Annotated in this window: 105 protein-coding genes and 7 pseudogenes (1 of these 112 running past the window's edge); 17 read left to right on the top strand and 95 right to left on the bottom strand. The window is 47.1% G+C overall.

Features of this window, described 5'->3' with window-relative positions; translation table 11 throughout:
* From ACESZP_RS06840 to ACESZP_RS06870, 7 genes are all read right to left on the bottom strand, one after another.
* Positions 1 to 1,374, bottom strand: the 5' portion of a protein-coding gene (locus tag ACESZP_RS06840; RefSeq protein WP_499708496.1) for a transglutaminase-like domain-containing protein. Its footprint begins 228 nt before the window's first position; only the first 1,374 of its 1,602 coding nucleotides appear in the window; its start codon is at positions 1,372 to 1,374; the stop codon falls past the left edge of the window.
* 22 nt (positions 1,375 to 1,396) lie between these two features.
* A complete protein-coding gene (locus tag ACESZP_RS06845; protein ID WP_499708497.1) occupies positions 1,397 to 1,612 on the bottom strand; it encodes a hypothetical protein in 216 nt (71 codons plus the stop codon).
* The gene (locus ACESZP_RS06850; RefSeq protein WP_499708499.1) at positions 1,576 to 2,229 is read right to left on the bottom strand and encodes a DUF58 domain-containing protein; all 654 of its coding nucleotides are present in this window, start codon (positions 2,227 to 2,229) and stop codon (positions 1,576 to 1,578) included. Before ACESZP_RS06850 ends, ACESZP_RS06845 begins: the two co-directional genes overlap by 37 nt.
* A gap of 191 nt (positions 2,230 to 2,420) precedes the next feature.
* Positions 2,421 to 2,678, bottom strand: a complete 258-nt coding sequence (locus tag ACESZP_RS06855) for an HPr family phosphocarrier protein (RefSeq protein ID WP_178038103.1) — start codon at positions 2,676 to 2,678, stop codon at positions 2,421 to 2,423.
* An 84-nt stretch (positions 2,679 to 2,762) separates the two neighbouring features.
* Positions 2,763 to 4,382 (bottom strand): phosphoenolpyruvate--protein phosphotransferase, encoded by a 1,620-nt coding sequence (gene ptsP, locus ACESZP_RS06860; RefSeq protein ID WP_178038102.1) that lies wholly within the window; start codon positions 4,380 to 4,382, stop codon positions 2,763 to 2,765.
* A gap of 243 nt (positions 4,383 to 4,625) precedes the next feature.
* Positions 4,626 to 5,219: an ECF transporter S component gene (locus ACESZP_RS06865; protein ID WP_178038101.1), complete on the bottom strand. Its 594-nt coding sequence runs from the start codon at positions 5,217 to 5,219 to the stop codon at positions 4,626 to 4,628.
* A gap of 66 nt (positions 5,220 to 5,285) precedes the next feature.
* Complete coding sequence (locus ACESZP_RS06870) at positions 5,286 to 5,465, bottom strand: hypothetical protein (RefSeq protein WP_499708501.1); 180 nt, start codon at positions 5,463 to 5,465, stop codon at positions 5,286 to 5,288.
* Between the two features lie 231 nt (positions 5,466 to 5,696).
* Here ACESZP_RS06870 and ACESZP_RS06875 point away from each other — a divergent pair, with 231 nt between their 5' ends.
* Positions 5,697 to 6,575 carry a beta-1,6-N-acetylglucosaminyltransferase gene (locus ACESZP_RS06875; RefSeq protein ID WP_499708503.1) on the top strand — a complete coding sequence of 293 codons (879 nt, stop codon included), beginning with the start codon at positions 5,697 to 5,699 and terminating at the stop codon, positions 6,573 to 6,575.
* Between the two features lie 39 nt (positions 6,576 to 6,614).
* Here the strand turns inward: ACESZP_RS06875 and ACESZP_RS06880 are convergent, their stop codons facing one another.
* The gene (locus ACESZP_RS06880) at positions 6,615 to 7,793 is read right to left on the bottom strand and encodes a sensor histidine kinase (protein ID WP_349163588.1); all 1,179 of its coding nucleotides are present in this window, start codon (positions 7,791 to 7,793) and stop codon (positions 6,615 to 6,617) included.
* A complete protein-coding gene (locus ACESZP_RS06885; RefSeq protein ID WP_499708559.1) occupies positions 7,790 to 8,530 on the bottom strand; it encodes a response regulator transcription factor in 741 nt (246 codons plus the stop codon). Before ACESZP_RS06885 ends, ACESZP_RS06880 begins: the two co-directional genes overlap by 4 nt.
* A gap of 77 nt (positions 8,531 to 8,607) precedes the next feature.
* Here ACESZP_RS06885 and ACESZP_RS06890 point away from each other — a divergent pair, with 77 nt between their 5' ends.
* Genes ACESZP_RS06890 through ACESZP_RS06900 form a run of 3 tightly spaced genes read left to right on the top strand, consistent with a single transcriptional unit; the run spans position 8,608 to position 10,615 of the window.
* On the top strand, positions 8,608 to 8,748 hold the full coding sequence (locus ACESZP_RS06890; RefSeq protein ID WP_349163591.1) for a CD1871A family CXXC motif-containing protein: 141 nt from the start codon (positions 8,608 to 8,610) through the stop codon (positions 8,746 to 8,748).
* Entirely contained in the window at positions 8,741 to 9,628 is an 888-nt protein-coding gene (locus ACESZP_RS06895; protein ID WP_349163592.1) for a 4Fe-4S binding protein, read from the top strand. The genes ACESZP_RS06890 and ACESZP_RS06895 overlap by 8 nt, the downstream gene beginning before the upstream one ends.
* 42 nt (positions 9,629 to 9,670) lie before the next feature.
* On the top strand, positions 9,671 to 10,615 hold the full coding sequence (locus ACESZP_RS06900; RefSeq protein ID WP_499708505.1) for a TlpA disulfide reductase family protein: 945 nt from the start codon (positions 9,671 to 9,673) through the stop codon (positions 10,613 to 10,615).
* 2 nt (positions 10,616 to 10,617) lie between these two features.
* Here ACESZP_RS06900 and ACESZP_RS06905 read toward each other — a convergent pair whose 3' ends face one another.
* The 7 genes and pseudogenes from ACESZP_RS06905 to ACESZP_RS06935 all read right to left on the bottom strand — a co-directional run bounded on the left by ACESZP_RS06905 (position 10,618) and on the right by ACESZP_RS06935 (position 16,392).
* Positions 10,618 to 12,501, bottom strand: a complete 1,884-nt coding sequence (locus ACESZP_RS06905; RefSeq protein WP_499708507.1) for a sensor domain-containing diguanylate cyclase — start codon at positions 12,499 to 12,501, stop codon at positions 10,618 to 10,620.
* A gap of 238 nt (positions 12,502 to 12,739) precedes the next feature.
* Positions 12,740 to 12,925 (bottom strand): annotated as a pseudogene (locus ACESZP_RS06910) (hypothetical protein); the annotation flags it as partial.
* Positions 12,926 to 13,214: 289 nt separating this feature from the next.
* Positions 13,215 to 13,613 carry an ATP-binding cassette domain-containing protein gene (locus tag ACESZP_RS06915; RefSeq protein ID WP_499708560.1) on the bottom strand — a complete coding sequence of 133 codons (399 nt, stop codon included), beginning with the start codon at positions 13,611 to 13,613 and terminating at the stop codon, positions 13,215 to 13,217.
* A gap of 478 nt (positions 13,614 to 14,091) precedes the next feature.
* Complete coding sequence (locus ACESZP_RS06920; protein WP_055080834.1) at positions 14,092 to 14,478, bottom strand: hypothetical protein; 387 nt, start codon at positions 14,476 to 14,478, stop codon at positions 14,092 to 14,094.
* A gap of 240 nt (positions 14,479 to 14,718) precedes the next feature.
* Entirely contained in the window at positions 14,719 to 15,147 is a 429-nt protein-coding gene (locus ACESZP_RS06925) for a hypothetical protein (protein WP_223474528.1), read from the bottom strand.
* Positions 15,078 to 15,878, bottom strand: a complete 801-nt coding sequence (locus tag ACESZP_RS06930; RefSeq protein WP_499708508.1) for a helix-turn-helix domain-containing protein — start codon at positions 15,876 to 15,878, stop codon at positions 15,078 to 15,080. The genes ACESZP_RS06925 and ACESZP_RS06930 overlap by 70 nt, the downstream gene beginning before the upstream one ends.
* A gap of 34 nt (positions 15,879 to 15,912) precedes the next feature.
* Complete coding sequence (locus ACESZP_RS06935; RefSeq protein WP_020225661.1) at positions 15,913 to 16,392, bottom strand: imm68 putative immunity domain-containing protein; 480 nt, start codon at positions 16,390 to 16,392, stop codon at positions 15,913 to 15,915.
* Positions 16,393 to 16,767: 375 nt separating this feature from the next.
* Here ACESZP_RS06935 and ACESZP_RS06940 point away from each other — a divergent pair, with 375 nt between their 5' ends.
* From ACESZP_RS06940 to ACESZP_RS06960, 5 genes are all read left to right on the top strand, one after another.
* Positions 16,768 to 17,181, top strand: coding sequence for a cysteine-rich VLP domain-containing protein (locus tag ACESZP_RS06940; RefSeq protein WP_212819579.1), 414 nt, complete (start codon positions 16,768 to 16,770; stop codon positions 17,179 to 17,181).
* 111 nt (positions 17,182 to 17,292) lie between these two features.
* Positions 17,293 to 17,688, top strand: coding sequence for a replication initiator protein A (locus ACESZP_RS06945; protein WP_117532792.1), 396 nt, complete (start codon positions 17,293 to 17,295; stop codon positions 17,686 to 17,688).
* Between the two features lie 183 nt (positions 17,689 to 17,871).
* Positions 17,872 to 18,813: a MobV family relaxase gene (mobV, locus tag ACESZP_RS06950; protein WP_118299177.1), complete on the top strand. Its 942-nt coding sequence runs from the start codon at positions 17,872 to 17,874 to the stop codon at positions 18,811 to 18,813.
* Between the two features lie 69 nt (positions 18,814 to 18,882).
* Positions 18,883 to 19,074, top strand: coding sequence for a hypothetical protein (locus tag ACESZP_RS06955; protein WP_020225665.1), 192 nt, complete (start codon positions 18,883 to 18,885; stop codon positions 19,072 to 19,074).
* A gap of 94 nt (positions 19,075 to 19,168) precedes the next feature.
* Positions 19,169 to 20,680 carry a recombinase family protein gene (locus ACESZP_RS06960; RefSeq protein ID WP_118299176.1) on the top strand — a complete coding sequence of 504 codons (1,512 nt, stop codon included), beginning with the start codon at positions 19,169 to 19,171 and terminating at the stop codon, positions 20,678 to 20,680.
* A 123-nt stretch (positions 20,681 to 20,803) separates the two neighbouring features.
* Here the strand turns inward: ACESZP_RS06960 and ACESZP_RS06965 are convergent, their stop codons facing one another.
* From ACESZP_RS06965 to ACESZP_RS06975, 3 genes are all read right to left on the bottom strand, one after another.
* Complete coding sequence (locus tag ACESZP_RS06965) at positions 20,804 to 21,484, bottom strand: DUF5688 family protein (RefSeq protein ID WP_499708511.1); 681 nt, start codon at positions 21,482 to 21,484, stop codon at positions 20,804 to 20,806.
* The gene (locus ACESZP_RS06970; RefSeq protein WP_226968816.1) at positions 21,481 to 21,636 is read right to left on the bottom strand and encodes a DUF3789 domain-containing protein; all 156 of its coding nucleotides are present in this window, start codon (positions 21,634 to 21,636) and stop codon (positions 21,481 to 21,483) included. The genes ACESZP_RS06965 and ACESZP_RS06970 overlap by 4 nt, the downstream gene beginning before the upstream one ends.
* 65 nt (positions 21,637 to 21,701) lie before the next feature.
* A complete protein-coding gene (locus ACESZP_RS06975; protein WP_499708512.1) occupies positions 21,702 to 22,211 on the bottom strand; it encodes an SLOG family protein in 510 nt (169 codons plus the stop codon).
* Positions 22,212 to 22,360: 149 nt separating this feature from the next.
* Between ACESZP_RS06975 and ACESZP_RS06980 the strand changes: the two genes are divergently transcribed.
* Positions 22,361 to 22,675 (top strand): helix-turn-helix domain-containing protein, encoded by a 315-nt coding sequence (locus ACESZP_RS06980; RefSeq protein ID WP_005361112.1) that lies wholly within the window; start codon positions 22,361 to 22,363, stop codon positions 22,673 to 22,675.
* A 119-nt stretch (positions 22,676 to 22,794) separates the two neighbouring features.
* Here the strand turns inward: ACESZP_RS06980 and ACESZP_RS06985 are convergent, their stop codons facing one another.
* The 27 genes and pseudogenes from ACESZP_RS06985 to ACESZP_RS07115 all read right to left on the bottom strand — a co-directional run bounded on the left by ACESZP_RS06985 (position 22,795) and on the right by ACESZP_RS07115 (position 49,899).
* Complete coding sequence (locus ACESZP_RS06985; RefSeq protein WP_499708514.1) at positions 22,795 to 23,208, bottom strand: dUTP diphosphatase; 414 nt, start codon at positions 23,206 to 23,208, stop codon at positions 22,795 to 22,797.
* On the bottom strand, positions 23,205 to 23,972 hold the full coding sequence (locus ACESZP_RS06990) for an FAD-dependent thymidylate synthase (protein ID WP_400092436.1): 768 nt from the start codon (positions 23,970 to 23,972) through the stop codon (positions 23,205 to 23,207). The genes ACESZP_RS06985 and ACESZP_RS06990 overlap by 4 nt, the downstream gene beginning before the upstream one ends.
* Positions 23,968 to 24,285, bottom strand: coding sequence for a hypothetical protein (locus ACESZP_RS06995; protein ID WP_129900169.1), 318 nt, complete (start codon positions 24,283 to 24,285; stop codon positions 23,968 to 23,970). Before ACESZP_RS06995 ends, ACESZP_RS06990 begins: the two co-directional genes overlap by 5 nt.
* Positions 24,286 to 24,368: 83 nt before the next feature.
* The gene (locus ACESZP_RS07000; RefSeq protein ID WP_173758232.1) at positions 24,369 to 25,367 is read right to left on the bottom strand and encodes a nucleotidyl transferase AbiEii/AbiGii toxin family protein; all 999 of its coding nucleotides are present in this window, start codon (positions 25,365 to 25,367) and stop codon (positions 24,369 to 24,371) included.
* Positions 25,364 to 25,981: a DUF6088 family protein gene (locus ACESZP_RS07005; RefSeq protein ID WP_195488066.1), complete on the bottom strand. Its 618-nt coding sequence runs from the start codon at positions 25,979 to 25,981 to the stop codon at positions 25,364 to 25,366. The genes ACESZP_RS07000 and ACESZP_RS07005 overlap by 4 nt, the downstream gene beginning before the upstream one ends.
* A 181-nt stretch (positions 25,982 to 26,162) precedes the next feature.
* Positions 26,163 to 26,645: a hypothetical protein gene (locus ACESZP_RS07010; protein WP_499708515.1), complete on the bottom strand. Its 483-nt coding sequence runs from the start codon at positions 26,643 to 26,645 to the stop codon at positions 26,163 to 26,165.
* Between the two features lie 62 nt (positions 26,646 to 26,707).
* Positions 26,708 to 32,329, bottom strand: coding sequence for a class B sortase (srtB, locus tag ACESZP_RS07015; protein WP_499708517.1), 5,622 nt, complete (start codon positions 32,327 to 32,329; stop codon positions 26,708 to 26,710).
* Positions 32,330 to 33,056: 727 nt separating this feature from the next.
* Complete coding sequence (locus tag ACESZP_RS07020) at positions 33,057 to 33,266, bottom strand: helix-turn-helix domain-containing protein (RefSeq protein ID WP_005933735.1); 210 nt, start codon at positions 33,264 to 33,266, stop codon at positions 33,057 to 33,059.
* 260 nt (positions 33,267 to 33,526) lie between these two features.
* Positions 33,527 to 34,897: pseudogene (locus tag ACESZP_RS07025) on the bottom strand (recombinase family protein); the annotation flags it as partial.
* Positions 34,898 to 34,992: 95 nt separating this feature from the next.
* The gene (locus ACESZP_RS07030; protein ID WP_009259821.1) at positions 34,993 to 35,322 is read right to left on the bottom strand and encodes a hypothetical protein; all 330 of its coding nucleotides are present in this window, start codon (positions 35,320 to 35,322) and stop codon (positions 34,993 to 34,995) included.
* Positions 35,300 to 36,949: a recombinase family protein gene (locus ACESZP_RS07035; RefSeq protein ID WP_009259820.1), complete on the bottom strand. Its 1,650-nt coding sequence runs from the start codon at positions 36,947 to 36,949 to the stop codon at positions 35,300 to 35,302. Before ACESZP_RS07035 ends, ACESZP_RS07030 begins: the two co-directional genes overlap by 23 nt.
* The gene (locus tag ACESZP_RS07040; RefSeq protein ID WP_499708519.1) at positions 36,946 to 38,661 is read right to left on the bottom strand and encodes a recombinase family protein; all 1,716 of its coding nucleotides are present in this window, start codon (positions 38,659 to 38,661) and stop codon (positions 36,946 to 36,948) included. The genes ACESZP_RS07035 and ACESZP_RS07040 overlap by 4 nt, the downstream gene beginning before the upstream one ends.
* A gap of 15 nt (positions 38,662 to 38,676) precedes the next feature.
* Positions 38,677 to 40,311, bottom strand: coding sequence for a recombinase family protein (locus tag ACESZP_RS07045; protein WP_009259818.1), 1,635 nt, complete (start codon positions 40,309 to 40,311; stop codon positions 38,677 to 38,679).
* 168 nt (positions 40,312 to 40,479) lie between these two features.
* Complete coding sequence (locus ACESZP_RS07050) at positions 40,480 to 40,731, bottom strand: DUF6870 family protein (protein ID WP_009259817.1); 252 nt, start codon at positions 40,729 to 40,731, stop codon at positions 40,480 to 40,482.
* A 115-nt stretch (positions 40,732 to 40,846) separates the two neighbouring features.
* A complete protein-coding gene (locus tag ACESZP_RS07055) occupies positions 40,847 to 41,632 on the bottom strand; it encodes a DUF6551 family protein (protein ID WP_009259816.1) in 786 nt (261 codons plus the stop codon).
* Positions 41,629 to 42,633 (bottom strand): ParB N-terminal domain-containing protein, encoded by a 1,005-nt coding sequence (locus ACESZP_RS07060; RefSeq protein ID WP_009259815.1) that lies wholly within the window; start codon positions 42,631 to 42,633, stop codon positions 41,629 to 41,631. The genes ACESZP_RS07055 and ACESZP_RS07060 overlap by 4 nt, the downstream gene beginning before the upstream one ends.
* 4 nt (positions 42,634 to 42,637) lie before the next feature.
* Positions 42,638 to 42,838, bottom strand: coding sequence for a hypothetical protein (locus ACESZP_RS07065; RefSeq protein ID WP_008394675.1), 201 nt, complete (start codon positions 42,836 to 42,838; stop codon positions 42,638 to 42,640).
* Entirely contained in the window at positions 42,835 to 43,212 is a 378-nt protein-coding gene (locus ACESZP_RS07070) for a type II toxin-antitoxin system PemK/MazF family toxin (RefSeq protein WP_009259813.1), read from the bottom strand. Before ACESZP_RS07070 ends, ACESZP_RS07065 begins: the two co-directional genes overlap by 4 nt.
* A gap of 479 nt (positions 43,213 to 43,691) precedes the next feature.
* Positions 43,692 to 43,958, bottom strand: coding sequence for a helix-turn-helix domain-containing protein (locus ACESZP_RS07075; protein ID WP_499708522.1), 267 nt, complete (start codon positions 43,956 to 43,958; stop codon positions 43,692 to 43,694).
* Positions 43,959 to 44,364: 406 nt separating this feature from the next.
* A complete protein-coding gene (locus ACESZP_RS07080; RefSeq protein WP_083831477.1) occupies positions 44,365 to 44,583 on the bottom strand; it encodes a hypothetical protein in 219 nt (72 codons plus the stop codon).
* A gap of 26 nt (positions 44,584 to 44,609) precedes the next feature.
* A complete protein-coding gene (locus ACESZP_RS07085) occupies positions 44,610 to 44,804 on the bottom strand; it encodes a hypothetical protein (RefSeq protein WP_009259811.1) in 195 nt (64 codons plus the stop codon).
* Between the two features lie 42 nt (positions 44,805 to 44,846).
* Positions 44,847 to 45,461, bottom strand: a complete 615-nt coding sequence (locus ACESZP_RS07090; RefSeq protein ID WP_009259810.1) for a LexA family protein — start codon at positions 45,459 to 45,461, stop codon at positions 44,847 to 44,849.
* 141 nt (positions 45,462 to 45,602) lie between these two features.
* A complete protein-coding gene (locus ACESZP_RS07095) occupies positions 45,603 to 46,025 on the bottom strand; it encodes a hypothetical protein (protein ID WP_499708525.1) in 423 nt (140 codons plus the stop codon).
* 114 nt (positions 46,026 to 46,139) lie between these two features.
* Positions 46,140 to 47,114, bottom strand: coding sequence for a helix-turn-helix transcriptional regulator (locus tag ACESZP_RS07100; protein ID WP_009259808.1), 975 nt, complete (start codon positions 47,112 to 47,114; stop codon positions 46,140 to 46,142).
* A 22-nt stretch (positions 47,115 to 47,136) separates the two neighbouring features.
* Positions 47,137 to 47,748, bottom strand: coding sequence for a hypothetical protein (locus ACESZP_RS07105; protein WP_009259807.1), 612 nt, complete (start codon positions 47,746 to 47,748; stop codon positions 47,137 to 47,139).
* A 13-nt stretch (positions 47,749 to 47,761) separates the two neighbouring features.
* Positions 47,762 to 49,138, bottom strand: coding sequence for an NYN domain-containing protein (locus tag ACESZP_RS07110; protein WP_009259806.1), 1,377 nt, complete (start codon positions 49,136 to 49,138; stop codon positions 47,762 to 47,764).
* Between the two features lie 68 nt (positions 49,139 to 49,206).
* Positions 49,207 to 49,899 (bottom strand): hypothetical protein, encoded by a 693-nt coding sequence (locus ACESZP_RS07115; protein WP_009259805.1) that lies wholly within the window; start codon positions 49,897 to 49,899, stop codon positions 49,207 to 49,209.
* 142 nt (positions 49,900 to 50,041) lie between these two features.
* On the opposite strand from ACESZP_RS07115, the gene ACESZP_RS07120 reads away from it, so the two are divergent.
* Entirely contained in the window at positions 50,042 to 50,359 is a 318-nt protein-coding gene (locus ACESZP_RS07120) for a helix-turn-helix domain-containing protein (RefSeq protein ID WP_009259804.1), read from the top strand.
* Positions 50,360 to 50,401: 42 nt separating this feature from the next.
* Here the strand turns inward: ACESZP_RS07120 and ACESZP_RS07125 are convergent, their stop codons facing one another.
* Positions 50,402 to 51,349, bottom strand: coding sequence for a site-specific integrase (locus ACESZP_RS07125; RefSeq protein WP_044944828.1), 948 nt, complete (start codon positions 51,347 to 51,349; stop codon positions 50,402 to 50,404).
* A gap of 173 nt (positions 51,350 to 51,522) precedes the next feature.
* Here ACESZP_RS07125 and ACESZP_RS07130 point away from each other — a divergent pair, with 173 nt between their 5' ends.
* On the top strand, positions 51,523 to 52,584 hold the full coding sequence (locus ACESZP_RS07130; RefSeq protein ID WP_499708528.1) for a restriction endonuclease subunit S: 1,062 nt from the start codon (positions 51,523 to 51,525) through the stop codon (positions 52,582 to 52,584).
* Here ACESZP_RS07130 and ACESZP_RS07135 read toward each other — a convergent pair.
* Entirely contained in the window at positions 52,577 to 53,197 is a 621-nt protein-coding gene (locus ACESZP_RS07135; protein ID WP_237925689.1) for a restriction endonuclease subunit S, read from the bottom strand. The two genes, ACESZP_RS07130 and ACESZP_RS07135, sit on opposite strands and share 8 nt — an antisense overlap.
* A gap of 139 nt (positions 53,198 to 53,336) precedes the next feature.
* On the opposite strand from ACESZP_RS07135, the gene ACESZP_RS07140 reads away from it, so the two are divergent.
* Complete coding sequence (locus ACESZP_RS07140) at positions 53,337 to 54,500, top strand: restriction endonuclease subunit S (RefSeq protein ID WP_499708530.1); 1,164 nt, start codon at positions 53,337 to 53,339, stop codon at positions 54,498 to 54,500.
* On the opposite strand, the gene ACESZP_RS07145 is transcribed toward ACESZP_RS07140, so the two are convergent.
* From ACESZP_RS07145 to ACESZP_RS07180, 8 genes are all read right to left on the bottom strand, one after another.
* Positions 54,493 to 55,695: a restriction endonuclease subunit S gene (locus ACESZP_RS07145; RefSeq protein WP_499708532.1), complete on the bottom strand. Its 1,203-nt coding sequence runs from the start codon at positions 55,693 to 55,695 to the stop codon at positions 54,493 to 54,495. The two genes, ACESZP_RS07140 and ACESZP_RS07145, sit on opposite strands and share 8 nt — an antisense overlap.
* A gap of 2 nt (positions 55,696 to 55,697) precedes the next feature.
* Positions 55,698 to 57,266: a type I restriction-modification system subunit M gene (locus ACESZP_RS07150; RefSeq protein ID WP_009259798.1), complete on the bottom strand. Its 1,569-nt coding sequence runs from the start codon at positions 57,264 to 57,266 to the stop codon at positions 55,698 to 55,700.
* A 12-nt stretch (positions 57,267 to 57,278) separates the two neighbouring features.
* Positions 57,279 to 60,044, bottom strand: coding sequence for a type I restriction endonuclease subunit R (locus tag ACESZP_RS07155; protein ID WP_009259797.1), 2,766 nt, complete (start codon positions 60,042 to 60,044; stop codon positions 57,279 to 57,281).
* Between the two features lie 84 nt (positions 60,045 to 60,128).
* Positions 60,129 to 60,335 (bottom strand): helix-turn-helix domain-containing protein, encoded by a 207-nt coding sequence (locus ACESZP_RS07160; protein ID WP_009259796.1) that lies wholly within the window; start codon positions 60,333 to 60,335, stop codon positions 60,129 to 60,131.
* A gap of 332 nt (positions 60,336 to 60,667) precedes the next feature.
* Complete coding sequence (locus ACESZP_RS07165) at positions 60,668 to 61,141, bottom strand: YolD-like family protein (RefSeq protein ID WP_085954559.1); 474 nt, start codon at positions 61,139 to 61,141, stop codon at positions 60,668 to 60,670.
* 31 nt (positions 61,142 to 61,172) lie between these two features.
* On the bottom strand, positions 61,173 to 62,702 hold the full coding sequence (locus tag ACESZP_RS07170) for a Y-family DNA polymerase (protein ID WP_499708534.1): 1,530 nt from the start codon (positions 62,700 to 62,702) through the stop codon (positions 61,173 to 61,175).
* 71 nt (positions 62,703 to 62,773) lie between these two features.
* Positions 62,774 to 63,082 carry a hypothetical protein gene (locus tag ACESZP_RS07175; RefSeq protein WP_009259793.1) on the bottom strand — a complete coding sequence of 103 codons (309 nt, stop codon included), beginning with the start codon at positions 63,080 to 63,082 and terminating at the stop codon, positions 62,774 to 62,776.
* Between the two features lie 19 nt (positions 63,083 to 63,101).
* Entirely contained in the window at positions 63,102 to 63,890 is a 789-nt protein-coding gene (locus ACESZP_RS07180) for a hypothetical protein (protein ID WP_009259792.1), read from the bottom strand.
* 289 nt (positions 63,891 to 64,179) lie between these two features.
* Here ACESZP_RS07180 and ACESZP_RS07185 point away from each other — a divergent pair, with 289 nt between their 5' ends.
* The 3 genes from ACESZP_RS07185 (at position 64,180) to ACESZP_RS07195 (ending at position 65,585) form a co-directional block, all read left to right on the top strand.
* Positions 64,180 to 64,497: a helix-turn-helix domain-containing protein gene (locus tag ACESZP_RS07185; protein WP_009259791.1), complete on the top strand. Its 318-nt coding sequence runs from the start codon at positions 64,180 to 64,182 to the stop codon at positions 64,495 to 64,497.
* A gap of 141 nt (positions 64,498 to 64,638) precedes the next feature.
* Positions 64,639 to 64,887 carry a sporulation initiation factor Spo0A C-terminal domain-containing protein gene (locus tag ACESZP_RS07190; protein WP_009259790.1) on the top strand — a complete coding sequence of 83 codons (249 nt, stop codon included), beginning with the start codon at positions 64,639 to 64,641 and terminating at the stop codon, positions 64,885 to 64,887.
* On the top strand, positions 64,884 to 65,585 hold the full coding sequence (locus tag ACESZP_RS07195) for a sigma factor-like helix-turn-helix DNA-binding protein (protein ID WP_009259789.1): 702 nt from the start codon (positions 64,884 to 64,886) through the stop codon (positions 65,583 to 65,585). The genes ACESZP_RS07190 and ACESZP_RS07195 overlap by 4 nt, the downstream gene beginning before the upstream one ends.
* 63 nt (positions 65,586 to 65,648) lie before the next feature.
* Here the strand turns inward: ACESZP_RS07195 and ACESZP_RS07200 are convergent, their stop codons facing one another.
* The 35 genes and pseudogenes from ACESZP_RS07200 to ACESZP_RS07370 all read right to left on the bottom strand — a co-directional run bounded on the left by ACESZP_RS07200 (position 65,649) and on the right by ACESZP_RS07370 (position 99,222).
* Entirely contained in the window at positions 65,649 to 67,058 is a 1,410-nt protein-coding gene (locus tag ACESZP_RS07200; RefSeq protein WP_009259788.1) for a relaxase/mobilization nuclease domain-containing protein, read from the bottom strand.
* 82 nt (positions 67,059 to 67,140) lie between these two features.
* Positions 67,141 to 67,434, bottom strand: a complete 294-nt coding sequence (locus ACESZP_RS07205) for a hypothetical protein (protein ID WP_009259787.1) — start codon at positions 67,432 to 67,434, stop codon at positions 67,141 to 67,143.
* Between the two features lie 133 nt (positions 67,435 to 67,567).
* Positions 67,568 to 68,467, bottom strand: coding sequence for a DUF3658 domain-containing protein (locus tag ACESZP_RS07210; protein ID WP_117612902.1), 900 nt, complete (start codon positions 68,465 to 68,467; stop codon positions 67,568 to 67,570).
* A 149-nt stretch (positions 68,468 to 68,616) separates the two neighbouring features.
* A complete protein-coding gene (locus ACESZP_RS07215) occupies positions 68,617 to 68,949 on the bottom strand; it encodes a plasmid mobilization protein (RefSeq protein WP_009259785.1) in 333 nt (110 codons plus the stop codon).
* A pseudogene (locus ACESZP_RS07220) lies at positions 68,949 to 74,273 on the bottom strand (helicase-like domain-containing protein); the annotation flags it as partial. The gene ACESZP_RS07215 and the pseudogene ACESZP_RS07220, both read right to left, overlap by 1 nt.
* A 734-nt stretch (positions 74,274 to 75,007) precedes the next feature.
* The gene (locus ACESZP_RS07225; RefSeq protein ID WP_009259783.1) at positions 75,008 to 75,358 is read right to left on the bottom strand and encodes a TnpV protein; all 351 of its coding nucleotides are present in this window, start codon (positions 75,356 to 75,358) and stop codon (positions 75,008 to 75,010) included.
* A gap of 843 nt (positions 75,359 to 76,201) precedes the next feature.
* Complete coding sequence (locus ACESZP_RS07230; protein ID WP_009259782.1) at positions 76,202 to 76,417, bottom strand: transposon-transfer assisting family protein; 216 nt, start codon at positions 76,415 to 76,417, stop codon at positions 76,202 to 76,204.
* A 29-nt stretch (positions 76,418 to 76,446) separates the two neighbouring features.
* Positions 76,447 to 77,841 (bottom strand): YodL domain-containing protein, encoded by a 1,395-nt coding sequence (locus tag ACESZP_RS07235; RefSeq protein ID WP_009259781.1) that lies wholly within the window; start codon positions 77,839 to 77,841, stop codon positions 76,447 to 76,449.
* Positions 77,838 to 79,913 (bottom strand): DNA topoisomerase 3, encoded by a 2,076-nt coding sequence (locus ACESZP_RS07240; RefSeq protein ID WP_499708539.1) that lies wholly within the window; start codon positions 79,911 to 79,913, stop codon positions 77,838 to 77,840. Before ACESZP_RS07240 ends, ACESZP_RS07235 begins: the two co-directional genes overlap by 4 nt.
* Before the next feature lie 79 nt (positions 79,914 to 79,992).
* On the bottom strand, positions 79,993 to 80,718 hold the full coding sequence (locus ACESZP_RS07245) for a DUF4366 domain-containing protein (protein WP_499708541.1): 726 nt from the start codon (positions 80,716 to 80,718) through the stop codon (positions 79,993 to 79,995).
* Positions 80,708 to 80,962: a DUF4315 family protein gene (locus tag ACESZP_RS07250; RefSeq protein WP_009259778.1), complete on the bottom strand. Its 255-nt coding sequence runs from the start codon at positions 80,960 to 80,962 to the stop codon at positions 80,708 to 80,710. The genes ACESZP_RS07245 and ACESZP_RS07250 overlap by 11 nt, the downstream gene beginning before the upstream one ends.
* Positions 80,963 to 80,974: 12 nt before the next feature.
* Positions 80,975 to 82,873 carry a C40 family peptidase gene (locus tag ACESZP_RS07255; protein ID WP_009259777.1) on the bottom strand — a complete coding sequence of 633 codons (1,899 nt, stop codon included), beginning with the start codon at positions 82,871 to 82,873 and terminating at the stop codon, positions 80,975 to 80,977.
* Positions 82,863 to 83,612 (bottom strand): DNA-methyltransferase, encoded by a 750-nt coding sequence (locus ACESZP_RS07260; RefSeq protein WP_499708543.1) that lies wholly within the window; start codon positions 83,610 to 83,612, stop codon positions 82,863 to 82,865. Before ACESZP_RS07260 ends, ACESZP_RS07255 begins: the two co-directional genes overlap by 11 nt.
* Positions 83,613 to 83,691: 79 nt before the next feature.
* The gene (locus ACESZP_RS07265; RefSeq protein ID WP_499708544.1) at positions 83,692 to 86,082 is read right to left on the bottom strand and encodes a VirB4-like conjugal transfer ATPase, CD1110 family; all 2,391 of its coding nucleotides are present in this window, start codon (positions 86,080 to 86,082) and stop codon (positions 83,692 to 83,694) included.
* Positions 86,024 to 86,482, bottom strand: coding sequence for a PrgI family protein (locus ACESZP_RS07270; protein ID WP_009259774.1), 459 nt, complete (start codon positions 86,480 to 86,482; stop codon positions 86,024 to 86,026). The genes ACESZP_RS07265 and ACESZP_RS07270 overlap by 59 nt, the downstream gene beginning before the upstream one ends.
* 17 nt (positions 86,483 to 86,499) lie before the next feature.
* Complete coding sequence (locus ACESZP_RS07275; protein WP_009259773.1) at positions 86,500 to 87,366, bottom strand: VirB6/TrbL-like conjugal transfer protein, CD1112 family; 867 nt, start codon at positions 87,364 to 87,366, stop codon at positions 86,500 to 86,502.
* A 69-nt stretch (positions 87,367 to 87,435) separates the two neighbouring features.
* Entirely contained in the window at positions 87,436 to 87,516 is an 81-nt protein-coding gene (locus tag ACESZP_RS07280; protein WP_021659611.1) for a Maff2 family mobile element protein, read from the bottom strand.
* Positions 87,517 to 87,912: 396 nt separating this feature from the next.
* A pseudogene (locus ACESZP_RS07285) lies at positions 87,913 to 88,047 on the bottom strand (Maff2 family mobile element protein); the annotation flags it as partial.
* 300 nt (positions 88,048 to 88,347) lie between these two features.
* On the bottom strand, positions 88,348 to 90,120 hold the full coding sequence (locus ACESZP_RS07290; protein WP_009259771.1) for a VirD4-like conjugal transfer protein, CD1115 family: 1,773 nt from the start codon (positions 90,118 to 90,120) through the stop codon (positions 88,348 to 88,350).
* On the bottom strand, positions 90,117 to 90,605 hold the full coding sequence (locus ACESZP_RS07295) for a PcfB family protein (protein ID WP_009259770.1): 489 nt from the start codon (positions 90,603 to 90,605) through the stop codon (positions 90,117 to 90,119). The genes ACESZP_RS07290 and ACESZP_RS07295 overlap by 4 nt, the downstream gene beginning before the upstream one ends.
* A gap of 81 nt (positions 90,606 to 90,686) precedes the next feature.
* The gene (locus tag ACESZP_RS07300; RefSeq protein ID WP_009259769.1) at positions 90,687 to 90,998 is read right to left on the bottom strand and encodes a DUF5720 family protein; all 312 of its coding nucleotides are present in this window, start codon (positions 90,996 to 90,998) and stop codon (positions 90,687 to 90,689) included.
* Positions 90,991 to 91,551, bottom strand: coding sequence for an MT-A70 family methyltransferase (locus ACESZP_RS07305; protein ID WP_009259768.1), 561 nt, complete (start codon positions 91,549 to 91,551; stop codon positions 90,991 to 90,993). The genes ACESZP_RS07300 and ACESZP_RS07305 overlap by 8 nt, the downstream gene beginning before the upstream one ends.
* Positions 91,548 to 92,036: a hypothetical protein gene (locus tag ACESZP_RS07310; protein ID WP_009259767.1), complete on the bottom strand. Its 489-nt coding sequence runs from the start codon at positions 92,034 to 92,036 to the stop codon at positions 91,548 to 91,550. The genes ACESZP_RS07305 and ACESZP_RS07310 overlap by 4 nt, the downstream gene beginning before the upstream one ends.
* Positions 92,037 to 92,048: 12 nt before the next feature.
* Complete coding sequence (locus tag ACESZP_RS07315) at positions 92,049 to 92,921, bottom strand: ParB/RepB/Spo0J family partition protein (protein ID WP_009259766.1); 873 nt, start codon at positions 92,919 to 92,921, stop codon at positions 92,049 to 92,051.
* 41 nt (positions 92,922 to 92,962) lie between these two features.
* Positions 92,963 to 93,784 carry an ATP-binding protein gene (locus ACESZP_RS07320; protein ID WP_442872347.1) on the bottom strand — a complete coding sequence of 274 codons (822 nt, stop codon included), beginning with the start codon at positions 93,782 to 93,784 and terminating at the stop codon, positions 92,963 to 92,965.
* A 5-nt stretch (positions 93,785 to 93,789) separates the two neighbouring features.
* Positions 93,790 to 94,494, bottom strand: coding sequence for a helix-turn-helix domain-containing protein (locus tag ACESZP_RS07325; protein WP_009259764.1), 705 nt, complete (start codon positions 94,492 to 94,494; stop codon positions 93,790 to 93,792).
* Positions 94,495 to 94,545: 51 nt separating this feature from the next.
* Positions 94,546 to 94,794 (bottom strand): hypothetical protein, encoded by a 249-nt coding sequence (locus ACESZP_RS07330; RefSeq protein ID WP_499708563.1) that lies wholly within the window; start codon positions 94,792 to 94,794, stop codon positions 94,546 to 94,548.
* Between the two features lie 34 nt (positions 94,795 to 94,828).
* Positions 94,829 to 95,086: pseudogene (locus tag ACESZP_RS07335) on the bottom strand (recombinase family protein); the annotation flags it as partial.
* 127 nt (positions 95,087 to 95,213) lie between these two features.
* Positions 95,214 to 95,408, bottom strand: a complete 195-nt coding sequence (locus tag ACESZP_RS07340; RefSeq protein WP_002594231.1) for a transposon-encoded TnpW family protein — start codon at positions 95,406 to 95,408, stop codon at positions 95,214 to 95,216.
* Entirely contained in the window at positions 95,405 to 96,259 is an 855-nt protein-coding gene (locus tag ACESZP_RS07345; RefSeq protein WP_002594232.1) for an ATP-binding protein, read from the bottom strand. Before ACESZP_RS07345 ends, ACESZP_RS07340 begins: the two co-directional genes overlap by 4 nt.
* A pseudogene (locus tag ACESZP_RS07350) lies at positions 96,256 to 96,504 on the bottom strand (replication initiator protein A); the annotation flags it as partial. The gene ACESZP_RS07345 and the pseudogene ACESZP_RS07350, both read right to left, overlap by 4 nt.
* A gap of 269 nt (positions 96,505 to 96,773) precedes the next feature.
* A pseudogene (locus tag ACESZP_RS07355) lies at positions 96,774 to 96,980 on the bottom strand (cysteine-rich VLP domain-containing protein); the annotation flags it as partial.
* A complete protein-coding gene (locus ACESZP_RS07360) occupies positions 96,970 to 98,595 on the bottom strand; it encodes a relaxase/mobilization nuclease domain-containing protein (RefSeq protein WP_142410547.1) in 1,626 nt (541 codons plus the stop codon). The pseudogene ACESZP_RS07355 and the gene ACESZP_RS07360, both read right to left, overlap by 11 nt.
* Positions 98,567 to 98,962: a plasmid mobilization protein gene (locus ACESZP_RS07365; protein ID WP_002594236.1), complete on the bottom strand. Its 396-nt coding sequence runs from the start codon at positions 98,960 to 98,962 to the stop codon at positions 98,567 to 98,569. The genes ACESZP_RS07360 and ACESZP_RS07365 overlap by 29 nt, the downstream gene beginning before the upstream one ends.
* A gap of 38 nt (positions 98,963 to 99,000) precedes the next feature.
* Positions 99,001 to 99,222 carry a hypothetical protein gene (locus ACESZP_RS07370; protein ID WP_156327584.1) on the bottom strand — a complete coding sequence of 74 codons (222 nt, stop codon included), beginning with the start codon at positions 99,220 to 99,222 and terminating at the stop codon, positions 99,001 to 99,003.
* Between the two features lie 89 nt (positions 99,223 to 99,311).
* Here ACESZP_RS07370 and ACESZP_RS07375 point away from each other — a divergent pair, with 89 nt between their 5' ends.
* The gene (locus ACESZP_RS07375) at positions 99,312 to 99,437 is read left to right on the top strand and encodes a hypothetical protein (protein ID WP_007037420.1); all 126 of its coding nucleotides are present in this window, start codon (positions 99,312 to 99,314) and stop codon (positions 99,435 to 99,437) included.
* 152 nt (positions 99,438 to 99,589) lie between these two features.
* Here ACESZP_RS07375 and ACESZP_RS07380 read toward each other — a convergent pair whose 3' ends face one another.
* The 4 genes from ACESZP_RS07380 to ACESZP_RS07395 all read right to left on the bottom strand — a co-directional run.
* Positions 99,590 to 100,078: a hypothetical protein gene (locus ACESZP_RS07380; RefSeq protein WP_002569239.1), complete on the bottom strand. Its 489-nt coding sequence runs from the start codon at positions 100,076 to 100,078 to the stop codon at positions 99,590 to 99,592.
* 114 nt (positions 100,079 to 100,192) lie between these two features.
* On the bottom strand, positions 100,193 to 100,498 hold the full coding sequence (locus ACESZP_RS07385) for a hypothetical protein (protein ID WP_002569240.1): 306 nt from the start codon (positions 100,496 to 100,498) through the stop codon (positions 100,193 to 100,195).
* Between the two features lie 163 nt (positions 100,499 to 100,661).
* Complete coding sequence (locus ACESZP_RS07390) at positions 100,662 to 100,802, bottom strand: Maff2 family mobile element protein (protein WP_025577957.1); 141 nt, start codon at positions 100,800 to 100,802, stop codon at positions 100,662 to 100,664.
* Positions 100,803 to 100,966: 164 nt separating this feature from the next.
* On the bottom strand, positions 100,967 to 101,331 hold a 365-nt coding region (locus ACESZP_RS07395; protein ID WP_499708551.1), incomplete at its 5' end, for a tyrosine-type recombinase/integrase.

Here is a 101,331-nt window from a genome sequence, read left to right on the forward strand (position 1 = left end):
ACCGTCGCTCTCTGTCTCGTAATCCTCCCAGAACCAGGTCTGCATAAGCTCTTCCAGTCCATCATCCACTGTCGTATAATGGCGATACACGAAATCCCGATATACCGCCTCTGCGTCGCTATACTGCTTCTGTTCCCCGTTCTCGGGACTGCGGACCCAATCAGAGACAATCGTCAGTTCGGAGGGTCTGGAATCGGATAGTTCTTCTACTTTATAATTACGCTGGCCCACAAGCCCCCGGCTCAACAGCTTCTGATCCTTCTTCTCCTTGCTCTCACCCATAATTACCTGATTCAGAGATGCCGGAGCGTAAAAATAATAACGGCTGCCTTCCTCCACATAGATCTCTATGCCATTGTTCTCCGGCCGTTCTGCTTCATCTCCCAGAGCATAATTCTGTGCCGGTTGGGTCAGCGGATCAAAGCCCTGCGCTGCCAGCCATTTGAGGATACCGGAATCTTCTCCTCCGTACGCAGAATCCGGAAGCGCTTTCCAGCCATCCTTTTCCAGGACTCCTCCTACGAAAGCTCTGAGATACAGTTCCTTTTCCTGTCCGCTCCGTACGGTCATAATGGTTCCGTTTTCTTTTCGGAGCCTGTCCGCAGCCCGGATATCACCACCCGGAAGCCGATCCGCTCCGTATCGGAGCTCATGAAACTGTTTTTTGGTCGTTTCCCTGGCTGTCCGGATGCCATCTATTTCCTGTTGCGGCGTCAGAACTGCACAGACGCAGAGAATACCGGCCGCTGCCAGCATCCACGCGCGCATACGGTTCGACATCTCCATGTACGCTCCCGCCATGCAACTCCCCAGCATTCCGGTCAGTAAAAGAGCGCATGCCATCGGAGAAAATTCCTGCTCTGCCAAAAGGAGACAGATCCAGAACAGGCTATATACCCCCACTCCCAGCTTATGTCCTCCATACACAAGAAACCACACCAGCTCCGCCTGTAAAACAGTTATCCACAGCACTGCTTCCCAAAGTCCGGCCCCTGAATTTCCCACCGGTAACAGTTTAAATCCAGCCTGGTGAATCTGATTCCATCTGGAAATCAGAAGATTCATCCATACAAGCTGGCCGTTCACTCCCCTGATTCCAGTCAGCAAAAGCAGAATTCCCCATGGAAGCAGCACCAGAAGCCGGAAAAGCGCCTGCTTTCTTCCCAGTATCTTACCGGCCTCCATACAGCCCAGGCTCAAAAGACTCATTAGAAACGGCAGCAGAAGATCCGGAGCCTGATTCCCGCAGAAACTGATATATGCCGTCATACCGCCCGCAAACGTCATACACACCGGGAGCATTTCCCACATCACGGATCCGTATGAACTTTTTCGGCCATCCGACTGAATCCTCTGTATCGTCTGCCCTTTCATCGCTCTAGTCTCCTGTCTTTCTCTAGCATATCACCCGATATGCCTCCTTTGCTTCCTGAACCACCGGGATCTCTACCACGTCGCAGGTCTGGTTCAGCTTTATATGTGCAAATTCCGTACCCGCTACCGCGCTGATCACAGTAATGTTGATTCTGCCCTCCAGGCTGTTCAGCTCCTTCAGATATTTTCCGGACGAAATAATCAGTATCTTTGAAAAATACTGTTCCATATGCTCCATGATAAAATACCGGATTCCCGTCCGCTTCTTTCCGGCAGTCCGATACTCATCCACTGTGACAAGGCATCCTGAAACTCCCTGGAGCTTCGCACCTCAGAAAGCCTCAGACCGTACCGGGCCGGAATTGCCACATAAAAGGCCGCGCACTGTCTGATCAGCTGCTCGCCAACGGAGGCGAACAGCGCTATCGCCGTATTGAGCTGCTGAAGGGTCTTTTCGTTTTCCAGTTCCTCCAGACCCAGATCCGGCATCAGAACCACCTGATAATGGGAAGGATCACTTGCTTCCTTCACCACCAGCTTGTCCAGCTTACCTGACAGCTTCCAGTGAATGGAGCGCACATCGTCACCCGGAGCATATTCACGCAGGTCAAAGATTTCACTGGGATCATTTCCCTTCCTGTTCTGCAGCACCCCGTCGTTTTTGGGGGAACCGATGGCATCCCGGGACAGCTCCGCATTCAGATTGCTCAAAGCCAGCTTTGTCCGGATATTTTTCGTCCTTCTTGACAACAGTATTCCTGCATATACCGCCGCTATTGCCAGTTCTGCGCACCCTATTATCACCAGGCCGAAATGGTCTCCTAATACACACAACTCATTCATTACAAATTCCATCGGTCTCTCCCCAATTATATCACACTATTAACATCATATTACCATAGCACTTTTTTCCATTTTTCGCAACTATTTGGCCTAAAATATATAGTGTGAGAGCCTTTCGTCAGCGCTGTAAAGCAAAAGAAGCTGCAGGAAGATTTTTACACTTCCCGCAGCTTCTTTCTCTTTTTATAAATTATTTGATAATCTTACAGGTTGGTCTCGAAGAAGGTCTTGATAGCCTCGAATGCTGCATCCTCATCCTCACCGTCAACAGTAACGGTAACCTCTACGCCCTGCTTAACGCCCATGGACATAACTGCCATGATTCTCTTAGCGTCTGCTTTCTTAGCGCCGCTGTCCAGAGTGATGGCACTCTTGAACTTTGCTGCTTCCTTTACCAGAAGTCCTGCCGGTCTTGCGTGAAGTCCCAGCTCATCCTGTACTACATACTTAAACTCTTTCATGTTAGATTCTCCTTTTATTTGATAAAATTTATAGCTGCAAGCCAGACTGCCTCCGGCCGACTATCGTTATAAAGTACCCGAAGCTTATTCTGCCTCGCGAATCTTCTTACGCAGCTCCAGAGTAAATACCGGAGATACGGACAGCTCGTCGATACCCATCTGGATAAAACGGCGTGTCAGCTCCATGTCTGCTCCCAGCTCTCCGCAGATACCGCACCATGCGCCGTGTGCGTGCGCGCACTCGATGGTTCTCTGAATCATACGAAGTACTGCCTCGTGATGCGGATCATAGATATCGTCCAGAGACTGATTCTGACGGTCGATAGCCAGTGTATACTGGGTCAGGTCATTGGTTCCGATGCTGAAGAAGTCTACTTCCGGAGCCAGCATATCCGCAATCATAACGGCTGCCGGTGTCTCCACCATGATACCAAGCTCCACATCGCCGAAGGGGATGTCAGCCTGGCGCAGCTCGTCCTTTACTTCCTCTACGATCTCTTTGATCTTCTTAACCTCCGCCACAGAGATGATCATCGGGAACATGATGGAAGCGGTACCATATGCACTTGCACGGTAAATAGCGCGCAGCTGTGTCTTAAATACTTCCGGTCTGTGCAGGCAGATACGGATAGCACGGAAGCCCATAGCCGGGTTCTCTTCCTTCGGAATCTGGAAGTAGTCAGCCTGCTTGTCTGCTCCGATGTCCAGAGTACGGATGATGACCTTCTTGCCATTCATCTTGGAGATAACGTTCTTATATACCTGGAACTGCTCCTCCTCGGTCGGGTAGGTATCGCGGCCCAGATACAGGAACTCACTGCGGAACAGACCGATACCTTCGGAGTCATTTGCCAGCACAGCATCCACATCCTCTTCACTTCCGATATTGGAATACAGATGGATATGCTTGCCGCTCTTGGTTACAGTCGGCAGTCCCTTCAGGCTCTGAAGCAGAAGCTTTCTTTCTTCCTCGCGCTTCTTCTTCTCTGTCATCACAGCTGTGGTCACTTCATCCGGCTCAATGTAAATCTTGCCTGTGAAACCATCTACGATACCGTCTTTACCGGTCAGCTCCGGATCCAGATCGATATCAGCGGTAACGATACACGGAATATTCATCATACGCGCCAGAATAGCGGTATGAGAGTTGGCGGATCCCTTCTGGGTAACCAGCGCCAGGATCTTGTCCTTCTCAAACTGTACGGTCTCGCTGGGTGCCAGATCCTCTGCCATGATGATCACCGGCTCCGGCATTGCCTCTGCGCTTACCTGTGTACCGCTTAAGATGGCAATCAGACGGCTGGAAATGTCGTTGACGTCCGCAGCACGTCCGCGCATATAGTCGTCATCCATGCTCAGGAACAGTGCCGCGCACTGCTCGCCTGTTACAAATACAGCGTACTCTGCGTTGACCTTGTCATTCTCGATCATGCCTGTGATGCCTTCAACGAAGTCCAGATCCTCCAGAAGCATCTGATGAGCCTCGAAGATCTCAGCCTCTGCCTCTCCCACATCCTTCATTGTCTTTTCCTTCAGCATCTCAAGCTGCTCTTTTGCCTTTGCTTTTGCAGCCATGTAGCGGGCTACCTCTGCAGCCGGATCCTCAATGGTGCTCTTCTCCACTACCTGCTTTGCTTTCTTATAAATGAAAAGCTTTCCAATCGCAACACCGGAAAATACGCTCTTACCCTGACGAGTTTCCATGAAACAATTCCTCCCTGAATTCAATTTTTTCAAATGCAAATTTGCCATACAGTCGAAAAAGAAGCCAAGCTCCACGGAAATAACGGGTGTCCTCCTTCCCCTCATTTTCGCGAAACCCGGTCTTCTTTTAAATCACTTTCTGTATGCAATATGTACTTTTTCTACATTCCAATATAACAGCTTGTAAATAAAAAGTCAATGCCGTTTATGACCATTTCAGGTTCTAATTGTTCATCAGAATTTCTAATTTTTTCCTTTCAATACCCCGGCCCGGAGCAGTCTTCCCCGGACTGCGCTTCCCAGCAGTACCGCAATGACCATTTTCACCAGATCGCCCGGAATAAACGGGATAACGCCTGCCCACAGAGCCGCCTGAAAATCCATGCCTGCGGAGTATGCCAGCCAGGCTGTGCCAAGCGCATACAGTACGATGGTTCCGAGAATCATGCCCAATGCCGCAAACGCGATATTTTTCCATTTATTTTCTGCGAAACGGCCCACAAAAGCTCCCGCAATCAGCGCCAGGAACAGGTAGCCTATCAGGTAACCGCCGGTCGGTCCGAACAGCTTGGCCGCACCTGCGCTTCCGCCTGCAAATACCGGAAGACCCACAAGTCCAAGAAGCAGATAAATCAGACAGCTTAAAGTGCCCAGCTTCATGCCCAGCACTGTGACTGCCAGATATACAGCCATGCTGCCCAAGGAAATCGGTACCGGACTTACGGGGATGGCAATGGAAATGGGGCCCAGCACACAGATTACCGCAGCCATCACAGCTGTGAGCGTCAGTTGATAGGTTGTAAGCTTTTTCGTTCCGTTTTTTGATTCAGTATACATCATTTTTTCTCCTTTTTATGTTCATCTTTTGCAGTATACCGAATTCATTTTCAATTGTCAACCATTTCATTTTGTAAGTTGACATTTTAATTCAGAAAGAAATTCCGGATTTTCCGCTTCCTTTTTATCAGCCAGTTCTTCCAGAATTTTCATTTCCTGCTCCAGCTCCCTGATCCAGCACGCTCTGATTTTCTCATATTCCGGATCTCTGAGCAGTCCCTTCTTTTTTTTGATTCGTCTCCGCATATTACCACCTTTCGTCTTTGTTCCGTGACATTATTTTTTTCACTATTATAGCATGTCCGCTACGTCTTATCTATCTTTTTCATCTGTTTTTCTCACCATCTTTCTCTGCTATTTATAAGAACGTATAGTGCCTTTATTTCCATACAAAAATGAAAGATTTTTTTACATTTTCATTTTTCTCTTTCTGTGGTACACTTACAGCAGATATTTTTTTGTATTTCAGAGGTTTTTATGAACAGACACGCTTTTTTGATTATGGCGCATAATCACTTTGATTTTTTGAAAATATTGCTGAAACGGCTGGACGATCCCCGCAATGACATCTATCTGCATGTGGATCGAAAGGCAGATGATTTTTCCGCCCGGGAGTTTGATTCCCTTCTTTCGTATTCGCAGCTGTATCTTACAGAACGGATGGACGTCCACTGGGGCGGCTACAGCCAGACAGCCTGCGAACTGATGCTTCTTCGGACAGCTGCGCCGGAGCATTACACTTATTATCATCTGCTCTCCGGATCGGATCTGCCCCTGAAATCTCCGGAGCAGATTCATACGTTTTTTGAAACCTATGCCGGGAAAGAATTTATCGCCTTTGATCCGGACTTTCCGGCTCCGAAAAATGTAGTGGAACGAATCTCTCTGTGGCATTTTTTCCGGGAAAGCAGATTTCCGCTGGCAGAACCGGCTGATCATGTGCTCACTCTGATCCAGCGGCTGTTCCGGGTCAATCGATTAAAAAACTGTGATTTTCAAATCCGCAAAGGCCCCAATTGGTTTAGCATCTCTGACAATTTTGTCCGGTATGTGCTGGAGCATGAGGACTGGATTCGAACGCATTTTTCTCATTCTGTCTGCGCGGATGAGCTGTTCTTACAGACCCTGTCTTTTCACTCGCCCTTCCGGGCCCATCTCTACGACGAAAGCGGGCAGACCGGCTCGATGGCGAATCTGCGGTACGTGGACTGGGAGCGGGGGACGGAGAACAGCCCTTATACGTTCCAGGAGGCCGATCGGGAAATGCTGCTGGGGCTGCCGCATTTGTTTGCACGGAAGTTTGACAGGGATATCTTCAGAGATAGGCCCTTTTCAAACTCGCAGCCTGGCAATTAAAAAACAGAGTGTTCCGGCTGACTGCCGGAACGCCCTGTTTTATGCCCCTATACTCATTTTCACTTCAAATGTCGTCCCGCCGTGCTTACCTGTATAAACTTCAATCGTCCCGCCATGGACCCGCACAACCTCCCGCACCATTGCAAGTCCGAGCCCCACGCCTCCAAGCTCCCGGCTTCTTGACTTATCTACCCGGAAGAACGGTTCAAAGATCTGCTCCCTGAACGCCTCATCAATTCCATTTCCTGTATCCGAAACCGTCAGAACGGCTTCGTTCTTTTCCCTCCCTGCAGATACCGTAACGGTTCCGTCTGTCCGATTATATTTAATCGCATTTTCTACAAGATTATAAAGCATTCTGTAAATCAGGATATCACTTCCTGTCAGAATTAATTCGTCCTCTGCCTTTTCTCCCGCTCCCTCTGACGAACCCTGCGGCTTCTGTATCAGTTTCACCTTCTTTTCCTGCGCCAATGGTTCCAGATCTGTCAGCACTTCCTCAATCAGACTATGGAGCTCAATTCTGTCATTTCGCGCTACTGTCTGCAATTCACTCATATCCAGAAGTGTTCTAACCAGCTTGCTAAGACGTTCATTCTGCTCCGTTACCATCTGAATGGTCTCTTCCGCCTCTGTGGAGCTCTCCGGATGCTCTGCCGCATGGTATAGATCCAGCTGCGCCTGGATTAATGCCAGCGGAGTACGTAGTTCATGTGCTGCATTTCCGGTAAACCGACGCTGCGTCTCAAAGGATTCGGAAAGCCGCATAAGCATTTTATTATAAGAGGTACGAAGCCTGTCCAGCTCTGCAATTTTATTCTCTTCAATGGTATAATCTGCCAGATTCTGCGCCTGAACTTTTTCCACCGTCTCTGAAAATTCCCTGAGTGGCTTCAATGCCCGTCCACTGATAAAATACGTCGCCGCGCCGCCAATCAGCGCTACAATCGCAGTAATCAGAAGGCTTCTGCTCCTGTAATCTGATTTGGAGTCATAAATCTTCATGGAAAACTGTGCCACAAAGTCATCCCACTCATCCTCCGGAATATCAATGTACACCGCTTCCGGCGCTGTACCCTGATCCGTGACAGATTCCTGAAGCGTATCGAAATAATAGACTCCGTTTTTGTATAAGAAAAAGGTAAGACATCCGCATAATATGGTGATAAGCCCTGTGGTAAGAAGGGTTAATTTCCACTGGAGTGATATTTTTTTCATCCTTTGCTGTCTCCTCCTATCTTATAGCCCTCGCCGATTTTATTCACGATTGGATCATAACCGAGCCCTGCTTTCAGCTTCTTTCTCAGCGAAGACATATGTACCCGGATGGAACCGCTGAAGCTGTCCACAGAAGAATCCCAGACATGCTCCATCAGTTCTTCCTGGCTGACCGGTCTTCCCTGATTTAAAAGGAGATATTCTAAAATTCCATTTTCCTTTCTCGTCAGTGCAACCGGGTTATCTTCTGCATATGCAGTTCTTTCTCTCGTATCAAATCGAAGCTTTCCACATTCCAGACAGACATTTTTTTGTACGAATTTTCTTCTTGTCAGGCTTCTCACACGGGCCTCCAGTTCCTGTAGATGGAATGGTTTTTCCATATAATCATTTGCACCGGAATCCAGGCCCTCAACCTTATCTGCAATCTGGCTTCTGGCAGACAGGATTAATACCTTTGTCTCTTCATTTTCTTTGCGAAGCTCCCGGAGGATCTCCATCCCATCCAGCCCGGGCAGGTTCAGATCAAGCACAATCAGATCGTACTGTTCCGCATAGATCATATCCAGTGCCTGCTCGCCGTCATTGCACGTATCTACCTCATAACCTGCCTGGTGCAGACTTTTCGCAATCATATCACATAATTTCTTCTCATCTTCAACAATTAATAATCTCAATTCATTTTTCTCCATTTTCTTAACAGGGAATTTACATCCCCTATTATATAATGCAATCATGGAGCGGTCAATAAGCCGACTTTGGGCAATATCATCGAAAGGAGCAGTTACTATCCGCAGTAACAAGTGGTATTTGAATGAAATCAGAAAAAGCAGCGCAGATTTTTTTACTTGCAGCCGGTCTGGTATTTTTCCTTATTGGGATTTTCCGTGGAGAGGCTGCAGTCGTACTCAGTAAGGCAATTAAATTATGTATGGAGTGTGTGGGAATTGGATAAGAAATTAAAATCAAACAAAAACTTCCTGGTCCGCTTCCGCGGATGGATTCAGGCAGCTGCAGCGCTGCTGACCAATCTTCATATTCCGAATCTGTTTAAAGGGAAGCTTTATCAGGGAAGGGTAAAAACCATATGTGTTCCCGGGCTGAACTGTTACTCCTGCCCGGCTGCCACAGGCGCCTGTCCGATTGGAGCCTTCCAGGCTGTAGTCGGTTCCTCAAAATTCAAGTTCACCTACTATATCACCGGCTTCTTTATCCTGCTGGGGGTTCTGTTCGGACGATTTATCTGCGGCTTTCTCTGTCCGTTTGGATGGTTTCAGGATCTGCTGCATAAGCTTCCGGGCAAGAAGCTGTCTACTGCAAGGCTAAAGCCCCTGCGGTATCTGAAATACCTGATCCTGGTCGTCTTTGTGATATTGCTTCCGGCATTGGCAACGAATTCGCTGGGGATGGGCGACCCATTCTTCTGCAAATACCTATGCCCGCAAGGCGTACTTGAAGGCGCAATTCCGCTGTCCCTTGCTAATTCAGGAATCCGTGCGGCACTTGGGCACTTATTTACATTTAAGTTTGCAATCCTCGTACTTGTTATCCTCTTAAGCATTCTGTTTTATCGTCCATTCTGTAAATGGATCTGCCCCCTTGGCGCTATCTACTCGCTGTTTAACAGCGTATCCTTTCTTAAGCTTCGGGTGGATTCTGAAAAATGTGTCGGCTGTCAAAAATGTAGTCATGCCTGTAAAATGGACGTCAATGTAACAGACACGCCAAACCACCCGGAATGTATCCGATGCGGAGCATGTATGAAAGCCTGCCCAACAAATGCGATCTGCTATCATTACGGATTTTCAACCAGGAAACAGGCTGACAATAAATAAGCTAAAATGAATCAAATCATATTCAAAAGGAGAATAAAAATCATGAAAAACAAATCTGGTAGAGTAAACTCAATGAAATTAAAAAAGGCAATTGCGGCGTCTCTCGCCATTTCCCTGCTTTTTGCATTCACAGGCTGTGGAAATTCCTCTGATTCCGCCGCAACGGAAAACACGAAACAGGAGACTGCTTCCGCCACAAATGCAGGCGACACGTCTGCGCCCGACGAAAAGCTGGACGACCTGTACCAGCAGGAAAATCAGATTTTTGCAGATCACAAAAATGTATGGGACAAGGTCTTTGGCTTTATGAGCAAGAACCCTGACGATGCTGCCTCGAATGAAAACTATGCGGACTTTCTTGCAAATACAATAGAATCAAACAAGGCTTCTTTCTCTGAAGAGGAATTTGATACTCTGAACAAAGATATCGAAACCATCCGCGGCATTGAAGAAGAAATTGCAAGGCTTGAGAAAGAAATTGCAGCATCTGATTCCTCCGGCAGCACTTTCTCCGGCTCAGCTGACTCTACAGGTGTGTTCCACGATTTTAAAGGGAAAGATCTGGATGGGAACGATGTGGATGACAGCCTTTTCGCCCAAAATAAAGTTACGGTTGTAAACTTCTGGTTCAGCGGATGCAAGCCCTGTGTTGAAGAGCTTTCCAAGCTGAATGAATTAAATGATAAGCTGAAGGAAATGGGCGGCGAAGTGGTTGGTATCAATACGGATACATTGGACGACAATCAGGATGGAATCAAAGAAGCGAAGGAAATCCTGAAGGCCAAGGGAGCTTCCTACAAAAACCTGACCTTCGATTCCGATTCCACCGTTGGAAAATACGCAGGGGATATCATGGCATTTCCGACAACCGTTCTCGTAGATAAAGACGGAAATATCGTTGGCGATCCTTTCATGGGCGGAATTGATGATCCGTCAAACTACGAACAGCTGATGAAACAGATTCAGTCCGTGCTGGATCAGAAATAAAGCTATCTGCCGGAGTGCATAGGATCCTCTCTATGATGCTTCTCTTTTTCTTCATACATACGCTGGTCGGCAATAGCCCGGACTTCTTCCGCTTCACTGCTGTCTTCCGGAAATGCTGCGCATCCGCAGCTGACTCCAACCCGAAGCGTCTTTCCGGCCAGCTTTATCGGCTCCGTCAGTGCAATTTGAATGCGTTCCGCCATATGGCAGCAAAATGCTTTGTCATAGGCGGAGCAGATAATCAGGGCGAACTCGTCTCCGCCTATACGGAACGCATAATCGTTACTGCGGATACATTCCTGCAGACGTCTGGCAATTTCCTGAAGCACCTGATCTCCGGTGCTGTGGCCATAGGTATCATTGATCGGTTTGAATCGATCCAGATCGATATAAAAGAGAACAAACGGAAGTTTCTTTTTTTCCTTGTTCTGCAGAATATTGGTAAAATACCGTTCGTTGAACAGCCCAGTCAATCCATCTGTATTTGCCATATTCTCCAGTTCGATTTTTTTCCCAATATCCATAGATACCAGCATAACCTTAGTCAGTCTGTTATCCTTCGCCCATTCAATCGGAATCACATGCATGACTTTGTAAATATTTTCATTTCGGATGCAATACTCAAATTTTAAAATGTCGCTTTGCTTTCGAAGCACCTTTCTCAGATAATCCGGTGCAATCATGCGGCAAACTTTTGCGTTCTCTGTATTGGTCAATACAATATATCGTCGGGAAATGTAATCAACCAGACTCCAATATGCCCCTGTTTCAGGATAAAGAGGCTCATCCAGGATTAACTCATGATATTCATATCTGTCATTTTCCAGGTCAGCAACCGCATACCGGTCAACAATCCGGGAAATACCTTCAAGGAACTGCGTGGCTCGTTCTTTCTCTTTCTCCAAAAGGAGCCGCTCCTTCTCTTCATTCAGCAGCTTCGCACGATTTTCTGATACGAGTGCCAGCACCACGAGCAGCATAATAATAGCTGCCGAAGTTCCAAGAATCCCCAGCGTAACCTTCTGCAGGTTTCGGTCGCCATAGTCTATCGCATCAGAACACACAATTCCAAGCAGTGTCCAGTCTTCAATCCCAACTGGCTCAGAGACCATATAATAGGTTCTTCCTCTATAAGTATACAGGGTATTTCCTTCGCGCTGCTGTTCGATGCATCCCTGTATATACACCAGATTCCTGTCTTTCCAGACAATATCCGCATCCGTGTAAAAAGAAATCAGATTATTTACATCCTGCGGTATCTCTGTTTTAGCTGTCAAAGAAAGTAAAATTTCCCCATCTGGACGCACAACATAGCAGTCACTTTGACCTTCATACAGATTGCTTGCCATCAGGTTCTCCACAACAGACGCATCATAGCTGATTGCAAGTCCGGTGTAGCTTACGTCATCGGATATAAATACTTTCGGGAGCGGGGCGGCAAGTACGATTTTCTTTATCCCGGAAGATGCCGTATATGAAGAAATCACACGCCTGTTTTTCTGAAACATCTCATCAAAGGCTCCGGTAATACTGTCCGCTGTCCCTTTTCTGCCTGCGGCGGTAATGAACTGATTCTCTTCATTAAACATAAAGAAATCGCTATACTGCCAATCACTTTTCCCTTCCTTCAGATTTTCCCACATTTCTTTCATTTCCTGTTCTGTCTCGAGCCTGCCCAATTCTCTGCTCCAATCAGACAAAACATTCCAGTTGCGCTGGATAAAAAGAGTCAGGGCTTTTGACACCTGTACATAGCTTTCCTGCAAATGAGCGGCATTTTCCCTGTAGATTATACGGCTGGCACTATGCATGTAGAATCTGATTCCACACAAAAGAACTATCGCCATAGCAATTACTAACGCAGTGATTCGATAATGCTTTTTCATCCTTTGCCCCTCCCCTATTGCTTCCGTATAAGTACATTATACAGATAATACCTTCCAAAATAAAGAGGGATTATCAATTTTTACATTTTTATACAATCTTTATACACCGCAAATATCCCTTTCTTTTTGCTCTATAGGAATCATAGCTTTTACACTTTAATGTAACACGGTATTTTCTAAAGATCAAAAAGAGACTGTCGCCATATGGCGGCAGTCCCTTCACTCTGCTTCTGTAGCGTTACTTTGCTTCCGTGACAGAAAGCACCTCTCCCATAAAGGGATCTACTTCCGACACTGTTCCCGTATAAGTCACCGTGACCTTATCTCCGACCTTCACCTTGTCAAGCCCCTCCGGCTTCTCCTTATCAAAGGTAAATTCGTAGGAATTTCCGGCATCATCCGTCACTATAAACATAAAATCTTTCCCTTATATCATAAAAAGCCATTCAATTAGCAATATTAGCTAAATTAAATGGCTTTTTATCACGTTTTACAGCGTTATATTTGGTTATTTTGCCTAAAATTTCAGACTTACTTGTAATTTACAATCTATCTGCCATTCCGCTGGAAGCCTTGATTTTACTGGGTTTTTGGCTAGTATCACCCTAAAAGTGATACTAAAAGGTGATACTTGAGACACCTCACGACATTCCCAATCATTACTCAACATCATTCATTTCTCTATCTTCACTCTTCCTGCATTCTTTATTTCACTATATAGTATATTTTGCAGCTTGTTCTTCTATTATAATTTGTATTTCATCTATTACACCCTTAGCTTGCCGCCAAAACTTTTTAATATCCTCTATACCTCTCTGTATTCTTTGCACTTCCAAATTTTGTGAAGCAGTCATATCTTTATATAGTGCCGGCATTTCAATCGTACACCCGATTTTTGATCGTTCATATTGCAGATTATCATTATGCCCAAATAGAATAATTTCTCCTTCACTTTTAAAATTAAGACCTGTCAATAATCTGATTAGCGTTGTTTTTCCTGCTCCATTTTCGCCCACAAGACCATATATTTCGCCTTTTGGAATAGTTAAGTTTACATTTTTTAAAGCATAGAAATCTTTATATTTTTTGCTCAGGTTTTTTGTTTCGCATATAAATTAGGTCAGTTTACAAGGAACTACACGCAGACCACGAAACGGGGGCTGCTGACAACAAATAAAGGCTGAGTATCAAGCACCGAAAAAGTGCGAGATATTCAGCCTGTTTTGTTGTCCGGGGTTTCCAAAGGGGCTTGCCCCTTGGCACACGACTTTGCTTGCAAAGTGTAGTGTGTTATACGCTCTGTCGGCGTTGCTGCGAAAATGAGGTTGCCGCCGGGTCGGGCAAGGGCATTTGAAGCAGCAGGAAAACAGGGCTGTGATTGCGTGTCGTGGAGCCGCAAGCGCAGGGCTGGTTTCGTCAGCAGACAGGGCGTATATGAAAGCCCCCGTTCCTCGTCCCACGCCGGACTTCGGGACAAAATGTCCCGAACTTGTGGACACACTCACAAAAAGCAAACAGATTTTTCTCTCAAAATTGGAATGGGCGGGGAAGCCATTTTAGGGCTTTGCTATCTCCCTGATAAATGAGAAGTTAAGTTTCGTCCATATATATTTTTACCTCGATGTATTCATGATTTCTTGCATAAGCAAACGACGCTGATTTTCTGATATAGTCAAATATATTTTCGTCTAAATCTTCGTCCCATGTTGTTTCGCTGAAAATTTTATTTTCAGCGGTTGGCTTATACAAGATGACTACATGGATTTGATAAAACTCTTCATCATCATTTGAAAACTGTCGAACTAATGAAATTTGAAAAAATGGTTCTTTTGAAAAAGCAGTAAATGTTCCGGTTTCAAATAAAACCATATCTTCTTCAAGCGGTGTGCTGCACATCTGCTCAAAAACATCAACTATTTCTTCCACAGACATTTTATCCGTTATCTTATCTTCTAAAAACTTAATCAAGTTCTCCATTGATTTTCCTCCTGTAAATTCTTATTTATTGTTCTCTACTTCCGTCCCCGCTGTGGATTTGGATTTTTCAGCAAATCTGACTTATCAGTTCTTAGAAATGGGCGGGAAGCCATTTTAGGGCTTTCCCGCCTTGATTGCCCATTAGCAAAGACGGGCGGGGCTGTCAGCGGCGGCGCATGAAATGCGCCGTTCATCTTGACCGTTGACTGGCTCGACTGGCTTTGCTATCTCCCCAACAAGTTATTGTTTGTTGTTTTTCCAATTATCTAAACGGGCTTGCATAGTTTCTCGCCATTCTTCACTTGGACAAGCAGTAATCAATTTTCGATACTCTTCACTTGATGGCGCTTCTATCAAATAAGACTCTACCAATTTTAGCAAATCCCACTCTACTCCATACATTCCACCTTCGGGGAAAATGTCAATCAATACGCCTACTTCTTCTCTTGTCAATGGCGTTTTTACATTGGAGAGCAATTCGTCATACATGTTGATGGTTTCTACTGTAGGGTCATCTTTCACTGCGTCTGGCATTTGACCGAGAAGTTTCAATTTTATAATTGCCTCCTGCACCTTTACTCCCTCCAATTTCTCGTTCTCTATTTTCTCCCCCGCTGTGGGTTCGGATTTTTCAGCAAGTCCGACTTCTGTGCAATCTTTTTCAGCCACTTCTTTTCTTCCTCGGACAGCTTCTTCAAGTTCAATTTGAGCCGCTTACAGATAAACGCCAAAGCCGCTTGCTCCGGGTCGCTGCCCTCTTTGGCGGTTTCCTCGGCGGTCTGCAAAAAATCTTCCAGTGGGTTATCCTCCGGGACGCTGAAAAAATCGTCCTTATGTGTTTCCCGCAGGTCGAGGGCTATCTTGTTTATGTCCTGCTGTATCACATAGCGACAAAAGCTGTCATCGTCAATATGGGCGGCGATAAGCTGCCTTAACTGCGGGTCGGTCAGGCCGGGATTGTGCTGCTTCATAATCGTTGCGCTCATGGTATCTACTATGGCGTTTGCGGCCTGCACCTGCTTCACCGCCACGCCGTTCACATAGATTTCAAGGTCAGCCATGAGCCGGGGAAAATCCGGGTGTGTCGCCAGTTCACACAAGAGAGAATTGTCCATCAGCCCGCTTTTCAGCAGCTCAATCATATCATCACTCAAACGCAGGTCTGCAAGCTCGGCGTTTGGGTGATTTTTTGTTTTAGAGCGTCCCAGCAGGTAATCAACGGTCACTTCATAAACCTTTGCCAGATGGATAAGGGCATGGTGGCTGATGTCCTTGAGATCGTCCCCCTCGTAACTGCCTAAAGCAGATTTGGAAAGGTGGGTTTCCTCCGCAAGCTGTTCCAGCGTCAGCCCTCGTTCCACACGCAGGTCTTTCAATCGTTCTTGTATGGATAGTTCCATACTCTCCCTCCTTGTCTGCTTGATAATCTGAAAGTTATTCGCACAATTCCTTACGGATATTTTCGCAGTCTTTCGCCATTTCCAGCATATCTTCATCATCTACCATTTCATGAAGATCATATTCGAGCGGAGAAGCACAGAACTCTGCTAAAGCCCGATTCATTGCTTGATCCTCCTCTGGCGTAGTTATGATTTTTACAAACCTATCTCGTTTTTCCCCATCAAACAGATTTTTTATATTGAACCCACCACTTTTCTTACTCTCAAGAATAAGTGCTGCCAAATCAGTTGCCAAATCAATAGCATAATAAAATTCGTGACATTGTCCCTCCGAATCAATGTATTCTAAATTGGGTGAGATATGGAAATTCCAGTTTAGTTTGCTAAGGCCAGTATCATTGAATATCTCACTCAGAGGTATTTCAGTTTTGCCTTTGTCATAGAGGTAGTCCACCAAGGTCAGGCTATCGTCTGTGCCACCGATATAGTTATACCAATATTTTTTAATATACATTTTATCTCCTCCTTATCACTTCCGCTTTGTCGTTCTGTTTTTTTATTATATCACAATTCCGAGAGCGTGGAAATAGCTTGTTTTCCGGGCTGATTTCCTACCTTTCGGACATACGGCACAGGCAATCAAAAAAGTATACACTTGAGATAGTTCATCGATGGACAGCACCTTGAAAACCAAATGACCGTCCGAAAAGGAATACCCCGGCAGGGGAAGCACCGCAAGGAGCCGACTTCTGGACACTTTGTCCAGAGGTCACTTCGGGAGAACTTGTCCCGAAGCTGTGGGGAGCGTGCCAACGCCGGAACACGCCGCAGGAATGGGGCAGGAAGCCTTTTCGGGGAGAACGGCAAAAGCGAAAAATGGAGGGAACGCATGAGAGATAACCCCTATAAAGACTTGCCACCGCTGGAACGCAGGCCGGACGGTTCCCTTTACCGCATGACACCGGCGCAGAGGAAACAGGCGGCCAGCCTGATACGCCGGAAGTGCTGCTGCTGTGAGGACGGCAACTGCATCGTTCTTGACGATGGGGACACCTGCACCTGTCCGCAGACGGTTTCTTTCTCGGTCTGCTGTAAGTGGTTCCGCTGGGCGGTTTTGCCGCTGGACGGGACGCTGAAAGCGGAGATTTTCCGGGATAAGGACTTGAAACGCTGTGCGGTCTGCGGCAGAGTGTTCGTCCCAAAATCCAACCGGGCAAAATACTGCCCCGGCTGTGCCGCCAGCGTTCACAGGCGGCAGAAAACAGAAAGTGAACAGAAAAGGAGGTCTGCTGTGGACAGTTAGGAGTGAAAAAAGCCTTGATTTATCAGGCTTTGCAAGCCCCAAAACGGGGCAGGTGGTATAAAGTATCGTCCACCCCCGGAAATGCCGTTCTAACTGTCCACAAAGCACACTATGACAAACACGATTTATATTCATCAGCCGGAGAAATCGGTCAGCTTCACCCGGCTCCCGAATTTCCTCTTTGAAGCACCTACATTTACGCCCCTGTCCAATGAAGCGAAGATACTGTACGCCTTTATCCTGCGCCGGACAGAACTATCCCGGAAAAACGGCTGGGCGGACGAATACGGGCGCATTTTCCTGTATTATCCAATCTGCGAGGTGGTCGCCCTGCTCCACTGTGGGCGGCAGAAAGCCGTCAACACCCTGCGGGAATTGCAGTATGCGGAGTTGATTGAGATTAAGAAGCAGGGCTGTGGAAAACCCAACTGTATTTACCCAAAATCCTATGAAGCGGTTTCAAACACCGACTTCAAGAAATCCCGTTTTGGTACGCCGGAGGGCTGAAAAGCGTACCTGACAAGTACGAAAATCAATCCTCTTGAAGTACGAAAACCGGACGGTATATAGAAATACAAAGATAAAAAGATTGATTTATATTCTATCCATTCCAATCCTATCCGAGATATTTTCTGCGGGATTTTCCTGTGGAAAAGTCCCGGAAAGGAACGGAATGGGGAAAGGAGTTTCATGGCACAACACGCAATTTTGCGGTTTGAGAAACACAAGGGCAACCCGGCAAGGCCGCTGGAAGCCCATCACGAACGGCAGAAAGAGCAATACGCCAGCAACCCCGACATTGATACCAGCCGAAGCAAATACAATTTCCACATCATCAAGCCAGAGGGCAGGTACTATCATTTTATTCAAAACCGTATCGAACAGGCCGGTTGCCGTACAAGGAAAGACAGCACCCGGTTTGTCGATACGCTCATTACCGCCAGCCCAGAGTTTTTCAAGAAGAAGTCGCCAAAGGAGATACAGGAATTTTTCCAGAGGGCGGCTGATTTCTTAATCGGGCGGGTAGGCCGGGAAAATATCGTGTCGGCGGTGGTACACATGGACGAGAAAACGCCCCACCTGCATTTGACCTTTGTTCCGCTGACAAAGGACAACCGCCTGTGTGCAAAGGAGATTATCGGCAACCGGGCAAACCTGACAAAGTGGCAGGACGATTTTCACGCCTATATGGTGGAGAAATATCCTGACTTGGAGCGTGGGGAAAGCGCCAGCAAGACGGGCCGGAAGCATATCCCCACCCGGCTTTTCAAACAGGCGGTTTCCCTCTCCCGGCAGGCCAGAGCCATTGAAGCCACGCTGGACGGCATTAACCCGCTGAATGCCGGAAAGAAAAAAGAGGAAGCCCTCTCCATGCTGAAAAAGTGGTTCCCACAGATGGAGAATTTCTCCGGGCAGTTGAAAAAATACAAGGTCACAATCGATGACCTGTTAGCGGAAAATGAAAAGCTGGAAGCAAGGGCAAAAGCCAGTGAAAAAGGCAAGATGAAAGATACGATGGAACGGGCAAAGCTGAAAAGCGAACTGGACAATTTACAGCGGCTGGTTGACCGTATCCCGCCGGAAGTGCTGGCGGAGTTGAAGCGGCAACAGCGGCACACAAAGGAAAGGTGATTTTATAAGCAGATTTTTACGCCGTCCCTGTGCGGCATTGTACCTTGAAAATTGAATACAGGAGGTTCTATGGAGCATATCAGATACAAAAAAGAAACAGAGGTCGTGACTTTTCAGGGAAAAGAAATCACGCTGGAAAACCTCTCCCCGGTGTTCACGCCGGAACAGGAAGTGGCCAAACGCCGGGAACTGGAGCAGCAGCTTTATGAGGTGTTCCGCAAATATGCCGATAAGCGGCAGAAAGAGGAAGCCGGGGCGTAAGGTTTTCCGAAGCCATCGTTGATTTACGGGGCTGCTGGCGGTATAATAGAACTGTCAGCAGCTCCGTTTCTTTTTTAAGAAAAGGAGCGACAAAATGAATAACAGAATAGACGCAATCTATGCAAGGCAATCGGTAGACAAAAAGGACAGCATTTCCATTGAAAGCCAGATTGAGTTTTGCAAATACGAATTGAAAGGCGGGAACTGTAAGGAATACACAGACAAAGGGTACAGCGGCAAGAACACAGACCGTCCGAAGTTTCAAGAACTGGTGCGGGACATTAAGCGGGGCTTGATAGCAAAGGTCGTGGTTTACAAGCTCGACCGTATCAGCCGTTCCATTCTGGACTTTGCCAACATGATGGAGTTGTTCCAGCAATACAATGTGGAGTTTGTGTCCTCTACGGAAAAGTTTGATACCTCTACTCCGATGGGGCGGGCTATGCTGAATATCTGTATTGTGTTCGCCCAGCTTGAGAGGGAAACGATACAGAAGCGGGTGACGGACGCTTACTATTCCCGCAGCCAGCGAGGGTTTAAGATGGGTGGAAAAGCCCCTTACGGCTTCCATACAGAGCCAATCAAGATGGACGGTATCAACACAAAGAAGCTGGTGGTAAACCCAGACGAAGCGGCAAATATCCGGCTGATGTTCGAGATGTACGCCCAGCCCACAACCTCCTACGGGGACATTACCCGGTACTTTGCCGAACAGGGAATTTTATTCAACGGCAAGGAACTAATACGCCCCACGCTGGCGCAGATGTTACGCAATCCTGTCTATGTGCAGGCAGACCTTGATGTGTACGAATTTTTCAAAAGTCAAGGGACAATCATTGTCAATGACGCTGCCGACTTTACGGGGACAAACGGCTGTTATCTGTATCAGGGACGGGATGTGAAGCCCAGCAAGAAAAACGACTTGAAAGACCAAATGCTGGTGCTGGCTCCCCATGAGGGCATTGTCCCGGCGGATATATGGCTGGCCTGCCGCAAGAAGCTGATGAACAACATGAAAATCCAGTCCGCCCGGAAAGCCACCCATACATGGCTGGCGGGAAAAATCAAATGCGGGAATTGCGGGTATGCTCTTATGAGCATTAACAATCCTGTGGGAAAGCAATATCTCCGCTGCACAAAACGGCTGGACAATAAAAGCTGTGCCGGGTGCGGGAAAATCATCACTTCGGAGCTGGAAACGGTTGTTTATCAGCAGATGGTAAAGAAACTGGCAAGCTACAAGACGCTGACGGGCAGGAAGAAAGCGGCAAAGGCAAACCCGAAAATTGCCGCCCTGCAAGTGGAACTTCTCCATGTGGACAGCGAGATTGAAAAGCTGGTGGACAGTCTGACGGGTGCAAACAATGTTCTGCTCTCCTATGTGAATGTGAAGATAGCGGAACTGGACGGGCGCAAACAGGAACTTGTGAAGCAGATAGCCGAGTTGACGGTGGAAGCCATCAGCCCGGAACAGGTCAATCAGATTTCCGGCTACCTCGACACATGGGACAATGTATCCTTTGACGACAAGCGGCGGGTGGTAGATTTGATGATTACCACCGTTGCCGCTACAAGCGACAGCTTGAACATCACATGGAAAATCTGACGGGCGGAACCCCTCCCGTCAGATACCTACCCTGTGTAGTCCCTTGTAAACTGTACTTTTTGTCATCCTAAACAACTCCTTTCCATGCCACTATATATGATAACTCTAAAGAAAATCTAAAGATTATTTCATTTTATATCCAATCCCCCAAATAGTTTGTATATAATCTTCATTTGTAATTGATTTAATTTTCTTACGAATATGACTAATATGGGTATTGATTGTATCGTCATCATAAGCATAAGGTTCATTCCAAATAGATTCATATAAATTTTGTTTTGAAAATATTTTCTGAGGATATTGCAGTAGCAATTTTAAAATGCTCAATTCTGTTGATGTAAATGATACTAATACTCCGTTTATATAAGCAGTTCCTTCCTCATCTGCCGCAACCTGAATCCTGTAATAAGCCGCCAGCTCCCCGCAGGAAGTATAAGGCTTTCCTTTCAGATATTCCTGATTTGTTTCTGGATCGCACATCTGTACCGCCAGCATAGGACGGACCGCTTCATAGTTTTCCAGCATAGAGATGTTCAGCGGAACCCGGCTGTAATTTTCCAACTGGATCTGTGCGATCTGTTTCATGGCAGTATCTAAAGGCATCCCACGTTCCACCTGTTCGGCAAGCGCTTCCAAATAGATAGTTGGTGCAGCCTGTTCTCCGGGAAGAAGAATCGTCAGCCCGGTCAGCATCCGGTCATTGCTTTTTGTTACTTCATTGATGGAAATTACGGCGTTCTGGTATTCCGTAGGCAGGTATTCCTTGATATGGCTTTTTACATAGTCTATAAAATTCTGATTCAATCGTTGTCCTCCTTTTTGTCCGTTAAATTTGCGTTGTGTTTGGTTTCTGAATGTTCCATGTTCTCTTTTCCGACCTGCATAAGACACATCAGCATAACGCCGGAAGCCATTCCTCCGGCAAAGGTAAGGAAATGTAAGATCAGGTTCCACATAAGCATTCCTCCTAAAAATGGGCAAAGAAAAACGCCCACTTCAAAGTGAGCGCATCAACAGGCAGCTATTTTGTTTTTGGTTTCAAGTGATCCGGCAGGACGATCTCTCCAACCGGGATTTCCCGCAGTTCCTTTTTCATCCGGTGGGTGAAGCGGATTGTCTTTGCCGTACCGCCGGTTTCCCGTCCGTCATAGACAGCAATCACTCGGTCGGAGTGCTCTACCATATAGCGGTTTCTGTGGGAGTAGACGCTTGGGAGATATTTTTCCTGTATGACAACAACATCCGCACAAGCCTCCAGCAGTTCACGGGTTTTTGTTTTCTTATTCAGGCTGTCCAGACGTTTGCGGTAAGGGATCACTGCGATCAGCTCCAGCGCCGGATTGGTCTGCTTTCTTTCCAACACCAGCTCTGCAAAATACTGATCCACGCCATCTGCAAAGCCACTCATAAAACAGGTGAATCCATCCGTAACAGCTGCATCGATCTCATGTTTCAAAGCGGCTTTTATTTTCTTGATCTCATTTTGCGGTAAATCCCTGTGTCCGGTAACACAGCAAGTCTTTCCTTTCATCGGTCATCCCTCCATCTGATAGGTAAAATTCTTCACTTTTCACATAGTAATAGATTTTATTTAGCAAGTCAACGATAATACCCTTTTTCCATTTGCGAATAACAAAGGAGTGTAAGGTACAATCTATTACAGAATGGGAGGTGAAGGCGATGTATGAAGATTTTGTCCCAGAACGATTAGCGAAGCTGCGGACACAAAAAGGAGTTTCCGCACGCGATATGTCTTTATCGTTAGGTCAGGCAAACAACTACATCAATAATATTGAGAATAAAAAGTCACTTCCCGCTATGCAGTCTTTTTTCTACATCTGCGAATATCTGGGTGTGACACCACAGGAATTCTTTGATGAAGGAAATACTTACCCGGAAACATTAAAGGAATTCATTGCAGAGGCAAGACAGCTTGATCCTCAATCCATGCAGTATATCCTCGGTATTATGAAAGAACTCAATAGCAGAAAGTAAGCGGTCATGGTAACGACCGCTTTTTTCGTGACCTTCTTTATTATAGTTTATAATGTTCTCGAAATGTCCGCTCCCTATACCGATAAGTATTCAAAAACTGTTCCCCAAACAGCCTTTTTCTATTCGCCGGTACTGCCAAAACTGCCGGTTCCCCGTTCTGTTCCCAGATCTGTTACAAAATCCGCAATGACAATCGGCGTGATCACAAGCTGGCCGATACGGGCGCCCTTAAAAAGAGACTGCGCCTGATTGCTTACATTGCTGATGATTGCATGGATCTCTCCACGGTAACCGGAATCCACAGGCGGCAGTTCACAGACCAGACCTTTTACCGCCATGCTGGTACGGGGAAAGATATATCCCGCATATCCATCCGGTATTTCCAGTCCAAAACCAAGAGGAATTTTGGCGACTTCTCCGGGTTGTAAGGTACAGTCATAGGTTAGATAAACATCCGCTCCGGCATCATTGCCATGCGGACGGTAAGGACGCTGGTGCTCCGGTACGCCAAAGTCGATCAGTTTTATTTTCATCGGCAGCCTCCTTCCCAAAGAGCAGGATAGTCTTTTGCTAAAATATCCTCTGGCGTCATATCTGCCTGCAGTTTTCGTCCGCAGGTCATTTTACCTTCCAGACATCGATCCATCTGACAAAAAGGCCCGGTCAGTGACGGGGCAAACAAAGCAGGGCTTAGGTCATAAAGTTCTTTCCAGACCTTTAGCAGCACGATCCTTGTTTCATCTGTATTTCTCCGGCATACCCGCTGGCTGATGATATGTTTCCACTGATAAGGGGTGGCGCTGATGAGCAGTACATTCCGTAATCCCTGGGGCGTGGCATAGCCGGCCGCATCGTGCCCGCTTCCGGCAGTGCACAGGGCTTCATAACATTTCATGCTTTCATTACAGCTTTTTAAGTACAATTCCCGTACCACTGCCGGAGCCGTCATAATAGAATACGGGACAGCGAAATCCGCCTGTCCCGTATAGTTGCTGTACTGCAGCGATGCACTCATAAATTTTACTTCGTTCTGGTGGCGGGTAATCTGCGCCAGAAAACGCCTGCTGGCGCCGACAATGGCTACCGTGATCACCGCAAATTTCTGGATGGTAGGATGGGGAAGCGCCCCCATAGCTGCTACTGTCTGAACGCTGAATGATTTTTCGTAGAGCTCCATCAGGTCATCCATTGAGGCAATCTTATGTCCCTGCTGGGTAAGCCTTGCCGCAAAGACCATGTTTTTTTCTGCTTCCGCCACCGCCTGGCAGTTCAAAATTTTTACTTCGATTCGTTTAATTGGTATGTCCCTCCTTTACAATCGCTTTCAGTAAGAACAGATAGTTAAGACTGTCTGTGATCTTTTCATTCCATGTGTCCATCGGGTAAACCGCTTCCTCGTCAAAGCACATATCGTACAGAGAAACAATATGCTTTGCCAGCATACCGGCAAGGGCACGCTGGGGCGTTGTATGCTGTAAAGCTGCCGCTGCCTTAAATGCACCCAGCCGGTCCGGGTCATCCCCGGTGTATTCTTTGGTTTTCCGTTTCAAGGTATCAGCGCAAAGCCGTACCTGTTCGTCAAAAACGGCATTGACTTCATTTTGCGTAATATAGCATCCCTCCTTTGAAAACAAGAAACCGGCTATTCTAAAGCATCTTAGAATAGCCGGCAAATAAATGGATATGTAATTGTTTATAGTGTATTGATCTCTTTTTCCAGTTCCCGGACCGCTGCTATGACTGTCTCAAATGTCGGAACATCCCCATACAACATATCCTGCATAGAGTTATAGTCCGCTTCCAATGCTGCAAACCGATATTCCGGCGGGAGTAATTTTAATGTGCCCGGCACAGCCTCCGGGTACTTCGCCCATGCTCTGGGATAGAATTTCATTTTGAAATCTACAACTTTCTTCAGGAGATCCAGCCTGGAAAAAGCAGCTTCTTTGACCGGTGTTGCAGCCATGCGGTAGAGATCATAATAATGTCTGGAATACCGCTGCGGCATTTCCAAATGTTCCGGTCTGTTCGCTTCATGGTGCAGGATTGTGGCTTTTTCCCAGAAGGTCCGTTCCGGGGCAACGGTAAGGATTGCAGTTTCTTTTTGCTCAAAAATCTTCGGATAATATTTTGCCGCGTATGGTTCGATCTGCGCTGTTTTTGCAGGAGTCCACGCTGCCAGCGCACCAATCTCTAAACGGATCACCTGTAAGGTCGCCGTATTTGTAAAAAGGTGCGGATAGGCGAAAATGACCGTCTGTTTATCCTTTTCATCTATGTAGACATTTGCTTCACAACCGATTTCCTGAGATAAGCCGGATTTGACTGCCGGGCAGAATGTTTCGGACAGAAATACCTCCGCACGCGCATTGGCTTCTTTGTTAAAAGCATCCTGTTTTGTATTGGAACGTTTCTCCCATGGTTCATCTTTGCCATATCCCAATACACGCCAGTCCAGAATCAAATCAATATCTTCTGAAAACCGGCTGATCAGGTGAAAGGCTTTTGAAAGGCTGGTACCGCCCTTAAAGGTGATGGACTCTTTCCATGGTGAGCGGTGAAATAAATAATCCAGCGTAAAACATACCCAAAAGTCTTTTTCCACGATGGCATCATTCAGCCCCATTTTATCTGCTGTATTTCTGAACAGCTCCCTGCGGTCGTTATCTGAAAGCCTTGCTATATTTCTCATTGTACCTTTTCACCTCCACAAATCTGCCGTATCGTATCGTAAACCCAATCCGTAGACTCTGTTGCTTCCTTCAAACAAGCCTGTTTATCCTTGTCTGTCAGTTTTTCGGAAAGCATCTGTATGACTTCTGGCGTAACATTCGATTTGCCAAGCGTTTTTAATGCCTGTATAACCAAACTTGTCATATAGGACAATCCGGTAATCTCCTTATTGGTCCGGTGCTTAAATTCCAGCTTTGTAGAGTTCCACTCGTAGGTCTTATATGGACCATCGCTGATATAGGACCATACTGCTATTACCTGTGTTGAAAGACCTAACAGGTTCAATGCTGTATTCCCACATGGGGCAATCGTCCAGTGATAACTTCGTGCCAATGCGTTCGCCACTGCTTCCGGGTCTGCCGCCACATATTCATCCAGAAGTTTACTGTATTTAGGTTTTTCATAAACTCCTTTCAAAATACGGCGCAATGTTCCTGACTGCACTAAACGGCTTAAACTTTGACGAATAGTGGATGTATCTGCAATATCCGCAAAATCAGATGTCACAAAAACAGTTCCATCTTCAAGAGAAAGAACACGCTCCCGTATTCGTTTTGTATATCCGTTATCCACAATACCGCCTCCCTTCATGTCACGAATATTATATATTATTCGTGACATGATTGCAATAGGTTCTATGCCTCTTATTTTGAGTGTTCCCATTAAAAATCTGATTCATACATCAAAAATCAAAAATTTTGAAAGACAGTACAGTTTTTATATATGTCACATATTTTATATATTATCCGTGACATCAGGCACTCGGCAGGTAGATCCAGTCGTGCATCAGGCACACGCTGGGTTCGTCCTCCCTGGGAACCAGACGGTAGGTACATTCCCCATAGACCGTGCGTTTGTCCTCGATCTCCATGCCATAGGCTTTATAAAAGCGGTATTCCAGATTGGAGATAATACAGCGAAGGGTTTGCAGAGCCTCCCTCTGAGCTGATACGATCAGGTCACGGTCAATGCTGCGCTTCAAAAACAGCAGCGATTTGTAAAGCTGTACCTCTGTGCGGTAAGGGCGGCAGTCTTTCGTTTCCAACCATCCGCAAAAAGCGACCGGTCCGCTCTGGATCACACTGCGGTCCGGGTGATAATACTCGTAGCAGTCCAGGTTTGCCGTATTCAGAAGATAGAGCATTTCCCGGACTTCATTTTCCGGCATGTCGTAAAACCGCAAAAGCGAGCGGTAAAGATGGACATAGCCAAGAATGGAAATCATGGTATTTACCATAAAATAAAATCCTCCTTGTAAACAACAGGTGCGGGAGCTTTTGCCCCCGCACCGTCTAAAATCTATATTTCGTTATCTACTTTCACGAGTTTTCCCATGACAAGGAAGCGTCCTGTGCCGCCCGGCGTACAGGTAGAAAGGGTCACTACCTTATCGCTGCAGGTCACAGTCACATCACTTTCCACCGCAGAACGTTCCTTCATAGCCGTAAGCCAGGTAGTATAAGCACCGTCATCCTTCCAGGAAAGCTGCCAGGGAGAAGTTTCACTGCCGGATTCTTCCGGCTTTGCTGCAAACGCCGCAAAGATCTCCATGACATAACCACCCTTCGGAGTAACGAGATACATCTGCCTGTGGGTATCAAAGTAACTTTGTTCATCGTATCGGTTCAGCAGAGCAAACATGGAACCATCACGCATATTATGGCCGTAGACGATCGTATTGCGGTCTGAAAAATCTGCCCGGTTTTCATAATCGGCAAACAGGCAGCCAACCTTGTTGTAGGTCCCGTCATAAAGATGGTTCAGGTAATACTCGTTGTTGTCAGTCTGCGTCACCGGATAATTGATCACCGTATCAGGAAGGGAAAGCCATCCGATGATGTCCGGTCCATTTTCACGGAGCGCTTCAAAGTCTACCGAAGGCAGGACAATATCGGCATCGTCCTGTTTTGTTTCCGTCGGATCGGTTGCCTGTTCCGGGGAGGCTGTCTGCTCCGGTACTTCCACATATCCGGCAAGATCCCGATAGGCGTCTTTACTTTCGGCATACTGGTTTAAGTCACGGAACACCAAAAATCCGCTGCCAAGAGCCACCAAAGCGCAGAGTGAAAGGACAGAAGCCCCGACAGCCGTTCTTTTTGGGGAAGTCCTGCTGTATTTTCCCTTTTTGAAATAATACACAGCAAATACGCTGCCGCCGATCAGTGCGGCTGCCAACAGTCCGCCATATAGGAAAATATACGGATCATCCCCGGTCTGCGGTACCGGCTTTTGAGGGGTGGAAGGATTGGACGGAACAGAAGGTTTTTCCGGCTTCTCCGGCTTTTCCGGTTTTTCATTAAAAAACTGGACCGTAGATGTCTGGTCAGCTTTGATCTCCACTGTAGCGGCATCAGGAATGATGTAATCCTTGCTTGCCCGGTTTGCAACTTCTGTTACGGTATAAATACCGACACGAAGGCCCTTGACTTCAATTACGCCGGATTTTGGAGTGGTGAATGTCTCGCAGTAGGAGCCGTCCGCGCTCTTGACCTCGATGGCAAAACCATCTTTGCGCCCGTCGCTGGAATCCTTTGTGATCTTTAAGTTGCCGCGGTAAGCCTCATTGGTAAATCCGTGCCCGGCTTCTCCATTTTCCACAACTGCGACCTGTCCATCTTCTGTGATGGAAAAATAGTAAGCGTTTGGATCAGGCTGATAGCCCTCCGGCGCTTTGCTTTCTTTGATAAAGTAGCCACCAGCCAGAAGGTTTTCCGCCGTATGATAGCCTGCATCGGTTTCTTTCAGCGTACCGATCTTTTGATCGTCAGGATCATATTCCTGGTTGGCATTGGAATCCGCATACAGGTCGAACACCGCACCGGGCAGGAAGCGCAGGAAAGAATTCTTGTCTTTCTTATCCTCCTTTTCCACAGGGGACGGTTCTTCCACAGCTTCGGTTTTAGTTACCTGCACGCTGCCGCGGATCAGGGTGTTTTCCACACGGATCTCGATATGCTGTCCGTCTGCACCGATATATACATGGTGCTGCTGCGGGCTTACTGTATAAAGGTCAGGGGCAGAGATCTCCTTGACAATCCAGTGTCCGTAAGGAATGTTCTCAAAGGAAAAGCTGCCGTCTTTTCCGGTAACAGCAGTAAGCAGTGCATTTTCTTCGGTAAATTCTTCTGTATCAGGTCTAAACAGTCCCATGAGCGCACCGGCCAGCGTGACATCTTCGCCGCCTTCCGGGTTTTCCCCAACTTTTACACCGTCTACACGCCCGCGGAGAAGTTCATTGGAAACAGCCTCGCCTTCATTGACAAGGATCTGTACCAGGGAAGTTTCCTGTCCGGCATATTCAAAGACGACCGGATATTTCTGATCCGAAAGGATATAGGCGCCGTTGGTCGTGCGTTCCTTGACATAATAGCTGCCAAAAGGCAGGTCGGAGGCGAAGGAAGCGCTGTAACTGCCGGATTCATCAGACGAAACAGAAACCACTTCCAGAAGTCCGTCTACTGGGATCACGCTGCCATCTGCCGCCGTCAGGTCTGCGGAAGCATAAAGTCCAAAGGAAATATCCTTATATTCCTCGTTCATGCCAAGACCGAACAGGTCATCGGTCTCCATTGCCTTGAAAAGTGTGACATCCACTTTCTGTCGTTCGTCATAAAGACCTGTTGCTGCCTGTGTGACCTCCACGGTCTCACCCGCATAGGTCAGTTCCACATATTCCGGTTGAGGATTCAGCACACAACCGGAAGGAGCCTGACGTTCCTCCAGACGGTAACGGCCAAGATAGAGAAGCCCGCTTTTCGCTGTGCCGTCCTCGCCAGTCGTAAGGGTTTCCACAACCGTATCTTTTTCTGTCCGCAAGGTACCGTCACCGGTATAAATATCTTCATCTGCGATCACGTCATAGACCGCTCCGGGAAGTCCGGCAGCCTCATACACCGGCTGGTACAATCCGTCGTTTTCCTGGACAGAAGCAAATACTTCTCCGGTCTTTGTGATGGTAAGCTGGCCTTTCTGCGGCATATTGTACTGAGTGACCATCACAACCGCCTCGCTGCCGTCAATGGTAAACGGTACCGGCTGATCGGAAAGCACATAGCCATAAGGGGCAGCCACCTCATAAAGTTCATAATCCCCGGCGGCCAAAGGCTCCGGCAGCATCAGCCAGCCCTCGTCAGAAACGTAGAAGGTATCCAGTGTTTCCGGGTTCGGATAGTAGACTGTCTGGGTGATAAATTCCCCGGTGGAAAGATCCTTGATCTGAAAACCGGTTCCGGTCACAGGGATAATCTTTCCGGTCTCTGCGTCACATTTTTCAACTTTCAGACGGGCTGTGATGGTGCGGTTGTTCAGGATATAGCTGTAAGTCTTTCCATCAGAGGAAATGAATACCGTAAAGTCCGGGACAAAGGCTTTGCCTTCCTCGCCTGCAATCTGATGGACCGTATAATGCCCATAAGGAAGCGGTTTACTGGAAGCAAAACCATCCGCATCCGTGGTAAGAAGGTCACGTTCACTTTCCTTTGCCGCGTCATAGCTTCCGGCTGCCTTTAAGTAAACTTCAAAGACTGCGCCTGCTTCCGGGCGTTCGATAATACCGGCATTGGGATCGTTGGTATTTTCGCCCTCGGGCACATCCTGGTCCAGGTCATCGGTGTGCTTAACAAGCTGGATATTTCCGTAAATAACCGTTTCCGTCACCTGATTTTCTGTGGTATTGAGTTCCACTTCATACAGGGAAGGGGATGCACCCACTTCATAAATAGTTTCATTCAGAAGATACCCGGTGCTCGGTTCGATCTCCCGGATCGTCCAGCCATCCCCGCATACATAATAGCGGGTCATAAAGCTGCCATCCGGTCCGGTAGTATAAGTGTCAATCAGTTCGCCATCACGGAAGATCCCATAGGTCGCTCCTGCAAGAGTGGCATCCCCCTGGGCATTTCCGGTGTCAGCATCACTCTTTGCACCGCTGGTATTGTAGGTCCCCTGGAAGAAGATCAGGTCGCCCGGTTTTGCATCTGCGCTTGATACCGGCGTACATACACCTAAAAGACCGTCCGCAGTCAGCCTTCCAAAATTCCAGCCGACGCCGCAGTTGTTGATCACCCAGGACACATAGCCGGAACAGTCAAAGGAAGTGGAAGGGCTTGCGCCTCCCCATACATACGGATAGCCAAGATATTTTTCCGCCTCGGCCATCATTGCGGCAAACTGTTCATCCGCAAGGGCTTCCGGTGGAATGTCATAATCGAAGTAGTTTCCTGTGCCGCCTGAACCAACTTCCGGCAGGTGCCGTTCGCTGGTATCGCCGGTATCAGCAAAATACAGGGGATTCAAATACTGGCCGTCAACCAGAACTTCTAAGTGCAGGTGGGGACCGGTGGAATTTCCGGTATTCCCGACCTTTGCGATCACATCCCCGGCTTTGACCTCCTGCCCGGCAGAAACAAGGATCTGGGAACAGTGCCCGTATTTGGTCGTCAGGGTATGTCCTTCGTATGCCTCGCCTTCAATGGCGACACATAAGCCATAACCGCCGGCATTTCCCGCAAGGGTGACCGTTCCGTCATGCCCGGCAAGGATCTCTGTGCCCTCCGGCATCCCGATGTCCACACCGGTGTGATAGTTCTTTTCCCCACTGATGGGATGTACCCGGTAGCCGTAGTAGCTGGTCACATAAGGGAGCCAGTTGGTGCCAAAGACATTTTTGACATACTGGCGGTTTCCTTTTGTCTGCAGCAGGATCTCGCAGATCTCTTTCTGGTCTGCGTTCATCCGGGAAACGACCAGGTTTTCCAAAGGTGTGACCGTGAGCTTGACATTTAAGATGCGCCATTCATAAGGCACTTCCTCCTGGGTTTCTTCCCCGGTTTCCGGGTCAACGGAAGTTTCTGTGCGATAACGGATCTCGGTTTCTTCTGAAAAGGACAGGGTATATTGTTCCTGGAAAAGCTGCCGCAGCACGCTTTCCACTTCATCGTAAGTAAATCCCTGATAAGCAGAAGTCAGATACCCCATCAGCACATACGGGTCATGCTCGATCGCACCCAGGTTATACCGGTATTCGTCATAGCCGGGGCGGTCTGATTCCACCCTGTCTATTTCCATTTGCAAATCTGTTTCCCACTCGGTATAGGTAAGCTCCGCCTGATTGATGTCCTGATCGTCTGCGAGATAGGTAGAAGCAGCCAGACTTCCCAGACCACCGGTTCCAATATTGGAGAATGTGGAAAACAGGGACATGATCAGGAAAATTACCAAAAGGAGAAGCAGGAGGACAAGGCAGATCACAGGGTGCCGTTTGACCGCATGGACAATACCGACGCTGACCCTCTCTGTTGCGACTGCGGCATTTTTTGCCTGTTTCCCGGCTTCACGGGCAGCCTTGGCATACTGCCTTTTCAGTTTTTGTTTCTGCCATATCCGGGCAATCGCATGTTTCTTCAGCTCCGGGTGGTCGCTAAGAGCCTGCCGGTAAGCAAGTCTTGCGTTGGCCTTTGCTGATTTTTGCTGTAATTTCGCTGCCTTTCGGTAGGGGGCAGTTTTATGCCGGTGATATGCCGTGCGAAGCCCCGCCTCGCCCACAAGTTCAGAGCGGTGGGCTGCCTTGATCCCCACATTTTCATCCTCTGCCTCATAAATCTTTTTATGGGCGTAACCAATGGCAGTATTGGCGCCCGCCTTGACCGGACGCAGGGGTACAGGTCCTTTTACATGGGCCTTTTGGGATTTAACCTCCTTTTCAAATTTTAAGTGTTTTTTGGCTTTTCCGGTCTCCAGGTCGGAAACCGTCTCCATGCGCAGTTTTTTCCGGGCCGGCAGACGATTTTGCGCCTGCTCTGCTTTTTGTGCAGTCCGTTCCGCCTTCCGTCTTGCATGGGTGAGCTTTTTATCCTTTGTCTCCGGCGGCAGTTCATCCGCAGTAAATTCCAGCTTGGATGTTTTCGGCGGTTCGCTATCCACACCCTTTTCCTTCTGGTGAGACCGTTATTTCCTTTCTGCAACTGGTTCTTTAACATATCCCCGTATTCCCTGCGGATTCCGTCATACTCGTCGCCGCGGGGAGGAATGTCAATGCTTCTGGTAAAATCCTGCATATTGGCCCGCTGGTTGATAAAGGTAAGCTGCACATGGATCGAGGCGTCGAAGTAATTTAAGAAATCACAATACCCCTCGAAAATCTGTGCTTTATCATCTGCCTGTGCAAGCTGATAGTTAATATCAAAAAACTGCACTGTTTTGGTGTAAAGGGTATCGGTCAGCCGGCAGATCCCATCCCGGTACATTTCACGGTAGGGAATGCTCTGCTGGACCGTCTGCGGGGCATCTGCTTTCAGTCCGGCAAAAAAGCCGCCTTTTTTAGACGGCTTGGAACGGGCAGACTTAGTTTTTCCCTGCTTTGCATCGGCTCTGGTCTTTTTGGCCTGCTTCTGATTTGTCCATACAGAGTTTCAGGCAAAATCTATATATATCTGTACCGAACTCATCAATACATTTCTCGATTTCTCTTGCGTCCAATGTTTCACCTCCATTGCCCGTTCACCCTATATTCGCCATGACTTTGTATGCGGTTCACTTTTTTCAAAAAATTTTTTTTACAGGTAAAATGCCGGGGCGAAGTAGGTAGTTTCACTCCCGGCATTAAAAGAAAACTTTTCTTATGGTGTTTTGTGAAAGATAGCAATAGCTATTATTCATCGTCCTTCTCTAATTCGATTACATCTAAGATACCACAATTCAGGGCTTCGCAGATACGAACCAGCGTTTCCATGCTGATGTTTTTGCCTTTACCCATATTGGCTATCATATTTGTGGTAAGACCTGCGGCAATCCGCAAGTCCTCTTTCCTCATATTGCGCTCAACCAACGTATGCCAGAGGGGTTTATAGCTTATGTGCATTTATCCTCCTGCCTTCCTCCCGGTTCCGGGGTTCCTGTTCCCATTATAACAAAGTTCTTGCTATTCCACAAACATTTCTTGACACAATCGCCGGTTCCGTCTGGATTGTGCTTTTCCTTTCTTTTCTTGATTACATCTACTTGGCCATAAGCTGTTTGATCCCTTGTGATTTTGCTTATGTGTGATAAAGAAGTAATAGAAGTGTAAAAAATTTTGCCGTTCCTATCCGGCACATGAGGTATGTCGGATAGGTCGGGCGGTTAGGTGTCGGGCAGTTCTACCTTGCCGACAAAAGAATAATAGATTTCGATTTCCTGTCTGCGTAACTTGCCCCGGCGTTTCCCGTCAAGGGCAACGCTTTCATGGACAACGATTTTCTCCACAAACTCCCGCAGCAGAGTAGGGGTAAGTTCTTCAATGGTAGTGTGCCTGCGTACCACATTCATAAACTTTTCAGCGTTTGCGGTGGCTTCCTGCGCTTTGGAAAGTTCTTCCCGCAGTCTGGCGGCACGTTCTTTCAGTTCTTTCTGCTCGGCTTCATAGTCTGCCGACAGCTCTGTGAAACGCTCGTCCGATATGCGCCCGGTTACGCTGTCCTCATACAGCCGCTTGAAGATAGCAGATAACTCGGCTATGCGTTTCTCGGCGGCTTCCAGCTCCTTTTTCTTGGCGGCGTTCCTGCGTCTGTCCCCGTCCTCATTCTGCTCGATTAAAAGCTTCATAAACCGGGCTTCATGCTTTGCCGCATAGCTGGTAACTTTCCGCAGATTGGAGAGTACGCCAGCGGTCAAGAGGTCAGTGCGGATAAAGTGCGCTGTGCAGTCGGCGGTGCGTTTCTTGTAGCTTCCGCAGATATAACAGTCCTGCTTGCGCTTGTCCGTCTGGTATCGCTGCTGGTACATGACGCTGCCGCAGTCGGCACAAAAGAGTATGCCGGAGAACAAGCCCACTTCGTCATAACGGTTGGGGCGTTTGCGCTGCTTGCGTAACTCCTGCACCCGTTCCCACGTTTCCCGGTCAATGATAGGCTCATGGTGGTTCTCAAAAACCGCCTGCTTTTCCGGGGGATTTTCTATGCTGTGTTTCAGCTTGTAGGACGGCTTCTCGGTCTTAAAGTTTACCAGACAGCCCGTATATTCCCGGTTTTCCAGCAGATGAACCACGGTATTGGTCGCCCACTTGCACTCATAGCCGGGGTGGTAGCGGCGGGTGCTGCCCGTCCTGCGGTATTCCAGCGTCCCCGGCGTGGGGATTTGCTGCTCGGTCAGCATACGGGCTATCTTGGTCGGACCGTTCCCGGCAAGGCAAAGGCTGTAAATCTGCCGTACCACCGGGGCGGCTTCCTCGTCAATGATAAAGTTTTCGTCCTCGTCCATGAGGTAGCCATAGACGGGCTTGCTTGTGATGGGCTTTCCGCTCATGCCCTTAGAGCGTTTTACTGCCTTGATTTTCTTGCTCGTATCTCTCACCAGCCATTCGTTAAAAATGTTCCGCAGCGGGGCAAAATCATTTTCCCCCTGTGCGCTGTCCACTCCGTCATTGATAGCGATGAAGCGGACACCTTTCTGTGGGAAAATCATTTCTGTGTACATTCCCACCTGTAAGTAGTTTCGCCCTAACCTCGACATATCTCCTTGTGTCAACAAAGAACCAAAAAATTTTGAAAAGCCAGAGGACGTTTCCGGGCTGTCTGCCCGCCGCGTCCTCCGACTTTTCATCAGGAGGATTATGCCTCGAATTTGTCGTCTAAATCAAAGTATGCCTCATATTGACGAATTATGTGAAGGAAGCCATCATAACCGGTTTCGCTGATAGTTTCAAGAGTTTTGTCGCTTGCCATTTCGGTATGTCCGATTATCACGCCGAGAAGCCTCAAGGTATTAAGCACGGCACGTTGATAATGATATTTCTGCTCCTGGCGGCATACACGAGCCACTTCACTGGTTCCATCAATCTTTCTGTTTCTCACGTCAGCCATCATGCTCAGCGATAACAGAATACTACACGCACGATCCTGCAAATCTGCGGCAGTATTATCTTTGAATGTCAGTTCCATAATTGTCCTCCGTTTCTTCTGTTTGATTGTCTGTCAGGTCTGCAAAGCAGTCCCGGAATTTCCATACAATCTCAATCTGCGAATCCGGATAGATGTAAATATCCTGAATAAATCCCCGTACCATTTCTTTGGTAAGAGATGGGGTATCCCGGTACTGTCTGCTCAGTTCCAGCAGTGGATTTTCCGAGGTATGAGCTTCCTCCTCCAGAGCGGCCAAAGCCGATTCCTGTTTCTTTACATCTTCATCCAGTTCTTGAACTGTTTTATCAACCTCAGCCTTTTTCTTAAGATAGCGTTCCTTGCTACAGTCACCGGCAATATAACCTTCATACAGAGTCAGTTTTTCCTGCCGGTAGCGCTCCTGAAGCTGCTGCAGACGGGTCAATTCAGCCATGCAGGCGTTGATCCTGCCTGTCCGGGTAAACTGTAAGGCTGTTTTCTGGTTTTCTTTTTGCCGATACAAAGTAAGCATTTGCTGAATGGCATGAAGCACTACCTGTTCAATGTCAGTCTCCATGAAATGCTTTCCCCGTGGGCAGGATGCGCCCGGATCGGATGCCGACTTATCACATAGATAATATACAGCGCCTTTTCTGCCAGTCCGGCGAGTCATTATCCGATGGCACTCTGCACATCGGACAACACCTTTTAATGGGTACTCCTGTATTCCATGACTACCGCGTTTCCTGCCGAGCTTCAGTATTTCCTGCACCTTCTGAAATTCCTCATGAGTTACGATGGCTTCGTGCATATTCTCCACTACAATCCAGTCCTCTTTCTTATTCGGAAGCGCTTTTTTGACATTGACAGCAGCTTTGGAACGCTTATGCCCAACTGTTGCGCCAGTGTATTCGTACTGATGCAAGATGCCCAGCACCGTATGATAATTCCAGCCGTTGCTTTCTTTTCGTTTCTGAAAACGGTTCTGGCCTGGATGTTTCAGACGGAAGTAACTGCCCGGTGTCAGTATGCCGTCTATGTTCAAAATCTCCGCAATCTGTCTGGTCTTTTTTCCTGCCAGCGCCAGATCAAAAATCCTTCGCACCACCGAAGCAGATTCCGGATCAATCGCCAGCTTGTTGCGGATAGTCGGGTGAAACTGATAGCCGTAAGGAGCAATGCTGCCCACATACTTGCCCTGCTTCATCATTTGCAGCTTTGCCGTTGTGGTCTTCACGGACAGGTCTTTGCTGTAAGACGCATAGACAATATTTCGGATTACTACATCCATTCCGCTGGTAACACCTTTATAATCGTTGCTGTCATAACCATCATTGATAGAGATGTACCTCACACCCAAAAAAGGGAACACACATTCCAGATAGTTTCCCATTTCCGTGTAGTCCCGCATGGCTCTTGAAAAATCTTTCGTAACGAGGACGTTCAGTTCACCGGAGCGGAGCTTTTTCATCATATTCTGAAAAGCCGGACGATTAGTGTTTGTGCCGGTAAAGCCGTCGTCTACAAATTCCGTGCGCGGAGCATCTTTTAATTCCGGATGCCGGTTCAGAAATTCGTAGATCAGTAGTCTTTGATGCTGTACGCTGTCGCTTTCCTCTTTGGATCGGCGTGTATCCTCGTCAGCCAAGGACAAACGGATATAAATGGCAACTTTTGGTTCTTTCATGAGATCGCCTCCTGCTTCTTTTGCATTTCCAGAATACTCTGGCACATTTCCTGATACACATCATCATAATAAAAAACAACTTCGACAGCGCCATTTTCATAAATCAGAACCTTCTCTATCATGGTATTCACCAGCTTCTGCGTCAGTTCCGTAGTACCGGTGGCCGCCTTCATCATAGCCATCCATTTATTATCCGGAGAAATAGAATCCAGAAACTTTGTCCGGCGCTGAACCGCTTCATCCATCAGCTGACTCAGGCGTTCATGTTCTTTCTCATAGGTCTTCTTAGCAAAAGAATATTCTTCTTCATTCAGAATACCTTCCACGTAGCTTTCATATAACTTGCTTCGTTTTTGATTCAGGGCATTCAGCTTCAAGTTGATACTGGAGACAGCGGCGTTGTACTTTTCTTTGAGATTGCTTTCTTCCTTGCTTCCCTTTAAGATACTGAGCAGCCGCTCGTAGTTGAGGGCAACCCGTAGCTGATCTTGTATGACAGTGAGCACTTTTTCATTCAGAACATTCTGTCGTATATAATGCTTTGTACAGTGTTCGTGGTGGCGTGAAGTATAGGTGCTGCACTCATATGACCCCATCCATTCTTCCGGTCCCTTTTTGTCAATCCGATGTCGGCGGAAGTACATTCGCTTTTTACAGTCTGCACAGAATATTTTCTGGTCAAAGAAATCAATCATCTGTTCCCGGATAATGGCAGACTGTTTCATTTTCTCCTGCCGGATACGACTGGCCTCCGCCAGAATATGCTGAACTGTATCAAAATCTTCCTGGCAAATGATCGCCGGATGCGTATTTTCATACCAAATCCAGTTCTCTGGATCTTCCTTATGCTTCTTGACACCCTTATAAATAGCGGTACGCACTCTGCCGTGAATCGTGTGTCCCAGATAGACCGGGTTTTCAAGAATGGAATTTATCGTGGACTTTGCCCAGCCTTTTCCAACCTGATTGCCATGTCGGGAACCATTTTCACGCTTGCGAAGTTCCGGATGGACAGCGCCTGCTTCTTCTAAGCGGTGAATCATGGAATTGACGGAAACGCCCTCCATCTTCCAGCGAAATATATTCCGCACATAAGGAGCGGCAGCCTCGTCAATTACATAAGCGGATTTATCTTCATTCCACATATACCCGTAAGGCGGGTTACGGCTCTGAAAGGTTCCGTTTTGCTGCTGCGCCAGGAGCGCCGTGGAAACCTTACGGGAAATATCTCTGGAATACAGGGCGTTAATCAAATTTTGGAGCGACACAGAGAGAGACTCCATGGAACTGCCGCAGGTAAAGTTGTCAAATTTTTCTTTGACAGAGATGAAGCGTGTTCTCAATGCCGGAAAAATCTTTTCCAGATAGTTGCCCACTTCAATGTAATCTCTCCCGAATCGGCTCAGATCACGAACCACGATAGCCTCCACCTTACCGCTACGCACATCATCCATCAGCCGGTTCCAGGCAGGACGGTCAAAAACCGTGCCGGTTTTTCCGTTATCGGCGTAAACCTCCGCAAGTCTGAGATAGGGACAGCCTGCAACATACTCCTTACAAACATCAATCTGGTTCTGGAGAGAAGCGCCTTCGTCCTGTTTTCCGCTGTTCTCCACAGACAGCCGTGCATAGATTGCAGTGACATAGGACATCTGCCCGATCTGTGCTGCCGATTCCGGCTGACTGCTATTTTTTCTGCTTTTTCTTGCCATGGTATCCTCCTATGTTCAGCCAGCCGCAGCTGGCCTTTCTTCAAATTCCTGGACATAGCGGAGCGCCAGCTCGTATTCATCCCGGTATTTGAATTGAATCTCAATCGCTTTGTTCTCGTAAATAAAAATCCGGTCTACCAGTGCCACCAACACCCGGCGATCCAGCTCCGAAATATTTTGGAACTGAGCAAACGCCTTTACCCAGGCACGGTTCGTCATACCGGTAGTTGCCGCCTGCGCCTGTTCTTTCTTCATACGTTCCACGGTTTCAGATTTCTCTTCAATCCGAGCCGTATAGGCGTTGCGGAACTCTGTATACTCGCTCTTTGTAATCACGCCATCTGCCAGATCTTCATAGAGCCGGAGCTTCAGTTTCCTGTACCGTTCGATTTCTTCCTCTACTTTGACAATCTGTGCTTCATAGTTGAAAGATTTCCTTTTTTCCAGAGGAAGACGTTCGATAAACGCAAGCACCTGATCCAGGTGCATAACGGTTTCAATCTGGTCATGGATTGCATGGAATACAACTTCCCGCAGTCGGTTCTCACTGAAAGAATGGGGAGAGCAGTTCTTTTCTTTCCGATGTTTTCCGCAGACATAATAAATATACTTTTTCCCACTGCGCGTCACAGTCTTTCTCACCATACCCTGCTTACAATCCCCGCAGTAAAGGAATCCGGAAAACAAATAATGCTGTCCGCTGTCATCCGCAGCCCGCATATCCCGTTTGAGCAGTTCCGACACCACCATGAAATCATCCGGTGAGATCAGCGCTTCATGGGTAGCTTCTGCATGAATCCAGTCTGCTTCATCTTTCAGACGAATATCATGTACCTTGTGGTTGGGCGTTCCTCGCTTGCCCTGAGTCAGGTTGCCTAAGTAAACTTCGTTCTTCAATATTCTGGCGATGGTGTTGTATTCCCATTGGGGAACATCCCGCCGCCGAAACGCTGTCTGAAATCTTACCCCTTGCTGGCGTTTGTGTTCCATCGGAGTGGGCACACCGCTTTGATTCAGCCGCTGTGCAATGCGCAGGATGGGAAAACCGTCCTTAAACATTCCGAAAATCATGGTTACGATCTCAGCTGCATCGTCATCCACCACCAGACGGTTTTTATCCTCTGTGGATTTCTGGTAGCCATACGGAGCGAAAGAGCCAACATATTCACCTTTCCGGCGCTTCACTTCCAGGTTGGTTCGGATTTTTACCGATATATCCCGGCAGTAAATGTCGTTTACCAGATTCTTAAACGGCAGTGTGATAGCATCCGAAGCACTTCCCGGTGCCAGACTGTCATAACAGTCATTGACGGCAATATAGCGGATGCCCAAGGACGGGAAAATCTTCTCCAGATAATTTCCTGCCTCAATGTAGTTTCTGGAAAACCGGCTCAGATCCTTGCTGATTGCACAGTCAATTTTGCCGGAGCGCATATCCTGAAGCATCCGCTGAAATCCCGGACGCTCCATGTTGGTTCCGCTGTAACCGTCATCTTCATCGTAAATCTCCACCAGTTCCAGGTCTGGATGGCGGGAGATGTACTCCATGCAAATGGCCTTTTGACTGGATATGGAATTGCTTTCTCCGTGTTCGTTGTCCTCACGGGAAAGTCTCGCATAGATTCCCGTCCGATAAATCTTTTCTGGCACTATAAAAACCTCCAATCTTTCTAATGTATCATCACAGAAAGACGGAGGCTGATCCTACTATAAATGCAGGAGTACAAGCCCCAGCAAATCGTGGCTGCGGCTCGTGTTCCTGTTTTGTTTTTGACCCGGTTTTATCTTACCATCCCGGCAGAACATTTGAAAAGGATGTCAACTGCCGGAGAGATACACGCTGTTGACACGCTCCTCTATGGTTGGGCCTTTCGGCTGGAACGCCAGCTTCACAACAATGCCTCCGTCTAAGTAACAGTAAGGATTGCGGATTTGCCGGATATGGGATTTCAAGCGTTCCTCATATCCGGCGTCCGGGTCTAAACGGACGCTCTCGCGGTCAACCAGCTGGGAGCGGTCAACCGTCCGAGGGTCTACGTTTTTCATTTCCTCTACGGATTGATACGCCACATGATTTCCCCCTTCCATCTTATGATGCGGCTCAATAAAATAGTCACGGCGACCTCCCTTCCGGGGTTCGTTATTCTATACCTATTACGGGTCGGTCTTCTTTATCCGTCCGGCATCAAAATTTCAGGGGAAGCATATAGCGACGGCTGTTACCGTTATACATCCGGTAGACCTGGTACATATACTTTTTGTATCCAGCCATATTTACTCCGAGGGAACGACCTTCCCGGTAAATAGTAAGCGGATCATACCGGCGCAGCTGCTCTACCAGGCGCTTAGGACTATATTCATCGTGATATAGATCTACGAAGAACACCACGCCAAGCAGAATCTCAAAGCGAAGAGAATCCGGAGCGCCGTCCCAGGCATTTACAATGTGCTGCATCCCTTCCTTATAAATTTTTTCGCCCACCTTCTTGTAGATGGAGTAGGCAGTGCCAACGCAGCCAATCCGGTACTTGCCTCTGTCCTGGTTGTAGTCCAGCCGCAAGCCAACATCCTCCGTAGCTTTCAGGAAAGCCACCGCATCCGGGTCATTGCCGTAAATCAGCGCACGCAGTTTCGCACCGGCGGTGAGCTGGGCGGAAGTACCAGTCTGCTGAGCAAACAAAATAGCTTCATCCAGTTCGGAGAGGCCATAGAACACTTTGCAGCGGATGGGTAAGTCCTGACCGCCGTTGCGGAGCTTCCTGGCGGCAATGGTGTGCTGACCGTCAAAAACATAGTAGTGGCCGTCACGGAAGCTGACCTTCGGGTCATTGGCGATATGCTCGTCAAATTCTGCCGCAATCTTGCGGACACGGTTGGGATTCAGTTCCCGCTGATAAGCGTTACGAGGGACTTCCAGGTTCTTGCTGTAGATCATCATCTCGTCAAAGGGGCAGTTAATCAGGTTCTTCATGTTGGTTCCTCCTGTTCGATTTTGTTAATAAATTGAATGGCTTCTTTGAATATTTTCAGTACCTTGCGGCGGTACGATTTCTTATTTAAAAGACCCGGATAGCTTTCAAAGCAGCGAAGACATCGGCGAATCATGGTGGATACCGCGTCCTCCAGTTCGTAGAACATGGTACTTTCATCGGCCAGTTCTTCCGCCGTTTCCATACCGGAAGAAATCGCAAGGATTTTTTGGATTTCTGTCATGGGGCGGGTAGGAAGCTCAGATTCTTCCGGCTCTGGCTGAGCTTCATCATCAGTAATTGATGAAGGCTCAATCTCTGTCGATGCTTGCTGTTCAACTGAGACTGGTGCTTTATCTGACATTAGCTTTGACTGACGTAGCTGTTCAACTAAAGCTGGACGATCATCAGGATTGGCTTTGGCAATAGCTGCCACAGCAGTATCCGTGGGTTTAATGGAGCCTGAAAGCAGTTCCTCTTTGATGCCGGGTTCTATTTCCTCGGCAGCATCGACTCCCTTAGCATAACGCTCAGCACGACGGACATAGCTTTCGCTGGTATTAATTTCTCGTGCGATGCATTCACTGGTTCGTTCGGATTTTTGCTTCGGGTCATTTTGACCCGAAGCACTTTTGCCTACTAAAGCGTATTGATTTCCTCGGAAGCAATTAGCCAGCTTCTCCGCTTCATACCGCTGTCCAATCAAATATTTCTTCTGCTGTGGTGTCAAATTTCGACGACCAAGCTGGTTACAGCAAATCCAAGCAATGGCGGCATAGCGGTCAGGAAACTCCTTTTCAAAGACTGTGTATTTGATTTCCGGATGTGCTTGAATAATACGAAAGCGATTGTGACCATCTACGATGCAGCCGTTCCAGACAATCAACGGATTCAGCACAACGCCGTCCTGGAGAATATTTTCTTCCAGCAGCTGATATTCTTCCTCAGTCAGAGGTGGAATTTTAGACTCGAACTCTGGGTCAATCCGCAGTAGTTCATCCATCTCTTCACCCCCGTTCCGATACCGGCGTTACATAGTAGTCATAGCCCATGCGAATCTGGCAGTAGGTGCAGATTTCCTTTACTGTCTGCCTGTAATTTGCCCGCCGGATACGATAACTCCCTGTGATCTCGAAGTTTTCCCGGCAGGTGGGGCAAAGACAGATCAGGGAATTCCTGTCATTTCCTTGCCGGGTCAGGCGCGTCATACACTATCCTGGGAAAGCCCCAGGCTGGCACATACCGCTTTATCAATCAGTTCCATCTGAGCTTTGGTCAACCGCCCAGCGTAGCCGCGTATGCGGTGCTTATCGATCACCCGTAACTGTTCCAACATGAACAAGGAGTCTCCGTCATACTTCATTCCGGGAATCTTGCTCAGAACAACGTGTGTCGGCAGATATGGCTTTTTGTCGGCCTGCTTTGTAGCAGGTGTGACGATCAATGTCGGTGAATAGAAGTTGCCTACGTCATTCTGCAGGATCAGCACGGGGCGGATACCGCCGTGCTCACAGCCATAGGCAGGATTTAAGTTTGCGAAGTATATCTCTCCGCGATGATATTGTTTGAAATCTCGATCCATTGTGTGTACTCCTTTCTTGTGGGTATGTTAAAGGAGCCAAAACACGGGAATAGCCTTCCCGGTCATGGCTCTCGAAAATTTCTTAAGCGGTTATTTTCTCACATTTGTCCTCGACGCCCCTGAGAAGCGGGAAATCATCAGGCGGCAGCTTGCTGGGCTGCTCCATAGGCATCTAACCTCCCCGCCTTCCTTGTGGCCGGGCTGCGAATTACAGAAGTATCATTATCCCTGTATGCCGTCCTGGCCCTGCCGGTTGCAATCCGGTATTTTGTAGCAAGTATGGTTCGCTCGCCTCCGGGTGGAAGGTCATGGCGTACTGCCTGTCCGGCTCTGACATACGGTAATGTACCTGATGAATGAGTATTCGGTTTTCAAGGTTCCCAGCCGGTGTTCCCTGGCTGTGATTAAATTGTAGCCGAATCCAAATTGTTTCCAGAGTGACTTGTTGTCACGGTACTGGTCGAGTTTGTCACGGTAGATTAAAGAGAAGCCTTCAGCTGTCCAATCTGACCCATTATGTTTTCCAGTTCTCGCTGGATACGCTCCGTGTCTGAATATTTCACTCGTCCAAGGATCAGATAGTCCAGAGATATGTCAAATGTAATAGCAAGTTCAATCAGCAGGTCGAGTGAACCACCGCGTCTTCCGTTTTCCAGTGCCCTGTAATGATCCAGACTAATATTCAGCTTGTCGGCCATCTGTTGCTGTGTCTTGCCGCATTCCATACGCAGTTTTGAGATTCTCATTCCACATTCCATCGGATCGTAATACATAATTTTTCCTTTCCGCCTGTGCGAAAAGCGGCAAAGGATACAAACTTCGCAGCGTTTTCCCATCTCCCAGCCTGAAAATGAGCGCAAAAAGAGAAGGGTACCGATACCGCACCTTCCTAAAACAGGATCAGTGCAATATTTGTATCCTCAGCCCTTAATGCATATCAGGCTTTCGATATTTTTTGAAAGCCCTGCCGGAAACAAAAGAAGGCCGCCGACAGAGCCGGACTCCAAAATTGGAATCCAATTCTGCCAGCGGCCTCTCATGTAATGTCTGGTTAAACCTCTGGAACTGTTAAGGTATGTGACCTGGAGCAGGATTTACACAGCCTGTTTCATCTCAACCTGTCCGTCGTTATACCTGTGTATTCATTTTTTGTCAGAGACTGGCGAGCCGCCCAGTCTCATTGACTTCACCTTTGGGGGCGTAGATGTCAATTCGGTCATGCCGACGCCCCATTACTTTTCTGACCATTACTGCATGGCATTTTGAGCATTCCACCTTGATCGTGCCGCTGGAATTTTTATATCCAACGGAGATTTCACCGCAATTTGGACAATGCCATGAGAATGGTCGCCAAATTTCTTTTTCCTGCATAAGTCCATCCTCCCGCCATGGCCTTGTCACTTTGTTGACATCAAAAATTTCTCTGCCAGCTCCCTGCCGGTATAAACAGGGATTGGCTTCGTCTTAGCATATGCCAGTATCTGCACTGCCTGATGGCAATGCTCGCACTCCATCCAGCCATCCGTTTCATCCAGATAGAGATTATGGTTCAGCTCCCCGCAGATTGGGCAGCGCACATCGTAGGTTTCCATTGTCAGAACACATCCTTTCCTGATTTATCGTAAAGGCCAGTGTTACAGGGCCTTGATGACGTGTTTTGCCACGCCCTGTACAATGAGCTGCTTCACTCGAATTTCTTTGTCCGGATACTTTGTTTGATTCGCATATCGAAGAATCACATCTCCGTTTTCCTCATCAATTCCGCCAAAGGTTTTCAGAGTGTTCTCATTGTCCTCATCCAGCGCGACGACAATATCGCCGACCGTCGCTGTATCTTGTATTCTGATAACGATCAGATCTTCATCCTCGATGCCCGCATCTACCATGGAGTCGCCTTTAGCGCGGAGAATATAGAATTTACCCTCTCCAAAAATGGATTTGGGAAGGCTTACATATTCCTCTACGCTTTCCTCCTCACGCTCCGGGTCACCACAGCGGATACTGCCAACCACCGGTGCGGAAAAATACCCGGAGGTACATTTGCCGACCTGCTTTGTCACAATGGTTTTGCCATCATAGGAAAGCATACCGCGCTCATTCATGGCGACAAGGTAGCGATAGGAAGTCGCCTTTGACACGCCAACGCCTTGTGCAATCTCATTTACAGACGGAGAGGCGTGGTGTTCACGGTAATACTGGTCAACAAAGGTACAGATTGCATTCATCACTTCCGGGTTCTTGCTTCTCATGGTCATTCCTCACATTCTAAATGAAACGGCTCGTTTCAGATATTTATATTATAGCGAACGCCTGTTCTTCTTTCAAGGGATATTTTGCCAGAAAAAACGAGATGTCGCCGTTTAGCGACATCTCGTGCGAAATATCATTGTTTATTCGATTTCTTCCCATGGTTCTAATCCCATTTCCTCCCAGGTCACGCCATAGGGAGCGCCGCCGGAAGTATAACCGGCAATAAAGAAAAATGTATCATCCTGTTCGGGAAAAGGAATTTCTTTTGGCTTTTTCTGTCTGTGTCCTTTTGTTTTGCGCTGTTTCTCCTTTGATGTGCTCATTGGGTCAGCAGATGGTTCATTTTTCGTTTTGGGAAGCAAGTGCTGCGGCAAACCGGATTCTTGTAATCGCTGGAGAATATGTGGACATTTTTTCTGATATTCATTCAGCACTTCGCCATAAGAAATCCAGAATCCAAGCCCCTGAATGCGACAGTATACCCGCTCAGCAATTTGAACAACTTCATTATCATCCGGCGGCCGCTTCTTTTCCTGCAGAAACCGATCGGTTTCCCGATACATCAAATCGGAGATACGGGCTTTTTGCTTCTGCTTTAGTTCCTTATATTTCTTATTTGGATTGTTCATTCGTTGTCGGTTCATACAGTTACCGTCTCCATTAACTCTGAAACAGACTCATTCCAGCGCAGCCCTCGCCATCCGATGATATTCATCCAGTACGAACGCAGGGCTTTCTATCTTCATTCTGCCGCACCAACCAAAGACCCAGCGGTAAAAAGTTGGGCTGGTACAAACCAATACTCTTGCTCTGAAATGATTGTCATCTACAGTTTCCGTCTCTACATCCAGACCAAAGTGATCTATCAGATGTTTCATCAGGCTGTTTTCACAAAGCAGTGATACTTCGACCGGTTCTTCCGTATCATACATCCGGAATACCTCACGCGAATAATTTGCCAGATTCAGATTGTCTTGTGCCGGTGTCGCTGCCTCATCAAGAATTTCCGGCTGTCTGCTGATCCGGTCTACCCGGAAGGTATTGATTTGATTCCGGCGATGATTCATACCAAGGACGTAGTAGAAGTCACCATCCCAGATCAACGCATAAGGACTGATAACATACGGTAACCCATCGTTTTTCAGCACCCTCTCTTTTTGAGTATTGTAATCCGTATAGTAGAATGAAATCCGTTTACCTTCGTTAATCGCATCATTGATTGCTTCGACAATGTAGTAGCTTTTTTCGTTGTCCGATTTAACACGTCCGGTCACATATAGATTGCGCTTGAGCTTTGCCGCATTGGCTTCACTGGTAAGCGCCATCAGTTTAGAAATCAGTACCTGGCTTTTGCCTACGGAGATAAACTTTGAAGACTGCACCGCATCAATCAGCAATTTCACTTCCGGCAGTTCAAACAGACGGTCATTCAGATAATATTTCTTTTCACGGGAACGAATCTCCATCACTTCAAGGCCACCGGCGTTCAGCAGTTCTATGTATTTAGGGATGGTTGTCCGATGCAATTTGATTTGATGATAGGTTTCCATCATATCAATCAGCTCTTTGGTGGAGACTGGATGATCTACATCGGAGTGACGGAGCAATATCTGGTACAGATATAAGACTCTTAGCTGGTGATCAGTTTCCATAATTATTTACATCCTTTGATTTTTAATTAAGTTCTGCCATAAGCTTCTCTCGATATGAGCAGTCCAGAACACATCGGTGAAACTCTAAAAAACGTCGGGAATCAAACAGCGCTTCTCCAAGTTTGTATAAGCTGCTTTCCTTAAATTTCAACGGCGTATCACCTTCAACATTAAAAATTGCCCATTGCAGTGCGGAGGATGCTGCATCCGATTGTAATGCTGGCGGGACGAGAGCTTCCGCCATTTGAGCAGCAACATGATTCCCGAACTGAGACTGAATCTGTTCTGCTGCACAATCCTCATATTCCGTTTCAAATGACAGGCCTGTATCTATTTTATCATAACTGTCTGGTGACTGCTTCTCCAATGTTATATAAATGTCGCCTTTTCCTGTCGTAATATCAATATGCTCAGAAAGTTCTAATTCAAATTCTACTTGATTGAGTTCTGACTGAAAAACAAACATCTGAACGATGCAGGCACTTATCGTTCCATCATCTTCCTCCGATGATAAAAAAGACAATGGATTGTACTCAACACATTCCCATATAGCTGGGTTCTTTTGTGTGAGTGTCAATAAACTGTTTAATAGGTAATTCTGTTCTTCATCAATAAAATCTGGTTTATTTAACATTAGGTTGCGCCTCCTATCTTTTTAATTCAATACTTACGTTGCCTTCTGAATCTATAACGAGATGCATAGGGCGGATATATTTATCATAGAACTGACGTTTTTCAGCTTCGGTCATGGTAAGTCGGGTAATGCGCAGAGCTTCTGCAAACATATCGTTTACATTTAAGTGAATCGAATGATCCAAATACCGGTACATTTCTTTGAACAAAGCACTCATTTTTATACCATCTGCATTCCCTGAATAAAAATCATCAATATAGCAATAAAAAATACCTGATTCTGCAAGGGCTTGTTTCATTGCATGGCTGCATTTTTCTCTTTCTACCATAACGAGAAAGCGGGCTTCTGGAAGTGAAGAAATCAATCCCCAGTAATCGGAATCGCTGGATACAATAATAAAGGAATCTACATGATTTTGATAGTGTTCCTGACAGGCCCTTGCCGTCAATTTAATGTCAACCAGAGATTTGTTTTGCTTCACACGTTCTGTCAAAATATGCTCTACAGAAATCTTTGTAAAGTTATCCAAAATCCTCCAGGCCGATGCTGTATGTATATCGTCGAACAAAAGGATTCTCGATATTTTTGCCGTATTCCTATAATCTAAGCCTTTCAGGGTAGCACACAGTTTATATGGATCGGAGTTTTCACAATCAACAACGATAACTGCTTGTGTACTGTCACCAATAAACTCCTGAATACTTCCTTTTACATAAGTGCTTACATCTGAAACCCGGTTGTACTCGGTAAACGTGTCTCCATGCCATCGATACAAAAGAGTGACAAATTTCTTGTCATTATACAAGATATTTCCCTCATTTGACGGATTCCAGTTCATATACATCTGGTAAGGATAATCTTGTTTGTGCTGATAGTAGAGCGTTGCGGCGTTTTTCGTACCTGTTTCGCTAAAGCCATCTGGCATAATAAACAGATCCTGGATATATTTCCAGTTAAGCCATAGCGGGAAGAAGGGCTTGCAGTTATTGATTCTATTTGAAATAATGCGGTTAAGCTCGATAATGTGCTGAAACAGCTTCGTACTTGATTTTTTGACGAAGTAAATCCCCTCTGACTCCAAATAGCGCATACTTTCCGCCGGGACGTATTCCGGCATCGATAGAATGGATAGATATTCTGTCTTCATTTTCCGGTTGATTGTCCGATAGTTTCTCTGTATGCTCGTCCGGATAATGGATAGATGGCGAATAATTCTGGTACTCTTTTCGTTGTCCATCTGAGCAAACACTTCTTGTTCCGGTGGCTCATGTATATTCTCAAAGATTCGCTTCGGCACCCCTATCAGATAAGCAATTTTTGAAACAAGTTCATGGGTGCTGTCCTGGTAAATCTTTTTTTCATTTGAATCTGAAGAAATAGCAATGTCCATGTGAAAACTCCTCGTATTGCGGTTTTATCTATATCCATTATAGCAAAAAAAGTTTAACTGGCGTAGATTTATTGATACCTTTCCGGGCAGTAGAAAATAAGCAAATCCATTTGATGGGAATCTCCGTCTGAATCATCTGAAGTTCTTAAATCGCAGGATACATAAAAGTCATCAAACATAAACGCAGTTATGTTCCTCTCAAGCAATCGAATTTCTTCTGTCTCGAAGTTAATTACCCCCATACCGAAAGGGTCATCATTCCAGCACTCTTCAAGAGTCTGATTTAGACATTCTGTACAAAGAAAATCAGCCGCTTCGTCTATGTTCAATTCTTTATCATTTTCAAAATATATGGTAGCGTTAGCATAACCTCGGTCATGATTGGGTGTAATGTAGGCAGTAAAGCCATTTTCTCCCGTATTTTGCATACTGGTAGTCGAAAAGCCCGCTGGCTCTTCAATCAAATTTCCATAATCATCATAGCGGTTAATTTCAATCGGGACAAACTCAAATGTATTCAGACTGATAATACCAAGATTGGTTTGACCTTCGTAAAAAGGGAGCAGAGATTGTTCAGGAGTTCCGCACAGATAACATTTTTCAGGTGCGGTATTTGAAATATACAGTCCTTCCTCTGTTTCGGAAATCGCTTCCATTTGCATATCTTGATCTCCGCCAGAGTCATGGCATCCAACTGCGCATAGACAAATAAATGCCACAAGGATACCCATTCCGAACTTATTACGTTTTATCCTTGTCATTTGCTTCCTCCCTCGTATCTGAACATATCATATGATAATTTAATAATATCCAATACAATCAGACAGGTCAATCGAAATATATAGTCATACCAGATATAATTTACCGCCTTGTGGGATACAATCGTATAAAAAGGTGGTCGCTATGTTTGAAGATTTGTTTTATCAGCGTTTAATAAAATTACGAACAGAAAAAGGTGTCTCTGCCAGGGATATGAGTCTTTCCATTGGCCAGAGTCCCGGATATATCAATTCATTGGAAAATAGAAATGGTTTTCCATCAATGCAGGTGTTTTTCTATATCTGTGAGTATCTCGGCGTCACTCCAGCCGAATTTTTTGATGACGGCAGCGATCACCCTGTTGAGTATAAAGAAGTGTTGGACGAGATAAAATTGTTAAGCCATGAGAATCTAAAGAATGTGATGGCAATCGTCAAAGCTCTAAATCACAATCAAACATGAGCAGCGCCAGTCAGGGAAACCCCGGCTGGCGCTTTTCCATAGCTACAGTAACTCATTTAGTAGATTCATACACTTCACCTTTTGCTGAAGGTTGGCGCTTCCGTAGACATTCAAGGTAAAGGAAACATTTTTATGCCCCAGAATCTCAGAGAGCGATTTAATGTCAAATTCTGGTATTTCGATTGCCCGTACCGCAAATGTATGGCGGATCTCATGAAATTTTACTTTTTGCAGCCCGTTTCTTTTGAGAAATCGCGCAAAAAATTGCCGGTATGTACGTGGTTCAGTCGGTTTTGTCTTTCCGGTCAAAAAATAGTGATTCGGATTTTCTGTGTAAAACTTCTTGATAATGTTCATAAGGAGCGACGGAACAGGAATTGTCCTGGCCGATGTCTTTGTCTTAGGCGGCCCTATATGAAGATAGGATGACTGTTTCCGCTTATCATAAATGCGCTGCACAGTCTTATTGATGTTAATTGTCTTATCTGTGAGGGAAATGTCCTTCATTTGAAGTCCACAAAGCTCGCCGATCCGAACCCCAGTAAACAGTGCAATTAGAATACCCGCCGTTTTTCTGTTCAAATCCATGTAGATGCACTGAATAAGGGTTTGTTCCTGATCTTTGGACAGTGAATTGACTTTTTTGACTCCAAGTTCTTTGGGGTATTCGATGAGATCCCAATTCAACAATGGAATAGCCCGCTCCTTATAAGCATACTCCATTGCAAGTCTGAGTACAAGAATAACATCACGGATCGTCTTTACAGTCAATCCGCCTGTATTGTCCAACCGGCCGGAATTATGGAGATAAGTAATATAGCTCTGAATATCCGCCTCAGTGATACTGCCAATCTTACGTTTACCGAAATATGGAATAAGATGATTTTCGGCAATTAGAGTAAAGCTGGCATGGGTTGACGGTGTGATCATTGGTTTCTTTTGATTTAACCAAGTGTTCAGCAACGTCTTAAATTGTGTATTTTTAGTCATGTTGACCACCTCCACAAACATTATCATGTGGAGATGCAAACAAGGCATTACCATCCTCAAGTAACGGTCTCGAAAAGTATCCGAAGCTGCGGTTTCCGGGGTTTGATGAGCCGTACATGGAATGTCGAATAGGTGATATTTACTCAGAGCGTAGTCAACGAGGAGCTGACGATATGGAGCTTTTGTCTGTTACATTAAACGATGGAGTAATGCCTCGTTCTGAGATTGAGGGAAAAGATAATTCGAGCGAAGACAAAAGCAATTACAAGGTTGTTTGCAAAGGGGATATGGTATATAACTCTATGCGTATGTGGCAAGGAGCAAATGGTGTTTCCGACTATGATGGGATCGTCAGCCCTGCATACACCGTACTAATGCCCAACAAAGAGATTGATAATCGTTACTTTGCTTCGCTGTTCAAGACTCCTAATTTAATAAATGAGTTCAGAAAATACTCCCAGGGATTGACCTCTGATACATGGAACCTTAAATACCCACAAATCCGTTCTATCAGGCTCTATATTCCTTCTCTACAAGAGCAGCATAAAATCTCCGTTTTCATTAGTACGCTTGAAGAAAGGATAGGCATACAACGACAGCTCGTTGATTCCCTCAAGAAGTATAAAAGAGGACTACTTCATGAGATATTGTGTGAAAAGATTAAAGTTACGAAATCAGTATGGAATGTTCATAAAATTGGCGATTATCTAAACTCAAAAAACATAAAACAACTTCCAACTCCCGATGCACCACTTATGGCTTTCACAGCAACAGGAGGAGTATGTGATAAAGGAGAGCGTTATGATCGAGGCTTTCTTGTAAAAGATGCAAGCACAAAATTGTATAAGCGTACTGATCTTAATGATTTTATATATAGCTCAAACAATCTGGATGTAGGATCTATTGGACTTAATTTGTACGGATCTGCGGTTATTTCTGATGTATATGAGATTTTCTCGATTTCCGGTGCTGATCCGTGGTTTATAAGTGAAGCAATTCAACAGAAATCTGTGCTTCATCAAATACTAAAATATCGTCAAGGTTGTCTCTACGGACAGTATCGAATATATGCAGAAGATTTTCTGGAGGTTTCAATTCGAGTACCTCCCCTTGAAACCCAAAAACAAATTGGTACAATTTTCTCAAGAATAGAATACAAAATAAAAAGTGAGCAGGCACTACTGGACAATCTTGAACGCGCAAAAACATTTTTCTTGCAGCAACTCTTTATATGAAGAGTTGTTGCAGGAAAGCTTTCCTCTGATCGACAAGAAAAGAGAGCATTTTTTCATGATTAGAGATTTGTAAATCAATGTTCAAAAGAAATGACGCTATTTTCGATTGAATTTCTTTATCTGGGACAGTGCATTTGAGTTTTAGTAGCTTATTTACAGCAAGGCCGGGTTGTGCTCCTTGATCTGAATATTGACCGAGTTTCATGAAGTAAAGTAAAAACAATAAAAACTTAGTGTCGTTCTCATCATTTGCCTGAACGGCAATAGCGTGTTCAGACAAATAGTTCTTGCCCTGAATAAGCCGAACATTCCCGCATAATGCGCCCTGTCTTCCTACTACAACATATTCACCTTCATGACTATAATGGTCACAATACCCTCGTATACCATTTCCACCATACACAGCATACTCTCCAGTTTCGGTAATGAGTGATGCTGATATGTTTCGCCCGCTTCTGAACTCACAACACAAATCAGCAAGTGTCTTCTCTGTCCATGTGGCTTCAGCAGCAAACTTGTTACATTTGCCGGAAAAGATGTAGGTAATGACACCTCTTTTATACTTCTGTTCAAGTATGCAGAAATGCTTTATGAACGCCGAAATCCCTTGCAATAGCAGATTTTCCTCTGCTATTGTAAGGGATTTTGTTATGTTGATATATTGATTTTAACTATCAGAATAAACCTCAAGTAACGGTCTCGAAAAGTATCCGAAATTGCGGTTTCCGGGGTTTGATGAGCCATACAGAGTAGTGACATTAGGTGAAATATCTTCTATGATCAAAAGGTCTGATCCACAGTCCAATGCTCCGGTTATGATGCTTAGTGCCGGGAATGGATTTATTATGCAGTCTGACAAATACTCCAGAGACAATGCTGGTCAAAGCCTAAAGAAATATATTCTTTTGAAAAAAGGTGAGCTGGCATACAATCACGGTGCTTCAAAGGCTAAACAATTCGGTTGCTGCTATGAATTGCAAGAGGAAGAAGCTAGAATACCATACGTCTATCACTGCTTCAAAGTTTGTGACACCGAATATACGCCTTATGTTGCTTTGGAGTTAAACAATCCAAAGATGGATAAACAATTAAAACGACTTGTTTCATCTAGCGTTCGGATGGATGGACTTCTCAATATATCTTATGAGGAATATATGAGTGTCCAGGTGTACCTACCAGCTTACTCAGAACAAAAGCGAATTGCAGATTTTATTGAAAAATTGGATGAAAGAATCGCAAAGCAGGAGCAACTTATTGAAGCTCTCAAGAAGTATAAAAGAGGTGTATTTGAGGCGATTTTTTCTCGTAAGCTGCGCCTTGTCCCCAAAGAAAAGCAAAAAGATTGGAAGGTTTTCAAACTCAATGAATTTGCTTCACGAATAACAAGGAAAAACAACGGTGCAACTGATATTCCGCTTACAATTTCCGCCCAATATGGGCTGATAGATCAAAGAGATTTCTTCTCTAAGGTGGTTGCAAGTGCTGATATGAGCGGCTACTATTTGCTCCGGAAGGGTGAATACGCATACAACCGCAGCACTTCAAATGAATATCCTTTTGGCTCGATAAAAAGGCTTGAGCTTTACAATGAAGGTGCTGTGTCCACTCTCTATCTATGCTTTTCAATAAACGAAAAAATAATAGTAAGTGATTTCGCAAAATGGTACTTTGAGTCATCTCAGTGGTATAGCAGCGTAAATAAGATTTGTTCCGAAGGTGCAAGAAATCATGGGCTTTTGAATGTACCCACAGACGGATTTTTCAATACAACGCACATCCTTCCGAGTGATATTAAAGAGCAGATGGTTATTGCTACATTTCTTTCCTTTATTCAAGGGAAACTTGAAAGATCACAAGAAAATTTGGACCAGCTAAATCAGTTGCGGAGCGGACTAATGCAAAAGCTCTTTATATAAAGAGCTTTTGCATTAACCCCGTTTTTAATCCTTTCAAATAAATGAGCACCGAGTCCGTATAAGTAATCTTTTTGTCCACCCTTTCAAGAAGTGAGACTGCTTTATGCTGAACGGAAAAGTCCGGGATAAAGAACTCTGCTTTTTCAATATTAGACCATTCTGCTCGTGGCATTTTCGTTCCTGAACTAATGTTTGCAACCTGAAGAAACTGCTCGGTTTGAGTGAGATAGAACAAGAACTTTGGTAAAACCACATCTGACGGAATAAGCGTCCAGATCTCCGATGAGCATACCATCATTTGCTCAGCAAAAGCATATTTGCGAAGGTAAGGTCGCAATTTGCCAAAAAGTGTGTCACCGGGCCTCGCTATATTTTTAATACTACCTTGCTTTATTGATGGAACCGTAGCAAGAATTTTTCCTGATTCCTGTTCGATGTTTTCCAATTCTACACATGGATATTCGATGCCGGAAGAAGGATCATATTTCTCGCTTCTCCTTTGAGCGATCTCTGAAAAATAGTATCTTTTTGTTGTGCATCTCTGAGTTGACTTTTCACTGAACAAGTGCGAAAGTAGTCCTCTTTTATACTTCTTCAGGTTATCTACGAGAGACTGCTGTGCTTCGATACGACGATCCAGAGCGATGAGGAAATCTGCAATCTTTCTTTGCTCATCAACGTTTTCCGGCAGATAGTGTTTTGTGTCAAAGAAATCTTCGGTAGGAACATTCAAAAGCCCATGATTTCTTGCTCCTTCAGCAGAGATCATATAAATTTCACGGTACCATTTCAGAGAGTCAAAATAAGCTTTTATAAAGTCGCTGTCATGCCTTTTGAGTGCAAAACAGATGTAAAGCGTCGATAATGCCCCCATCGGGTAACGATCCAGACGCTTGATAGAGCCGAAGTCATAGCCCACGGAATAGCTCTTATTATAAGCATACTCGCCATTCTTGAGGAGATAGTACCCACTCATATCTTTACTGGCAACAGTCTTATTGAAGTAGCTTACCTGATCTACAAGACCGTCCTTAGATGAAATGGTTAGTGGAAGATCGGTTTCATTTTTGCTGTTTTTTCGCGTTACCCGGTCCGCGAAATCAGATAATTTTTCAGCTCTCCACGGCTCATCAAACTCCGGAAACCGTAGCTTCGGATACTTTTCGAGACCGTTACTTGAGGATACATTTTCCATAATTATTTGCCCTCCACATCAAATGGGAAATCCAGCCCTAACTCATCGAAATACGGCTTCAATTCCGCATCAATATCTTTCATTTCACGCTGGAGTTTGCGAATTTCCACAGCCACTTCATTCAGATCAATTTCTTCTTCCGGCTCAAAAGTGTCAACATAGCGGGGAATGTTGAGGTTAAATCCGTTATCTTCAATCTCCTGCATTGTTGCCACATGAGCATACTTATCGATATCCTCGCGGCGCTGATATGCGTCCACAATTTTATCAATATCACATTGTCGAAGGATATTCTGATTTTTCCCGGCTTCGAAGTCCTTAGAAGCGTCAATAAACAAAATGTTATTTGCATTACCGTTACGTTCTCTTTTTAGGACGAGAACACAGACGGGAATGCCCGTGCCAAAGAAGAGATTTGCCGGAAGACCAATAACGGCATCCAACACATTCAGCTTTTGGATAAGATGTTTACGAATCACCTCTTCTGCAGCACCACGGAATAGAACACCATGAGGAAGAAGGACAACAGCACGTCCGTCTTCATCCATGTGATAGACCATATGCTGTACAAAAGCAAAGTCTGCCTTGCTCTTCGGGGCAAGTTTACCGTATTCGTTGAATCGAGGATCTTCCATAAACTTCATATCAGCAGACCATTTTGCAGAATACGGTGGATTGGCTACCTGAACGCGGAATTTCTTCTCACCAAAATAGTCATGTTCCAGGGTATCTCCATTATAGATGTTGAAATTACGGTATGGAATGCCGCGCAGAATCATGTTCATTCTAGCGAGATTATATGTGGTCGATGTAAGCTCCTGCCCGTAGTAGTTTCTGACATTTGCGTAATTTTTCAAACGTAGCAACAGAGAGCCTGAACCGCAAGTCGGATCAGCTGCATCCTTTACATCCGTCAATCCAAGGCAGGCAATACGGCAAAGCAACTCGGCAGGTCCCGAAGGCGTATAAAACTCACCGGCTTTTTTACCAGCAGTTGCTGCAAACTGTCCAATCAGATATTCGTAGGCATTACCCAATACATCAATTTTTGTGTCCTCCACTCCGAAATTGATTTCATCGAGAGAAGATATAATTTTTGACATAACGGCACTGCGATCCTTAACTGTATGTCCAAGCTTCGTGGAATCAAGTTGCATATCAGAAAACAAGCCGTCAAAGTCATCCTGAGAGTCGTTACCGATGGTAGACTCCATCAGCGAGTTGATTGCCTTCTGTAAAAACTCAATGTCAAAGGAGCGGTTCTCCACCATTTTAACCATCTTGCGGAAGAGAAATTGCGGCTCAATCACATAGCCGAGGTCGCGCAGCGCTTCCTCTACAACAGCTTCTTTGTACTCAGGATCAGCCCATGCCTCTTCATAGCTGATTCCATCATCTTTTAAAAGGTTGACCATGTACTTCTCGGTTTTGTCCGAAAGGTAATAGTAGAAAATCATGCCTAAGATGTAATTCTTGAACTCGTAGGCTTCCATATTGCCACGAAGGGCGTTTGCCATTGCCCAGAGCTTGTTGCAAAGCTCTTTCTGATGAGCCTGAATAGAATTGTCCATTTCACATTCTCCTTATTGGTATTTCTCTGCGTGTTTCCTGATAAACTCTACGATACGGTTGACCAGTGAACGCTTCTTCAAGAGCGGCATCGGTTTTGTAAGCCGGTCGCGGATATTCCCGGCATCCATCGTGCCGGAAAACTCATATTCTGAGATGAAATCAGTAAGCATCTTAGAGTCGATGTCCTCTTGTTGTGCAAAGGCTTCAATCTCTTTTTGCTTTTCTGCGTTCTCGAAATCATTGTAGGCAGCGTCAATTTCATCGGCGCTGTTAAGCCCTGCGACAACCGTATCCAAGAAGGATTGCAGGATTTCAACCTTTTTAAGCAACTGTGGGTTGTCCGTCCTACCAAGTTCATCTTTGATATGTTTGATGTCATAGTCCTTTTGCTTCGCATCATCAAAGTGGATATTGCGGATAAGGTTCATGATGTAGGCAACATTGATTCGGTCGCTCTCCATAAGCTCAATACAGAAGTCCACATCATTCAGAACAGATACAACCTCACGGTCTGCTTTCTGTTTTGAGTAGAGCAGCATATATTTGCTTTTATAGTCCTGATACTCCTGCTCAGACATCGTGAGTGCATCCTGGTCAAAGCTGAACTCGATAAAGGTATGCAGCGATTGCAAATACTTTGTTAGTTCGCGGAAAGTGACAACGAAGAGCTTTTGGTCTTCTTCACTTTGCATGGTGTCCACAGCTGCAGGAGTATCAGCGATCTCTTTCAGTTTGATGACCATTTCGTTAAATTTCTCGACGAAGAAGTTATAGTCCGGTACAATAATGCCGGAGGTGTCCTGCGTCTTTGAAAACAGGGTAAGCGCATCATCCGTCTGCTTTTTAAGGTTGCGGTAGCAAATAACAATACCGAATGGCTTAGTCTCTTTCTCTACACGATTCGTGCGGGAATAGGCTTGTAGCAGGTCGTGATACTTCAAATCCTTGTCCACATAGAGGACAGAAAGTGTTTTACTGTCAAAGCCAGTGAGGAACATATTGACTACAAGCAAGATGTCCAGCGGTTTCGTCTTCTTACCTTTTACACGGTCGGAAATATCCTTGTGGTAAGCTGCGAAAGTATCCGTAGAAAAGTTGGTGCTGTATATCTCATTATAGTCTTTGATGATCCGCTCCAAAGCGTCACGGCTGTGCTCGTCCTTGCCTTCCGCATCCTCATTCTGCCCATAAGAGAAAATCCCGGAAATGTTAAGGTCATGCTTTATGCTTTTAAAAATGTCGTAATACTTGACCAGCGCCTCAATCGACGAAACAGCAAAGATCGCGGTGTACTGTCTGTTTCGCGTTTTTGCCTTATGGTTCTGGATGATGTGATTGGCAATCAGAGACATACGCTCTTCGGACATATAAAGCTCGTTGACATCAATGGCATCCGCCAGAGTAGGATCATCCCAGTCGAAATCGCCCTCCATCGTCTTTATGTACTCCACATGGAAGCCGAGGACATTGTTGTCAAAGATAGCGTCTTTGATCAAGTAGTTGTGGACGCACTCCCCGAACAGCATTTCTGTGGTTTGCGTGATTTTTCCTTCTACCTTTCCGTTGACTTCAAAACGTGGCGTTCCTGTAAATCCAAAGAATTGAGCCTTCTGGAAATGCCGCACAATATCTTTGTGCATATCTCCAAACTGACTTCTGTGGCACTCGTCGATGATGAAAACTACTTTCTCATCTTTGTATGCATCCATAATCTTTGCGTACTGCGGACGCTTGACGGCATTTGCCATCTTTTGCATGGTGGTTACAATAAGCTGCCGGTTTTTGTCTTGCATTTGCTTCACAAGGACATCAGTGCGGTCAGTCGCATCCACTGATCCGTTTTCAAACTTATTGAATTCCTCCGTAGTCTGAGAATCCAAGTCCTTACGGTCAACGAGGAAAATAACTTTCTTAATATTTGGATTGGCCGCAAGGATCTGCGCCGTCTTGAATGAAGTAAGCGTCTTGCCCGCACCGGTTGTATGCCAGACATAGGCGTTGCGATTGGTCAGTGTTGCTTGCCGGACGAGTGCTTCAACAGCATACACCTGATAGGGACGCATAACCATAAGCAGCTTATCCGTATCGTTCAGAATCATATACCGCGCCAACATTTTGATAATGTGATCACGGGCAAGGAATACTATTGAAAAATCCTTCAGGTTGGTAAGTCGGACATTATCAAAGTCCGTCCAGAAGAAAGCAAGGCTGTGAAGCATCTCACGGTCTGAATTTGCAAAATACTTCGTGTCTACTCCATTGGAAACAATGAAGATCTGGATATAATGGTAAAGTCCATTGTACGAATGCTTCTTGTAGCGCATCACCTGATTAACCGCTTCTCGGATGTCAATGCCTCTACGTTTCAATTCCACTTGAATCAGTGGAAGTCCGTTGACAAGAAGAGTTACATCGTAGCGATTAACGTACTTCCCGACAACGGTGGTCTGATGTGTCACCTGAAAAATATTCTTTGTGTGATCATTGGAAAAGAATGAGAGATAAACCTTCGTTCCATCCTCTCTTTCCAACACAAATTTATCCCGAAGTATCTTCGCACTCTGAAAAACTGATTTTCCGAGCATCAGGTTAAGAATGCGTTCCCACTCTTTATCAGTAAGGGGGTTATCGAGTTTATCAGCATTAAACGTCTCAAACTGCACTTTAAAATTCTCGACCAACGTATCATAGTCAGGAATAAAAACGGTACTATATCCCTGCTTATTCAGTTGATCAATAAATTGCAGTTCAAGCTCTGCTTCACTTTGGTATCCCATATCTTCATCTCCATTACTTGAGGATCATTTTAATTTGGTATAATTTATAGATCGCCCTATTAAGTCCTATGTTCCCAATGGTGCTTATTCATCATTAGTAAATTCCATTATTTCCTCAACAGAGCAGTTAAGAGCTTTACAGATTTTCTCTAAAACTTCTGTCGTCACGTTCTCTCCATGACTTAACTTATAAACTGTATAATGACTGATGCCTGCTTCTCTCTCTAAATCGCTCTTTTTCATGTCTTTGTCAATCAAGAGTTTCCACAGTCTTTTGTAACTTACGGCCATTGTAGTACCTCTCGTTCCAATTCAAATCGCAGATTATCAAGATCATACATTTTATTTTATCAGAGAAAATTCGGTTTCTCAAGTGGTTTGTTTGCGTTCGATAACAAGGCCAGAATAACACAATCGTAGGATTGCACAAATTGGCGAGCAGGGCCTTTGTATATACAAAGGCAAAAATACCGGTGCGGCTTTCCGGGCTGCATCGGTATTTTTCTCGTTGGGGAAATCCCCAATCCCCTTGAAGATCCGTATCTGGCGATACGGGGCTGCGCATTCGTCCCGAACGCTTTACGCTACGCGTTCCATCGAAAATACGGTATAACAATCAGAGCTTAATCAAAATCTGTTTCTGACTCATTGGCGATTTCATAGATTTGTCCGTCTATATCGAGAATACAGTCAACATCAATCCGCGTCTTATCCATCAGAATCACTTGCTTTTGGTAATCATCTATTTTCTTAATCTGTCCGGAAATCGTATGGTAAGAACCGCCAGCTTTTCTCTGATCCGGAACAAAGTAAGTAATTGTAAGCGCTGGCTTTTCTCCGGGATAATCACAAGCCATCTGTAGCTTATAATCCAGCTCTGCTTTTTCCGATTCAGAAAGTTCCGGCTTGCGATCTGTCAGCCGAGCGGTTTCCTTTATCACCTCACCATATCCGGTCAGCGCAGCGAATGGAGAAAACTGGGCCGCCCGGTCTATCATCGGCATCCTGGGATGCCGTGTAGAAACGTGATGGGGATGATTGATAATGTCATCATAAGAATTTTTTGTGTTATCTCTATTTAGCAAAATAATTATCACCTCTTCCGGATATTTGCTGGCTCAAATATTTCTATGCTTTATGACCTCCAATCTGCTGATTGCGGTCTTTTGCCGTCGCCCCTTCCTGCAAATTCATTCCCTTCAGGATTGCATTCTTGCCAAATTTTTTCTTGATTTCCAGCATGGCCTGCTGCATTTTCCGCTCCTTCTCCAGTTCCTCATTTTCCTTTTCCTGCAGGTTTTGACGAGCGGAATAGTCTGTAAATAAATCTAGTTGCTCGAAGCTATTTTCACTTTGCGCCTGTGCTTCGGCCTCAGTGATAACATGAGTAGCAGCCATGTTAATCCTGCGTACCAGAAGATCTTTATCTACAATTCGATCAAACAGATCCATCACAGCCTGGGTAATCAAACGGGTGGAAGAAGTATATTTTTTCAGATTGGCAGTACCGTGGGCGTGCTTTGGAATGCTGCGGCCATATCGGTCTGTCTTGATTTCTCCATGATACTTCTTTCGTCGCGCCGGGTCTTTCAGATTATCAATATCATAACCGACTGTCAAAACAATTTGGTTTGTCACAAGCCCTTTATCCACCAAATCCAGTACCAGCAGGTCGGTCATTTCCCGCACTACAAGTTTTGCTTTTTCAAACGAATATGGACATTGCAGCACCTGACCGGAACCGACACTGTTACTTTCCGGTTTATACGCTTTGATGTCAGCAATCGTGCAAGGCTCCCACCCCCAGGCATGGTCAATCAATAATTCTGCATTGATACCGAAAAGCTGATACAAAAGTTCCTCGTTATAGTAGTCACATGGTTTACCTTCCGAACAGCGGGCTATGTCGCCCATCGTATAAAGTCCATGTTCTTCCAGCTTCTTTGCGTATCCTTTTCCCACCCTCCAGAAATCGGTCAAAGGGCGATGTGACCACAGGGAACGGCGGTACGACATTTCATCCAGTTCGGCAATCCGGACACCATTCTGATCAGGCGAAATATGCTTTGCCTCTATGTCCATCGCAACTTTACAGAGATACAGGTTCGTGCCAATTCCGGCTGTCGCAGTAATTCCAGTAGTGTCCAGAACATCAAGAATCATTTTCATTGCCAACTCACGGGCTGTCAACTGATACGTTCTTAAGTAACTGGTTGCGTCAATAAAGACTTCATCAATCGAATAAACATGAATATCTTCCGGCGCGATATATTTGAGATACACCCCATAAATCCTGGCACTGATTTTCATATAATGTGCCATCTGCGGCGGTGCCACCACATAGTCTACAGCTAAAGCGGGATTTGCTTTCAGTTCTCCATCCTGAACTGAAGAACCTGTCAGTTTCCGTCCCGGCGCTTTTTGCTGCCGTAAGGAGTTGACCTCTTTGACCTTTTGCACGACTTCAAACAGTCTGGGTCTTCCGGGAATCCCATAGGATTTCAAAGCCGGAGATACCGCAAGGCAGATGGTTTTCTCCGTCCTGCTGGCGTCTGCGACCACCAGATTGGTTGTCATCGGATCAAGACCGCGCTCCATACATTCAACGGAAGCGTAGAACGATTTCAAATCTATGGCAATATATGTTTTATCTGACATTGTTCGACGCCTCCTTCTCATCAGATTTTAGACAGGTGCGGCATCCGGGCAGTAACTATTTTTTCAAACTCTCAATTTTCCGATTCCTCTATAATGCCATAGTCAATCAGTACATTCGTCTCTGCGTAGTGCGGATAAACAATCCCCATCATTTCATAGTTATATCGCTTCACTTTTCGGAAACTCTTTATAGTTTCCGGCGCATAGGCAGATGTTTCACATCCAGCATATTTGGTGTCACCAGCCAAATCATCGGCCACATCCTTTATCAGTGCGTCCTCTACGTCTTCAATCGTACTGCCATACTCGACAGCAACTAATTCATGCTTTTTCACATCTTTGTCCAGGTCACCAAAAGAACGATACAGTTTGTACTTCATAATAATAGCCTCCTTCGTCTTAAATAGTTTCAAGATACTTGCTGATTTTCAGCTTTAATTCAGCCAGGTATTCTTCAAAATATACACTGATTGCCACCGGATACACCTCATCCAGTGCTTCCAAAATCTCTTTGATCTGCTCATTTCCAATCCTACAGAATCGCTTCATCGGCTCAAGGTAGAATGGGTATACTGCCGGTATCTGAGGAACGCCAAGATGCTTCGCAACCACTTCAGCACCAAGTCTTGCAGAAGATGAAAAATCATCCTGTTTGAATGCGTTCAGTAGCATTTTCAGGAAATGGATTAGCAAAGTATCCTGCTTTTTTAATATTGCTTCGGTCAAATCACTAAGACGGAAGCAATCCGTAAAATCAAAGCCAACAAGATTTCCGTCAGGCGTTGCTGCTATCTGCACCGCATCAATTTGCTCGAACATGACCGCCAAAGCATAGTGACAGGCATACTCAAAAGCCATATTGATAGAATTTTGCAGGTCTTCCGTTGTGAATGGATGCAGTCCTTCCAAGTAAGTGATTCCAACAACATAAGGTGTCTTAAACGGCCAGCTCTCTTTGCGGGCGCTCTTTTTTACCAGGAACGCCTGCGGAACCGGAATTTGCATTTCCTTTGCGAGCCGGGAATATACGAATTCACAGCAGGCTGAACATGGCTGTTCCTGCTTTACGATAAGAGGTGCCAGACCTTCTTCTACCGGAGTTGCCAAAAGCAGTTGCCCGGAAAAACCCTCATGGCTAAATGGCTGATAGAGATAATCCCTGCTGTCCACAAAAAATTCATTGTCCAAACCAGTCACCTTCCTTGTTGAGATGTTATTCTGCTGGCGTTGATCATCTGCTTATCAAAATTATAGCAGATCCAATCAAAAAAAACAGTCCAAACCTACTCGAAAGCAGTCAAACCCATTTTCATATACATAAATATATCCATCCCAAACACCGCGGATCGGAATACAGATAAATTCACGCAATTCGTTCTTTAGCACTATTTCATGTTCTTTATCTTCTGTATTACACAGAAGATGACCGATATACTAAAGAGGAACGAGAAATAGTTCTAAAGGAGGAGGTGACGAGATGGACGCACAAGCTGTTGGACAACGGATCAAAGCTGCCCGTGAGGCAAAGGGACTAACACAGGAAGGACTGGCAGCGTTGGTCGATCTCAGCCCCACTCATGTGAGCGTAATAGAACGAGGTCTTAAGATTCCCAATCTGGATTCTTTTGTAGCCATCGCAAACGCACTGGGCGTTTCCGCAGATTCACTGCTGATTGATGTAGTTGACCATGCCACGGAGAGCGCAGCCTGTGAGCTATCCAATCGGATTTCTCATCTGCCGCATCGGGAGAGAATGAAGATCCTGAATGCATTCCGCATTCTGACAGAAGAATAAGAAATATCAGGGGAGCCGTAAAGGCTCTCTTTCTTTTTATAGAATTTTTATAATTTCGACAAAAGATGCCATCCACCGACAGTCATTTTATGTTAAAGTAGTTCTAAAGAACAAGTACAAACTCTAACGGAGGATGAAATTATGAATTTCCAAAAGATTCTGAAACAAGTTGCCATCGAAAATAATACGACACCAGAAGATGTTTACCGTGAGATGCAGATAGCTCTTGCAGATGCGTACAGCCACAAGGATGACACACAGGAGTCTCAGGCACTATGGAAGGAAATGGGCTTTGATAAAAGATGCCCCTCACCAGAGCAATTCATCAAAAAGTCGGCTCAAAAATTGCGTGGTGATCTCGGAATGTCTATCTGGAGGAGGCGATCATGAAGAAAGTGTGTTTTGTAGCGGATCGCTTTTTCTGGGAAGAGGAAATGGGCGATTTGCTATATCAGGAAATCAATAAAATTTCAAATGAGGATCGCGTCGTTGAATTCTATTTTCATACTTGCCACGAGATTTTTGCACAAAAGGCAGTCGCCTGTATCCAGAAATTGCGTAGAGAGCGACCGGAAAAACATCTGTCAATAATAGCCATTATCGATCCCTTGAGGTGGGGAGAGGATAAGTTTGATGAGGAAATCCCATTTCGCCACGATCAATTCCCCCGTGGTAGTGTTGACCGGATTGACTTTGCTCCCGCATTTGACGGTAAATGTGAGAAAGACGAAAGGCGCTTCATTCAACACTTTTATAAGATTGACCGCTGGCTTTACCATCAATGTGATGACATGATTGCCTATTATTATGACAATCTTCCAAATATTACGCAAAGAACCGCCAGAACTGCTACATCCGGAAACTCCAGACCGGCACTACATCATCTTTATCTGCCAAAAACCAAAGACAGGATTGACATCCTAATCGAGCAGCTTCCCGAACGGGAGAGAAACGCCGTGCTGGCGATTAACAGTGGTACAACCTATCGGCAGCTTGCTGAACAATTAGGCGTATCTTATAACCGCGCACAGCAGTTGGTAAACAGAGGCGAACTGCAAATCCGCAGATGGCTGCGGCAAAGCTCCTGATAGCAGTTCATACACAAAAAACGCCCCGGACGACCTATTACAGTCAATCCGGGGCATTCATGCTTATCTTTGAGTTTCTTTTTTTCTCTTTTCTTCCTGAGCCTTTTCTTCTTCCTGACGAGTCAGATTCAAGAATTGCTCCACATTTTTTTCCGCTTTTAAATAGTCCTGCATCTCAGTCCGTGCATTCCGGTATTGTGCATAGGCGGATTTCTTGTCTGCCAGAACTTCGGCATATTCTGCTGATAAGTCCTTTACCTTTGGAAGTTTCTTGATTCCCAATTCGTTAAAGGCATCCTTTGCTGCTTTGTGCAGGGTTATTGCTTCCCGATGGGATTCATAAAATTTTCTGCTGTATCCAGACTTACGGTAATCTACATATACATCCTTTGTTTTGGCATAGTTGATGATGTGTTTTTTCAGGGAAGCAATCTCCACCAGACGTTTTTCTGCCGTCTTGATTTTTTCATCCAGTTGGTCGAAGCGTTCTGTTGACTGTTTCGTTTTCTCATGAAGCTGGTCGATATTCTCAATTCCATGCTCACGAAGGAAAATCATGGTCTGCGCCATTTGTTTCAGATTATAGACCGTAGCCCATCGCTGATAGCCGATTCCTTTCGCCTGAAGTCTGGCGTCAATATCTACCAGCAGATTCAGACGTTTCTGGCTAACAGACTGTTTATTCTTGCTTCGGATACGGTGTTCTTTTTCGCCCAAAATGACAGCACGGATTTCTTCCTCTGTGTATCCATCTCCCAAAGAGCGGAAACGCAGAAAACGATCCTGTCCTTCCTTCCAGAGCGCCGTGTGTTTGCCGCGCTTGCAGGTATAGCCGTCCTGTTCCAGAAGCCGGAGAAATTCTTCAAAATCCTTTGGTTTCTTTAGAAGCGCCTGATCGATAGCCTGCCGGATTTCATCACGAAAGCAGTGCCGCTTCGGATAAGTGGTTCGTTTGACACGCTCTTTGTATGGTTTCTTCTCAATAATAGACAGCCCATGCTCCACACAAATGATGTCGCTGACCTTCTGAAGAGCAAGGCCGGAGTTATGGAAGTCACGAAATTTACGCTTGCAGTCCAGCGAAGTGGAATTGAAAACGATATGATTATGGATGTGGGCACGGTCTGTGTGAGTTGCTACCAAAAAAGCGTGTTTTCCTTTGGTGAACCGCAGCCCCAGTTCATAGCCAACCCGGTTGGCTTCCTCCGGTGTAATCTCACCCGGTTTGAAGGACTGACGAATCTGATAGGCAATCACATCATTTTGCTGCCGCCTGCCGGTGATGTGGAGATATTGTCGCTTAGCCAGAAGAAATTCCTCGTCTGCCGTCATGGGATCACATTCATATCCGCTCACCAGTTCGCCTTTTTCCGTCTTTCCCGGATTCTGAGCATAATCAGTCCGGTCGCGCAGGCACTGTGCAATGGTTTTCCCTTTGTTGATATGCAATGCAATCAGTCTTGTTGCCGCCATAGCTCACCGTCCTCTCCACAGCAAAAAAGAAGGCAGGCCGTTCCGCTTATTATTGCGGAGCAGTCTGCCCAAAACATTTATTCTATGAATGTACAAAGCCCACCAGAGAATCCTTCATCCCGTCCAGTGCTGTCTCGATCACTACGGCAAAGAACATGGCGGCTACATATAGAATTTCTAGAATGACCAGAATGGCCACTGAAGTCCACATTTGCTGTACAGCTGAGTAAATTCCGCATCCGAGTATAAACAGCATCAGTGGTCCCATTACATAGGCTGACAGGTTGGTTACGAGTTTTACCAAAAGAGCCGCTGCCATCAAAATCAGAATGATGGGAAGTGCCAGTAGCTTAAAGGGGAGTTTTATAAGTTTCATCACTTTGCTCACCGCCTTTCTACTTGTATTATAGTTATTCGTGTTGGCTCAGGCAAGGATGTCATTTGGTTGATTTTGGAACGCGAAAAAAGAAGCTGCGATGGCTTATCGCATCAATACACACAGGAAGTTATCAAACAGATATAGTATCTGCTATGCAGATCAATCTCGCATATTTATTTTCGGAATCGTTTATAACTTTGATTTTATCCTGCTGTATAAAATGTTCGATCCGTCTGGCGAACCACCAGTCACCCATACCGATCTGAAAACAACCGAGAATATCGCCTATTAATCTTGCCTCTTTGATTGGTTTACGTGTAAGTCTTTTCCATATCAGAAAATCATAAAAATCTTCTGGAACGCCGGTAACTTTTCCATTTATCACTGCTCTGAGAGGACTGTTATCCTCTGTTAATTCTGTCCATAGCAGTGCATACATCCTCACTTCTTCTTTGGTCAGCACCCTTTCATAGGCAAGGAATCCTGCAAATTCCTCCGCCGAAACTTCGCCCCAGTTTCTGTAAGAACAAATACTTGTTTTTTTTACCACATATTCCGGAAGTTTTACGATATGAATCTTATTTTTATATTTTTGCAGTATCCGGCACAGACTGTAAAAACCACATATGGAATATGGTGCATCGCTGTACCAGACCCGGATTGTCTCCCCATTTTCTAGATATTCTTTTAGGCGCAACAATTCATTCAAATAAACTTCACCTGTCAGCTTCAATTCCTGATCGATTTTTGGATTTTTAACATATTGATTTTGTGCATACATGGAATAGATGAGATTTTTCCGATATGGACTGTCTATAGGCTCCTTGATATTACCAATATCCAGCATGAAGCCAAGACAGACTACGTCTTCTGATGTTCCTTCCACCCATCCGGCGAAGGTTCTCTCCGGTGGTGTCTCTTTCCCTGTCACCAATACCGACGTTGGCCCATTTGCATAACCAACTATTTCCATACTTTTCGCAGCTTTCATGGAGGCCGCTTCACTTTCTCCAAATAATACTTCAATCATATCTGCTTCCTCTGAACTCCAGTTTGCTTGTTAACCTTATGAAAGAAGTATACTGAAAAAACGTGAATAAGTCTATCCAAACCATAAATGAAGTTCTGAAAACTATGTTGCAGGCGTTTCGCTCACGCCAACCGCCTGCTATAACAGATTTAGGAGATACTGGCCAGCCGCACCAACAGTTCCTTTGCCGCCCGCCACAATTCATCCAGCCGCACCTGTAAATCCTGAATGTCAGCCAGATAAATACTCCCAGTCTCATTCGCCTTTTTAGCATACTGATTCAGATTATTGCTGCAGATGCGTAACAGCCGGATCAGTTCTTTCAAGTCTTGCAAATCCAGCTTCACACAGTAGCCATCCAGTGCCATTTTACGGATGTAGGCGCTCATATTCATTACGCCCAGTTCGTCCATTTTTGCCCGGATACGCTCACGGTCTGCTTTTGAAACCCGCAGGATAATCGTATCATTCAGTTTTTCCATCACCGCACCTCTTCTCGTTCTGTATATCGTTTGGGAGCTTCACCGACCATCGCTGCTTTTGCCTTTAAATCTGCCAGCACAGAAGAACGGCCTTCCGGCTCTGTTACTTCCTCCTCTACGCCGTGATCGTCCATATTGAGGGCGGCGTCCAGTTCAGCCAGCCGTGCGCTTTTCTCAGCCAGTTCCGCTTCCTGGGGGAAGGGCTTGCCAAGCTCTGCCTTCGCCGCTTCCTGCTGATTGTGCAGGTTTTCCAGCTGTACCTGCGCCTTTTCTTTACGGCCCTCCAAACCGGCGAGCGTATTATCCATACGAGTGAAATTTCCTCTGGCATCTGTTCCCAACGTAACCGTATGGGTCATGGAGCCTTTCAGCGCGATCTCGTATTCCTGGCTGAGGCTGTTGTACGAAAGTTCCATGGAAAAACCACGGTACGTTCCCAGCGCCACCGGCTCCATGCCAGTATAACTCTTGCAGGCTGCCAGAATCGCCTCACCTGCCAATTCCTTTTCAGAGAATGTGCGTCCCTGAATCTCCGCGCCGACAAATTCCTCTTTCGGAAGAGGATGTGCTGTCACGGTCTGCATATCGGCTTCAAATCCCTGAATAAAGCCGCGCTGTTTTTCCATCTCTGCTGGGAAATACTTTAACAGGCGGTCTTCCAGCCGGTACTGCTGGCTCTGATGGTCAGATTTCAGCACTTTCAGACGCGCCACATCAATATCCAAGTCCATCTTTTCCTTGATCCGGCTGTCACCGGCGCACAGTGCTTTGATCTCCGCATAGCTGAGTGCCTGCTCATCCACATCGTCACAGGCTCGCACCGGCGATTTGCTGGTCATAATCTGCGAAATAAATTTCTGCTTGTTCTCCAGCGTTTGGTAAAGGTAAGCGTCAAAAGTGCCTTCCGTCACATACTGGTAGATCTGAACCTCTTTGTTTCGGTTGCCCTGGCGGATGATGCGCCCATTTCTCTGCGTCATATCGGAAGGACGCCAGCCCACATCCAGGTGATGGACAGCCACAAGCAAGTCCTGGCAGTTGGTGCCAGCCCCCATCTTCTGCGTGGAGCCGAGCAACACCCGCACCTGACCCGTGCGCACTTTAGCAAAGAGTTCTTTTTTCTTTACCTCGTTGTCCGCGTCATGGATAAAAGCAATTTCTTCTGCAGGAACGCCCCGTGCAATCAGCTTCGCCTTGATGTCGTCATAGACATTAAACGTACCGTCATCTTTTGGGGTGCTCATATCACAGAACAGGAGCTGCGTCAGACGGCTTTTCTTTCCTTCCTCCCATATCCGGAACACATTTCCCACACAGGCATTGAGCTTGCTGTTCGGATCGTCCGGCAGAAGCGGATTCATCAGCCGCTGGTCAAGCCCGATTTTTCTGCCATCCGAAGTAATTTTGAGCATATTGTCCTGGGACGGATCAACCTGCCCGCTGTGGACGGCAGCCGCCCGTTCTGAGAGCGCCGCAACCATTTCTTTCTGAATCTCCGAGGGCTGCACCACAACCGTCTCAAACTTTGCTTCCGGCACCGGCAGATTCAGCTGGTCACTGGTTTTTATATCCGCAACCTCTTTAAAAAGGTTCATCAGCTCCGGCAGATTGAAAAATTTTGCAAATCGGGTTCTTGCCCGGTATCCGGTTCCTTCCGGAGCCAGTTCAATCGCCGTAGTGCTTTCCCCGAAGGTGGACGCCCAGCAGTCAAAGTGGGTGAGTCCCTTTTGCTGTAAGGTGTTGTACTGGAGGTAGCGCATGACGGTGTACAATTCCGTCATACTGTTGGAGACGGGAGTGCCGCTGGCAAATATCACGCCGCGCCCGCCGGTGACTTCATCCAGATACCGGCACTTCATAAACATATCGCTGCTTCGCTGGGCTTCCGATGTGGATAATCCTGCCACATTTCGCATTTTTGTGTATAAGAACAGGTTTTTGTATGCCTGACTCTCATCCACAAACAGCCGGTCTACGCCAAGCTGCTCAAAGGTAATCACATCATCCTTCCGATCTGTGTTCAGCAGTTTATCCAATCTTGCCTGGAGAGACTTCCGGGTCTTCTCCATCTGCTTGATGGTAAAATTCTCGCCCCGGCTCCGTTTCAACTCATCCAGCGCTTCGGTTACATCATCAATCTGCTCCTGTAAGAGCCGTTCCTGCCGCTCCGCTGAGATGGGAATTTTCTCGAACTGACTGTGGCCGATAATGACTGCATCATAATCCCCGGAAGCAATGCGAGCACAGAATTTCTTCCGTTTTGCTGTTTCAAAATCTTTTTTCGTTGTCACCAGAAGTTTCGCGCTGGGGTAAAGCCGCAGAAATTCATTCGCCCACTGCTGAGTCAGATGATTGGGAACCACAAACATCGACTTCTGGCACAGTCCCAGCCGTTTGCTTTCCATTGCAGAAGCGGCCATTTCAAAGGTTTTCCCGGCTCCTACCTCATGTGCCAACAGTGTATTGCCGCCATACAGCACATGAGCGATGGCATTCCGCTGATGCGGCCGCAGCTTAATGTCCGGGTTCATGCCGACAAAATGAATGTGGCTGCCGTCATATTCGCGGGGACGGGTGCTGTTGAACAGTTCATTATACTTTGCCACCAGTGTTTCTCTGCGTTTCGGGTCACGCCAGATCCAGTCCCGGAAAGCGTCCTTGATTGCCTGCTGTTTCTGTTGAGCGAGGGTCGTTTCCTTTTTGTTGAGAACACGCTTTTTATTGCCCTCCGCATCTTCAATGGTATCGTAAATCCGGGCGTCTTTCAGATTCAGAGTATCCTCCAGAATCTTATAGGCGTTCGCCCGATCTGTACCATATGTCACATAGGCCGCCACATCATGCCGCCCGGTACTGCTTTTACCGGAAATCTGCCATTCTGCCGTAATCGTAGAAAACTTCACTTCAATGGCACGGCGGAGATAGAAGGGTGTCTCAAAAGTTTCCTCCATAAACTGTTGGATATACTTTGGATCAATCCAGGTAGCGCCCAGGCGTACCTCAATCTCCGAGGCTTCCAAATCTTTGGGCTGAGCTTTTTCCAGCGCAGCCACATTAACCGTGTACTGCGGATCGGTTTGTGCGGCAAGACGTGCAATCCGCAGCTTATCGCGCACATTACCGGACAGATATTCATCCGCAGTCTGCCAGCCAAGTTCCGGCGCTTCCGGTGCCATAGGATCACGGAAAATTACGCCAGTCAATTTGCCGGTGACGGCCTCGAAATCATCCGCTTTCCCCAGCAGTTCAGCCATAAACGGAATGTCTACCTTGCCACGTTCTCCGATGGAAACCGCCAGTGCTTCGCTGGGCGTATCCACATGGGTCACATGACGTTCCGGACAGATGGTGCGTTTGGTGAAAATATCGGCTTTGCTTTCCAGTTTTCCATCTTCATCAATATTCTCCAAAGAGCAGAGCAGATAGTAGGAAGAATCCTCTGAAAATGCCTTCTCGTTGCCACGGCTGTTAATCAATCCGTACTTTTGGGTAAAGGCATCGTAGGCGGTATTTAGTTCCTGCTGTTTGGCCTCGATAGCTTCCTGTGGATAGTCTTCCAGCTGGTACTCAATCAGGTCATTGACGATCTGACGCAGCTCCACCATGCCTTTGACCCGGCCTTTTGCGGTATCGTTTAAGTCAACCGGCGACATAATGGAATTTTGCCGGAAATACACTTCGCCGTCTACCACCGTGTAGGAAAAGTTTTTTACCGTCGGATCTGCAGGCAGTACAGAGGCATTGTCCTCCAGTTCCGGATTTTCCCGTTCCTGAGCCACGTATTCCCCGTGAATATGGGAAATCGCTTCTTTCAGCTGTTGGCTTAAATCAGCGCCGTCAATGGGCAGCACAGTACATTCTTCTTTGCCATACTGAGTGCTTTCGGTGGAAAGCCGTCCCAGTACCATCTCCGGATGCTCCACAAAGTAGCTGTTTAAGGTCAGCCCGTCTTCGTTGCGTCCAAGATGAATCCAGTCTGCATCCAGGTCGATGGGGTGTTCCCGCTTTTGTAGGAACAGAATATCCGATACTACATCCGTACCGGCATTGGCACGGAACGCATTGTTCGGCAGACGGATCGCTCCTAAGAGTTCGGCCCGCTGTGCCAGGTATTTGCGCACCTCCGGGCTTTTGGCGTCCATAGTATAACGGCTGGTCACAAAAGCAACCACGCCGCCCGGCCGCACCTGATCCAACGCTTTGGCAAAGAAATAGTTGTGAATGGAAAATCCCAGCTTATTGTAAGGTTTATCATTGACCTTATAATCGCCAAAGGGGACGTTACCAACCGCCAGATCATAAAAATCACGGCGGTCGGTGGTTTCAAATCCGGCAACAGTGATCTCGGCATTGGGATATAGCTTTTTTGCAATCCGCCCGGAAATGCTGTCCAGCTCCACGCCGTAAAGACGGCTTTGCTGCATACTCTCCGGCAGAAGACCGAAGAAGTTTCCCACACCCATGGACGGCTCCAGAATATTTCCCTGGCGGAAGCCCATCTGCTCCACGGCATCGTAAATCGCGTGGATCACCGTGGAACTGGTGTAATGTGCGTTCAAGGTGGAAGCCCTGGCGGCCGCATATTCCTCCGGTGTCAGAACCGTTTTCAGCTCCAGGTATTCCGTTGCCCAGTTACCTTTGTGCTCATCAAAAGCATTTGCAAGGCCGCCCCAGCCGACATACCCGGAAAGGATTTTCTGCTCATCCGGCGTAGCCGGGCGGTTTTCTTCCTCACATTTTTTCAGAAGCTGGATTGCCATGATGTTGGCGCGGAATTTCTGCTTCGGCCCGCCTTCACCCAGGTGTTCATCGGTAATGCGAAAGTTTGCAGCAACAGTCTCCGGTTCCGGACGTTCCGCCTCGTTTACACGCAGCCGTTCCACTACAATATCATAAGGCAGTTCGTTTTGTTCGGCAGGATAAATAGTTTCCGGCTCCGTTGTCAGTTCCGGTAATTCTGGTGTATCTGATTCTTTTTCTTCCTGCACAAACAGGCTGGCGTTTCGCTCATCCTGACGGAGAAGTTCTTCAAACTGACTGCGCCCCATAACCTTGTTACTCCAGGAATATGGGCCGGTATCAATCCGCACAGTGGTGTCGCCAACGTAACCAAGAGTGCCGCTGATAGGCTGATCAGGCGCAGGCAGGAAGACAGAATCGCCTACCTGGTAGGACGGCTGTCCCTCAAGTACCGTCTGCTTTTGCCGGTAACCTTCCGGGTTCTGATAAAAGCCTTCTTGCTCATGGATATACAGTCCGCGAAGAATGGGAGCCATGTCGCCCCAGCTGCCGCCCAGCGCCGCCAGCCTGCGTTCTTCACTGTCCAGAATCTCCACTTCGATACCGGTGGTGTAGGTGCGGAAATCTGCCGTGTCCCCGGTAGCCAGTTCCATCGTTTCCGCCCGGTTTGCAAACAGTTCTGAAAGCCGCTGTGCAATCCGGGTATTGCCTTCCCCATCCCGCAGCCAGCCAGAAATATACTCTTTATCCTGCGCAGAGAGCAGTCCAGTAGCCAGCACTTCCAGCAAATCCTGATCGACATTTGACGGATTGGGGGCAAGATACTCCGTTACAGCGCCGTTGCGGCTGTCCTGCCGAAGCAGTCCCTCGAACCGTTCCCGGCTTTCTGTACGGAATACAGGGTAAGCCACCCCATTAGGAAGGAGCTGCACCGTGTCTTCCCGCAGTTCGGTAATCCGATATTCCTGATTATCCAGATAAACGGTATCACCCATGTGATACGGCAGCGAAGCGGGATCGTATGCCGGTTCTTCCGGGATGGCCTGTTTGATTGCTTCATATTCTTCTTCCGACACCATAATGTCTACCACATGAGTGGGGTTGCCGGTGCCAATGGTAATATCATCACCACGTCGGGTAATCGGATACTGGCTCAGGTCATGAACTTCCCGTTGTTCTACTGTTTCTTCGGAGGCAGCGTTTTCTGCGTCCTTTTCGTTATCCTGATTTTCAGGCACAGAAAAAGGACCGGGCGATGGTTCGCTCGATCCTTTCATGGACTGTTTGGCGGTGGGGGCTTCCTCTGGAAAAGTAAAACTTAACTGTTGATAAGCTCCGTCAAAATCACTTCCTCGGCCTGGGCTTTCAGTGCGTTCATGTGCTGTACCCACGCCATCGCGCTCTGCTTCTTGTCCGGAGCCGGGTCTTTCTCCAGAAGCTGGCTCATCATCTGCTCCAACCTCTGGCTTGCCGTCTCCTCGATCTCCAACAGGTGCGGATACAGCGTCCCGTTCAGCAGGAACTGATTGTACAGAAGCGGGCGGTTCTCCTTCAGATACGCCCGGCGCATCCGTCCATACTTGCCCAGGGGCTTCTCCGGCTGCTTGTCCAGTTTCAGGTTCGGAATCAGGTAATCCCCGTTCCTCGTGTAGGTTAAGGTGTTCTCCATCCCATATTCTCCTTTCCTCAATGGCTTCCCGCTCCGCAGTCCGGATAGTGTCCCCGATCTGCAGGAGAATCTGCCTGCTGCATTGGCTGACGGCGGAACCCAGTGCCATAACTGCCGGAATGGTGTTGAAGTCGAAGATCGGCATGAAGTCCTCATGCCCCATATATTCCGCTGGATTCAAACCGCACCGGCTGAGTACCGTATAAGTGATGCTGGCGGTGGCTGCTGTCTTAAACTGGATTCCGATGTTGTAATTATCGTACCCTTCTAAGAAGGAATCGTCAACGATGTAGAAGAAGTCCTTCTGGTTATCTGCCCAATACTCGTCTGCCAGAGTTCGGGCGGCCGCCGCAATCTGTTCGCCCAGGTCAACGCCGCCAACGCCGTAGTTTCGTTCCAGCATAGCCATAATGGGAACGATATGCTGATCCTCCATTGTCCACAGCCAGGGCGTTCGTGAATTTTCCCTTGTTCCCGTATCTGCCACATCAAATACATAGCGCAGACGCAGCTTGTCACCGCGCTCATCTAAAAGGGCAATCCCTTTTGACCCGCGCCGGACGTAGCGGTTCATCTTGTCATTCCATAAATCGTATTCTGCGCAGGCGGTGGCATCCGGCCTTTGTGCGTAAATCATCATCTGATCCATGAACGGATACTTATACAGCCGGGAAGCCGTGGTAAGGAACTTTGCCCATTCCTGCCAGCTGGCTGTCAGTCCTTCCAGAGTTTCTTTTGCAACCGCCGAATAAAAATCTGCTTTACTCCACATATTGGCCTCCTTCCTTACAGCAGAAAAGAGCCGGGACAGTGATTTCCATCCCGGCAGTATTTAACTTCTTGTCAGTCCATAAAATCGGGGTACAAATCCAGTGCCGAAAACTCCTGATCGTTCATCTGGCGCAGCTTTTCCAGCACACAGTCGGTCAGTGTCAGCAGCTCTGTTTCGTCGGCCTGCAGATAGCTCCGCATATCCGTCAGATTGTCGATCAGCTCCAGGCGGGTGCCGGAATTATACAGGTACATCAGATTCCTTTCTTCGGAAGTAAACGTCTTCATCGTTCCAAGCTCCTTTTCTTTTTCTCGTATCATCGCTCCTGTTCCGCGTATTTGATCGTGGATTTCTTTCTGACCTCACAGTGTGGCTGGTTTTTCAGCTGCTCCACCACAGAAGGCTTCTCAGCTTTATCCTTTGCCGCTTTCTCCTTACGATCTTTTGCGCCATTATTAACAACGCCGTCGATCATACCGTAATCATCCTCAAGCTGCATTTCCGCATTTTTCAGATAATTCTCCGGGATAAGTCCGGGAAGTTCCTGAAAGCAGATACTGTCACAGTAATAACAGGATACCGCGCCATTTTCACGGATGGCAACAATGTCGCTGACCGAAAGGCTGTGACCCTTAAAATCTTCCGGACGATCCAGATTAAATTTCTCGAAGACGCTTTCCAGAAAGGTGGAGCGGTTCGTGTGAATGGGTAGCGGTGCGATATATACCACTTCATAATGGTCAATATTCACTTCCATATCCATCCGTTCCAGCATCCGCAGAGATGAAAAGCGCTCCATGCGTGTTTCCTCAATATCGCGCAGCTGCAAAATCGCATAGTTGTCCCCGGCGCTATCCAGGAAAGCTTCCAGCCTGCCGTTGTTTCCCATATTACCGTTTACTTCATCCCACTTTTCAATTTTATCCTGTGACATAAACTCCCTCCTGTGAAATTTTTCCCGGTCATAATCGGTCAGTTCTCGATTGCGGCTGCTAAGCCTGCATTGTTCCATCGCCTGATCACGGGCTTCCAGAATCGAAGTCTCCAGTCCGCCCACTTCTCCGGCAGCTACCGGCTGAAATCCCTGATCGTATAAATGGTACGCCCAGCCTGACGAACTACGTTCCACTGTCAGATAGTTTTGACTTCCCAGCTTCCATGCGGCAGTATCCCGGTCAAGCTCCGGTTCCGGGCGGCAGGTTCCGCCGCCACGCTCCAGAATCTCTGCAAACTGGCAAATGTGGTAGACGTTGTTTCCAACCTGGGTATGGTAATCGTCAATGTAGCAGCATTTGGCTGCATAATGCCGATCCGGATAATCCACCTGAATTGTCCCTCCGTCCGGAATACGGAACAGTTCCTTGTACCGGCTGTCGATAAAACGAATATCGTGGGTGGGAAGACTGGCTGGTTCCTGAAGGCTTCGGCGTCGAATCTCAGACCGGGGATACGGAAGCAGGGACAGCAGAGATATTTTCGCCACTTCCTGACCTTCCAGTCCAATCTCCTCACAGACGGCTACCCGCGCAGCTGCCAGCGGGGAGGCAATTCGACTCTCCAGAAGGTCTTCCCATGTCAGCATTCCGGAGTAATTTTCTTTCTTCTCGCTCCGATGGAACGCTTCATACTGAAAGCCGCTTTCCGTTTCCTTGAGGTGGAGAAAAAACTGACGGTCTACCAGATAAACTGCTTCTAACTTTTCCGCACTCATTTCCCGCCACCTCCGCTTTCAAATTCCAGCTGAAATTTCGGACGTCCATCTGCTTCGGTGGACAGCAGAACAGAAGCATTGTAGGTCTTTCCGGTTTTCTGGCTTTTGCAGTCCTTCACGCGGATTCTTCCGTCCCGTACCAGACGTTCCGCCATCTGAGCAGTGAGGCGTTTGCCAATTTTCTTGAAGTAGGCGTTGTCTTTCCAGAGAATGAAGCGGCATTCTCGATTGGAGCAAAACCATCCCTTCTGACGTTCTATGACTTCAGCCCCACAGTGAGAGCAGGTTCCGATTACAGTTGTACCAGGCATAAGCACTTTGGCTCCTTTCACAATCTCATAGTTGTTGACCAGTTCCATAATCATGCCGGAAATCTCATCCATGAAAGTTTCCGGCGCATATTCGCCGTGTTCCACCTCCGACAACTTTTCCTCCCAGTCTGCTGTCATAGCAGGGGACTGGAGCTGCTCCGGCGTTACGGTAATTAAGGCTTTCCCTTTTTCTGTGGGTATCAGCGTCTTTACCTTACCGCTGCCTTTGCGCTCCAAAAAGCCTTTCAGAACCAGTTTTTCGATGATGGCGGCACGGGTGGCAGGAGTGCCAATTCCTTTCCGTTCCGCATCCTCTGGAAAGTCATCGGCGCTGGCTGCTTCCATTGCCTGCAAGAGTAGATCTTCGGTGAAATGCTTTGGCGGAGAAGTTTTTCCCTCTTTTATTTCTGTTTTCTGAAGGGGAAGTGCCTCTCCCTCTGCTAATGGCGGAAGCATTTTTGCAGCTTTTTCCTCTTTCGGAAGAAGCTGACGTTCCATCGTTTTCCATCCATCATCCAGAATTTCTTTCCCTTTGGCAGAAAAGACAGTACCGGCACAGCTTAGCTCCACGGCAGTTTCCGCATACCGGTGCGGCTCGCTTACAGCGGCAAGAAATCTTGCTACGATCATCCGCACGACAGACTGTTCACCGGCAGGCAGAGCCGCAAGGTCAGCTTTCGCCATGCTTGCCGTGGGGAGCAGGGCATGGTGATCGGTAACTTTTTTCCCGTTGATTACTGCGCTTGCATGAACCACAGCGGGCCGCTGTACATCAAACGCAAAAGCACTGTTTTCTGCCAGCCCTGGAAGCGATGACGCCATATCCTCGGTCAGATACCGGCTGTCCGTTCGTGGATACGTCACCAGTTTCTTTTCATAAAGGCTCTGCATATAGTCCAGCGTCTGTTGTGCCGTAAAGCCGAAGAGACGGTTGGCTTCCCGCTGAAGTGTTGTCAGGTCATAGAGAGCTGGTGGCTTCTCTGATTTTTCCCGGCGCTCCACTTTACAGACAGTTGCCGTTCCCGCTTCCTGACAGGCTTTGCGGCACGATTCTGCATCTGTTTTTCCTTTAAATCGCTCGCTGGAAACAGTAAAATCATTTACTGTAATTTGCACTGTATAAAACGACTCCGGCACAAAGGCAGAGATGGCTGCTTCCCGCAGCACCACCATACCGAGTGTAGGAGTCATTACACGCCCTACATTGAGGGTCACACCATACAGACAGGAAAAAAGCCGGGTAGCGTTGATCCCGACAATCCAGTCGGCACGCTCCCGGCAGAGGGCGGCTTCATATAAGGCATCATATTCCGTTCCCGGTTTCAGATTGGCAAAGCCCTCCCGGATCGCAGTGTCTTCCATAGAAGAAATCCAGAGGCGTTCAAAGGGCTTTTTGCATCCGCACTGATGATAGACCAGACGGAAGATTAGTTCACCTTCGCGCCCTGCATCAGTTGCGCAGACCAGACTCTCCACATCCGGGCGTAACATCAGCTTCTTTAAAACGGAAAACTGTTTTTTCGTTGCCGCCGTCACCTGGTATTTCCAGGAATGGGGCAGAATCGGCAAGTCTTCCTTTCGCCATTTGGCATAGCGTTCTTCATAGCTTTCCGGCTGCGCCAGTTCTACCAAATGGCCGACGCACCAGCTGACAATATAGCCGCCGCCTTCCAGAAAGCCATCGCCGCGCTTTGTTGCTCCCAGCACTTTTGAGATACTCTGAGCGACTGAGGGCTTCTCGCAAACCACAAGTTTGAGCATGGGCAATTCACTCCTTTTTCATTTTTATGTTAGGGTAGCCCACAAGCTACCCCACCGAGGAAATACAAGCTACGCTGGACTACATCTGTTCCTCGTTGTCATCCTCTGGCTCATCCTCAGAGTCAATTTCTTCACCGTCAGTCACATCATCCTCATCCGGCAGTTCAAAATCTTCATCCTCGTCTTCGGTATAATCCGCGTCCGGATCAGGCTTTGTCTGTTCGGCCTGCTTCTTTTTCTTCATCTGGAGAAACAGGAATCCACCGCCACCAGCCAGCACTGCCGCAAGCAGCACAATAATCGGAAGCATATTCGTGGATTTTTCTTCTGGTTCCTCTACCGGTTCCGGCTCAGGTTCCGGTGCAGCTGTCTCAGGAGTCTCCGGTTCTGTTTCAACTTCCAGACCTTCCTGATACTGTGCCGCCGCATCCTCATCCATCAGACTGAGAAGATCGGCTTCATCCACCTGATTGAGGAAGTGGACGGTCTGTTCTCCTTCATCGTCACGGTCAATAATCAGGTAAAAATAATTGCCGTCCTTGCTCACCAATGTGATGAACTGCTTTCCAGCACCTGTCGGGCTGCCGTTGTCGTCCACAATCGTCAGATTGCCATCCGGCGTCAGAGCTTCCATGGGTTCCTCCGCTGACTCCGGCTCAGGAGTTTTCTCCGGCACTGGTTCTTCCTGAACTGGCTGCGATTCTGCCGCAGCGCTTTCATCCACATAAGCGTAGGCGTTTACCGAAAATACACCCATACAAAAGGTCATAGCCAAAAGCAGCGCGAAAAACTTTTTAATCTTCATCCGTGGCATCCTCCTTTACCACCTGATTCACTGCTTCCGGAGAGGGAAGGGACTGCGCGGTCTGGCGCAGCAGCTGTCCCAACTGTTCCGGAGTCAGGTTAAACGCATGAACCAGGTCATGAATCTCCGTGTTTTCCTGTTCCCGATACCGTTTATCCAGTTCCTTATAGCGGGCATCCCATTCGTCCCGCCTGCGAAGAGCTTTATCCCGTTCTTCGCCGATTCGATCCAATTTTGCACTCATTCACATACCTCCTCAGCGAATGCGTCCATACGCATAAAAATGAGATTGCCAGTAACTTGTTTCTATCGAAGCATAAGAGATCGGATTTCCGCAGTGGATCATCATCCCGCCGCCCACATAAATTCCCACATGGCTGGCACCGGCAGTATCATACGTCCCCTGGAAGAAGATTAAATCACCGGGCTGTGCCTCACTGGCGGGAATAATATCACAGGAACCCATAAGGCCGTTTGCTGTGGTTCTGCCAACATTCCAGCCATTGCCGCAGTTGTTGATTACCCAGCAGACAAAACCAGAACAATCAAAGCTGGTGCTGGGTGAACTTCCGCCCCAAACATAAGGAAATCCAAGATACTTTTCCGCCTCGTGGATCATATTGACGAATTTTTCATCGGTCAGAGCTTCTCCCGGAATATCGTAGTCTGTATAAGGGCCGGTAGGTGTGGCATAAATATCATCCTCAAACAGATAGGGACGGTTGCCCTGGGTCTGCAACAGGATGTTATATCGTTCCTGCTGATCCTCCGTCAGTCCTGACGCAGCGATTGCCGTCCCCAGCCCATTGTTTCTAAGGGTGACATTGAGAATATAGTAGTTGTATTCCACCTCAACCTCATATTCTTCTTCCGAGGTTTCACCGGTTTCCGGATCGGTCACTGTATGGGTGCGTGTCTCCGTGCGTGTACGCACCTCCACTTTTTCCTCAAGTGTGAGCGTATACTGACGGTCAAACAGTTCCTGTAAGGTTTCCTGGACTTCCGCTCTGGTATAATCCTCAAACAGAACTGTCAGGTAGGCAGTCAGCTCATAAGGATTGTGGTTGATCTCATCCAGCTGATATCGGTATTCATCATAACCGGGATGCGTAGATTCGATATTGTCAATCTCATTTTTCAGTGTGGCTTCCAGTGCCTTATAGTCCTCATTGGTTCCGGTAATGTCTTCATCCGTAGCAGTGAAGGAAGTACCCAGCAAAGAGCCAGTACCGCCCTGAACCATGGCAGAACAGGAGGAAAACGCCCCGGAAACCATCAGAAAAAGCAAAGCAAATACCAGAATAATTATCATGGCATGGGTATGCCGGACAGCAAATTCTTTGAGCCGTTCCAGCAGTGTTTTCGCTCCCTGAGCAGTCTTTTCGGTGCCTTTTGCCGCACCACTGGCAGCCTTAGAACCAGAGGCAGCCCCCTGAGCAGCTTTTGCTGCATAATATTGTTTCTTAATTTCCTGACGCTGCTTCCAACGGGAAATAGGATTGGATGCAATCTCCGGGTTATCCGCTACAGCCTGTTGATAAAGGGCTTCCACATTTGCCTTGTCTGCTTTCCGGTCAAGCCGGGCTGCTTTCTGGTAGGCTTTCAGCTTATGACCGTACCGGACATTACTGACAGTCCGTGCAGCGCCTTCCGCAAATTCTTCGCTCTGATGCGCCGCCTGTACACCCACGTTGTCATCCTCGTTTTCCGCAATTTCATGGTGTACACGGCCAGCAAGCGTACCGGTCACCGCATGGGAAGCAGTGCGGCTGATACAGCTGACAGGAGATACTACATCCACTGCTGAATCGTTGAAGCGTAAATGCTCATTTACACCTGCTGTGCCAGCTTTCTGTTTGCCTTCCTTTTTGCCTACCGATTTCTTTCGATCTGGTACCGCTTTCTTATTTGCCTGTTCAGATGTCTTTTGAGAAGAATCCGCATCTTTGGAATTATCCTTTTTGCCAAAGCGCAGCTGCTCCTTGCGATCAGCTGCCTTATCTTTCTCATGCTTTAGCTTATTCTTTGTGGGCAGCCGGGCTTTCGCGGAATCCGCCTTATCCGCAGCCCGTTCCGCTTTCTTTGCCGCACGGGCAACCGACTTATTCTCCAGTTCCTCTTCATCAAACCGCAGACGTGTACTTTTATTCTTCATCTGACACCATCTCCTTTCTGGCCTTCCGAATCCGATCTTGTGCGATTTTCCAATATTCCTCTGAGATTTCCGTTCCGGTAAATTTTCGTCCAGATTGAATCGCAGCCAACGCTGTACTTCCCGTTCCCATAAATCCATCGAATACTAAATCACCCGGATTACTGGATATTTGAATCAGCCACTGCAGACAGACTTCATTTTTTACCGTTGGATGAAAGATTCCATTCTTTTTCTGCCACATGGAATGGTGTGTGGCCTTCGGGTATTCTGAGCCAAACCAGCAGTCCGAAAACCGTGTCTTATACCGTTTGCTGGGCTGGCGTCCCTTGTGAAACATAGTGCCTTCTTTATTCCGGTTTTCCAGAAGCGTAGTTGAGTTGAAAACTCTCCGCCCTTTTTGACAGAAGATCACCCACTCTGCGCTGCTTGCATAGCTTCCTTTCAGATCGCCAATCCCTCCAAGCGTTCCTTTTTCAATTACCAGGCAATTTTTGATGGTAAAGCCAGCTTCCTGCAGGCATTGAAAATGGTACGGATAGCAGTCAAAACGGGTAAAAAAATACGCATGACTGTTCATGCGTAAAATGCGGTAGCTCTCCCTGGCAAATGCAGGATAATCAATCCCATCATCTCCCGGAAGCATGGTGTGCGGATTCTTTGCGAACTGATTGCTGTAATGGATGCCATAAGGGGGATCGGTCAAAATCAGGGGAACTGACCCGTCCGGAATTCCTTTCATAAAGGTCAAGCAGTCCTCACAAAAAATTCTGTTCTCGTAGTCCCTGGGAAAAATCCTCTCTTCATTTTTGAACGGCATCTCACGCCTCCCGTTCCATAACCTCCGACAGCTTCGATGTCATGATACTGTACAGCTCCAGATCTGTCGGGAATCGGTCAACGAAAGGCAGGATCACGTTTCCATAGAACAGAAGACCTTCGCCCTCGCCGGAATGAGTTACATAGGAAAGCTGATGGGGACTGATATTCAGCTGGTTCGCCAGAATCTGCCGGTCACCGGCTGCCTGGTTGAGCATGATAATAAAGTCAGAATTTTCAAAGATATTCTCCACCTCGCGGCTGGAGAGCAAGTCTTTGACATTCTGCGTAATTCCGGTCGGAATGCCGCCCCATTTCCGGAAACGCTTCCAGATTTCTACGGAATAGGAAGCGGTCTGTTCCTCTTTCAAAAGAAGGTGGAACTCATCCATATAGTAGCGGGTGGTTTTACCCTGTCCACGGTTCTTTGTCACCCGTCCCCAAACCTGATCCTGGACAATCAGCATCCCGATTTTTTTCAGCTGTTTGCCAAGCTCTTTGATGTCATAGCAGACGAATCGGTTTTCAATATCCACATTTGTCCGGTGATTGAACAGGTTCAGAGAACCTTTGACGTAAATTTCCAGTGCTGTTGCCACATGGTGGGCTTCCTTTTCGTCCTGTGCCAAAAGCGCATTGTAGAGATCCTCCAGCAATGGCATATTCTCCGGCACCGGATTTTCAAAGTAGGGCTGATAAATCTGTTGCACGCAGCGGTCAATGACTGTCTTTTCCACCGGCTGCAGCCCTTCCTTGCCGCCCACAACCAGTTCGCAGAGCGACAGGATAAAATCTGCCTTCAACGCAATGGGATTATCTTCCTCACTGTAATTGCTGTTGATGTCCATAGGATTGATATACTGGGTGCTGGCAGGGCTGATTTTAATGACCTGACCGCCCATGCGCGTCACAAGAGGTGTGTACTCGCTTTCAGGATCACACACGATGATGTCATCATCCGTGGCAAGAAAAGCATTGGTGATCTCACGCTTTGCCGAAAAGCTCTTTCCGGAGCCAGGGGTGCCGAGAATCAGACCATTGGGCGTTTTCAGTTTCTTCCGGTCAACCATAATCAGATTGTTGGAAAGCGCGTTCAGGCCATAATACAGCGCCTCCGGGCTGTCCTGAAACAGCTCCTGGGTGGTAAACGGGATAAAGATAGCCGTGGAACTGGTAGTCAGCGCACGCTGAATCTCAATCAGGTTCTGTGCCAGCGGGAGACTGCTCATAAGCCCCTGTTCCTGCTGGAAGTCCAGGCGGCACAGATTGCAGTTGTGCTTCTGTGCAATGCTGGATGCCTGGAACACATTGGTTTCCAGCTCCTGCAGTGTTTTTCCGGTATTCATCACCAGAAAAGTAATCAGAAACATTCTCTCATTTTGGCTCTGCAATTCCTTCAAAAGTGCCTTTGCGTCTTTCCCGTAGGTAGCAAGATCGGAGGGGATAATGTCGATGTCATACCCCGAACGGACCGCTTTCTTCTGTTCCTCGATCTTGCTGCGATCCAGTTCTGTGATCGTGCGCTTAATGGTCTTAATTGCCTTGTTCTGGTCTACGGACTGAATGTGCATCGTTACAATCTCGCTGGATTCCATATCCAGAAAATCCTTCAGCAGCTGGTCGCTAAGGTCAGAGGCAGTAATGGAGAGAAAACTCATAGCCCCATACAGCGATCCCATCTGGAACGTCTTTCCACCGGGGAAAGAAAAGCTGCTGGGCGCAATAAAATCCTTTACCGATAATCCCGATGCAGGAAGCCATTTCCAGTCGAAATAGAACTTGTCATGGTCGCCCATGTGGAACATGGAGTGCATCAGGTGCAGCCGTTCCTTACCATTTAATGTCCGGGCAGAAACGCCCAGGCGTCGGAAGTTGTTGAGCAGGTCTGTCTGAACGTGCTCCAGTCGGGGCTTTGCCTGCTTCATGGATTCTGCTTCAATACCGAAGGTCAGATATTTGGTTTTGGTCAGACCGTTGTTGCCACGTTCCAGCTGCTGGCGGAGCATCTGGCTGTATTCCTGGCGTACATCATCGAAGCCATCCTGCCGGGGCTGAATCTGAATCCGGCGTTCAAAGCTCTCCATATCAGTAGCCATATTCATAAAGGACAACTCGAAGTGGATGGAGCTGTCAAAGAAATTCAGGAAGCCGCACCATTCCTCAAAAATGGAAGTTTTGTCCTCCTGCTGAGCCAGCTGATAGTTGATGTCCTGAAACTGAATGGTTTTCGTGTAATAGCGGTCACTGACCCGACAGATGCCGTCCGGGAACATCCTCTGAAATGGGATGGACTGCTGTGCCGTGCGGGGAATGCCATCATCCCGCTTCGCCTTTTCAATGACAGAGTGAATCTGCTTTTTCTCCCGCTTTGTCAGAGTGTCCGGCAGAGCCATTCCGCTGGGTTCTGTCTGTTTTTTTCTGTTTTTCAGAGCAAACAATACGCTGTACCTCCTGTTCTGCCCACGCCTGCCGCATCAGCACCGCATAGTAATTGTTGGTCTGATAGGGACGGACTTTCGGGCGAATAAATTTTGCTTCAATAAACTGCTTTGCAATGACTTCCAGCGGCTGGCCGTGTTTCTCATACATCCCCAGAAAGAACATGGGGAGCATGATAATCATCATGCCGATGGCAGCAAGCGACACATTGCCGGACTGCTTTAACAGGAAGAAAGCCGGAACGCCCACCAGCGCACCGGCTCCAAAGCAAAGAAGCTGTCGTTTTGTCAGATTGAATAATACTTTTGATTTCACCCGTGTAAGGTCACGGGGAACCGAGATATAAGCTGCCAATTTGAATCCCTCCTAGTCTAGTGAGCGGAAAACACTCCCTTAGCGAGAGCGCCGGTCTTAAATAAGGTAAAGCATAACAGTACCGTGTAGCCGACTACGCCCCAGATTGAGGCAATCACGTCATCGCTGAAAGAGATTCCCTGAATCAGTACCGCATAAATTCCGACACAGATCAGAATCAGAAATCCCTGAAAACCAAGCGCCAGAAGTGAGCGCAGGTAATTCTGTCCCACCTGACTTTGCTCCCGATTTCCGAATGTGGCAAATGGAATCGGCGCAAGGCTCACGGCCAAATAAATTTCTATCATCCGGCCATACACGATAATGAAGATAATGATACTCAGCGCCCACATGGTGACATTGAGCAGGAACGACTGGAGGAACAGGCCAATCAACGGGCCAATGGCCATCTCCATCAAGGTTTCTTCCAGAGTCTCCAAAGCAGCTCCATCAATGGCTGTGGTATCTGAAATCAATCCGCCTGCTCCGTTAATCACGTTCTGACAGACATCAAACACCGCCATGGTGATATTAAAGCAGTTGGTGATCAGCATAACTGCCACGAAGGTCTTGAAAACCCACTTGAAGAAAATCCAGGTTTCAAAATTGGCAAGGTTGTTGTGATCGATAATCATCTGGATCAGTTCGTAACAGGCGATAATCGTAAGGATAATGCCTGCAATCGGGATAATGACAGATTCCGACACATTCCGAATCATAGAGAATACCCCCGGCGAGAAATTCGCCGGGGATGTTCCCACCTGCGTCGCAACATCGCCAACCTGCTGGTTGACTGCATCAAACATCCCGGACAGATGATCCATAATCCCGCCGACCAGCACTTCTTTCAGCCATTCGGTAATCGATTCCCAGATAAAATCCATCCGGCTGCGACCTCCTTTCTGCCCGCCCCGCATTATGTGGGACAGGGCGAGGATTTACAGGGTTTCCGATTAACCGAACAGACCGGACAGGAGCGGAACGAGAGTGATGCCGATCAGGGCAACGCCGCCGCCCGCCATAAGCTGTTTCATCCGTTTTGTTCACGCCGGTGCGCGATTCCGACGCGGTTCCACCTTTTATCAGGCGAACACCCCATGTTTTCACATGGGCGCAGACTATATCTTCACCCGCTGTTTGCGGGGCAGACCACTTCGGGCCGCTTGACCCTACTCCTGCAAAGGATAGTCGTTGAACGTCCCTCTGTTCGAGGTTTCGCTGCTGATTGCCCATTCTTACCGGCGTTTAGGTTCGCACCTTGCGCGATCCATGTGTTTCTTTCTGCTTTCGCAGCCATCACATTGGAGCCTGTTTCATCTCTGTGTTGTGGCACACATGGCTTTAGGGGTTCCCAGCAATTCAGTCTGTCATCGTGTGGACTTTCACCACACGCTTCACGGCAATTACTTGTCCGTGGAGGGCATTCATTACCCCTGAGATTTGGCACCGGGATTGTCGTTTCCATAACCTTCCAGAAGGTTGATTGCGCCCCAGATACCAAGGCCAGCACCGAGAGCAACAACGAGGGTCTGGAGAACAGTAATCGCTTCATTAAAGAAATCCATACAAAATACCTGTGACCGAAGCATATCGGGAGATTGTCTGTAATAGGAATCCGCACAGCAAAGACAGAAAACAAAAGCCGCTGGTATTTTTCCTTCCAACGGCTCCCGGCTTCGGTCTTTCCTTTCTTAGTTTGATATTGTGATTTCTGCATTCTGTTTTTGCAGGCGGAGAGAATGCCTGAATGTGAACCGCACATTAGAACCAGATAAATTTCTCTGCTTACCGCAGTCGGACTATTCTTTGCGCAGCCAGGGATTCAGGGCATAAATAAAAAGCCTGCCATTCCAGACAGACTTGCGTCACAAAGCGTCAGCATCCACGACCGTAAAGACATCGTTCTTTTTCAATTTCATTTTCCTGTTCAGGAATTTCTCAATGTCGAAGGTGTTGCGCTTATCGAAATCGGACGTGTATTTGTAGTTCGGGTGCTGGGTTAAATCATATTTATCAGACAAAAATGGTCGGACACCGCGCAGCTGAAGGATGCACTTGCCGCCGTCCAATACGGCAAGCTCATCGATGGAAGCGAGATCATGACCGGTCTTTTGATAATTTGTGCCGTATGACGGGCTGTTGCCCCTGGTATCGGAAGTATTGAACATATCAATCGTTTCCTTACCCAGGGCGGCATTCAGTTCTTTCAGTGTTGTCGGCTCAGAGCCACCAAGGAAAATCTGCGAATCCATATTGCCGACAATCGTATCCGCATTGTCCTTGTAAATGGCTTTCAGCTGGCTTTTTGCCTGCAGCACCAGGCAGGCGGAGATTTCCCGGCTTCGGATGGTCGCTACCAGCTTCTCCAAGTTGGGGATCTGCCCAATATTGGCTGCCTCGTCGATCAGACAGCGCACATGAACCGGCAGACGACCTCCATACACATCATCCGCTTTTTCACAAAGCAGGTTAAACAACTGTGTGTACACCATCGAAATCAAAAAATTGAAGGTGCTGTCCGTATCGCTCATGATTAAGAACAGCGCCGTTTTCCGATCTCCAAGGGTATCCAGTTGCAGCTCATCGTAGGCAGTGATTTCCCGCAATTCCTGAATGTCGAATGGGGCCAATCTGGCACCGCAGGAAATCAGGATCGACTTTGCGGTTTTGCCAGCGGCTAATTTATAGAGTCGGTATTGGCGAACCGCAAAGGAATCTGGCTTCTTTCGTTCCAGTGCCTCAAACATCAAATCCACCGGATTCTGAAATTCTTCATCATCCTCCCGGACTTCCATCGCATTCAGAAATGTCAGCAACGTAGCAAAATTCTGTTCTTCTACCGGAGCCTCGTAATGAATATAGGCGATCAACGCTGTATAGAGCAGCTTCTCCGATTTTTCCCAGAACTCGTCACCGCTTTTTCCGTCACCCTTCGTATTTGCCATCAAAGTTGTCACCAGTTTCAAAATGTCCTTCTCGCTATGCACATAGGCGAATGGATTGTACCGCATGGACTTTTTGAAGTTGATGGTGTTAAAAATCTTGATCCGATACCCGTGCTTTAACAATGCGTTTCCACATTCGCAGACGATCTGGCCCTTCGGATCGGTGACTACAAAGGAAGTCGGATACTCTTTGGAGTTACACTGGAGAAGATTAGGCTTAATCCAGAACCTGGTCTTACCGGAGCCGGAACCCCCCACAATTAAAACATTCTTATTGCGGGCATTCTTTGGATTGGCAGGCCGGTTCGACAGCATCAGGCGTTCCGTCTTTGTAAGGATAATATTGTCCTCAAACTTCGGAGCCACGAACGGTTCAATATCTTTGGCTGTTCCCCAACGCGCCGACCCGTACTCCATATTGTGGCGATACTTCTTAGCATTTTTCCCTTTCAGATAAACTGCCAGCCGGACACATCCTCCGGCAAACAGCCCGACCAGCAAATCGGAAGGGTAGAAGCTGGGTATCGGATTGGCAAAAGCCTGACCGACTGTGGAAAAGAACGCCAACAATTTCGAAGAAATATCCGTTCCTTCTGCCAGACGCCATGCTTCTCCAAGATTGGTAGCAAGCAGCCCAAGGATCAGATACGGGATATTCAGTATTACCAGGCGTTTGATTTCTTTCTTACTCATAAATCACGCTCCTGTTTCTTCTGCCGTACCTTCGCAGGCATGGAAGCCACCAACTGCTTCAGTTTGTTCAGCTGCTTGAGCACGCTCGGTTTCTTTTGCTTTTGCAGCAGAGAAGCGGAGTATTCCTTAAACGCAGCCGTCATGGCGTCCCCATCCCTGGCTTTGAAGAACACCAGATACCGAGGCGGCGTCTGGGACGGATCTTTCGTAATGGCATAATCAATGCCATACTTGTCCAGAAACCGCTTAAAGCCCTTGATGTCCGTTTTTTCAATTTCGATATTGGTAGCGCCCTGATTTTGCCCTAACAGCTGATCAATGGTCTGCTCACCTACGGGCTTTTCGTTTTCAGCAGCCAGTTTCTTTGCTTTTACATTGCGTCGGTGCTGCATATATTTCCGAAACGCCGCAAGCAGCGCCCGACCGCTCAGCTTTGTCGTACTGATCGCCAGATTCAGTGTCCTGTTTTCTACTTCCTCCTGCAATAGACCACCTCCTTAACCCGAACACGGAATCGGGGAAAAATGAAAGATGCCGGATCAGGTAGAAAAACTACCATTCCGGCATCAACGAATCTGTTCTTTTTTATCGTAATGCAGGTGTCCCTGCACTACACGGGCATGGCTTAAAATCTTGATGTGACCTTTTTCCTGATTTTCGAGGGATTTTCGATACCCTTCATCCGTTAAAAACAAACGGGTTCGCTCACCTTGCCATCCAACAGGAGAATCTTTTGTCAGAACATCAAAGATAATCATATGGCGGGTATCGTCAGCAAAGCGCTCCAGTGCCATATACTCATGTCCGTGATACTCCTTTGCGCCAGCTTTCAGACGCATTTCTTCTATCAGTTCACCAATCGTTTTTCCGTTACTCATGCACATCTCCTTCCGATTGCGTCAGCGTAATGCTGCAATCCACCTCATTTCCCCAGACATCCCAGCCGGTAGACGTTTCCCTTGCGAATAACTCAATGCGCGGTACATCACCCACCAGCGTAACCGCCAGATTACGAACAATATCCGGCTTTTTACTGTGCCGCTCTCTGGGACTGATAATCAGCTGAGAAATACCGGCGCACTGACGTTTTGGTTTCCCTCTGACTGCCAGCAAACATATCTCAGCATTACTGCGTGTCCACCAGCCAAGGCCGAGAAAAAAGCCGTTTCCGGATGGATTTGTCTTTACCCATACAAAGCCGACTGTCTTGTACTGGAAGCCCCACGCTTCAATTAGCCGAAGGGCTTCCGGGAGCTTTGGAAAGGTTGCCCACAGAAGCAATACACAATTATCTGCCGCAATTTCTGCAACGGGAAGCTGATATAGTTCCTCATCTGACATTGTAGCGTAATGATTGATTGCGGCTCCCTGTACCTTGCCGCTGCGGTAACGCCAGGGCGGATCGGCATAAATCATCTCATATTTCTTCATACCTCACCATTCAGCAGAAGCGCCGGAAAGTCCTGCCCGTCGGCACAAAGAATTACCGTGCGGCTAGCTACCATGCGCTGTACATCGTAAATGTCCTCTGCAGTCACAGAAACGTCCTCACCGTCACCGTCCACATCATAGAAGATAGCGGGACCGACCAGATATTTCCGACCATCCAGCACCAAAATCTGCCGTTCGTCATAGCTCATAAGCAAATCACAGTCCGGAGCCTGAATCACGGAATCGTCTGTGCCGAAGCATTTCAGCACATCAAAACATTCGGTGACGTCTTTTACCTGGATACCTTTCCCCGGAAGCGCAGCGACCATCAGAATGTAATCGCTGTCTGTTGAACTGCTGTGCAGATCGGTAGCTTTCAGGCAATGCCGGATTCCATCCAGCATTTCTCCGATACCTGCTACAAGCAAGTCCACATCTACGTCCGCAGCATTGGCTTTAGCATTCATTTCATTTTTGTTGAGCATATTTGTTCTCCTTTACCTTGACTGATCCCGCTGTCTCTTTTTCTGCCATTGTTCCAACAGCCGGATAATCGTATCTTGCATTTGCTTTGGAGTATAAGAGCGCGGAAAATACTTACGGAGTACGTCATTCTTGAGCGTGACCGTATCCAATTCGCTCTTTTTCTCTTCATTCATAATCGTGTTCATAGCTTCCTGGGTACACATCCCTGCCTGACTGAGCTTTTTAATCCGCTGTGCCTGAGACAACGATGGAGTGGACTGTCCGTAATCCATAGCTTCCAGGAAACCTTGCTGTTCCTCTTTTTTCAGAAAAGACAATTCCACCGCCGGGTTGAATGCGATTTCTTTACGATCCACCATATCCAGAAGCTCGGGGATCAGATTGGTCAAATTGATAAATCGCTGAACCTGACGGGCGCTTTCACCGGTTTGCTCAGCAATAATCTCCCTAGACTCTTTTCCCTGAAAATCCCGGCCAACTTGGCCGGAATTTTCCTTAGACGGTCTTCCAGCCCTTCTAGCCATCGCCTCCATCTTCATTTTGTAGGCAAACGCACGCTCACTGGGGAGAAGCGTTTCCCTTTGAAGATTGGAGTCCACCATGGCAATGGTTGCGGTATCATCATCCATCTGCCGGACAATCACTGGCATCGTTTCAAGTCCAGCAAGTTCCGAAGCCCTCATGCGCCTATGACCTGCCACTAATTCATACCCGCCCTCCGGACGTGGACGGGCAAGCGCTGGAGCCAACACGCCAAACTGTGCTACGCTTTCCACTGTACGCTGCATGGCTTCATCATCCACCACCCGGAAGGGATGATTTTTGAACGGATGTAATTCAGAGAGCGGAATCTCCTGAACCCGTTCAGATTTTTTTACAGGCATTCATAAAACCCTCTCTTTCCCGGCTGTACAGCCGTTTTTTACTAGGAGAACAACACCTCCTTGACCAGTTCCTGCTTTGATTTTCCAATCGTAGTTCGCCGGTCATGCCCCGGAACGTGTACCGGCGTACACATTTCCAGTACCCGGCTGTAAATTCTGGCGTGTGCCACATCTTCAGGATTACGGAGCTGGCTAATCGTCAGGTTTGTTGTGATAATCAATGGAAGCCCTGTCTTATAGCGTTCATCAATAACAGCGTAAACCTGTTCCAACGCATACTCGGTATTCCGCTCAATTCCAAGATCATCAATAATCAGCAGAGAGAAGCGGTTGAAAGAAGCAATATAGCGATACCGCTCATCCGAATACATGGCACCCATCTGGTTTAGAATTTTGGAAAAATTGGTCATCAGGACGGGAACACCTTTTTCCAACAATGCATTAGCAATACAAGCGGCCAGGAATGATTTTCCTGTTCCAACATCGCCCCAAAGCAAAAGGCCAAGGTTTTCCGCCTTGACTTTCTTCCAATTTTCCGTATACCGTTTCGCCATCTGGATGCTGGGAGTATCTGTCGCTGACGCAAACGTCCAATCCTGAAGATGCCGCTCCTGAATACCTGCCGCTTTCAGACGGCGAACGTAGAGCAGCTGTTCTTCCTCCTTCATGCGTTGTTCCTGCCGTTCCCGTTCTTCCTTCTGGCATTTACAGATACAGGGCATGATCCGTTCTTTGCCCTCAAATGTGATCCGACATTGAACCGGCGTATGACATTTCCCACAATAGAGGAGTCCATCTTCGCCGAGATACTGCTCCGGTCTAGGTTCTTTCTGAACCTGAATACGATCCAGAAAATCGAACATTGTATTCATAAACTTTCTCCCTCCTTGTACCGGTAGTTATCATGACTATATGCGGGCAGTTTGGACTGTTTGGAATCTCGTCTTGCCCAACTGCGGATGGTAGCCAAATGATTTTTATAGCGCCTTCCGCTGGAAGCCATATATTCCGACAATCGTTCAATGCGGCTCTGATAGTCTGCTGGAAACTCAGCCTGGAGTTTTTGCAATTCTTCGTCCGAAAGAAGTACATTCTCATACATTCCGTACCGGTGACGAGAAGGTTGTGATACTGTTTTTCCCTTCTCATCTGTACTTAATTGTTTTTTACTTGATCCTTCTTTACTTCTTTGTGCGGGAGTTATCGTATCCGGCGGAACCGTATTCGGGCTTACCGTATCCGGCTTTTCCGTACACGGTGAATCCATGCACGGCTGCGATCTCGGCTTTTCAAAAATCACATACTCTGTCTGTCCTAAGCGGCCATTCGGTTGACGAAGCTGACGGCGTTCCAGATAGCCATGTGTTTCCAGCTCTTTCAGCGCGGTGAGAATACCGTCTACACCTTCCAAGGAGATTGCCGCAAGTCCTCTCACAGAGTAGTGCCATGTATCCGGCAGGCTGAGAAGCATGGAAAGAAGCCCCTTTGCTTTCAGACTCAGTGTCTGATCCCTCAGATGGTAGTTACACATGGTTGTGTAATTGGCGTTTTTCTCTACCCGGAAAACTGCCATCTCAACCACCTCCCTTACGGCGCTGTACTCGTTAGCAACATATTCTTCACTTCACACAACCTCCTTGCATTGCTTACTTTTTGCTTCTGCCAGTAACGGCAGAAACAAAAAAAGAGCGGTTACCCGCCAGCCAGGATTTCTCCTGACGGCAGATAACCGCTCTATGTTCAATACTATTCTTTTCTGATCTGGCATTTCCTCCGTTACGCTGCCAGCGGCGCAGATTGCATTATATGATTGAAATTCTTTTTGTTTCGGGTCAAAAACAAATAGAACCAGCCACAAAGCCTTGATTTTCAAGGTCTTTCTGTGTTGGTTCTATTATTACACAGTCATCCTTGACGATAACTGTCCCGACTTTCCCTGCTTCAATGTCTGCAAGCATGGCTTGAAATCCGGGTCTTTGAAAGTTCGCACCGGAATAACCGTCGTCGGTGTACCAGCGCAGATTAGAAAATCCATTCTGTTTGGCATAGGTTTCCAAAATCCTCTTTTGGTTGGAAATGGAATTGCTCTCGCCTTGCAGCTCGTCCTCATGGGACAGTCTTGGGTAAAGGGCGGTAATGAGTTGCTGGGTGGTCTGTCTTAACATAAATTCCTCCGTTTCCGACAGCCAGCCCCACTATTCCGTACCTTGATTGTACCACATGGGGCGGCTGTCTGTATAGCGGCAAAAGCGTCAAATCTGCTTCTTTACGGTCGGTAAAAATGACGGTTTTTCAATCAGGCTTATCACAGGTCAAATATCCGGCGGCGGCTTCTGCTTCCAGCACTTTCATCATCTTGTCAGCGGCGGTGTCGGTCGCCCCCTCCTTGAAAAAGCCAGACACCACAAGGATTGTGTTGCCTATCCTCGTTTCGGTCACGCAGTCCGGGCGGCGGGCAGGGCGTTTGTTTCTCTGGGTGTCGGTCATAGGCAAATCTCCTTTCCGGCAAGCAGCCGTTTCAGCTGTTCCATTTTTCCCTGTGCGGCGGCTTTCCTCAAATTCTCCCCGGTAAAGCAGAGAGGGGAACACATTTCAAGCAGGCGGTCATAAATCCGGGCGTGGGCGGTGTCCTCCGGGTGCTGCAATTCCTCCAGCGTGAGGTTGGTCGTCACAATCAGCGGCTTCCTGCTCCGGTAGCGGCTGTCAATCACATTGTAGACCTGTTCCAGACCGTATTCTGTGCCACGCTCCATTCCAAAATCGTCAATGATGAGCAGGGGGAAGCTGCAAAGGCGGGAAATATATTCGTTCCTGCCCGCAAAGCTGGCGGCAAGGTCGTTTAATATTGCTGCAAAGTTTGTCATGCACACCGGGACTTCCTGCTCCATGAGGGCGTTTGCAATACACCCGGCAAAATAGCTTTTCCCAGTGCCTACCCTGCCCCACAAGAGCAGCCCGTAGTTCCCGTCCTTTATCTGTTCCCAGCGTGCCACATATCCGGCGGCGTTCTTCATCTGCGGGCAGCTGCCGTTATCGTTGGCAAATGTCCAGTCCTGCATGGTCTTGTCTGTAAAGCCCTGCCGTTTCAGCCGTTCCACCGTTTCAAGGTGGCTGCGCCGCTTCTCGGCGGCTTCCCGTTCCTTACGGGCTGCCCGCTGGCAGTCGCACTCTGACGGGTGGCGGTCACGCCCGAAAAAGGTCTTGCCCTCCGGGAAATAGGCTTCTTTGGGTTTCCGGCATTTGCCGCAGTATAAAAGCCCGTCCTCCCCGGTGTAATCCTCCGGCTCGGCTGTGGTGTCGGTCATAGGCAGTATGGTGTTGTGGATTGTATCGGTCATAGGCTTTCTCCCTCCTTGAATGAATAGTCCGGTATGCCTTTCTTTGGCTTCTCTTTGGCAGCGTCCTCCTGCGCCCACTTGTAAATGGTGGCTGCATGGCTCTGGTACTGCTTCCCGGTGGAAGCGATGTGGCAGGAAAGGCGGTCAAGGTAATACTCCCACTTGCCGGGGAAGTCCTGTTCCAGCTCCAAAAGTTCTGTGTCAGAAAGAAATACATTTTTATATCTGCCATAAGCGGCGGGGGGCTGCCCCTCACTCGCTCCTTTTGTTTGGCTCTCTATTAGGTTGTTTATATTAGTTTGGTTAGGGGACGGTTTTCCGACCGTCATAAGGTCAGTTTTCCGGCTGTCAGTTGGTCGGTTTCCCGCCCTTATGAGGGGCGGTTTTCCGTCCGTCAGTTGGTCGGAAAACTGTACCACTGGGATAGGCGGCACTTTCACATACAGACGGTTGGCGGCAGAAAAGCCCGTCCGTCTGCGTTCCAGCAGCCCGGCAGCGTCCAGTTCGTTCAGTGCGCCCTTTCCAGTGCTTCATCAAGGGGCAGGACAGCGGCGGTAAACCAGCGGCAGAGCAGCGAATAGCTGATACTCTGTACACACACGCAAGGCTCGCCGTCCTCCAACAGCAGGCAGTTCCCGCTGTCATAGTTGCAGCACTCATGCACAAGGCGGCGGGCTGCCCGGTACTGGCGGTAGTCCATGCGGGGGATATTACCGTTCATGGCTCTGCTCCTTTCTGCGCTGCGGCTCGCTCCGGCGTAAAATCTGGTCGATATTGCCCTTGACAGTCTGCAAGCGGCGGTACTCCTCCCGTTTTGCCCGGTAATCGTTGTAGCCGCTGTTTTTCTCTTTGATAAGGCTTTCAATCTCTGCTTGCAGGGATTTATAGCTCGGCAGCTTGGAAATGCCGTTCTCCCTGAAATAGCGGGCGGCTGCGTCTGCTATGATAAAGTCACTTTCATGCTTCTGACGGTAGGCTGCTTTTGCTTTGGCGTTTTTCTGCTGTTTCAGCCCGTCCCGGACAGGGCGGGTCTTGGAATAGGCAAGCACCTGCCGTTGCAGCTCCTTTTTCCCGTTCAGCGTCTTTTCCACCTGCTTCAACCACGCAAGGCTTTCCTGCATGGCGGCATAGGCGGCAGAACAGGCTTCGTCCAGTTCCTCCGGGGAGGAAAAGCCGTACTGCTGATAGGCGGTAACGGTAGCTGCCATTTGCTTTAGGTTGTGCTTTGCCGCCCAGCGGTCATAGCCCACGCCCTTGCCCTCGGCTCGCTTGGCTTCCCGGTCAACCATGCGCTGCAAGGTGTTGTCTGCCGGGGTGGTTTTTGCAGCTTTTTCCCCTTGTAACGGCTTTTTAACTGCGGCAGGGTATTCGGGTATGGCTTTGGTCTGTTCGGCAGCTCTGTGGGCGTTCTGCGTGAGCAGGGCAAGGACAGCAGCCTTGTCAAAATCGTCCCCCAGCTTTCGGGCTGTGATAGGCTTTGTCCTGTCCGGCGTGAGGTAGGAAAGCCGCCCCCGGCTCTCCTTGACGGTCACACCCTCCCGCAGCAAAAGGGAAGAAAACTCGTCAAAGCTGCCAGCTTGGGAAAGTGCCTGCCGTATCGTCTGGCGCAGCTTCGCCTTGTCCGTTTCAAACTTGGTGGGCTTGGTCGGCTGTCCGGCGGCTTCTCTGGCGGCGTTCTCTTTGTCAAGGGCAAGCTGCCCTTTCTTTGCCGCCCAGTATTCCCGTTCGGTTATCCGTTCCTTGCTGCCGTTCAAGAGGTCGATTTGGTAAAGCCCCTCCCGGTGGCACATTTCCATGACTTCGCTCTTGAAATATTCCATAGCGGCGTTGGTGCAGCGGTGCTTGCAGCCCTCCAGCGTGTCGGCTGGTCTGTCCATGTAGGGCAGAAGCGGGACTTCGTAAATCCGCAGGGAGTTGATGACGATATGCACATGGATATTCCCGCTGTGGTTATGCCCGTCCGGGTGGGTGCAGATTAGGGCTTGGTGTCCGGGGAAATGCTCCTTGCAGAACTGCTCGCCCAGCTCCTGCGCCCGGTCTACGGTCAAGCCGTTGTCTGTCCCGTCCCGTGGGTCAAAGCTGATGATATAGTGGTGGCTTTTCACATCTTCCCGTTTTTGGTTTTTCTCATAGCGGAGATTGGCTCGCATACAGGCAACAGCGAAATCCTCGCCCCCGCAGTTGAGGGAAGAAATGCGGTAATCCTCCCTCGGTATCAGCCGCCCGTTTTCATCAAGGGTGGCTTTCATGGTAAACTCGTCATGCTCAAATGTGAGATAGGCTTCCGCTGCGCCATAGTCGGCGTTTTTAGAGCTGATATGTTTGAATGTTGCCAACAGCGTCACCCACTTTCTGCAAGACTTCAAACTTTAGGGCAGCAAGGTCGGAAACCGCCGCCCGTACCTCCCCGGCAAGCTGCGGATAGGGACTGTGCCACTCGTTCAGCGTCCGGGCTATCTGGTTTAAGTTGCCGCCGATCCTCCCGTATTCGGCGGTCAGCTTCCCGACAGCGGCAAGCAGCTCGTCATTGATGGGGGAAACGGTTATGATGGGGCGTATGGCTGCCCCGGTTATGGCTTGCCGGATAAACTCGGCTTGGCTCATGTGGTAAGCAGAAAGCCGCTGGGCAAACTCGGCGTATTCTTCCTCGGTCATGCGTGTTTTGACTACCCGGCTGCGGTGCGGCGTGTTGTATCGTTTCATAGGTGGTTGACCTCCTTTCTGTGCGTGGTGTCCTCTCACTAATAGGAGAAAAACAGGGTGTGAAGCGGAACTGTTTTTGAAAAATCCGAAAAATATTTTGAGGGGTTTTTCAGCGGCGCAAGCCGCATAAGCAGGGTTTGGGGAAGGCACTCCCCAACAAGATTCCCGCAGGGGCAAAATGAGCGATAAGCGAATTTTGGCACCTCGGTAGAATCTTGCTCTAAGAAACTGCCGGCCTGCCGTTCACTTGCTACTGCCACTTTTTCAGAAAATCTATAACCAGCTTTTTTTATAAAAGGCTGCGGGCTGGCGTTTTTCCCTTACTCCCTACAAACCACAAAAGAGCAGAATGGACGGACTTTCCGGCAAGAACTTTTCCGGCGGCTCGGTCTTTCCCGACAATAAGGCGTTTCGGAAGCTGCGTTTTGCCCGCTGTCTGAAAAAAATGGCAGCCTTTTTTGGTTTCACTGTCTAATACGGAACTTTTGGAAATTTGCCAAAAATGGACGCAAAAAAAGCAGCAAATCTTTTTCGGATTTACTGCTTCATGTGCCGCTGCGGTGCGGCGGGATGGATATTCAGTTGAAATAAAAGAGGATGGTGGTACTTTAGTCTATCGACTCTTTACTAACTATTAGGTAATCTTGAAAGATTTTCCTTGAATTTATCTAAAGAATGTTCATTGTTTCCCGCAAAAATAAGTGGAATTGTATATTCATATGATATGCCATTTTCATAGTCCGATAATTGTATTTTTATAGTATCATCCCTCTCATCTTTAGGTGCTATATATATGAATGAATTTTTATTTATATCAGATATTTTCCCTTTTTCAGAAGAAACAGTATAACCCCAGTCTGTTAAATTTGTCTTTATTGTAACTTCTGTTTCTGTTTCTTTTCTAGTCTGCAATGCTGTTTTATCGATTTGGATATCAAAAGGAGTCGAACCTAACAATTCACTGTTTATATTTACAAGTTCTTCTCCATTTGTTTTAGAAATATTAGATTCATCTTCATAATTTTGTTGAGATTCATCTTTTGGTGTTTCTCTGTTACATCCTAATAAAAAGCATAAAATAATTAGTACTAATACAGAAAGTTGTTTTTTTTGCATTTATTTCTCCTTTCATATTATCAAAGAAAGCACTGAGAGTACTTTCAAGAAATTTTGAAATATTCTCAATGCTTTCTATTTTTTGATTATAAACTTGCCGGTAATGATACTATGTTAATTTATCTCTTTCGCGTAACCTTTGTTGCAATATACACATGCACCATTCACCCATTTGTGAGACATTTCAATCGTCTCAACTTCATAAATGCTTACTTCTCCACAAATTAAACATTGTTTGTAATTATATACATGACGTGTCGCACATTTATCCCAGTCATCATATATACCAGGCATTTCATCTTCATATCCATAGTACTGGGGAGAACCCCAACTATGAGTATGAGCGGCAAATACAGTCATTGGAGCAGCTACAATTCCAGCTACTACTGAAAGTGCTAAAATAGATTTTCTTAAATTCATAAGTTCCTCCCTTTCCTTAAAAATACATAGCTCTTTGTTACATTGTCATTTTAACATAATAATTGGTAAAATGCAATAATTTATTTTCTATTTACGAGAAAATACTGTGCATATTATCTTATTTAGGAATAGTTAAGGCGGCTACCTAAATCTTTTTATTACTTTACCGCACATGAGCATTTGCACCTGGGTTATCATTTCCGTAACCTTCGAGAAGGTTTACAACACCCCATGCGCCCAGACCTGCGCCCAGGGCGATCACAAGGATCTTCAAAGTATCAATCGCGCTTGCAAAAAATGCCATATAGTTCCTCCTTTAATTTCAGAAATTTTAATTTGTATAACTAAAATCTCAACTTTCCTTATTTTATGCGACTTGGCGGTATGCCTTGCCACTCTATATGTATCCTTTTCCCTTGTTTTTGCCCTTATGAGGTATCTACAAGGGAAAGTTTTTCTTATTCGATTTTATTCTCCAACCACCTTATCAAGTAGTCGGGCTGAGTTTCGCTTACCTTCTCGGTTAGCGTGTGCATAGACATTCATAGTGGTACTTACATCCGAGTGTCCAAGTAATTCCTGTACATCCTTTGGTGCTGCTCCATTTGAGAGCAGGTTTGTGGTATAAGTGTGTCGCAGGGTGTGGAAGTGGAAATTATCATCAAGCTCCGACAATCGTTTCCTTGCTGTCCTTAAAGCTGTCTCAACCGTTGCAGGGGCTTCGTATGCTCCGTCCGGTCTGATACATACAAGGTTAATCTCGTTGTAATCAAGCGGAATGTCCTCTGTGCCATCCAAATGATAAAGCTCATAGTAGATACGATTCTTTTCCT

Source organism: Candidatus Dorea massiliensis AP6 (genome assembly GCF_964245105.1).
Lineage (GTDB): Bacteria > Bacillota > Clostridia > Lachnospirales > Lachnospiraceae > Laedolimicola > Laedolimicola intestinihominis.

What these genes read in the sequence shown, in the direction of transcription:
- ACESZP_RS07035 (WP_009259820.1), bottom strand. Translation starts at nt 36,949, where the DNA reads ATGAAAGAACCAAAAGTTGCCATTTATATCCGTTTGTCCTTGGCTGAC.
- ACESZP_RS07065 (WP_008394675.1), bottom strand. Translation starts at nt 42,838, where the DNA reads ATGACGCGCCTGACCCGGCAAGGAAATGACAGGAATTCCCTGATCTGT.
- ACESZP_RS07290 (WP_009259771.1), bottom strand. Translation starts at nt 90,120, where the DNA reads ATGAGTAAGAAAGAAATCAAACGCCTGGTAATACTGAATATCCCGTAT.
- ACESZP_RS07055 (WP_009259816.1), bottom strand. Translation starts at nt 41,632, where the DNA reads ATGAAGAACCTGATTAACTGCCCCTTTGACGAGATGATGATCTACAGC.
- ACESZP_RS06975 (WP_499708512.1), bottom strand. Translation starts at nt 22,211, where the DNA reads ATGAAAGGAAAGACTTGCTGTGTTACCGGACACAGGGATTTACCGCAA.
- ACESZP_RS06980 (WP_005361112.1), top strand. Translation starts at nt 22,361, where the DNA reads ATGTATGAAGATTTTGTCCCAGAACGATTAGCGAAGCTGCGGACACAA.
- ACESZP_RS06940 (WP_212819579.1), top strand. Translation starts at nt 16,768, where the DNA reads ATGAGAGATAACCCCTATAAAGACTTGCCACCGCTGGAACGCAGGCCG.
- ACESZP_RS07000 (WP_173758232.1), bottom strand. Translation starts at nt 25,367, where the DNA reads ATGAGAAATATAGCAAGGCTTTCAGATAACGACCGCAGGGAGCTGTTC.
- ACESZP_RS07385 (WP_002569240.1), bottom strand. Translation starts at nt 100,498, where the DNA reads ATGAATTTAAGAAAATCTATTTTAGCACTTTCAGTAGTAGCTGGAATT.
- ACESZP_RS06905 (WP_499708507.1), bottom strand. Translation starts at nt 12,501, where the DNA reads ATGAAAAAGCATTATCGAATCACTGCGTTAGTAATTGCTATGGCGATA.
- ACESZP_RS07130 (WP_499708528.1), top strand. Translation starts at nt 51,523, where the DNA reads ATGGAGCTTTTGTCTGTTACATTAAACGATGGAGTAATGCCTCGTTCT.
- ACESZP_RS06930 (WP_499708508.1), bottom strand. Translation starts at nt 15,878, where the DNA reads ATGGAACTATCCATACAAGAACGATTGAAAGACCTGCGTGTGGAACGA.
- ACESZP_RS07195 (WP_009259789.1), top strand. Translation starts at nt 64,884, where the DNA reads ATGAAGAAAGTGTGTTTTGTAGCGGATCGCTTTTTCTGGGAAGAGGAA.
- ACESZP_RS07390 (WP_025577957.1), bottom strand. Translation starts at nt 100,802, where the DNA reads ATGGCATTTTTTGCAAGCGCGATTGATACTTTGAAGATCCTTGTGATC.
- ACESZP_RS07340 (WP_002594231.1), bottom strand. Translation starts at nt 95,408, where the DNA reads ATGACCGACACCCAGAGAAACAAACGCCCTGCCCGCCGCCCGGACTGC.
- ACESZP_RS07190 (WP_009259790.1), top strand. Translation starts at nt 64,639, where the DNA reads ATGAATTTCCAAAAGATTCTGAAACAAGTTGCCATCGAAAATAATACG.
- ACESZP_RS06960 (WP_118299176.1), top strand. Translation starts at nt 19,169, where the DNA reads ATGAATAACAGAATAGACGCAATCTATGCAAGGCAATCGGTAGACAAA.
- ACESZP_RS07040 (WP_499708519.1), bottom strand. Translation starts at nt 38,661, where the DNA reads ATGGCAAGAAAAAGCAGAAAAAATAGCAGTCAGCCGGAATCGGCAGCA.
- ACESZP_RS06880 (WP_349163588.1), bottom strand. Translation starts at nt 7,793, where the DNA reads ATGAAAAAAATATCACTCCAGTGGAAATTAACCCTTCTTACCACAGGG.
- ACESZP_RS07230 (WP_009259782.1), bottom strand. Translation starts at nt 76,417, where the DNA reads ATGAAGACGTTTACTTCCGAAGAAAGGAATCTGATGTACCTGTATAAT.
- ACESZP_RS06920 (WP_055080834.1), bottom strand. Translation starts at nt 14,478, where the DNA reads ATGGAGAACTTGATTAAGTTTTTAGAAGATAAGATAACGGATAAAATG.
- ACESZP_RS06885 (WP_499708559.1), bottom strand. Translation starts at nt 8,530, where the DNA reads ATGATTGCATTATATAATAGGGGATGTAAATTCCCTGTTAAGAAAATG.
- ACESZP_RS06900 (WP_499708505.1), top strand. Translation starts at nt 9,671, where the DNA reads ATGAAAAACAAATCTGGTAGAGTAAACTCAATGAAATTAAAAAAGGCA.
- ACESZP_RS07020 (WP_005933735.1), bottom strand. Translation starts at nt 33,266, where the DNA reads ATGCACATAAGCTATAAACCCCTCTGGCATACGTTGGTTGAGCGCAAT.
- ACESZP_RS07110 (WP_009259806.1), bottom strand. Translation starts at nt 49,138, where the DNA reads ATGGACATTGCTATTTCTTCAGATTCAAATGAAAAAAAGATTTACCAG.
- ACESZP_RS07100 (WP_009259808.1), bottom strand. Translation starts at nt 47,114, where the DNA reads ATGGAAACTGATCACCAGCTAAGAGTCTTATATCTGTACCAGATATTG.
- ACESZP_RS07150 (WP_009259798.1), bottom strand. Translation starts at nt 57,266, where the DNA reads ATGGACAATTCTATTCAGGCTCATCAGAAAGAGCTTTGCAACAAGCTC.
- ACESZP_RS07365 (WP_002594236.1), bottom strand. Translation starts at nt 98,962, where the DNA reads ATGAAACGATACAACACGCCGCACCGCAGCCGGGTAGTCAAAACACGC.
- ACESZP_RS07375 (WP_007037420.1), top strand. Translation starts at nt 99,312, where the DNA reads ATGGACGGACTTTCCGGCAAGAACTTTTCCGGCGGCTCGGTCTTTCCC.
- ACESZP_RS07325 (WP_009259764.1), bottom strand. Translation starts at nt 94,494, where the DNA reads ATGGCAGTTTTCCGGGTAGAGAAAAACGCCAATTACACAACCATGTGT.
- ACESZP_RS07235 (WP_009259781.1), bottom strand. Translation starts at nt 77,841, where the DNA reads ATGAGTGCGGAAAAGTTAGAAGCAGTTTATCTGGTAGACCGTCAGTTT.
- ACESZP_RS07380 (WP_002569239.1), bottom strand. Translation starts at nt 100,078, where the DNA reads ATGCAAAAAAAACAACTTTCTGTATTAGTACTAATTATTTTATGCTTT.
- ACESZP_RS06970 (WP_226968816.1), bottom strand. Translation starts at nt 21,636, where the DNA reads ATGTGGAACCTGATCTTACATTTCCTTACCTTTGCCGGAGGAATGGCT.
- ACESZP_RS07085 (WP_009259811.1), bottom strand. Translation starts at nt 44,804, where the DNA reads ATGGAAACCTACGATGTGCGCTGCCCAATCTGCGGGGAGCTGAACCAT.
- ACESZP_RS07205 (WP_009259787.1), bottom strand. Translation starts at nt 67,434, where the DNA reads ATGAAACTTATAAAACTCCCCTTTAAGCTACTGGCACTTCCCATCATT.
- ACESZP_RS06845 (WP_499708497.1), bottom strand. Translation starts at nt 1,612, where the DNA reads ATGGAGCATATGGAACAGTATTTTTCAAAGATACTGATTATTTCGTCC.
- ACESZP_RS07125 (WP_044944828.1), bottom strand. Translation starts at nt 51,349, where the DNA reads ATGACTAAAAATACACAATTTAAGACGTTGCTGAACACTTGGTTAAAT.
- ACESZP_RS07155 (WP_009259797.1), bottom strand. Translation starts at nt 60,044, where the DNA reads ATGGGATACCAAAGTGAAGCAGAGCTTGAACTGCAATTTATTGATCAA.
- ACESZP_RS07170 (WP_499708534.1), bottom strand. Translation starts at nt 62,702, where the DNA reads ATGTCAGATAAAACATATATTGCCATAGATTTGAAATCGTTCTACGCT.
- ACESZP_RS07225 (WP_009259783.1), bottom strand. Translation starts at nt 75,358, where the DNA reads ATGGAGAACACCTTAACCTACACGAGGAACGGGGATTACCTGATTCCG.
- ACESZP_RS07105 (WP_009259807.1), bottom strand. Translation starts at nt 47,748, where the DNA reads ATGTTAAATAAACCAGATTTTATTGATGAAGAACAGAATTACCTATTA.
- ACESZP_RS06945 (WP_117532792.1), top strand. Translation starts at nt 17,293, where the DNA reads ATGACAAACACGATTTATATTCATCAGCCGGAGAAATCGGTCAGCTTC.
- ACESZP_RS07115 (WP_009259805.1), bottom strand. Translation starts at nt 49,899, where the DNA reads ATGACAAGGATAAAACGTAATAAGTTCGGAATGGGTATCCTTGTGGCA.
- ACESZP_RS07120 (WP_009259804.1), top strand. Translation starts at nt 50,042, where the DNA reads ATGTTTGAAGATTTGTTTTATCAGCGTTTAATAAAATTACGAACAGAA.
- ACESZP_RS07060 (WP_009259815.1), bottom strand. Translation starts at nt 42,633, where the DNA reads ATGGATGAACTACTGCGGATTGACCCAGAGTTCGAGTCTAAAATTCCA.
- ACESZP_RS07095 (WP_499708525.1), bottom strand. Translation starts at nt 46,025, where the DNA reads ATGTATCGGGAAACCGATCGGTTTCTGCAGGAAAAGAAGCGGCCGCCG.
- ACESZP_RS07145 (WP_499708532.1), bottom strand. Translation starts at nt 55,695, where the DNA reads ATGGAAAATGTATCCTCAAGTAACGGTCTCGAAAAGTATCCGAAGCTA.
- ACESZP_RS06870 (WP_499708501.1), bottom strand. Translation starts at nt 5,465, where the DNA reads ATGCGGAGACGAATCAAAAAAAAGAAGGGACTGCTCAGAGATCCGGAA.
- mobV (WP_118299177.1), top strand. Translation starts at nt 17,872, where the DNA reads ATGGCACAACACGCAATTTTGCGGTTTGAGAAACACAAGGGCAACCCG.
- ACESZP_RS07215 (WP_009259785.1), bottom strand. Translation starts at nt 68,949, where the DNA reads ATGGAAAAACTGAATGATACGATTATCCTGCGGGTTTCAAAAGCAGAC.
- ACESZP_RS07090 (WP_009259810.1), bottom strand. Translation starts at nt 45,461, where the DNA reads ATGAGAAGCAAGAACCCGGAAGTGATGAATGCAATCTGTACCTTTGTT.
- ACESZP_RS07030 (WP_009259821.1), bottom strand. Translation starts at nt 35,322, where the DNA reads ATGGAACTGACATTCAAAGATAATACTGCCGCAGATTTGCAGGATCGT.
- ACESZP_RS07275 (WP_009259773.1), bottom strand. Translation starts at nt 87,366, where the DNA reads ATGGATTTTATCTGGGAATCGATTACCGAATGGCTGAAAGAAGTGCTG.
- ACESZP_RS07345 (WP_002594232.1), bottom strand. Translation starts at nt 96,259, where the DNA reads ATGACCGATACAATCCACAACACCATACTGCCTATGACCGACACCACA.
- ACESZP_RS07250 (WP_009259778.1), bottom strand. Translation starts at nt 80,962, where the DNA reads ATGAGTGCAAAATTGGATCGAATCGGCGAAGAACGGGATAAAGCTCTT.
- ACESZP_RS07185 (WP_009259791.1), top strand. Translation starts at nt 64,180, where the DNA reads ATGGACGCACAAGCTGTTGGACAACGGATCAAAGCTGCCCGTGAGGCA.
- ACESZP_RS07265 (WP_499708544.1), bottom strand. Translation starts at nt 86,082, where the DNA reads ATGGCTCTGCCGGACACTCTGACAAAGCGGGAGAAAAAGCAGATTCAC.
- ACESZP_RS07260 (WP_499708543.1), bottom strand. Translation starts at nt 83,612, where the DNA reads ATGAAAGGAATTCCGGACGGGTCAGTTCCCCTGATTTTGACCGATCCC.
- ACESZP_RS07200 (WP_009259788.1), bottom strand. Translation starts at nt 67,058, where the DNA reads ATGGCGGCAACAAGACTGATTGCATTGCATATCAACAAAGGGAAAACC.
- ACESZP_RS06850 (WP_499708499.1), bottom strand. Translation starts at nt 2,229, where the DNA reads ATGGAATTTGTAATGAATGAGTTGTGTGTATTAGGAGACCATTTCGGC.
- ACESZP_RS07240 (WP_499708539.1), bottom strand. Translation starts at nt 79,913, where the DNA reads ATGCTCAAACTTGTGGTTTGCGAGAAGCCCTCAGTCGCTCAGAGTATC.
- ACESZP_RS07305 (WP_009259768.1), bottom strand. Translation starts at nt 91,551, where the DNA reads ATGAAGAAATATGAGATGATTTATGCCGATCCGCCCTGGCGTTACCGC.
- ACESZP_RS06875 (WP_499708503.1), top strand. Translation starts at nt 5,697, where the DNA reads ATGAACAGACACGCTTTTTTGATTATGGCGCATAATCACTTTGATTTT.
- ACESZP_RS06985 (WP_499708514.1), bottom strand. Translation starts at nt 23,208, where the DNA reads ATGAAAATAAAACTGATCGACTTTGGCGTACCGGAGCACCAGCGTCCT.
- ACESZP_RS07010 (WP_499708515.1), bottom strand. Translation starts at nt 26,645, where the DNA reads ATGGTAAATACCATGATTTCCATTCTTGGCTATGTCCATCTTTACCGC.
- ACESZP_RS07310 (WP_009259767.1), bottom strand. Translation starts at nt 92,036, where the DNA reads ATGCTCAACAAAAATGAAATGAATGCTAAAGCCAATGCTGCGGACGTA.
- ACESZP_RS07320 (WP_442872347.1), bottom strand. Translation starts at nt 93,784, where the DNA reads ATGTTCGATTTTCTGGATCGTATTCAGGTTCAGAAAGAACCTAGACCG.
- ptsP (WP_178038102.1), bottom strand. Translation starts at nt 4,382, where the DNA reads ATGGAAACTCGTCAGGGTAAGAGCGTATTTTCCGGTGTTGCGATTGGA.
- ACESZP_RS07175 (WP_009259793.1), bottom strand. Translation starts at nt 63,082, where the DNA reads ATGAAGTACAAACTGTATCGTTCTTTTGGTGACCTGGACAAAGATGTG.
- ACESZP_RS06890 (WP_349163591.1), top strand. Translation starts at nt 8,608, where the DNA reads ATGAAATCAGAAAAAGCAGCGCAGATTTTTTTACTTGCAGCCGGTCTG.
- ACESZP_RS07210 (WP_117612902.1), bottom strand. Translation starts at nt 68,467, where the DNA reads ATGATTGAAGTATTATTTGGAGAAAGTGAAGCGGCCTCCATGAAAGCT.
- ACESZP_RS07280 (WP_021659611.1), bottom strand. Translation starts at nt 87,516, where the DNA reads ATGAAACAGCTTATGGCGGGCGGCGGCGTTGCCCTGATCGGCATCACT.
- ACESZP_RS06935 (WP_020225661.1), bottom strand. Translation starts at nt 16,392, where the DNA reads ATGTATATTAAAAAATATTGGTATAACTATATCGGTGGCACAGACGAT.
- ACESZP_RS07075 (WP_499708522.1), bottom strand. Translation starts at nt 43,958, where the DNA reads ATGAGAATCTCAAAACTGCGTATGGAATGCGGCAAGACACAGCAACAG.
- ACESZP_RS07245 (WP_499708541.1), bottom strand. Translation starts at nt 80,718, where the DNA reads ATGAAGATTAAAAAGTTTTTCGCGCTGCTTTTGGCTATGACCTTTTGT.
- ACESZP_RS07300 (WP_009259769.1), bottom strand. Translation starts at nt 90,998, where the DNA reads ATGAGTAACGGAAAAACGATTGGTGAACTGATAGAAGAAATGCGTCTG.
- ACESZP_RS07070 (WP_009259813.1), bottom strand. Translation starts at nt 43,212, where the DNA reads ATGGATCGAGATTTCAAACAATATCATCGCGGAGAGATATACTTCGCA.
- ACESZP_RS07315 (WP_009259766.1), bottom strand. Translation starts at nt 92,921, where the DNA reads ATGCCTGTAAAAAAATCTGAACGGGTTCAGGAGATTCCGCTCTCTGAA.
- ACESZP_RS07160 (WP_009259796.1), bottom strand. Translation starts at nt 60,335, where the DNA reads ATGGCCGTAAGTTACAAAAGACTGTGGAAACTCTTGATTGACAAAGAC.
- ACESZP_RS07255 (WP_009259777.1), bottom strand. Translation starts at nt 82,873, where the DNA reads ATGAAGAATAAAAGTACACGTCTGCGGTTTGATGAAGAGGAACTGGAG.
- ACESZP_RS07080 (WP_083831477.1), bottom strand. Translation starts at nt 44,583, where the DNA reads ATGCAGGAAAAAGAAATTTGGCGACCATTCTCATGGCATTGTCCAAAT.
- ACESZP_RS06855 (WP_178038103.1), bottom strand. Translation starts at nt 2,678, where the DNA reads ATGAAAGAGTTTAAGTATGTAGTACAGGATGAGCTGGGACTTCACGCA.
- ACESZP_RS06955 (WP_020225665.1), top strand. Translation starts at nt 18,883, where the DNA reads ATGGAGCATATCAGATACAAAAAAGAAACAGAGGTCGTGACTTTTCAG.
- ACESZP_RS06865 (WP_178038101.1), bottom strand. Translation starts at nt 5,219, where the DNA reads ATGTATACTGAATCAAAAAACGGAACGAAAAAGCTTACAACCTATCAA.